The organism is Chryseobacterium sp. GW821-FHT04C04 (assembly GCF_059420365.1).
Genome location: NZ_JBWKTO010000003.1, coordinates 115,344 through 230,686, shown reverse-complemented (window position 1 = coordinate 230,686; position 115,343 = coordinate 115,344). Strand labels below are relative to the sequence as shown.

Here is a 115,343-nt window from a genome sequence, read left to right as displayed (position 1 = left end):
CTTAAAAATATTAATGAAGTATTACAGACTCAGAATTACGCAAGGCTTCGTTTCGGGATCTCTGCTGACTTCTCTGCCGGGCGACAGGTAGATTATGTATTAGGAACCTGGAATGAAGAAGAAGCCGAAAAACTGACAGAGAGAATTGAAACCTTTTCCAAGGCGAGTCTTTCTTTCGTATTTGCAGGTTTGAATAATACGATGTCAGCATTTAATGGGAAATAGTAGCAGATTTCAGATAATAGGTAGCAGGCCGTCTGAACCGTAAATTTATACAATAAAAAAAAATAAATGCCATCGGAATTCCGATGGCATTTTCTGTAAATTATAATTGAAATTTAATGAGTTTTACTTTTTATAACCAGCTTACTGCACCTGTTTCAACATCATAGTTGGCCCCAACAATTTTTATTTTACCTTCAGTTTCAAGGTTTCTAAGTGTTGAGCTTTGTTTACGGATATCTTCAATCGCGCTTCTTACGTTCTGCTGATTGAGTCTTTCAAGAAGTGAGCTGTTTTTAGATGAACGCTCTTCATTCTCTTCGATAATATCATTGATGATCGGGTCAAAATGATTGATAAGGTGGTTCAGGTTATCCATTCCCAGACCCTCAATCTGTGCAGCGTCAAGACCTCCTTTTAAGGCTCCGCATTTGGTATGTCCTAAAACTACGATCAGTTTAGAACCAGCAACATTACAGCCAAATTCCATTGATCCAAGAATGTCCTGGTTCACAAAATTACCTGCAATTCTGATACTGAAAACATCTCCTAATCCCTGATCAAAGATAAGTTCTGCAGAAGTACGGCTGTCTATACAACTTAAAACTACGGCAAAAGGCCACTGCCCTTCACGGGTAGCATTCACTTGCTCAAGAAGATCTCTGTTTGCTTTAAGGTTGTTTACAAATCTCTGGTTCCCTTCTTGTAAGAATTCTAAAGCTTTCTCAGGTGTAATGGTAGATTGAGTTTCGTATGTATGTGCTTTCATATAATGTATTGTTTTCGAATTTAAAGTTAAAAAAAATTAATTGATGAATGAGATTACATCGCTCTATTGTGAGTAACTAAAATATGGGAGTCCTCACTTCTTTCGTAATCTCGGTATGAAGTTTTAAAGCCTAGAAGTTCAACATTGATATCCTGTTCTTTTGCCCTGATATTGGCAAAATCCTGAATCATTTCCAGTACATCTGTTGCAATGTATGAAGTGTTTCGTGCATCAATGATAACTGTAGAATTTGGCTTTATATTTTTAAGTGTTTTTTTGATGGCTGCTTTATTTAAAAATGATACTTCTTCAGCCAGCTTGATGTTGATCCCATCTGCATTATCCAGTCTTTCTCTGCTTAGATAATACGCTCTTTTCATATTTCCCTGAAGAATATAGAAAACAGAAATGGCAAGACCAATTCCTACTCCTTTTAATAAGTCTGTTGCTACAACTGCCGCAACTGTTGCAACAAACGGTATAAACTGGAATTTACCCAAATGCCAGAAGTGTTTGAACGTAGCTGGTTTTGCCAGCTTGTACCCAACTAAAATTAATACCGCAGCTAAAGTAGCCAGAGGAATTAAATTTAAAATAACCGGAATAGAAAGTACACAGATCAATAAGAAGACTCCATGAATAATAGCTGATATTTTAGACGTTGCTCCCGCATTAGCATTTGCAGAACTTCTTACCACAACAGAGGTCATTGGAAGACCACCAATAAATGAACTGATAAGATTTCCTATTCCCTGGGCTTTAAGCTCAAGATTGGTATCCGTAATTCTTCTTTGTCGGTCTAATCGGTCTGATGCTTCAATACAAAGTAACGTTTCAATAGATGCTACAATAGCAATCGTAGCTCCTACGATCCATACTTTAGGATTGGTAAAACCATTAAAATCTGGAGTGGTAATCAGGTTTTTAAAATCATCAAAAGTCTTTGGAACAGGTAAAGAAACCAAATGCTGGGTTTCAATAGCCAAAGAACTTCCGGATATTTTAAAAAGTTGATTTAGAAGGATACTTACAATTACTGCAACCAATGCTCCTGGAAGCATTTTCATCCTTTTCAGTACGTGTATTTTATCCCATGCAATAAGAACTGCTACAGAAATCAAAGTGATAACGATGGCTCCCGGATGGATTGCCCCAACTAATTCTGCAAAATATCCGAAATTCAAGCCATTATCAAAAATCGATTCATGACCTTCATAATCTTTATCGAATCCTAAAGCATGCGGAATCTGTTTTAAAATAATAATGATCCCTATGGCAGCAAGCATTCCTTCAATAACGTTGTTGGGGAAATAGTTGGAAATACTTCCAGCCCTTACAAACCCTAAAACCAATTGAATAAGTCCTGCGATGATCCCTGCACAAAGGAAGAGTTCAAATGCGCCAAGATCCGTTATAGCTGTTAAAACAATTGCCGTTAAACCGGCAGCAGGTCCGGAAACTGAAATATTTGAATTACTCAATGTTCCTACTACGAGGCCGCCTACAATACCGGAAATAATACCGGATAATGGGGGAGCACCTGATGCTAAAGCAATTCCTAAACACAACGGAAGTGCTACTAAAAATACCACGAGTCCTGAAGGAAAATTCTCCTTGATTCCTCCTATTAATGATGTCTTTTTCATAATGTGAAGCTGTAAAGTATAACCGGCTTATTTATTTTTAAATAAGTCAATTACAAAGAAGTTGAAAAAAATAATTTTTAAAGTACGTGAGTATCCGATATCAAAAATGATATGGAATAAGTATCAAAAAAATCTAACTATAGGAGTTATGCTTCCGGAGGGGGAGAAAATATAGTAAGTAAAGGTGACAGATGAAAAGAATCATCGATCAGTACAAAAGACCCACCCTGAACATCAGGTTCAGAAAACTTCAGATAATCGAAAACATCCAAAGGCTTCGGAATCGTCTTTTCGTATACAATAAATGAGGATGGGTGAGAATGAGGTTCTTCTTCATTGATTATGATATTCGTTCTTGCAATATTCCAGCCTGCTACCGCAGCAATGCCTGGCAGCGCCGTAAAATTGAGAAAAAACGTTAATACAATAATACTCCAGAATTTCATCTTACCTTCTTTTTAGAAAAACTATTCCGTCTTTCTGCTCATTACCCAATCAGAACCCGTAAGGTTGTAAATCTTTTGGATGTCTTTTAAGATTTTCTCAAAATCAATCTCCAGATCAATGATCTTACCTGTTCTAAGGTCAAATACCCAGCCATGTACAATAGGTTGTTCTTCTAAAATATACCTTTCCTGTACGCAGGCCATTTTGATCACGTTGATGCACTGCTCCTGAACATTAAGTTCTACAAGTCTGTCATAACGCTTGTTTTCGTCCTGAAGAGAATCCAGTTCCGCCTGATGCAGTCTGTAAACGTCACGAATGTTTCTCAGCCATGGATTTAATAATCCTAAATCCTGAGGAGTCATCGCTGCTTTTACACCGCCACAGTTGTAATGCCCGCAAACAATAATGTGTTTTACTTTCAGATGTTCTACAGCATATTGGATAACGGCTGTGGAACTCATATCTAAAGTATTAATAACATTAGCAATGTTTCTGTGAACAAATACTTCTCCAGGCTTTGCTCCCATCAATTCTTCTGCAGTGGCTCTGCTGTCCGAACATCCGATGTACAGATATTCTGGATGTTGAGTTTTTGCAAGTTCCTGAAAGAAGTTGGGATCTTCTGCTACTTTGGACTCTACCCATTTTCTATTGTTTTCAAAAATAACCTCGTACGATTGTGACATAATTTTAAATTTTTAAAAGTTTATAATTATTTATTTCGTTTAAATTATTTCCAAAATCAATAGACTAAATCAATAATTATGCAAAAATATAATATTTGTTAAAGATTCAATCACTTTTAACAAAGTTTAATATTAAAATATGCTTAAAATCATATCTGTATTTCGATATAATTTGCTTTGCAACTATTGAGATCTATATGGCAATCCAAACGGTTAAAAACTAAGATAAAATTACGAAGTATAAATTAAAATTTGAGATTTGAAAATTAAAATATTCTTAATTATTTACCGGATAAAAGATTGGCCTCACGAGAATTAATTAAAAAGGCCGTAGATATGTCGAAAAATCAATAATTTAACAGCCTGATTAATTTATCCATCTAATGTCTGATTTTGGTCTGCAATCTTTATCCTCGGTATTTTATCTGTCAGGAATTTTTATTGCCTGTTTCTCTTCATTTCTGATTATGGGGAAACGCAGAAAAATAATGGCTGATTACGTATTGGCAACATGGTTTCTGATTATAGGACTGCATCTTATCTTATTCATCTTATTTTTTTCGGGCAGCTATGTGAAGTTTCCTTATTTCCTGGGCTATGAAGTTATCTTTCCATTTATCCATGGGCCCATGTTGTATGGATATGTTTTGTGTGTTACGGGAAGAAATCCTGGCAAAAAGATCTGGTTACTGCATTTTATTCCTGTTTTAATTGTCTTTTTGATGCTTTTTAAACTCTTGATTTTATCTCCCTGGGATAGGCTTTCCGTCTATCAAAGCGGAAACAAAGAGTATGTATTCATAAGTAAGGTTCTCAAATACATGATGATCCTATCGGGAATAGTATATGTTGCTTTAAGCCTTTTTGCTGTTAGAAAATACACGAAAAGAATTTCCAATCAATATTCCAACACTGAGAAAATTAACCTTAACTGGTTGTATTATCTTATTGCCGGGATAGCGTTGATATGGCTTGCCGTGATGATTAGAAATGATATTCTTATTTTTTCTATAGTAGTTCTGTTTATTGTAGTGGCTGCTTACTTTGGAATCAGTCGTGTCGGGATTCTGGATTTACCTATTGCAGCAGAGAACATAGATGGAAAAGAAGCTGATGAAGAGATGGTGAAGTATCAGAAGAATTCTCCAGGAGATGAGGCTATAATGGCTATTTATGAAAAGCTTGTAGATAAGATGGAGAAGGAAAAACTCTATAAGGATCCAGAGCTGAATTTGAATTATACTGCGGCACTATTAGACGTGCATCCTAATGTATTGTCTCAGGCAATTAATTCAATAGAAAATAAAAACTTTTATGATTATATCAATCGTCAGCGGATTGATGAATTCAAAAGGATAGCAGTGCTTCCCGAAAATGAAAAGTTTACCATTCTTTCACTGGCATTTGAGAGCGGATTTAATTCAAAAACTTCATTTAACCGGAATTTTAAAAAATACATGAATTGCTCACCAAGAGAATTTCTAAAAAGCCAAAGTATTACTATTGATATGGACTAAATTGTCTTTATGTTTTGTATTTTACTGTATTTTAGTAGTTTATAAATAGGTTCCACCTTTCATATTGGAACAGTTGGAGCTTTTAAAATCCTCATTTTTACAAAAAAATTAATCAGTCACTATGAAAGAATTATTATTTGTAATCATGTGTATTTTGGCATTGCTTATCGGAGCCTATCCTCTTCTTTATGTCTTCGTCGAACATCAATATACTTTTCTGGGTTCAAAATCTGCTGAAATACTTCATAATATCATTTGGAAAACAGCATTTTTTGCGCATATTATTTTTGGAGGGCTGGCACTTTTTATAGGCTGGTGCCAGTTTGGAAGCTCATTTAGAAATAAATACATAAGGATACACCGGAAAATAGGAACTCTTTATGTAATCGCTGTGATCATAAGCTCTATTTCAGCTATTTATATGGGTTTTTATGCCAATGGGGGACTGGTTTCAGCAATCGGGTTTATCTGTTTGGGATGTATCTGGCTCATGACAACTCTTGCCGCAGTGGTACAGATTAGACAAAAGAATATTATTCGGCATCAGCAATTGATGATTTATAGCTATGCCTGTACCTTTGCAGCTGTGACCCTTAGGCTGTGGTATCCTTTACTAAAAAGCATTACCGGAGATCCTGACAACTCTTATATTGCCGTAGCATGGCTGTGTTGGGTTCCTAATCTGCTGTTTGCCTATTTTATCAATAGAAAAACAGCAGAAATGCAAACTTAAAGTCTATTTATTCTGGCAATTTATCGTATTCCATGCTCTTCATTTCTAAGTTTAAATATTTCTTCCCTTCATTTTTATAATGCTGAGGGGGTTCGAGCCCCATATATTTCATGATGAGAGGATACACATATGTTGTTTGGGTCTGCTTGGTTTCATGTCCGGTAATTCGGTACGCTGCCGGTACTTTATCACCATACCATACAAAAAATGGAACCTGGGTAGATTCTTTTGAGTCTATGTGTAATAGTTTGTCTCCTTGTATTTTCAGTCCATGATCTGATGCGTAGATGACTACAGAATTGGTGTTTTTCAGTGTGCTGAAAATATTTTTGAAGACATAATCTGTATATTTGATAGAGCTGTCATAGCAGTTCAGGCCTTCAGAATTCCAATTAGGAGGAAGCCTGTTGCAAGGATTGGGGTGGCTTCCCATAATATGAAGAACAACAAATTTATCCCCTTGGTTTTGAATGACTTTTTTAAGTTCAGGAACAATTATTTCATCAAAGCCGTTTACCCATTTTTTATTTTTGGATAGGGAAGCCATAGCAGTTATTCCCCTGGCGCTTGCTTGGGTACTCAGCCAGAAAGAATTGTAGCCGGCCTGATTGGCCATGTTGATAATATTGTCGGAGAGTTTATCGTAGCGGTATCTGAATTCATCCGGATGGATGCTCGACAGCATTAGGGGAACACTTAGATTGGTAATTCCCGCAGGCGAAACAGCATGATCAAAAATCATCATATTTTCAGCTTGTTGATCCGTAAAAGGAGTTGTTTTTTTAGAATATCCATACAATGACATATTCTGTTTTCTTTCTGATTCTCCGATGATCAGAATTACATTTTCTATTCCCGGCTGTATTTTTTTGATGTTGAAAACAGGGATATTCTTTTTAATTTCGTTAATATCTCTCTGTATATTCAATGCAGTATTAAAATCGGATAAATGATAGTATACATTTTTAATCATTTTTCCTCCTCCTTTATTACTTACGTATTTGTGTTTAAGATGATATCCAAATGGTAGAATAAGCCATAATAATGCGATAATGATAAATTTAGCATCGAATTTGACTACCTCTTTTTTAAGGTAATTCACGGAATATAGTAACATTCCCAGAAAAACAAAAAATAAAATACCAGGAAGAATAAACATATAAGACATGCTCATTGCTTCATCTGGATTAGATTCAAGAATACTGATGGCCATTCCTACATTAAACCCGGAATGGTAGATGAGAAAACAGGATGCTGATATCAGAAAGTTAATACTCAATAATAAACAGAGAACAACAGCAATCACAGATGTATATTTATTCTTAAAAAGAAGGGCATTAAATACAAGGAAAGAACAAAACATAATCCCGTATTCAATAATATTTCGGATGCTGTCCAGTTTTTCTGCTCCGAACAGATTATCAAAAATATAAGGGAAAGAAAGAAGGAAACCTGTGAGGTATATTATAATAAGAAAAATAGGAATTATTTTTTTGAACATATTTGTATGTGCTTTCTGTTAAAATAAATTTTTTAAATAATCTTTCCCAAAAGTCCTCCGGATAAGAGCCTGCCGAATATCATAATCACGTATTGCATGAAAAGAATTTATATAAGATAGTCATTCTAAGGGTTGCAGATATGATATCAACTCAAAAAGAAAACTTTTAAAGAGGGGTCTTACAGTTTCATGTGGTGAACTATTTTTTCCGCCAGATTTTAAGTTACTGTAGAAAATCTAATTATAGAGTTGATACTACAGATAAAGAATGGGAGGGGTAAAGATGTATTCTTTTCATCAAAAATTATTTTTTAAAATTAATAATAAGACCTGGGTTGTGTTTTTAATATTAAGTGGTTTTTTTTCAGAAATAGCAGTATTGAGGGATTGATGTCAGCTGAGTTCTAATACATTGTATTTTTCATAAAATCAGATGATTATGTTGCTATTTCATAGCCAAACAATACTTTTTTACAAATGTAAACGAAATTACCGATAAATGCAAGTAGAACTTTTACTATAACTATTGGATTTACTACACTTTACGGTTGATATAATCCATTGTGGCATTCTCTGTAGGAATGATTTTAGCTGGGTTTCCTATGACAACCGAATGGGAAGGAACATCAAAATTGACATAGGAATTGGGAACGATCAATACGTTGTCGCCAATTGTGATACCTCCTACAATTACGGCATTGGTGCCTATCCATACTTCATCGCCAATAACAGGAGAACCTTCATTCTTTCCACGGTTTTGCTGGCCTATAGTGACTCCCTGTGCGATATTACAGTTTTTTCCAATAATGGTTTTTGGGTTGATGACAAGACTTCCCCAGTGGCCCAGATAAAAACCTTCCCCGATTTGGGTCTCAGGATAAATCTGAAATCCATATTTGATTTGGTAATGTCTTAATACAATTCTCCAGAAAATATTCAAAATAGGGCTCTTCTGATATTTCTGAGCCATCCTTAGGACATATACAAAATGAAGATTAGGATTAATGCACTTTTTCCAGATTTCAAACTTTGAAAGCCACTTTCCGCTTTCCCGGTAAAAGTCTTTTTGAATAATAGAATAATTGGCCATCGTAACTATTTTTATACTTCATCAATTATTTTCTGAAGATGCTCTACAGATTTCTCTAAAACAAACGGAAGTTCAGTTTCTGAGATCTCTTTTTTGTACCCTTCAGATATATTTTTATCGGTAAGAAACTTTTTCATTCCTTCATAGATTCCTTCTTCGGAATTCGGGGTGATATTTCCCAGTCTTCCATCCTGCAGAAGATCTCTGATCCCGGAAATATCCGTTGCAGAAATAGGTTTGTTGAGAATAAGTGCTTCGGCAATGATGGTAGGGAACCCTTCATGGCGTGAAGACATAATATAAAAATCTGCTTTTTTCATGTAAGGATACGGATTACTGCTGAAACCAAGCATTTTTGCAGTATCCTGAAGCCCAAGTTGATGAAGCTGATCCTGAATATTGTTAAAATCATAACCGTCACCAATGATCAAAAGCTGATGTTTCAACCCTTCATCAATCAGTTTTTTATGAACATTTAAAAGCCGGTCATAGCCCTTCTGCGGATATACAGTGCCTACCGTTACAAAAGTGGGAAGATCTGTATTGAAGGGGTAATCATTAATTTCAATATCTGCTTTTCTTAAAGTATCATTCTTATCAATCGGATTAAAGATCTTGATGACAGACTCCTTTTCAGCTTCGTTTTTGGCCAGGTTGTGCATGCCTTCCTGAAGTTTGTTGGAAATCACAAGAATCCTGTCAAATTTGAAAAACTGTCTGATGACTTCCGGAGTGTATCCTTTTAGATTGAAAATATCATTCTGTACCCAGATAATTTTTTTGGAATCTTTTTGAGGGCTGGACAGAATTTCCTGATGCATCGCATGAATGGCTGCAATTTCTACATCGTATTTTTTATTTTTTAAAACAAATTTATAAAGAAGAGAAGGAAACCAAAGAAACATTTTCTGATACAGAACCCTGTAAGCTTTCACAGGAATATCCTGCAGCCTGTTGGTTGTTATCATTTCTCCTTTTGTTAAATAGTATAGAGTTACCCATGACGGAACTTCTTTAATATATATTCCGGAATAAAGGTTGACAAGAAGATCTACTTCATATTTATCCGAAGGAAGATTCTTCAAAAAGTTGATTAATACTTTCTCAGCACCACCATGACGTAATGAACCTATACGAATGAGGAGTTTTTTCTTTTTCAATTTGTTTTTTTTCTTTTATGATTTTACAAGATTAAATTTATTTAATTTTTCTTGCTTTTTTATACTTGTGAGGAAGATTTTCTTTGATATAGGCATCCAGCTTTTTTCTGTCTTTCTCCAATTCACGGGGGTATTCCGGATTGTTTTTTAAGACGATATCACCATAATCTTCAATAGTACACAGAAATTGTGCCGGGTTTCCGATAAATACGGTATTGTCCGGCATAGACTGAGATAATACCGAGTTGGCTCCTAAAATACAGTTATTTCCAATCTGTACATCCTGCATGATTACGCAATTGAGCCCGATGGTACAGTTATTTCCGATTTTTATTCTCCCAAGAATTCTGGCATCTTCATATCCGGGAAGTCTTCTAAGCAGAGTAGTGGTTCCACCGTGGTTCACAAACCTTACATCTCCGGCAATATTTACATGGTCGCCAATTTCAATAAGGTAGGGTTCAGTTCCGAAATACACTTTATCAGGCATATTGAAGTTTTTACCCACTTTCATGCCTCTATATTTAGCCACTTCAAGGCTTCCTCTATTCAAAAAAGAATGATAGAGAGAATCTACTTTTAATAGGAATCTGAATATAAAAATCATCACAAGTGTAAATTTGTTTTCGTTACTTTTGCAAAGAAAGAGAATTTATTAATATGATGAAAATTTCAAAAATAGAATATTATCTGCCTCAGCAGGTGTTAACTAATGAGGATCTGGAGAAACAATTTCCCGAATGGAGTTCCGAACGCATCCATGAGAAAGTAGGCATCGCTCAGCGTCATATTTCTTCTGAGAATGAAACGGCGCTGGATATGGCGGTACAATCTTCAGAAAAAATTTTCGAAAACTATGATCGGAACAAAGTAGATTTTATTTTGTTCTGTACCCAAAGTCCGGAATATTTTCTGCCTACAACGGCCTGTATTTTGCAGGACAGACTTGGTCTTAGAAAAAATATTGGAGCCATAGACTTTAATTTGGGCTGTTCTGGGTTTGTGTATGGGTTGGCTTTTGCAAAAGGACTGATCTCGGCAGGAATTGCAAACAGTATTCTTTTGGTGACTTCAGAAACTTATACCAAACATATTCACCCTGATGATAAAGGAAACCGAAGTATATTCGGAGATGCCTCTGCTTCAGCAATTATTGAAAAAGCTGAAGGTAACGATTATCAGTTCTGTCTGGGAACAGATGGAAGCGGTGCTGAAAACCTTATTGTGAAGAAAGGAGGCTTCAAAAGAGACTTTGAGCTGAATCCTGAGCATGAATTCAGCCCTGAAAATATCTATATGAATGGTCCTGAAATTTTTAATTTTACTATTGAAAATATCCCGGGACTGGTAAAAGAAACTTTGGAAGTGAATGGAATGACGATGGATGATATTGATCATTTTGTTTTTCACCAAGCCAATTCTTTCATGCTGAATTATTTAAGAAAGAAAACAAAAATACCGGCAGAAAAGTTCTATATTGATATGGAAAAAACCGGGAATACTGTTTCTGCAACGATTCCTATTGCCCTTAAGAATATGATGGATAAAGGAATGCTGAAGGAAGGTGATAAAGTTTTAATGGCAGGATTTGGAGTAGGATATTCATGGGGTGCCACCATTATGGAAATGTAAGAAAACAAACATTTAAAATTATAAAATATGAAGACATCCGTTTTTTTAGAAAAACTACAAGAGGAATTGGAAGAAGATGAAACATTAACCACTGAAACGAATTTGAAATCTTTGGAGAGCTATGATTCTATCAGTTTACTTTCTGTTATTGCGTTTGTAGACGAAAATTTCAGTAAAAAAATTGATACAAAACACTTTAAAGATATAGAGACTGTTTCAGATCTGATGAATGTTATTGGGAAAGAAAATTTTGAAGATTAATGGACGTTTTCTCATTAAAAAATAAAATTATTCTTATTACAGGAGCTTCTTCCGGCATCGGGAGAAGCTGTTCTGTAGAATGCAGCAGAAGTGGTGCCGATCTGATTCTTGTAGGAAGAAACCATGAGGAACTGATGAAAACCGTTTCCATGCTGAATCCTGAAACGAAAGTGGAGATCATTACCGAAGATATTACCCAATCTGAAAATCTTGAAGGAATTATTTCTGATAAAGTTTCGATTTTAGGTAAGATATCAGGATATATACACTGTGCCGGCATCGAAAAAACATTGCCGTTAAAAAAGCACAATACTCAGCTGTATCAGGATATTTTTGCAGTGAATGTCATTGCCGGACTTGAAATTGCTAAAATTTTATCTCTAAAAAAATATAAAAATGAAACCTCCAGTTTCGTATTTATTTCTTCTGTTGCAGGTATGGTAGGAGAGGCCGGGAAAGCGGCTTATTCTGCTAGTAAAGGAGCTGTTATTTCCGGAGCCCGTTCATTGGCAATGGAGCTTTCCAGAAGTAATATCCGGGTCAATAGCATAAGTCCTGCAATGGTAAATACCCCGATTTTAGAAAAAATGTTTGAAGATATCGGTGAAGAAGCTTCATCAGAAATCAAAAAAAAGCATCCGCTGGGAATAGGTGATCCTAAAGATGTAGCGAATGCTTGTATTTTTCTACTGTCAGATGCCTCAAGATGGGTCACAGGAACCAATCTCGTAGTAGACGGAGGATATTCTGCACAGTAACTTATTTTTTATGCAGCGTTTCTATCATATTTTCTACGCTGTCAAATATTTTCTTATTGTCAAACTGACTTTCAATATTTTTAAGATTCTCTCTGATTTGGAGAACAAGGCTGGGATCGGTAAGAAATGTTTTCATTGCCGAATACATTTCATCTACCTCATAACTGATGAGGTATCCTGTTTCCCGGTCTTTGATCATAAGACCGACATCTCCTACATTTGTGGCAATAATAGGCTTCTGGAGGATTAACGCTTCGGCGATCACCAAAGGCCATGCTTCAGATTCGGAAGAAAGTACGAAATAGTCTGCCTTTTTGATGTAAGGATAAGGATTCATCTTATTCCCGGCCAAAATAAAGGTCTTTTCAACGTTGTTTTTTGCTGCCTGAGCCATCAGATTTTTCATTTCGTCACCATCACCAATAACAATGATGCTGTGATGAAATCCTTCATTGATAAGCCTTGTATGAGCTTCAATAAGTTTATGGTACCCCTTTCTTGAATGAAGTCTTCCGATAGAAGCGAAAACAGGCCCTTCAGGGAAGGAGTCAAGCTTTTCTTCGGCCTTACGCTTGATTTCCTCGATAGGAATAGGATTGATAATAACACTTTCAGCCGGATAATTGAGGTCAGGATAATACTGATGCATCATATCTTTTATCTTGTGAGAGCAGTACACCATATGATCAAACTGTGGAAAACTTTTTAAAATATCAGGGACCAAAGGCTGAAACTTTGGAACATTGACTTCAGAGTGAAACCAGCCGATTTTTCTTGAATTCTTTTGGGTAGAGTTAAGAATAGCATCATAATCCCTGTAATCCATCCCAATTTCTATATCAAAAGTATCATTGATAAGCCGGTCTGCAATGGCGGGGTTATTTTTCAGCTTACGAAGTTTGAGCCTTCTCTTGGCAAGCTGAAGTTTTTGTAAAAGAGAATTGGTGGAAAAATCTTCTTTTCCATCCGTAAGATATATTTTTCTGATATGTTTCGGAAGTTCATCGCGCAATTTACCCTGATTAAGAGTCAGGCATACCGTCATTTCAAATTTGTCAGGATTCAGATTGTTGAGAAGTCCCAGAAGAACTTTTTCTACACCTCCCATTTCCATGGAACGATGCCTGAACAAAATTTTTATTTTTTTTTCTAACATTATCCGAAGATTGATTGTAAAGTAATTTTTATTTTTTTCTTGATACGGAAAGGCAGCTGATGCTGATATTGCAGCAATCCAAATATTTCATCCGCTCCGGTATATTGATCAGGAACTTTCTGGCCGTTGATGGTGGTAAGTCCTCTACGCTTCATGGTATTGAAAATCACCTGGGCAAAATACTCGTGGGATTTCTTTTTATTGTCATTCTGGGAAATTCCACCCTGGTGGGTTCTGTAAAGGTAGTTGGTTTCATCAATGAACTGAACTTTTCCTTTTTCGTACATTTTAAGATAAAGATCCTGATCTTCCCCGATTTTTAAATCCGGATTCATTTTTTCTGTCAGTTCATAAACCGCTTTTCTGAAGGTTACAAAATGAGCAATCTGAATAGGGAAATTAAAAAAATAAGGATCACGATTCGGGACCTGCATGGCCGATCTGAACGGAGAAATAGGTTTCAGGTTCTGATCACAGGTCATAAATCTTGAATAGGTAAGGACAGTATTTTTTTTAGCCTGAAAAATCTCCATGCATTTTTCAATAGCTGTAGGAGTAATGGCATCATCAGGGTCCAGAAAGCCACATATTTCCCCTTCTGCGAGCTCAATCAGTTTACTTTTTGTCACGCCTACACCGGAATTTATTTCATTTTCAAAAAATTTAAATCTTTTATCTTTTGAAATCATTTCCTGGATCATTTTCTTTTCACTTTCAGAAGAGCCGTCATCTAAAATTACAGCTTCCCAGTTTGTGTACGTCTGCTGAAGGATGCTTTCAAAACAGTCTTTGAAAAAATGAGCGTTATTATAATGGGCAATAAGAATCGAAAACTTCATTAGTGTTCCTTGAATATTAAATCCTGATGATTGATTACGGTTGTATTGGGAGGAATATCTTTATGGATGGTACATCCTGCCCCAATAATGCAGTTGTCTCCGATGGTAACCCCTTTTAAGACGGTTACATTGCTCCCGAGCCAGCAGTTGCTCCCTATTTTGATGGGAGCTGTGGTGAACTCAGCGTGAGACAGCTTAAAATCCGGATGTGTCTGATATGCATGGTTATGGTCATACAACTTTACATTTTCCCCGAATAATGTATTGTCACCTATGGAAATACTATCCAGACAATTGATGGAACAGAAATTATTCATGAAAAAATGATTTCCGATTTCTAAAGTAGCATTCTGCTGCACAAGAACGTGTACATAATTTCGGAAACTGACTGAGCTTCCAATGGTAACCTTCTTTAAGTTTTCGTGCAGAACAAAATGATCACTGATCCCAAGTTTTATCCCCTTAAAAGAAACATGAGGGTGTTTTTTGAGACGAGAAATCTGGCTTTTTCGTTGAATTTTTGCTAAAATTTCATATAGCATACTTAAATTTATTTTCACATTTGTAGTCTACAAATATAATTTGTTTTACATAATTATAAGAATAAATCTTATTTTTGTGCCTTAAAATTAACACTTTATATCAAATAAGAACAGCCCTCAGAGTGAAGATCGCTGTGTTTTGATAAAGTAAAGCTTTTTGCGATTCTGTGAAGATAAGTCAGATTACATTTACCAGGTTTGTTGCCGCTATGGCAATTGTCATTTCCCATTTCAATAAAGATCTGTTTTTATATAAGATAGATTACATTTCCAATCTTTTTTTGAGAGCCAATGTAGGAGTGAGCTATTTCTTTATTCTTTCAGGATTTATCATGATCATTGCTTATCATAAGAAGGATAAGATTGACTATCTGGAGTTTTATAAAAACAGGTTTGCAAGGATTTATCCTCTGTATATCGTGGGGCTCTTACTGTTTTTTCTAACGAGATCTGAGATGTTCGATTGGTATAAGCTTGTTTTGTACAGTTTGGGTATTCAGACATGGATACCCGGAGAAGCCATGATCCTGAATTTTCCGGGCTGGTCTATCTCCGTAGAATTCTTCTTCTATCTGCTTTTTCCATTGTTATACAATTATCTTTACGCCAAGAAGAATAAAACAATCTGGGTATTTGCAATCGCGCTCTGGTTGATTACTCAGGTATTTTCAAACCTATATCCGATATATGGAGCGTATGAGGGACCCCATACAAAAAGCCACGAGTTTCTTTATTATTTCCCGTTCTGGCATCTTAATGAATTTCTGATTGGAAATCTGGCAGGAATCTTTTTTGTGAGAAATTATAAACAGAAAAACTACGATCGTCAGGTAATTGCAGTCTTTTTACTTATCCTTGTGTCCCTGATGTTTGTTCCGCTTTTCTATCACAACGGGCTTATGGCTTTACTTTTCGTACCGGCAATATTTATGATATCAGCTAATAACGGATGGATTACCAGGCTTTTTTCAATGAAGCCATTGGAGTATCTTGGAGAAATAAGTTATGGTATTTACATTACCCACATTCCCGTTCTTTATTTGGTAAGGGAACTTTTAAAATGGCAGGAATGTAATTTCAGTATTGATGTGGTATTTGTGATCTACATTATCATTATGCTGCTTAGTTCCGCTCTTTTTTATCAATGTATAGAAAAGCCTATGAGGAATCTTTTAAGAAAGATTCATTTTTCAAAACAATAAAAAATTATAGGAATACTTATTCAACTAAGTATTTAGTTTAATTATATCATCAGAACAAATCTTTTCTGAAATTGATATTGTAAAGTCCTGAACGTATGCTTTTATAATCTGTAAGCATATATTTTGTAATCATTCCCCATTTTTTCAGAAGAGGAGCATTGGCAATCTGGAAACTCCTGTATACTCTTTTGATGTGAAGTTTGATATCATCAGGAATTGTATTTTCATGCGCTGCCCAATTGTTGACTTCTTTCCACAATACAACTCTTGTTGAAGCTGGTTTTACTTCTCTTGAATCTACTTTGGTGATTCTGTTGTTCTCATGGACACCTCTCACGGCTACTGCTTTGTCGAGGATTCCAGGATACAAATTCAGGTAGTAGGAGAGTCTGAATAAAAATTCAGTGTCCTGGTGAAGCTTTAAATGTGTTTTGAAGAAATATTCCATGTTTTTCAAAGAACTTTTTCGGATGGTTAAAGCATCAATGCTGAAAAGCCCGAAAGTTCCTATCATATTAAGCTGTCCCGGAAATACATCTTGAGGAGGATGCTTTTTGTAAACGGTAGTCAGGCGGTCTCCAAAGACTTTGTAATACTGTTCTTTTGCCTTTTCAGAATAATAATGAACACCGATGGCTCCGTACACTCCGTCAACATCTTTATTGGTGAACAGTTCTTTTTCTGCATCAAAACGATTGGGAAGATAGTAATCATCTGCATCCAGAAAAGCCATAAAATCACCTTCTGCCTTTTCCAATCCTAAATTTCTGCTCGCTCCTGCTCCGTGATTTCCTTTGTCAGGATGCTGAAAAAGCTTTACCCTATCGTATTTCTCAGCAAGTTCCTCACATACCTGTAATGCATTGTCCGGAGATTTATCTTCTACCAGCACTACTTCATATACTTCTTCGAATTGAAGAGCAGACTCCACGGCTTGAGAAACATATTTTTGAGCGTTATAGACGGGAATGATTACTGAAATTTTCATTTGTATTATGCTTTTAATTTAATTTTTAAATAATTTGTTACTCTTTTCTCTACAAAATAATACAGAAGTGAGGCCACTATAATAACAAGAACAATTTTAAGTAGAAAAAATGGGATATTGAGATAGCCTTCAACTTTGAATTTTTTTAAGATTATTCCCACAAACGGATGCGATAGATATAGTGAATAAGAAATGTCTCCCAGAAAAATTAAGGCTTTATTTCCTTTACAATGAAATACATAATCAAAAGTTAAGAAAGAAAAGACAAACAGGGAGATGATTACCAGCTTTATCATATCATTATCTATAGGAATAATGCTAAGCAGTACCAATATAAATGATATTATTCCTATTATAGAAATTATGGCCGCCCAATTCTTGGGAATGGTGAACCTATTCAGTAAAAGTGAAAAAAGAATTCCTACAACAAAATAGAGATTCAGGGAGTGGCTTACCATGCGTAGATAAGGGCTCTCAAAGTGGATAAAATATCCTAAAACTGAAGTCAGAATAAAAAATCCTATGATGAAATAATATCTTTTTTCTTTAAAAAATAAAGAGAGTCCAAATATTAAATAAAAGAACATCTCAAAATTTAAAGACCAGCCCAGGAAAAGCACTGGAAATTCTTTTTTGGTGGGAAGAAATAATAAGGAATGGATAAGCTCATAAAGCCCTGCTCCATGAAAATAAAGCAGAAAACTGCCTCCTGGTATCATTGCTGCCAATGTCAAAAGATAATACAACGGAACAATTCTGATTACCCTTCTTTTGTAAAATAAGGTAATCTGCCGAAAAGAGTCTGTAGTGAAATTTATTTTTTGAGTGGTGAAAGCCATGATAAACCCACTGATGATAAAGAAGACAGGAACTCCTATGCTTCCTTTTTTGAACAAAATATCCCCAATCTCTAAACCAGGGAAGTTAATGGTATCACGGAAGTGAAAGCAGCACACTAATAATGCTGAAATCCCTCTTAATATTTGCAGGTTGTTAAGTTTCATGGCTGATAATGAATCTTATCTTTTAAAAACTTTTTTCAGGATAAGACCCATAACAAATGGTACTCTGGCAATATTATGCTTAATTGTCTTGAAACCATCTATGGTAAACTTAGTATCCTCAGTCATTCCATATTCTGAAAAATCGACTTCAGGAACGGCTTTATGTTTAAATGTGATATTCATTAAATTGTACTGGTGGATGATCTGAATGTACATTTCTTTACTATCTTCTACAGAGAAGTTCGGGTAATGGCGATAGCTATTGTGAGCCCTTTCTTTTAGCATGGTTTTGAATGTATCTACACTTTCTGCTAAACTTACAAAAGGATTTACAGCCTCATTATAGACATTCACAACTGCTTTACGGCCCGGGAACATCGTCAGCTGGTAGCCTCTTCTCAGATCTATTACCAGGTCATGAACCGGTTTGAAGTGTTCCTGTACGGTTTTTATGTAATCCTGATGAAGCATGTCATCATTATCCAGTTCGCTGGTGATTACAAATTTTGTGTCAGGAGTGAAAAACTGTGGAATGATCTCTACAGCTTTTGTTTTCATAACATCAAAATCCTCTACAAAAACAGCTCTGAAGACCGGGTACTCTGCTTCAATTTCTTTGATGATATTTCTAAACTTTTCAGATGTATTGACATCAAAAAAGGTAAGCCAGATATAGTTTTGATGGGTTTGATTTTTATAGGAAGGAAGCACATACGTTCTGAATAATCTGAAACGGTCATCCAGCCATTCTTCTGTAAGAGGTTTAAATCCTGAACGTGTTTCGTTCCAGCCTTTTGTTGGAACATTGAATCTTGTCATTATCACGTGTACAAACTGACTCATCTAAATAAATTTATTTAAAGTTATATAATTTTATGGGTTTCCTGCTGTCTATCTGTTTGGCAGTGCCCAACTCATTTGTGTAGTTTTTATGGAAATAGAGTTGTCCGGAATATATTAATCCTAAGTTTAGCCATCTACTTTCTTTCGGAAAAGCTTGTAGTACAATTTTTTGAAAGAAAGATATTTGGCGACAACAGCCAGGGGAATCATTTTTTGAAATTCACGTCTTTGCTGTACAAGCTGGGTGGTGCGAATTTCTATGATATGGTAAGCCAGTTTGTCATGAACCTCTTCACCATACAGTTTCTTTAATGTGGGTAAGATTTTCAGACGCTGCTTCATGATTTTTAGCGGATCTGCAGACATATTATCATTGACGTCTTTTCGGTAATGAGCAAGAGGTTCATTGATCAAAAGCGCATCAGGATGATCTTTGGTAATATAAATCCACATCACCCAATCTTCACAGCTTGTGAGAGTCGTATCAAAAAGAAAACCTTCCAAAAGTTTCTTATGGATCAAAGCACAGTGTATAGGAATGGAAAATTTAAGATCCCAGTCATATACAATACCATCAAAGGTCAGGAAACTCTGCTCAACATCTTTATAGCCCGGAAGATGGGTTTGGTTTCTGTAGATCGTGTATTGACTTACAATCAAAGGATATTCTTTATCCCCGGAAAAGCTTTTGGAAAACTTCTCGCGGTGTATAAGGTCATCAGAATCTAAAAACTGGATATAATCTCCGGTAACGATTTCCAGGGCTGCATTTCTTGCAGAAGATAATCCACCATTTTCTTTATAAAGGTATTGGAAACGGTTGTCTTTTTTTACCCATTTATCGGCTACTTCATCAGTATTATCAGGTGATCCGTCATTGACAATGATGCATTCCCAATTTTCATAGGTCTGGTCCAGTATAGACTGCAGACATTCATCTAAAAACTGAGCCTGTTTATAGCAGGGAACAATTACGGATATTTTGGGATTCATTTTCATTTTTGTTCAATAGGTTTAATGTGTTTTTTATACTTCAGTTGATCATAAATTGATAGTCCATATGCTAGGCTGATGATCGCTGAAGTTTTCTGGCCGAAGGTACAACATTATTTTTTCGGGTACAGAACGGGGTATATCATATTTTGCTGCATCATCACTTACAAATAGGATGTATAAAGCTTTTTTAAATATTCATCAGGTGACAAACCAGCGAAAAAATCTTCTGTAAGGCTGTTGAATTCTATATTATAGAAAGAACCTTCATCTACACTTTCATAATCTGCATTTTTGGCAAGATGATCTTCCAGTTGCGTTAAAATCTCAGGTAACGAATATTGGTAGGGATAGGCGAGATTAACAATCTCATTGTTGAAATTTTTCATGTATTTTCCAACAAATGAGGCGATGTCATCCGTTCCAATCAGAATCCTTCTTGCATTACTGTGGATTGTCAGTTTACTTTTAGATAAAATTGAATTTTTGAGAAAATTGATCAGTGTATTGGGATTTCCTCCCCGGCCTACAGCATTTCCTACCCTGAAAATAATATACCTCGAGCAGTGCTCAGCAATTACGTTTTCAATAGCAAGTTTATGCATCACATAAGGACTGTCGGTTTTACTGGGATCGTAAATACTGCATGTGGAAAAATAGATCATCTTTTTATCTGGATACTGGCTGATCACCAATTTCATGAGAGATATTTCTCTTTCAAATTCAGCTGGATTTTTTTCCAACGAATTGGAAACTCCTGATGCGAAAAAAATAACATCTTCTTTATCATAAAGTCTTACGGCGTTTGCCAGAATTCCATTACCAATAATCATATGTTTCTTGTCTACTTAAGATGTTAGTTGTATATCTTTTAAATCTTTCAAGGGGATCAATAGATTTTAGAGTTTTTTAAAGATTTTAAATAGCCCAATTTTATTTCCCAGTTTTGCCCATCTTGAATTTTTTACATGGTTCAATTGATTGAGCACCTGATCATATTTGTTTTTTGGAACATAACTTTGAAGAAATAGATCTTCAACGCTGATGTTTCTTCTTTCTGCCATTTTTATCAGTGCTACCCAGTGCCAGAACAATGATTTTTCAAAATTTTTGGTCGTAGAGATACCACTGTCATGAATTCGATATAAATATAAATCTTCATCGATATATTTAACAGGGGCTATTTCGCACATTTTCATGTACCAGTCTTTGTCTTCAGCAATTTTCAAAAAAGGATCAATGCCAGATGTCTTTTCGTATATCTTCTTTTTAAAGGTTACAAAATGTGAAATTTCTGCATTGAAATTATAATAGGACTGATCCAGCTCTGTAATTTGTTTTGCTTTGTGAACAGACTGCGGATTGAGGTACTGATCACAAAGGACAAAGTTTGAATACACCAAACCTACTTCAGGATATTTAGAATGTGCCCTTAAAACAAATTCCAAAGCATGAGGCGTTAACCCATCATCAGGGTCTAAAAAACCACATATTTCTGCTTCAGCAAGCTCTATTAATCTTCTTTTTGTATATCCGATTCCTCTGTTTTGATCATTCTGATTGATTGTAAACCGGGAGTCATCACCTATGATTTTTTTTATGACTTCAAGAGAATCATCAGTAGAGCCATCATCAACAATTACCGCTTCCCAGTCTGTTTCAGTCTGAGCAACTAAGCTTTGGTAGCATTTTCCAAAAAAATGACCATTATTATAGTTGGCGATAAGTACACTGAATTTACTCATTTCGACTGTGTTTATTCAAGATTTTTTTTAATGCATTCAAATACCCGAAACCATGTTTTCTATCTGGTTCCAGTATATTTCCTTCCGCCCATTCATTCCAGGATTTTATAATTAAAAACTGTTCCGGATACTCCTTTTTATCTTGAAGATATTCTACAGCTTTTTCTATTTGCTGCTCGAACAGTTCCGGAGAATTGTTAGCCAGAATAATTCCTCTGTAGCCGCTTCTTGGAGTATTGTCCCAATTGGGCAGGATACATGGATAGGTAGGAATATTGCTTTCTTCAAACTTTAAGTCGTTTACGACTGCCTTGGCATCCTGAATTCTAACTTTAGGCTGTTCTTTTTTCTTAATTCCAATTAATCCTTTTATTCTGTTTTTATAATATTGAGAATGAGAGATGTATTCCTTCTTATCAATATGAGGTATCCAGGCTTTCTGAAATGCATTGGAGATCTTACTGTCATATCCCATAGATTTAAAATCGAGATCATCACGGAGTTTATTGGATGCCATGATGTATAGATCATCAAATCCGTTTTTCCTGGCGAGCTCTCTGAATTTTGTAATATAGTGGGGATCCCCTTCATTTAAATGATTGGAATCATAGATAATGAAAAGAGGCTTGTTGTCTATTTTGATATACCTCTCATCTTTGAAGAAAGGCAGAAGATATTCGAAATGAGCAGTTAAGTCCTGCTCATTAGGGTAAACCTGTTTTGCCAGAATTTTTTCCGATAACCCATGCCATATTCCAGACCAGGTTTCGTTGGCCCAGCAGAAGCAAAAAGGAAAATCTGGTTTTCCTGATTGTAATACATCATTTGCCACGCGTTCCAGCAATTGTTTGCCATTGCCAAACCAGTAGTGATAATAGATAAATCCATGTACCCCATAGTCTTTTGCCATCTGAGCCTGCTGTTCTCTTACTTCAGGAACACGCAGGTCATAATACCCCAGATCTCCAGGATATATAGGCTGTTCGTGTCCTTCAAACAGGGGTTGGGCTTTTCCTACATTCGTCCATTCTGTAAATCCTTTTCCCCACCATTCGTCATTTTCGGGGACAGGGTGGTATTGAGGGAGATAAAATGCAAGGGGCTTTATTTTTTTCATAATTGATTTAAGAATAGTTTTACCAACTTTTATAATAAACTTTTTGAAGATAATGTAATGTGTTAAAAGTGAACTTTCCTACATTCTTCAGAATTAATTTTTCTGTAAGTGTTTTATTATTAAGCTCTCTAAGGTATTTTTTGTGACTTTCAGTCAATTTATTTTCTTTATAAGCCTCATGAATAAGTTTTAGGATTTTCTTTTTCATTTCAGGCTGATCTTTGTGTTTTAGATAAATGTCAAAGAAGGACACGTCTAAAAAATTTTTCTTTTTATGAACATTTGTTGCGTGCATTCTATAGCTGCAGGATTTGTAGTCATCATAGATGAAATCATATTTTTGACTTAATCTCAACCACATATCATAATCTTCAAAAGTTAAAGTTTCATCCCAGCCTCCAATCTCTTTTATCAAAGAAGACTTAGTGACACATGACATTGCAGGAATAAAATTATCATTAAGTAATGTTTTGTAAAAGTTTCCCGATTCAATATTCAGATATCTGTGGAAATAAGGAATAAAAGTATTTTGGAAACGTACTGAATTATCACCTATTAAGTGGGCATTGGAAAATACCAATGCTTCGTGAGGAGACGAATTTTCAAGAATAGCCACATGCTTTTCTATTTTATCAGCCTCCATAAGATCATCAAGGGCTATAGTGATAATATATTTACCTTTTGATATATTCAGTAATTCATTCAATGACTTACAGATCCCTATATTCTGCGAATGAGGAATAAATTGGATATTCAGCTCAGGATTGTCTTTGATCCAATGATTGATAACTTCTACAGAATTGTCTTTAGAAAAATCGTCACAAATCAATATTTCGATATTACTATAGTTCTGAGATTTGAAACTTTCCAGAGATTCTACTATAAACCGTTCTTGGTTGTAGCTCAGGCATAAAATCGAAACCAGAGGCAATTCTGTCATGATATTTTACTTTATTGAATTTAAGCTTTTTTAAAGAGTTAAAAACTTTAAAATCCGTTTACAATTTCTATTACTTTTTCAATTTCTTCCTCTGTCATTACAGGGGAGATAGGTAAACTTAATACTTCTTCATGGATTTTTTCACTGATCGGGAAAGACAACTTATTCCATTCTTTATAAGCTTGCTGCTTATGAGGTGGGATAGGATAATGTATCAGTGTCTGAATACCATTTTCAGTTAAATACTTTTGAAGTTCATCACGGTTTTCTGTTCTGATGACAAATAAGTGCCAAACGTGCTCATTTTCATCCGCCGGGTTTGTCGGAAGAATTATTTTTGGATTTGATATTTTTGCGATATATTTTTTCGCAATATTTTTTCTTGTTGTATTTTCTTCATCAATATATTTTAGCTTGACGTCCAGAACTGCTGCCTGAATTTCATCTAATCTTGAGTTGAGACCCTGGTAAATATTGACATATTTCTGATCAGATCCATAATTGGCCAATGCTCTGATTACTTTTGCTAAATTATCATCATTGGTTGTAACAGCTCCAGCATCTCCTAAAGCTCCTAGGTTTTTCCCAGGATAGAAACTAAAGCCGGCTGAATCCCCTATGCTGCCTGTTTTTTTTCCGTTCCATTCTGCACCGATAGCCTGAGCATTATCTTCAATGATTTTTAACTGATGTTTTTCTGCTAAATTTTTAAGCTCATCAGAGAAAAGAGTTCGTCCGTATAGATGAACAATCAGAATCCCTTTTGTTTTTGCCGTAATATTTTCTTCAATTTTTGAGATGTCAACATTATAATTATTGATATCTGGCTCTACGAGAACAGGAACTAAACCGTTATCTGAAATTGCAAGAATGGAAGCAATATAGGTGTTGGATGGCACAAGAATTTCATCCCCACGATCCATAATTCCCATTTCAATATATGCACGAAGAATGAGACGTAACGCATCTAATCCGTTAGCTACACCAATAGCGTGTTTGGCTCCTATATATTGAGAAAGGTTATTTTCAAAAGCGGAAAGTTCCTGCCCCATAAGATACCATCCAGAAAGGAAAACCTGCGAAAGTTTTGTTTCAATTTCTTCCTGATGTTTTAAATTGATTTTTTGAAGATCTAAGAATTTTATCATTTGTTAATTGTTATTAAGTATTATAATTTCAGATGTTATACTTCATTATTTGAATGGTTCTTTTTCAGTATATAAGATACTACTACAAAAACAAGGATAAAAATAACGCCATATATAATCGAGTTATTGGTTGATAGCCATGGTCCTTGAAACTGAAAATATCTTTGAGCAGGAAAGTTAGAGAATTTTTTTTCTAATAACGCTTTAGTTAAAAATCCTTCGGACACATTAATTGTATACCAGAATCTAGACCAAATCAATTGAAATGTAAAAATACCAATTAATTGATATTTGCTAAAATGGATTTTCTTGATCGAATCTAAAAATATAAATATAACAAAAGGGAAAAATTGTAAAAACTGTCTTGTCTCGGTGCCTAAAATGAAAAATACTGAAAATAGTGTTATGATAACTTTAAGAAAAGGATCTGAGTTTTTTATGGCATGGAAAAAAAATGTCTTTCGAAAATATAATATAAAAACAACAAATAATCCATAATAAATAAAATGTGTAATAAGAAATTTCATAGGAAATGAAAAAGCCTGAAACATTAAGTTAAATAAAAATCCGCTTGATGAAAGGACATTGGAGCCTTTAAAATTGACACTGAAAAATTTGCTTGCAAAAGTGAATAGTACTAAAATAACCATTGAAAAAATAGCCAATGGAGATGTGATTCCCTTGAGATTTATGTGGAAATTATTAAATAGTTTTAAAATATACCGAATGGTAAAAAATATAAAGCAATTTAATAATACAAAAGTTATCGGAATTAAAAATAAGTAGGACTGTACAGAATAATCCTTCGTAGATGTGCTCACAAACAGGGTATAGTTTGAATATATATAATATACCTCAAATAAAATACACAACAAAAACACTGAATATAAATATTTATTTAAATTTTTTTCAATATTAATCCCCTTGTCACTAAAAGAAATAAGGCTTGAAACAATAACCGAAATTACTATTAAAGAAGTTGTTGGAAAAACAAACATGGAGATCAATAGTATAATTGAAAACATTATCTTGTTTTTGGCTATATGATAATAGTATAAAGCTATCCCGGAAGTAAAACCAAATAAATCCATCAGGATAGGATAATAGTTTGAAAATTTAAGGACAAAAAAATTGACAAAAAGAAAACAAAAACCAACAATAGTAATGTTTTTGTTATAATTTTTTATCCTTACAATTTTAAAATAATAGTATAGTGAAATGAAAATACTAATCCAATTCAAGATGATGAAAATAATTTCAATATTATTCAGACTAAAAACAATCCCAAACAACCGATGTATAAAATGTGCTATTCCAGGAACAAATAATCTAGAAATATAATATGGATTAAAGCTTTGTTGAAAGAAACTTTTTGAGAAATTTCTAACGATCTCTATATAATATTTTTCATCAAAAATATCTGCATATGTAAATGGTAATCTGTCATTTGAAAGAAGAGAATATTGTAAGCATAATAAAAACACAAATATTATGTAATATATAGGCTGTATTTTTTTTAATATATTAAGCATAATAGATCTTTTTACTGTTTATCAGTATCGTTTTTTTGTTTAATGATGTAACCAGGACGATCTTTAACTTCTTCAAAAATTCGCCAAATATATTCTGCTATGATCCCAAGAGAGAAAAGAATCAGACCCCCAAAAAAAGATATAAATAATATTATACTGGTCCATCCTTTAGGTTGTATGTCATTAAAAAACGGGCTGCCAAAAAACTTAATGTAAATATAGAAGATAATCAGCAGAAACGATATTAAAGACACCCAAAGACCAAGATTAAATATAAATTTTATAGGAAAAGATGAGGATGAAAAGAAAGTGTCTTTTGCTAATGTTAATTTCTTTTTTAAAGTCCATCGGGATTTCTGATTAATACCCAATGGTCTTTTATACCCATAGTGATACGGGGTAAAACCTAACCTTAAAATTTCTGCAACAGATGATGTATTTCTAGGATGTATTTTTTCGTTAAGAATATTGATTATCTCCCTGTCAATAAAAAATAGATCAGCTCCACCTTTGGGAAATTTCACTTCCGTAAGGCTGTTCATTATTTTATAATAAGCTTCTGAAAAAATACTGCTTTTCCAGCTATCATCACGAGTAATTCTATGTGGGATAATGATTTTTTCTCCTTGAAGCCAGATATTATACATTTCTACAATTGTATCGTATGGCTGCTGTTCGTCATCTACAATAGGTAATGCGCATGCTCCCTCCGCCAAAGATAGTCCTGCAAAAATAGAATAATGACTTGTATAATTCCTGCTAAGTTGGTAAGCTCTGACATTTGACTCCTTTTTTTCTAGCTCTAATGCTACTTTATAAGAATTATCTAAAGATCCATCATCTACAATGATAAATTCAAATGGAATATTATTTTTATCTAATAGCTTTTTAACATTTTCATAAACTTTGACAATGCGCTCTTCGCTATAATAAGAAAGAAGAATTAAAGATAATTTTTTCAGCATCATGCGGGAATTTTTTTAGCAAAGATTATGACCGTTTTATTAATTGTGAGTTTTCAAAAAAATATTCATTGCCTGATTCATCTTTCATTTCAAGATCTAGAATTAGTCCAGTTCTGGTTATATAACCTTTCTGTTTTGCAGGATTACCATACCATACTGTATGAGCAGGGACATTTTTTGTAATTACACTTCCAGCTCCTACGAATGCGTTTTCTCCAATTGTATTTCCTGCTATAATAGTAGAGTTTGCTCCAATAGAAGCACCTTCTTTTATTAAAGTTTTGCTAAATTCTAAAGGATATTGTTTAGAACGTGGAACAAGATCATTGGTAAATGTAACGTTTGGACCTATAAATACATTATTCTCAATAGTTACTCCATCCCAGATTTGTACTCCTGGTTTAACAGTAACGTTGTCGCCAATTTTCACGTCATTTTCAATGAAGACGTTACAGTTAATATTACAGTTCTTACCAATTTTTGCATTCTTTAATATAACACAAAATTGCCAAATCATAGTATTTTCACCTATGTTTTCGGTTTGAACATCAGACAAGGGATGAATATTATTTTTCATTTTGTATTTTTAAAAATGTGTGATAATCTCTTATATAGTCATTTTCATTATACGTATGAGATGCCAGTACCAAACAAATGGCTCCCGAAGAAAAATTAACCTCCGAAGCCCAGATTCCAGGTGGAATATGCAGACCTATATTGGGACGGTTCAAAAAAACCTGTCTTTTGAATTTTCCATCATCTAATGAGACCTCAAAACTACCGCTTGCTGCAATCAGAAACTGATGACATTCTTTATGGGAATGCGCCCCTCTGCTTTCTCCTCCTTCAATATCGTATAAATAGAAAACTCTTTTTACACTAAAGGGAAATGATGAATTGTTTTCAACTACGGTGATATTTCCTTCATCAAAACTGATTTTACCTAAATCAATAACATTACAATCAAATACAGAAATACTATTTTTCATTAGTCAATGTTTTAAATTCTTTAAAGTCTCTTATATAATCATCTTCATTGTATGGTTTATCAGAAACAATCAATGCTAATGAATTAGTTGAAAAATTTTCTAGTCGGCGCCAGAACATTTTAGGGATATATAATCCATAATAGGATCTGTTTAAGGAGAATCTCTGTTCTTCTTTCCCATTATGTATTACCACATCAAAACTTCCGGAAAGAGCAATTATAAATTCCTGCTGCACCTTAAAAGCGTGGCTTCCTCTTACTTCACCTCCGGGCACATCATATATCCAATAGGTTCTTTCTATTTCAAAAGGTAATTGATTAGGATGTTCGAAAAAGGATAAATTTCCTCTCTTATCATATATTTTAGGGAGTTCTATTATTTTAGGGATCATGGCGTTTGTAATTTGTATTCAAAAAATGGTCTGGTTATTCCAGGATAAATGTGCATCATTGTTCCAACTTTTACATTTTCTACTTCAAATCCGATAAAGTTATCAATTCCATACAAAAGAATTTGTTGATCTTTTCCAAAGTAAAGTCTAAAATAGTAATTTCCTGCATTTAAAAAACCTGCAGGTATATCAAATTCTACAGTATATTCTCCTGTCTTTGAATCATTATTTTCCGAAACAAGTTTTCCAACGTGAAAAATTACTAATTCATCATAGTTTTTCAGCTCAAATGTTGTATCAAGGTTAATGTTTGGGCAGTAATTATGAAAAACAAGTTTTACATGCACTCCGGAATCAATATCTAATAGATCTCCTTTAATAGGAGACACTGAAAACTCTTTTATTCTGATATTTTCATTACCTACAGCTTCATCCAAATTGCCGTTGTAGTGATAAGAACTTTCTCTCGCACTACTTTTTTGGTATTCTATGATGGTGCTGAGAATATCTCCCTGGTAATCAATTTGCCCCTGATTTAAAAGAATTCCTTTTGTACACAATTCTTTAACGGCAGTCATGTTATGACTTACAAAAAGGATGGTTCGGCCTTCTCCTCTTGTCACATCATTCATTTTACCAAGACATTTTTTCTGAAACTCTGCATCTCCCACTGCCAGTACTTCATCTACAATAAGGATTTCAGATTCTAAGTGAGCTGCTACGGCAAACGCAAGGCGGACATACATTCCTGAAGAGTATCTTTTTACGGGAGTATCTATATACCTTTCAACCCCTGAAAAATCTACGATTTCATCAAACTTTCTCTTGATCTCGTTTCTTGTCATTCCTAAGATTGCTCCATTAAGAAAAACATTTTCCCGCCCTGTCATTTCAGGGTGGAATCCCGTTCCTACTTCCAATAGAGAGGCAATTCTTCCGTTGGTATAAATCTGTCCTGTTGTAGGTTTTGTAACTTTACTCAATACCTTTAACAGTGTTGATTTTCCGGCACCATTTCTTCCGATAATTCCCACAGCATCTCCCTTTTCGATTTCAAAATCGATATCACGGAGAGACCATACATATTCAGAATCTCCCTTGGTAGTTCTGTCATTGGCTTCTCCAATTTTCAGATAAGGATCTTCCTTTCCTCTTATTTTATACCAGAACCTGTTGAGATCATGAGACAGTGTTCCTGTACCAACTTGTCCCAGACGGTATTGTTTAGATATGTTTTCTGCTTTTAAAGCCAGCATGTTTTTTAATTTAAATTTTTAAAAGAAAAATAATTACACCGTATCCATAAAAGTTTTTTCAACTTTATTGAATACAACAATTCCTATCATTAAAAGGATAAAAATAATACCAGTACTGATTCCAAGCATGGCAGGGGAGAAGTCTCCCACACCGATCCATGCATATTTGAAACACTCAAAAATACCTGTCAACGGATTGTAATAAGCTAATTTTTTAAAGAATCCAGGTAATGAAGATACCGGATAAATTACTGGTGTAGCATACATATATAGACTGACCCCAAAACCTAGAAGCATACTCAGATCTTTATATTTTGTGGTAAGTGAAGAAAATATCATTCCAACGCCTAATGCAAAAAGTGCCATCAGGAATATAAGAAACGGGGTTGCAAGAATCCAGATATTAGGATGTGCCTCTCCTTTGTAGTAATAATAAGCCCATACAGCAATGAATAAAACAAACTGTACTCCAAACCTCATAAGGTTAGAGATAACGATGGATAATGGAGTAACCAGCCTTGGGAAATAAACTTTTCCGAAAATTCCGGCATTTCCAGTAAAAGTGGAGGAGGTTGCCATTAAAGAGGAAGAGAAATAATTCCAAAGAGTAACACCAGCCAGATAAAAAAGAAGAGGTGGGGCTCCATCCGTAGGGAGTTTGGCAATTCTTCCAAAAATAACCAGATATACGATGGTTGTTAGAATGGGATTGATAAAAAACCATATAGGTCCTAAAATAGTCTGCTTAAAACTGGATACAAAATCTCTTTTTACAAACATATAAACAAGATCTTTGTATCTCCAGACTTCTTTTAGCTTCAAGTCAAATAACGAATGATCTGCATCAATCGTTTCAGTCCACTTCTGTTGTGGTTCATTCATTTGTGTAAGTTTTTGCAAATTTATAATAATTAATTCTTACCGTATCTCTTAGTTTATGAATTTTCATTGTCAATAAAACTAAAAATCAACAACTAATATATTGATATTTGGTGGTATGAACAAAAACTATTGGCCATAAAGCCAATAGTCTATGATTTTTATAAATTGTATTTGTTATTTACCAATAAGTTGTTTCAGGTATTCACCGTAACCACTTTTACCATATTTAGCAGCAGTTTCAAGAAGCTTTTCTTCGTTAATGAATTTGTTTCTGAATGCAATTTCTTCAATACAGCCAATTTTAAATCCTTGTCTTTTTTCGATAACACTTACAAATTCTGAAGCATCATGAAGAGAGTCGAAAGTTCCTGTATCCAGCCAGGCAGTACCCCTGTCAAGAACAGCGACTTCCAACTTTCCTTTCCTGAGATACACATTGTTGATATCGGTAATTTCCAGCTCACCTCTTGCGGAAGGTTTGATGTTTTTAGCGATGTCCACTACGCTGTTATCATAAAAATAAAGGCCTGGTACGGCATAGTTTGATTTCGGTTTTTCAGGTTTTTCTTCAATAGAGACAGCTTTCAGATCTTTGTCAAACTCTACAACACCATATCTTTCAGGGTCTGCAACGTGATAGGCAAAAACAACTCCTCCATCAGGATTGGTTTTATTTTTCAGTAAAGTTCCCATTTCGGAACCGTAGAAAATATTATCACCCAATACCAGTGCTGCAGAATCATTACCGATAAACTGATCACCTAAAATAAAAGCCTGTGCTAATCCATCAGGACTTGGTTGTACAACGTATTCTATATTACAGCCAATTTGTGAGCCATCGCCCAAAAGTTTGATGAAGCCAGCTTGATCATGTGGCGTGGTAATAATCAGAATATCCTTGATTCCTGCCAAAAGAAGCGTGGAAAGCGGATAATAGATCATGGGTTTATCATAAACAGGCATTAGCTGTTTACTTACGGCTATAGTTAGAGGGTAAAGTCTTGTTCCGGAACCTCCGGCTAATATTATTCCTTTCATGTGTTGGTGAGTATTACGCAAATTTCTTTTGTGTTACTAAGTTGATTTTCTTTTGCTATTTTACGGATTGTTTTTTCCTCAATAGCTGGATGTTTAGCTGTATTGTTTGCTATAGTAATCCTGATAATTTCCAGAAGTCACATTCTCTAGCCATTCTTTATTTTCAAGATACCAGTCTATGGTTTTTCCTAAACCTTCTTCAAAAGTTACTGACGGTTTCCAGCCCAGATCTTTATTTAATTTTGTTGCATCAATGGCATAACGCTTGTCATGACCGGGTCTGTCTTTTACAAAAGTGATCAGTTTTTCAGAATAACCTTCGGGCTTTTCCAGTTTAGCATCCATTTGTTTGATCAGTTCTTTGACAAGATCAATATTCTGCCACTCGTTGAAGCCTCCGATATTGTAAGTTTCTCCGGTTTTTGCATCCTTAAAAATCTGATGAATCGCCTTCGCGTGATCAATGACAAATAACCAGTCTCTGGTGTATTTTCCGTCTCCATAAATAGGAAGAGGCCTTTCATTGATAATATTGGAAATACAAAGAGGAATCAGCTTTTCAGGAAAATGATTGGGACCGTAATTGTTGGAACAGTTCGATACGATGAACGGCATTCCGTATGTATTTCCGTAAGCTCTTACCAAATGGTCAGAAGCTGCTTTTGAAGCAGAATACGGAGATTGAGGGTCATATGATGTTGTCTCTAAAAAGAATCCTGTTTCTCCCAGACTTCCATATACTTCATCTGTAGAAATATGATAGAAAAGGTTTGTTCTTTTTTCATCAGGGAATCTGCCATGAGTATGTTCAGGATTTAATGTCCAGAATTCCTTACAAAGATTCAAAAGATTAGCGGTTCCGTTCACATTGGTGTTGATAAACGCCATAGGATCAGTAATACTTCTATCTACATGACTTTCTGCGGCTAAATGCACTACAGCATCCGGATTGTATTTTTCAAAAACTTTTCTAAGTTCTTCAGGTTGGGTAATGTCTGCCTTCTCGAAAACATAATTGGGCTCATTTTCGATGTCCTTTAAGTTTTCCAGATTTCCGGCATAAGTAAGGGCGTCAAGATTGATAATTGTAATATCCGGATTGTTTTTTACAAATTCTCTTACAACATGGGAGCCGATAAATCCAGCACCTCCTGTAATGATAATATTTTTCATTTATTTATTTTGAGATGGTCTTTCTTCCTATACTTTTATAATGGAATCCGTTTTGTTCCGGGATTTCCAATGGATACATATTTCTGCCGTCAAAAATAACTTTGTTTTTCATCTTTTTTGCCATAAGCTCAAAGTTTGGGTTTTTGAATTCCGGCCATTCTGTAGCAATAAATAGTGCGTCCACATCTTCCAGTGCATCATACATTCCTTTGGCATACTGTATTTTGTCACCCATAAGTTTCTGCACATTATTTTCTGCAACAGCATCATATGCTACAATTTTTGCACCTTTTTCCAGTAAAAGAGCGATGTTGTCCAAAGATGAAGCTTCTCTGATATCATCAGTATTCGCTTTGAAAGCAAGCCCCCACATCGCAATTTTCTTTCCTTTAATATCACCGTCGAAATATTTTTCAATTTCTGAAACTAAAATTACTTTCTGGGTAGTATTGACATTTTCTGTGGCTTCAAGAATCTGAAAGTTGAAATCTTCCTGCTTTCCGGATGTTATAAGAGCTTTTACGTCTTTTGGAAAACAGCTTCCTCCGTATCCGATTCCCGGGAATAGGAATCTGTGGCCTATTCTGTCATCACTACCCATTCCGAGTCTTACCTTATCTACATCTGCACCTACTTTTTCACAGTAGTTGGCAATTTCGTTCATAAAGGTAATTTTTACCGCTAAAAACGAGTTCGCTGCATACTTTGTAAGCTCCGATGATTTCTCATCCATAAAGATGATTGGAATTCCGGTATTGGTAAAAGGCTGGTATATTTTAGACATGATGTCTTTTGATCTTTCCGAGCTGGCACCCACGACTACTCTTGAGGGATTCATAGAGTCTTCAACGGCAAAACCTTCTCTTAAGAATTCAGGATTTGAAACTACGTCAAAAGGGAGGTTTGTTTTGGAAGAGATGGCTTCTCTTACCCTATCTGCAGTTCCTACGGGAACGGTGCTTTTATTGACAATGACTTTATATTCAGTCATCAGCTCACCAATATTATTGGCAACCTGAAGTACATAAGATAAATCTGCAGAACCATCTTCACCAGGAGGAGTAGGCAGTGCCAGATAGATCACTTCGCTTTTGTCTAAGGCTTCTTTAAGGTTCGTAGTGAAAAATAATCTTTCAGATTGAATGTTTCTCAAAAACATTTCTTCAAGGTTCGGCTCATAGATGGGAACAATGCCGTTTTTTAGACCTTCTACTTTTTTTTCATCAATATCAACACAGTATACTGAATTGCCAAGTTCTGCGAGGGTAGTGCCTGTAACTAACCCTACATAACCTGTTCCTACAATCGTTATATTCAAAATGTTTGTTTTAAAATTCTAAAGACAAAAGTAATAAAAATCCGGTAACATATTCCTTTAATTTATTGTAAATGGATCTGACGCTATTTGCTTGATACTTAAGATAATTTTGCATTTTTAGAAAAAAAGCGTATATTTGCATTGGATTTACGGAAAAAATGGGAAGGCTTCGCAAGAAAGCCTTTTTTCGTACTGTAAACCAAGATAAAAAATATATGGAGTTTAGACAAAGAATTGAAGAATTGTTAAATGAATTCCTTGAGACCAGAAAAGATATGTTTCTTATTGATCTTAAATTTTCTGCAGGGGATGATATTACAGTAATTTTAGATGGTGATAACGGAGTTTCTCTGCAGGATTGTCTTGATGCAAGCCGTGCGATAGAATTTAATATGGATCGTGAAGAGCATGACTTTAGCCTTCAGGTGATGTCAGCCGGATTGAGCGAGCCATTATCCACACCCAGACAGTTCGGTAAAAATATCGGGAGAGAGATTGAGGTGATGTTGGAGGATTCTTCCAAGATTGAAGGAGAATTGTCAAAAGTAGACGATGAGAAGATTACACTTATTCTACGTTACCGTAAACCGAAAGAGATCGGGAAAGGGAAAGTAGATGTGGAAGAGGAGAAAGAGATTGCTTACTCTGAGATCAAAAAAGCATTAGTAATAATTAAATTTTAAAAGAAAAAAGAATAGATGGATAATATAGCGTTGATTGAATCCTTTGGTGATTTTAAAGACGAAAAGGGGATCAGTAAGATTGATCTTATGGCAATTATTGAAGATTCACTGAAAACTCTTTTGAGAAAAAGATTTGATTCAGATGATCATTTTGATGTGATTGTAAACCCGGATAAAGGAGATTTTCAGATATTTTTAAATAAAACAATTGTAGAGGACGAAATGTCTGAAGATGATGATTTGGAAATTGAAATTTCTGAAGCAAAGAAGATTGACCCTACTTTCGAAGTAGGTGAGGACTTTACAATGGAAATTCCTGTTGCGCAATTGGGAAGAAGAAATATTCTTACCCTTAAGCAGATTCTGGCTACAAAATTACAGGAGCACAATAATGCAATGCTGTACGAGCAGTTTAGAGATAAAATTGGAGAAATAGTTGTAGGAGAAATCCACCACATCCGTCATAAGCACGTGATTTTGTTGGATGATGAAGGAAATGAATTTATTTTACCAAAAGAAAACCAGATCCAATCCGATTTCTTTAAAAAGGGTGAGAATATCAGAGCTATTGTCGAGACAGTAGATTTTAAAGGTTCTAAACCACAGATTATTATTTCCAGAACTGCACCTAAATTCCTTGAGAAGTTATTGGAGCTGGAAATTCCTGAGATCCAGGATGGAACAATCATGCTGAAAAAGGTAGTGAGAATTCCTGGTGAAAAGGCGAAGATTGCAGTAGATGCTTATGATGATAGAATTGATCCTGTAGGAGCTTGTGTTGGGGTAAAAGGATCCAGAATTCATGGAGTTGTAAGAGAATTGAGAAATGAAAACATCGATGTTATTCAGTGGTCTAAAAACCCTGAAATTTTGGTGAAGAGAGCTTTAGGAAATGTTACCATCAATAAAATTGACATTAACGAGGAACAAAACTATGCATTAGTATATACTCCTGTTGAAGAGATTTCTAAAGTAATTGGAAAACAAGGACAGAATATCAGACTGGCTTCTTGGTTGTCAGGATATGAGATTGATGTATACAGAGAATCCAGCGAGGATGATGACGTTGAATTGAGAGAATTTAACGATGATATCGAGCAGTGGATTTTGGATGAGTTTAAGAAAGTAGGACTTACAACTGCAAAATCAGTATTGGATAAAGAAACTGAAAGTCTTCTTAATATGGTTGACCTTGAAGAAGAAACAATCGAAGACGTTAAGCGTATTCTGAGAGAAGAATTTGAAGATTAAAATTTTAAATAAATTTTAATAAACAGTAAAAAGGAAATACTTTAATTTTAAAAATTAAAAACAGTAAATAATATAGATGCCAAAAATTAGATTAAATAAAGCGGTTAAGGAATTCAATATTTCGATGTCCAGATTAGTAGAATTTTTACAATCAAGGGGGTTCGTGGTTGAAGGCAATCCTAACGCTCAATTGGAAGAATCGGCATATTCTGCATTGGAAGCTGAGTTTGCTAAGGATGGCGAACAACGAAAGGCTTCCCATGAGGTGGTGATCACTAAAGTTCCGGAAGAAAAACTGGAAATTGAAGAAAAGAAAACCCCTGAAGTGATAAGAGCTAAAGCAAATAAACCAGAAACTAGAATTTTAGGTAAAATAGATTTAGAACCTAAGAAGCCTGAAGTTGAAGAAGCTCCTGCAGCTCCTGTAACTCCTGTTGCGGCACCGGTTGAAGAAAAGAAAGACGAAATCGTGAAAGAAGAACAACCGGAAGTAAAAGCAGTTCCTGAAAAACAGGAATTCAAGGTTTTGGATAAAATTGATTTGTCTCAAATAGAATCTAGAAACAGACCTGTAAAAAAAGACAAGCCAAAAATGGAGGAGAAAAAAGAAGACGTTAAACCTGTGGAACCAATAAAAGAAACTCCAAAACCAGCTGTTGTAGTGGAGAAGAAAGTGGAAGCTCCAAAAGTAGAAGCTGAACCTGAATCTCAGGAACCGCAAAAAATTGAGACAGTATATCAAAAACTTGACGGTCCTAAGATCGTTGGAGAAAAGATCGACTTAACTCAGTTTGCGCCAAAACCAGGTGCTGGAGCAAAAAAGAAAAGAAAGAGAATTGAAAAACCTGGCGGCCAGAATAACCAACAAGGTCAAGGGAATAATCAAAACTCAGGAAACAACAATAATAATAACCAAGGTGGACAAGGCCAAGGAAACCGACCTCAGGGTCAAGGTGGACAAGGTGGAAACCGCCAGGGTCAAGGAGGGCAAGGAAACAGACCTCCAGGTCAAGGTGGACAAGGTGGTGGAAACCGTTTTGGAAACAACAATAACCAAAACCGCCCAGGTGGTCAAGGTGGAGGATTCAAAAAAGGACCTCAGAACAACAGACCTGGACAAAGAGTTATGCCCGTTGAACTGACTGACGAACAAGTTAAGAATCAGATCAAGGAAACATTAGAAAAACTGACTAATAAGGGAGGTAAATCTAAATCTGCAAAACACAGAAAAGACAAAAGAACTTATCGTAGAGAGCAGGATGAGCGTCAGCAAGAGCTTGAGGCACAAGACAGAACTCTAAAAGTTACAGAATTTATTACTGTAGGTGAATTAGCGAGCTTAATGAACGTTTCGCCAACAGAAGTAATTTCTGCATGTTTCTCACTTGGGGTAATGGTTACCATGAACCAAAGATTAGAAGCAGATACCTTATTATTGGTAGCAGACGAATTTGGTTATAAAATTGAATTCTCAGATGCTGATCTTGAAGAAAATGACAGCGAAGATATTATTGATTCTGAAGAAGATCTTGTATCAAGAGCTCCGATCGTAACAGTAATGGGTCACGTTGACCACGGTAAAACTTCATTGCTTGACTACATAAGAAAAACAAATGTAATTGCAGGTGAATCTGGAGGAATTACACAGCATATTGGTGCTTACAATGTGAAACTTGAAAACGGACAAAGAATTACATTCTTAGATACACCGGGTCACGAGGCGTTTACAGCGATGAGAGCCAGAGGTGCTCAAATTACGGATATTGCAATTATTGTGATTGCTGCCGATGATGATGTAATGCCTCAAACGAGAGAAGCAATTTCTCACGCACAGGCAGCTGGTGTACCAATGATTATTGCATTAAACAAAGTAGATAGACCAAGTGCAAACCCTGATAATATCCGTCAGCAACTTTCAGGGATGAATATCCTTGTAGAAGAATGGGGAGGAAATGTTCAGGCGCAGGAAATTTCTGCAAAATTTGGTAACAATATGGATGTTCTATTGGAGAAAGTATTACTTCAGGCAGAAATGCTTGATTTAAAAGCTAATCCAGATAGAAATGCTCAGGGAGTTGTTATTGAAGCTTCACTAGATAAAGGTAGAGGATATGTTGCCACAATGTTGGTACAGACTGGTACTTTAAAAGTGGGAGACTATGTGGTTGCAGGTAAAAACCATGGTAAGGTGAAAGCTATGCTTGATGAAAGAGGGAGAAACCTTACAGAAGCAGGCCCATCTATTCCAGTAACTATTTTAGGGCTGGATGGAGCTCCTACAGCAGGTGATAAGTTTAAAGTATATGAAGATGAAAGTGAGGCTAAAACTATCGCTAATAAGAGAGAACAGCTTCAGAGAGAACTTTCCATCAGAACTAAAAAGCATACTACACTTGAAGAATTAGGTAGAAGAATCGCTTTAGGTGATTTCAAAGAACTGAACATTATCCTGAAAGGAGACGTAGATGGTTCAGTGGAAGCATTATCAGATCAGTTACAGAGATTGTCTACTGCTGAGATTAACGTTAATATCCTTCACAAAGGAGTAGGACAGATTACTGAATCTGACGTTAACTTAGCTGCAGCTTCAGATGCAATTATTATTGGATTTAATGTAAGAGCTGGTGCCAATGCTAAAGACCTTGCAGATAGAGAGGAAATTGAGATCAGAAACTATTCTGTAATCTATGCCGCTATCGAAGAAGTGAAGGAAGCTATGGAAGGTATGCTTTCCCCTGAGATTAAAGAACAGGTAATCGGTAATGTTGAGATCAGAGAAGTATTTAAAATTTCTAAGGTTGGAACAATTGCAGGATGTATGGTTCTTTCAGGTAAAGTAGCCAGAAGTTCAAAAGTAAGAGTTCTGAGAGATGGTATTGTTAAATTTGACGGTGAATTGGAAAGCTTGAAGCGTTTCAAGGATGATGTTAAAGAAGTAACAAAAGGCTACGAATGTGGTCTGAACCTAAAAGGCTATAATGATATAGAAATCGGAGATATTCTTGAAGTTTACGAAGAAGTAGCAGTCAAGAAGAAACTGAAATAAATATATCCTAAATATGTGAAAACCACTTTTTTATAAAGTGGTTTTTTTATTTTTTGCAACCTAATAATTTATAATGATTCTAAATAATATTTTTTACATTATTAATAATTTGTTAAAGCGAATCCAGATGGCGAAAAAATTATTTTTTATTGAATAAAAGCCGTTCATCATTAATGAATCTTATTTATTTTGCGTAATTTTTAAATGAAACATTAAAAAAAACAGTAGATTAAACAATAGTTTAATTTGTGGATGTTAATATTTATTAACATATTTGCCCATTAAATATATTAAAATTTGTTAATATGAATGTTAAATTACGTGTACTGAGTGCTGGGGCGCTGTTTTTCTTTGGAGGAATGGTAATTGCGCAGCAGCAGACAACAACTAAGAAAAAAGACACGGTAAAAAAAGAAACATCAATTGATGAAGTAGTTTTGCTAGGTTACTCAAAAAGTATCACAAAACCTAAGTCAACTGTTGCTTCTAATACTGTTGGGGAGGTATTCTTCGAGAACAGACCAAATGTCAATATGTTAACTTCTTTACAAGGGTCAGCTCCAGGGGTGATCATGAACGGTGGTTCTGGTAGCCCGGGTTCTGCTAAGTTTAGCTTATTGATTCGTGGTACGAGTTCTATTAATGGTAATACAGATGCCTTAATTGTTATCGATGATATTCCATCGAATGCTTCAGAATATAGAAACTTGAACCCTAATGATATCGAGTCAACGACTATTTTGAAGGATGCTGCAGCAACTGCCGTATATGGTAACCGTGGTGCTAACGGGGTTGTAGTTATCAGAACAAAAAGAGGTAAATATAACAGTGGGTTTAAACTTTCCTATACAGGAATGACGGGTATGTCACTAAGACCGCTTGATAAATATAATCTTGCCAATACGGAACAGTATATGGGGATTATGAAATTATACGGTTTATCTGATACTAACTCAGAATATATTAAGGCTAAAGAGGCTTTGGCTCAGGGAATAAATACAGATTGGAAAAAACAATTTTTCAAGCCGGAGATGTTCCAGTCTCACGATGTTGCTCTTTCTACAGGTGGAGCGAATGTATCTTCTTATAACTCATTTGGTTATATGGAGCAGGGTGGAGCTGTACCAACTACGGATTTTAAGAGATTTACTGTTAGGTCAAACATTCAGGCTAAGTCTAAAGATAATAAGCTAAATGTTAATTCACAGCTTGCTCTTGCATTCTCAAGAAGAAACGAATTATTAGAAGAAACTACTTCGGGCATTAGTAACAACTCGGTACAGAACCCGCTTCTTGGAGTTCTTATGGGACTACCATATTTGTCTCCGACTAAATATGCAAACGGACAGCAGTTATTTAATTCCATCGGAACCAATTTTAATAATGGTAATAATATCTATGTATTGCAAAACCTTCTGACAAGAGGAAATCTTCCAAATATGGTAGACCAAGTATCTATTGGTGCAAACTTAGGTGCAACTTATGCCATTACCAAAAACTTTACCATCGGTAATAAACTAGGTATTGATTACAGACAAAGTGACAGAATATCCGGTAGAGCTCCTTGGGCATACTTGGCATACGCAACACAAGGAACCGCTAAATATACAGGTAACGAAGATCAGACTACAACAAGAGATTTAACGATCAACAACGTAGTGTCTTTATTATATAGTGGAAAATTAGGTGAGCATTCTGTTGACGCATCCGTGAACATGGAATATAACAAGGTAAACTATAGATCAACAACAAGAAGACAAAACGGATTAGACCCAAGAACGTATGTACCAGGTTCAGGGACAGGATATGTGCCGTTTGATAACACAGCAACATCTCCTTATATTCCTTCAGTGAGCGCTTCGAGAATTACAGCGGGAACGTTGGCTGTTTTTGGAACTGTTAACTATGACTATGCTGGAAGATTTGGTTTCAGTGGTACATTAAGAAGAGATGCTTCTTACCGATTTGTCGGAGAAAACAGATGGGCAACATACTGGTCAGTAGCAGGTAGATGGAATATTGATAAAGAGAGCTTCATGGAAGGATCTACATTCAATACCCTAAAACTTAGAGCTTCTTATGGAACAAATGGTAACCAGAATATTGTTGCAGCGAACCCTGGTGCTAACCCTTTATTGACAGCTAGCCAGGTTATAAGAGATTTGTATACTTCTCCTACAGGATATGGTAACGCTCTTGGATTTGGTTTTGCTTACGGAAATCCATTTGTGCAGTGGGAAGATGTTGCTCAGGCAAACATTGGATTAGATTTCACTTTACTTAATAATAAATTAGAAGGTACTCTTGATGTGTATCAGAAGAAAACAACTAATCTATTCAGTACAATTCCAACTTCTGCTTCTTCAGGTTCTTATACTATTAATGGTAACAACGGAGCAATGACTAACAAAGGTATTGAACTTGGATTACGTTATAATGTTATAAAAACCAACGATCTTACATTCAGTATATTTGCTAATGGTGCTTATAACAATAATAAAGTTAATGAGTATCAGATTTTTGGAGATCCGGAACCAGGGTCAGCTGTTACCATGGCTGGTCATAGTCTGAATGAATGGTATGTTTATAAATATGCCGGAGTTAATAAGAGTAATGGTAACCTGTTATTCTATTCTAAAGACGGAGGAGTTACAGAAGCTCCAAAAGTGGAAGATGCGCAATTCATGAACGTAAGTCCTATTCCTAAGTATGCAGGAAGTTTTGGTTTTGAAACGAACTATAAAGGATTCTTCTTTGACGGATTATTTACATTCCAGCAAGGGGTTAAGAAATTCGACAATGCACTTTACTGGTTAGCTAATCCTGAAGGACTAGGATCTAGTGCTGTTGGTTCTTCAAATATGTCAACAGATTTATTAAACGCATGGACTCCTCAGAATTCAAATTCTGACACTCCAAGCTTAAGAGCGACCAACTGGGGATATACAGCAGATTCTGACTATTTCCTTAAAGATGCTTCTTTCTTAAAAGTAAGATCCGTAACAATTGGGTATCAGCTTAGAAAAGAGCAATTGCAAAACCTGCCGATTACAGGGCTTAGAATATATGTACAGGGGGAAAACCTTTATACGTGGACAAAATGGAGAGGTTTCGATCCTGAACCAATTACAGGAACTAATTTAAGTGTATATCCTAACCCGAGAATGTATACAGTAGGAGTGAAAATTGATTTCTAAAAAATTATTAAAATGAAAAAAGTATTATATATATTATCGTTTTTCTTAGTGCTGACGTCATGTAACGATGCACTAGAAATTGTCCAGGATGGAGAGATTAATGATGCAAATGTTGCTTTTCAGTCAGTAGAAGATATGCAGAAGTTTCTGAACGGAAGTGTTTATCCGGCTGTAAACCCAACAAATGAGATCTTTTTTACTTCTCTTTTCACAGATGAGATTGGATTTGGACCAAGCAGTGTAAGTACGTCAGATATCTTAACACATAGATTTGTACTTAACTCTACAACAAGCCAGGCTTCAGGGATCTGGGTAAGTAATTATAACATTATTAACAAAGTAAATATCCTTATAAAAGGAAGTAATCTAATTCAGTATAACTCATTGTCTAATGACAATAAATTACTGTATGTTAATGTTTTAGCCCATGCTAGAGCAATCAGAGCATATGCCTACATCACACTAGAGTCGTATTTCTCTACAAATATGAAAGATCCTAATGCTTTAGGGGTAATGCTGAGCACTGAACCGGCTGATCCTTTTACCACAAAATTACCAAGAGTGAAAAACTCTGAAATTTTTGCTTTGATTGAATCAGATTTACAGTATGCTCTTACAAATTGGAATTCAACTAATATTACTGCAGGTACGGTTGCATCGACATCTCCTCAAAACTATTTAGATAAAAAAGCAGGAATTAATGCAATTGCTGCGAGATATTATAACTACAAAGGTGATGATGTTAATGCTAAAGCTAATGCTACGGCTGCTATCACTACTAGTAGTTTAACTTTGTCAAGTGGTAATGGTACTGCATATACTAATATGTGGAAAGATGCTACTGCTGCGAACGGTGGTAGAGGAGAGATCTTATGGTCATTATACAGACCAAACAGTGCAACAGGCTCTTGGTCAAACATTGCTGGATTATGGACTACAAACTCCACTGATATTAATGGATCTGTGAATTTCGATATGAGTAGAAAATTATTTTTACTACTTAATCAATTGCCAGGTGGGGATATTAGATTTGATGTATTTGTTGATCCGTCAAGAAAATTAGATCCGCTTTATCCTACTGGACCAAACTCCAGAGAAGATGATGTAATCGTTATTGACAAATATCCTGGTAAACTTCCTCCTCTTGCAAGTTCTACAATGGCCTTAAGAAATGACATTAAAATGTTCAGATTATCAGAAATGTATCTGATTTTAGCTGAAGTAGCTGTGCATGAAGGAGATTTAGTATCTGCTGCAACCCGTGTTAGAGCAATCAGAGGGTCAAGATCTAAAGAGTCGCTAGCTGCTACAATTACTTATACATCTGCTCAACAGGCATATGCAGATATTCTTTTGGAAAGAAGAAGAGAGCTATGTTTTGAGGGACACCGTTATGTAGACTTAAAAAGAATGGGGGTAGCTGCTGGCGTTGGAGTAGACAGAGATGTTTATGACGATGACAATAAAACTTTGCCTCTTACATTGCCTGCTAGTGATTATAGGTTTACATTACCTATTCCATTGAATGAAATTAATGCAAATCCTAATGTTCAACAAAATCCAGGCTATTAATTTTATAATATAAAAATCTATGAAAAAATTTGCATTCCTAATATTGGCATCCATTGTTTTCTTATTCAACAGTTGTAAAGATGAAACCCAAACTTATGATGGTGATCCATATTTACATTTCAATAAGGGAGTAAGAGGAGAAGCTGTAGTAAAAATGGGAACAGGTTCCACTACAGTAGATATTGATTTTGGGACAGTTCAGACATTATCTTCTTCAGCACAGGTGAAACTTGTTGTAGATAAAACTGTTTCAACAGCTGTGGAAGGTACAGACTTCCAGATTGTAAACCCTACTGTAACCGTTGATGCTGGTAAAGCTGATGGAAAGTTTCAGATAAAACTTCTTGAAGGAGGTGCTACTGTTGACCCTAAAGTAATTGTATTTAAATTACAATCTTCATCAATTCCTAATGCATCTTTTGATCAGTCTTATACTCTGACGTATACTAAAGCTTGTCCAGCTTCTGCATTTGTTGGAAATGGACAATTCAAGAATAACGTATCTTCGTGGAAAGAGGATCCTACTGCAGTGTATACTATTCAGGATTTAGGAGTTACAGGTAATGTAGGAACGCTTAAAGTTATTGGGTTTATGGATAATGGTGCTGATATGATTTTGAAGTACAACCCTGATACTTATGCTGTTACTACACCTGAGCAGAGCCTTGGTTCTAACTCTAATGGTGGTGTTAACTATATTAAAGATGCTGCTGATGGAACTAAATCATCATTCAATGCATGTACAAGAGTATTGAAACTTCGTGTTAACTTCTTTGTTAAAAATCCTGCTACTGGTGCTTCACTAGGAAGTTTTGGAGATTATGATGAAGAATTTACAGGTCAATAAGTAAAATATTATACTTATATAAATTAACCCCACATTTTGTGGGGTTTTTTATGTCCTTTTATTTCTTATTTTTGCTGTACAATAATGAATAATGAAGTACATCCTTTTCATACTCTTCTCTTTAAGTTTTGTAGCCAACGCTCAGGTTGTTAATAAAGCTGGTAACAAGCCTCAACCCAAAAAAGAAGATACTCTTGTTATAGATTCCGGGAAAAAAGATTCCCTGAAAATTTTCAAACCTACTATTAATGATTACCTGTATCAGACTCAGTTTTCTGAAAAGAAAGTTTTTGATACCGTTATGACTTTTGATAAAACGTATATATTTTCACAGCAAAATAATGAAGATAACTTTGGGAGAGTACAGCCTGCCAACATTGGCTCAGGATTCAACCCTCTTGTGTTTGAAGTCAATGATGAGCAGAATCTTTCTTTACTACCCTCCAATAAATCCTATATGATCATTGGGGCGAATGATGTGAAATACTATGATGTAAAAACACCTACCGCTACATTTGTTTATCATAATGCCATGCGAAACGGGGCCGCTTTAAGATCTACTTATACCCAAAATATTGGGAAAAGGTTCAACTTTGCTCTTGAATATATGGGACTTCGTTCTCAGGGACTGTACAGAAATTCATTGTCAGCGAATAACAATACGCTATTCTCTGGACACTATGTTTCAAAAAGCGGAAACTATGAACTCTTTGCTCATTATCTTCACCAAAATATAAACAATCAGGAAAGTGGTGGGATTACTGAGGATAATCTGTTTCAGAGTGGTGACAGCAATTATAGTAACAGACAAAACGCACAGGTAAATTTAGCCTCTTCAAGTTCTCAGTTTGCTTACAGAAGATATTATCTGAGCCATCAGTTTACACCATTCAACTCAGGGAAATTCCCTTTCAGTATCAGACATATTATTTCTCATCAGGGGAATAAATATTATTACAACCAGACAGCTCTGGAGCCTTATTGGTATGCTGTACCTACAGAATTGGTTAATGGTTTCCCGCTGACAACAAAAAAATATTCCGAAAATTTAAGCAATACAGTAAGTTTGATTTTTAATAATGAAAAATTTAAACTGGATGCCGGAGTACGTTATCAGATGATTAAATTAGGAATCAGAGATGTTGTTGCCCTTAATGGTGTACCTTTTCCTGGTGAGCTTAAAGAAAGCAGAATCGGAGCCGTAGGAAATCTACAGGTAAAACTTTGGGATAAAATCCAACTGAACTCATTCCTGGAATTTTCAAACGGAAGCCAATTTAAAAGTTATCTTAAAACAACCAATAATCTGAAATTTGAACCTATCAAGGATTACTTTGTTAATGCTAAAGTGAATTTCCAAAGTGCATATCCTTCCTTTAATTACTTATTGAATACTTCGGTTTATAATAATTTCAATTATTATCTTGAAAATGCAAAGAATCAATCTGTAATGGAAATAGGAGGAAGTATCAATCTGAAATGGTTTAAAACAGAAATTTTCGCCAACTATTTCAGAATCGATAACTATACTTATTTTGATAGCAATAGGGCTCCAAAACAAAGTGATAATTCTGTGAATATCTCTCAGATCGGGGGTGATGCTACATTCAGCTTCAATAAATTTCATTTGAATACAAGGCTGCACTTCCAGAATACCTTGACCAATAAAGAATTACTTCCTATGCCGAGTTTCATCGGTAGAGCCAATTTCTTCTACCAGACACAGGCATTCAAAAAAGCAGCTGAAATTCAGGCAGGAGTTAAAATATATTACTTCTCTAAATTTGCATCAAGAGATTATTTCCCTGTTCTGAATGAATATATTCTTCCCAGAGCAGACTCATTTTCAATTGGAGGACAGCCTATCGCCGATATCTACATTAACATGAAAGTGAAAAAGATGTTCTTTTTCATAGAAGGTCAGCAGATAGGAACAGTTATTTCCAATAACAAAGCATATGCATTTCCACATTATCCGGTATATGATTTCAGATTGAACATCGGGATCGTGTGGTATTTGTTCAACTAAAAACGATACAGGTTGAAAACAATAAACAAAATATCATTTAACAATATAGAAAGCATTCCTCAGCTGGTAAAAGATTTTTTACAGCAGAAAATTGAGGGTTTTGAAAATAATACATTTTCCTTAGATCACTTCAGGCAACAGATTCATCTGAAAAAAGATTCCTTTTCATCAGAACGGAGAAATACTTTATCAGATGTATTTGAAGGTCAGCTTTCAGACCTTTCCCTTTCCTCAAAACAAAGAGAAAATCTGGAAAACCTTAAACTGCCGAATACATTTACCATTACAACCGGGCATCAGCTAAATCTATTTTCTGGGCCTGTTTTCTTTGTGTATAAAATTCTTCAGACCATAAAGACATGTACCTATCTGAAAGAAAATTTTCCTGATTTTAATTTCGTTCCGGTCTATTGGATGGCATCAGAAGATCATGATTTTGCTGAGATCAACCATTTTAAAACCGAAAATAATTATTACGAAACCAATGAAAAATCCGGAGGACCAGTAGGAAGAATTGAGATCAGTGACACCTATTTTATCTCTGAATTTGAAAAAGAATTCAAAGATTCTATTTTCGGAACTGAGTTGATCTTAATGATGAAGGAGGCTTATAAAGTAGGAAATACTTTAACTGAAGCGATAAAGATTCTTGTCAACCGTCTTTTCTCAGAATTTGGGCTTCTGATTCTGGATGGAGACTCTAAGGAACTTAAAAATCAGATGAAGGATATTTTTAAAGATGAACTTCTTCATTTCAGTTTACAGAAAACGTCTAAAAATAAAGTAGACTTTCTCACTGAAAAGTATGGGAAAGTTCAGGTAAATCCTCGCGAGATCAATCTTTTCTATCTTTCAGAAACCAGAGACAGAATTGAATTCAACGGACAAAAATTTGTTATTGTAGATAAAACGATTCAGTTTACAGAAGAACAAATACTGGCTGAATTGGAAAACCATCCTGAAAGATTCAGTCCAAATGCTTTAATGCGTCCGGTGTATCAGGAAAATGTGCTGCCCAACCTGGCGTATATCGGCGGAAATGCCGAAATCATGTACTGGCTGGAACTTAAAGACTATTTTTCAAAAATTGCTATTCCTTTTCCTATCCTGATTCCGAGAAACTCTATGCTTTTCCTGAAAGAGAAAACCTTAGGAAAGATTGAGAAATTGAATCTTAAAATAGAGGACTTTTTCCAGAATTTCACAGTATTGACCAATCAGAAGATTTTAAAAGACAATCCGATTTTACATTTACTGGAAGAGAAAGAAGAGGTATTGGTAAGCAGCTTTTCAGCGTTGAAAGCTTCGGCAGAAACTACTGAAAAATCTTTTGGAAATATGGTGAAAGCAGAAGAAGTACGACAGTTGAAATCGTTCAAAAGAATGAAAAAACGTCTGCTTCATGCCGAGAAAATAAAGCAGAATGAATTACTGGAAAGACTTGAAAAACTGTTTTTAGATGTTCACCCGGCCAAAACCTGGCAGGAGAGAGTGTATAACTTTAGTGTATTCTTTTCAGATTATGGCTATTCGTGGCTTGAAAATTGTTTGGAAGAAATGGTGGTTCAAGATTCCAAATTAATAATTGTTGCCATTTAATTTTAAAGAAGTATTTTTGTAAATTATAAGTATCGAATATGATAAAGAGGTTTTTTATTCTATCCAGTTTATGTATGGTTTTGGGAGTTTCAGCCCAGAAATCACATACGGTTGTGCAAGGTGATAATCCTTACAACATTGCCAAAAAGTATGGAATGACTGTAGATGAATTGCTGAAGCTAAACCCTAAACATAAAGACGGCAAGCTGGCTATTGGAGATATTTTAACAATAAAGTCAGAGAAAGCAGCCACTCCGGTGGTGACCAAAACGGCTCCTGCCGAAAAAGTAACTTCAAACACAAGTGCTTCTTCTTTGGGTAAAATTGTTTTACAGCCAAAACAAACAGTGTATGGCATCACAAAACAATACAGAATTTCTGAAACCGATTTGAGAAAATTGAACCCTGAATTGGATTCTCACATGAAAATAGGAGATGAGATAACATTACCTCTTGCCAGCATTAAAAAATATGGTGGTGACCAACAAGCTGTAGCAGTAGAAAAGCATTCTGAACCTGTTGTTGAAAAAACAATAACAACGATTACACCTACTAGTGTTACGAGTGCTGTAGATGGAGAATCTTATGTGATCCAGTCTAAAGATAATTATTACAGAATTACCAAACAGTTTGGCATCAGCCAGCAAGATCTTTTTGCTTTAAATCCAGGATTGGAAGATAAAGGACTTAAACCTGGTGATTCTATCAAAATAAAAAAATCCAATACTCATACAAATACCGATGCAGTTGCTGAACCAGTGAATCCAAAAGCAAAAATGGATTCCGGGAACGAAAAATCGACTCCTTCTTCCAATGTTGCTGTAGGAGATGATTATGTGACCTACACTGTTCAACAGGGAGATACAGTTTTCTCCATTGTTAATAAATTCGGGGTTTCAATAGATGAGCTTATTGCTCTGAACCCGGATCTTTCGCACGGATTAAAAACCGGAATGGTTTTAAAGATCAAAAAGCAGGATGCAGCGTATATAAAGAAAAACGGCGATGCTCTTAGTGTGATTTTAATGCTTCCATTTGGGTACAGCACAAACGAAACCCAATATAGAACAATGGCACTTGACTTTTTGACAGGAGCTAAACTTGCTATTGAAAGAAATGCAAGAGGAGGGCAGAAATTGGATATTAAAGTCGTAGATTCAGGAAATGAAGCGTCATTCAAAAACTCTTTGACGCAGATCAACCCTGATAATACAGACCTTATTATCGGGCCATTCTTTAAATCCAATGTAATTGATGTCCTTGATTTTACAAAGAATCAGAAAATCCCGGTTGTAGCACCATTTGCTAACACTCCGGAATTATATAACTATAGCAATCTTATTATTGTTGAAACCAACAATCAGACCTATGCTGATAAGATTGTAGAAGAAGTAAAAGGAATTTATTCCGACCAGAAAATATATGTAGTGGCAGATGCTAAAAAAGAAAATGCCAATTACATCAAAGCTGGACTTGAAAAAGCAGTAAAAAATCCTAATATCATTATCGTTAATTCTCCGGCAGATATTCAGTTAGATCAGAATATGATGACTGGTCAGTCTGCACCGGTTATTGCTGTTTTGGCCAATGATGACAATGCTGCAGGAGATGCTTTTGCCAACAGAATTATTGCTATTTCTAAAGAGGTACAGGGCGTGAAGGCGTTCAGTATGTTCTATTCTCCAATTTTTGAGAAGAGAGTGGATGAGCTGAGCCAGGCAAGCTTGGTATATCTAATGGATAGAAAGATCAATTCTGACGGTAATTTTGAAAAAGAGATTTTGGCTGCTTATAAAAGCAAATACTGTAAAACTCCACCAAAATATGCTATTGTAGGTTTTGATGTAGTAAACGACATGTTAACCAGAGAAAATAAAAAAGGAGAGATCTTTAAGCAGATGAATAAGGTTCAGACTCAGCTTGCTACGAAATTTGAGTTTGTGAAATCTAAAGCGAACGGTGCTTATGTAAATACAGGCTACCGAGTAATTAGGTTAGTCCCTTAAATGATTTATGATTCTTTAAAAGCATATTGTTAACATTATAGTTATATTTGCATAATATTTAATTCAATACATGAAAGCACTTGTATTTCCAGGGCAGGGTTCTCAGTTCGTAGGAATGGGAAAAGAGTTGTATGATTCTAGAAAAGATATCAAAGATCTGATGGAATCTGCCAATGAAATTTTAGGTTTCGATATTCTTTCCATTATGTTTAACGGAGAGGACGCGGATCTTAAGAAAACAGAGGTTACCCAGCCTTCAATATTTATACATTCAGTAGCAGCTTTAAAGGCAGTAAATGGCCTTGGGGCTGAAATGGTGGCAGGACACTCTTTAGGAGAGTTTTCGGCCTTAGTTGCCAACGGTGTTTTATCCTTTGATGACGGTTTAAAATTAGTTTCTGAAAGAGCAAAAGCGATGCAGGAAGCTTGTGATGCCAACCCAAGTTCTATGGCCGCAATCTTAGGACTAGATGATGCTAAGGTTGAAGAAATCTGTGCACAGATCAGTGGAATTGTTGTTCCGGCAAACTATAACTGCCCAGGACAATTGGTGATCTCAGGAGAGACCACTTCAGTAGAAGAAGCTTGCGCAAAACTAAAAGAAGCAGGAGCAAAAAGAGCATTGTTGTTACCGGTAAACGGAGCTTTCCATTCACCATTGATGCAGCCTGCACAGGAGAGACTGGCGGCGGCTATCGAAAAAACAAAGTTCAGAAAAGCAACCATTCCTGTCTATCAGAATATCACTACAACAGCAGTAACAAATCCTGAGGAGATCAAACAAAACCTGATCGCTCAGCTTACAGGTCCTGTAAAGTGGACACAATCTGTTCAGAATATGATTAAAGATGGGGCGTCGAACTTCGTAGAAGTAGGACCAGGAAAAACCCTTCAGGGATTGATCAAAAAAATTGACGGATCTGTAGATGCAGTTTCTGCTATCTAATAAAAGAATATGAATGCGATATTTTCACCGGGCAAGCTTATGCTTACTTCAGAATATTTCGCAATCGACGGAGCTCTTGTCTTAGCGGTACCTACCAAGCTGGGACAAGAGTTTTTTTTTGAAGAAAAAGACGATGAAAAATCCCTGATTATTTGGGAGGCCTATCATCAGAATATCCTATGGTTAAAGGCTGTCATTGATTATAAAAACTGGCAGATCTTAGAAACCAACATTCCATCAAGCGCTGAATTTATTACAAAAACCTTAAAGAACGTTCAGCAGCTTTCCGAAACTACATTCAAAAGTAATTCTACTTACTATTTAAAAACAAACCTTCAATTTCCTGCAGATTACGGACTGGGAAGCAGTTCTACCTTAATGAACAATCTTGCAGAATGGGCAGAAATTGATCCTTTTCATCTTAATACAATCAGTCTGGGTGGAAGCGGATATGATATCGCAGTGGCGAAAGAAAAATCTGCGGTTCTTTTTCAGAGCAAACCCGAGATCAACTATGAAAAGGTAAATTTTAATCCTTCCTTTAAAAATGAATTGATCTTTATTCACTTAAATCAAAAGCAGGATAGTAGAGAAGGAATCAATTTTTATAAATCAAAAAAGAAGTCTCCAGAACTGGTGAACGAATTTTCAGAAATCACAAAGAAAATATTGTTATGCGGTGAATTGGAAAATTTTTCCGAATTAATGATGATTCATGAGCGGAAAATTGCCGATTTTCTTGAAATTCTCACAGTTAAGGAAAAGATATTTTCAGATTGCCCCTCATTTGTCAAAAGTTTGGGTGCATGGGGTGGAGATTTCGTTATGAGTGCCAAATTTGGGGGCTTTAAAGACTATTTTTGGGAGAAAGGTTTTACAACAATTTTCGAATGGGAAAATATAATTGATTTATAATCAGTGTTTTACAATCCTGTTTTTTTATTTGTCATTCTGACTTATATCAGTATATTTAAACCACTTTTAACAAATAATTAATATTATTTTTGTTGCAGTCAATAAAGAAATAGAAAATATAAGTAAAATGAAAAACACTAAAATCATCCAGGATTTAGAGAAATTAGGGATTAAAGGAAACCATGAGGTAGTGTATAACCCTTCTTATGAAGAATTATATCAGGCTGAAGTTTCTCCTGAAAATCAAGGATTTGAGGAGGCTGAGCTTACAGAGTCTGGCGCAGTATCAGTAAAAACAGGAATTTTCACAGGTCGTTCACCTAAAGACAGATATATTGTTCAGGATGATGTTACAAGAGATACAATTTTCTGGGATGGTAAAGTAAATTTGCCTACAACAGCGGAAATTTTCGGTTCTTGTAAGGAACTAGTGATGAACCAGCTTTCTGAAGCTAAGAAGATTTATGTAGTAGATGCTTTTTGTGGTACCAATGCAGATACTAGACTTAAAGTAAGATTTATCGTTGAAGTAGCATGGCAGGCACATTTCGTGACAAACATGTTCATTCGTCCTTCTCATTATGAGCTTGAAAACTTCGGTGAGCCGGATTTCACAGTAATCAACGGATCTAAAACAACAAACCCTAACTGGGAAGCTCAGGGATTAAACTCTGAGAACTTCATTATGTTCAACCTTACTGAAAAATTGCAAATCATCGGAGGTACTTGGTACGGAGGTGAAATGAAGAAAGGGATGTTCGCAATGATGAACTATTATCTTCCATTAAAAGGGATGGCTTCCATGCACTGTTCTGCAAACGTTGGAGAGAAAGGTGATGTAGCTTTATTCTTTGGTCTTTCAGGAACAGGTAAAACGACTTTATCAGCAGATCCTAAGAGATACCTTATCGGTGACGATGAGCACGGTTGGGATAATAACGGAGTATTCAACTACGAAGGAGGATGCTACGCAAAAGTAATTGACTTATCAGAAGAAAAAGAACCAGATATTTTTAGAGCGATCAAGAGAGATGCACTGCTTGAAAACGTTGTTGTGAACAATGGAGTTGCAGATTATACAGATGGATCGATCACAGAAAATACAAGAGTTTCTTATCCAATCTATCATATTAACAAAATTGTATTGCCTTCTAAAGCAGGTCATGCTAAAAAGATTGTTTATCTTTCTGCAGATGCATTCGGGGTACTTCCTCCGGTTTCCATCTTGAATGAAGATCAGGCTCAATACCATTTCCTTTGCGGTTATACCTCTAAATTAGCCGGAACTGAAAGAGGAATTACAGAACCTCAGCCATCTTTCTCACCTGCATTTGGAGAAGCGTTCCTTACATTACACCCAACAATGTATTCTAAAACATTGATCGGTAAAATGCAGGAGCACGGTGCTAAAGCATATTTGGTAAATACGGGTTGGAACGGTACTGGAAACAGAATTTCTTTGAAAGATACAAGAGCAATTATTGATGCCATCATTGACGGTTCTATCGATAACGCTCCTAAAACTCAGGTTCCGATCATGAACCTTGAGATTCCTACTGAATTACCAAATGTTTCTACAGGAATTTTAGATCCTAGAGATACGTACGAAAATGTTTCAGAATGGGAGGAAAAAGCAAAAGATCTTGCTTCAAGATATATCAAAAACTTTGAGCAGTATTGTGATACTGAAGAAGGTAAGAAATTAATTGCTTCAGGACCTCAATTGCAGGGACAAACTATCTAATAGTTATATATAATATACAGAAAAGCCTCATCATAGATGAGGCTTTTTTATTTTAATTCTCATAAATCTAGCTAATTATGAAGATCTTTTTCAGTGAATTTTAGCTCATAATCCATAAGTATCTGTGTAATCAGTGGACAAAATAATTCCTGAAAATTACTTCAAACTTAATAAAGCCAATCTGTATCCATCCATTCCGAAGCCGGATAAAACAGCATCTGTATTGGCAGCTGTGACAGATTTCTGTCTGAATTCTTCTCGTTTATAAATATTACTGATGTGAACCTCTACTTTTGGCTTTCGGATATTTTTTAAACAATCCGCAATAGCATAGGAATAATGAGTAAAAGCTCCGGGATTAATAACGACCGCATCAAAATCATCTTCCTGAAGTCTGTTGATGAGCTCTCCTTCAATATTCGACTGGTAATATTTTAATTCATAAGACTGAAACTCAGATCTTAAAATTTCCAAATAGCTTTCCATAGAAACATTTCCATAGATTTCCGGTTCTCTGGTACCTAAAAGGTTGAGATTAGGACCGTTTATAATCAAAACTTTCATCCCATAAAATTAAAAACTTTTTTCAATTAATGGTCAAAAATTTCATTAAAGCATACTGTGTGCTCAATTGAATTATTGATAATGATATTTGTCATGTTTGTGAAAGTGATAACGAGTGTAACTCCCTATTTTAATGACTTTTATTAAAATATTATGTTAATTTTTAAAAATTTATCATGAAAAAATATAAGTCTACTTGTTTTGTAGACTAAAACTTTATAGCTTTGCAGTCATATTTCGATCGGCTTATAAAGAAAGATGGAGGGAACTGACCCTGTGAAATCTTAACAACCTACCTCCAAGAGGCAAGGTGTTACGTTCAGCCTTTAAAGGAAAAATAAGCATTTGGTTTATCGTATTTATCGATGCCCTTTGCTGTCTTTTCTGCAAAGGGTAAATTTTTAATATATGATAAACAAAATTGATTATGATTAGTAAATATTTATTTAATTCTAAAGCTTGGATACCTCCGGTTGCTGCATTTTTTCTGGGAATTACCAATGTAAACGCACAAAATTCCAAGCCCAAAAAAGATAGCCTCCATGAAAAAGAAATTGATGAAGTAGTGGTGGTGGCCTATGGAAAGGCGAAAAGAAACAGCTATACAGGCTCAGTAGCAACCATTTCCGGTGATAAGATCAATAACAGACCTGTTACCAATATTACCAAAGCTTTGGAAGGACAGGTTGCGGGAATTCAAACGACAAGTGCATCAGGACAGCCGGGTGCAGTTTCTACGATCCGAATCAGGGGAATTGGCTCTATAAGTGCTTCCAGCGATCCTTTATATGTAGTGGACGGGATTCCATTTGACGGAAATCTGAACGCTATCAGTCCAAGTGATATTGAATCTATAAGTGTTCTGAAAGATGCTACAGCAAGTGCATTGTATGGTTCAAGAGGTGCCAATGGAATTATCATCATTACTACAAAATCAGGTAAAAAAGGAGAAGCAAAAGTTAATTTTAATATCAGCCAGGGATTCTCAGGAAGAGCCGTAAAAGATTATGAACAGGTCAATACAGACCAGTATTTTCAATTATATTGGGAAGCATTGCGAAACGGCTATCAATCTGGCAAAGTGTCTGCTCAACAGGCAGCCCAGATGGCGACAGACAATCTTGTTTCCACACTTGGGATCAACCCTTACGGAACAAGTTATGCAAAACCTGTAGGAACAGACGGAAAATTATTACCTGGGGCATCCCCTTTATGGAATGACGACTGGAGAGACATCTTACAGAGAGTGGCTTCAAGAAATCAGGTAGATCTTGATATAAGTGGAGGAAGTGAGAAAAGTAATTATTTCTTTTCCCTAGGCTATCTGGATGACAAAGGAATGGCTATTGAATCAGGATTTAAAAGATATAATACCCGATTAAAGATCAATTCTGAAGTGAAAAAATGGCTGAATGTCGGGGTGAATTTAAGCTATACAAACAGTGTACAGCAGGCGCCTACTTCTTCAGATTCCAAAGCAAGCAATATCATCAATGTGGCAAGATTTATTCCTTCATTCTATCCTTATTATGAAAGAAATCCTGATGGATCATTTGTGCTGGATGCTGCCGGAGACAGAATTTATGATTTTGGGAAATACAGACCTACGAATGCACTTCAGAACCAGAATGCAGCAGCAACGCTGCCGCTGGATAAAAATGAAAATAAAGAAGATAACTTCTCAGGGAAAGGATTCATGGAATTTACCTTTTTACCGGAGTTGAAATTCAAGACAAGTTTTTCCGTAGATTTAGTCAACTATTATGGACATTATTATTCAAATCCATTGCTGGGACAAGGTGCTGAAATTGGAGGTTCGGTGACGAAAAGCAGTGCTAGAACACTTTCTTATACTACCAGTAATATTCTTACCTATGATAAGAAATTTGGAAAGCACCATGTAAATGTTTTGGCAGGACACGAATTCTATAAATACGATTATCAGACGATTTCAGGAACGAGAAGCCAGTTCTCATTGCCTTACTATTATGAGCCGGATGCCGCTTCTTTATTAGGAAGTTTCAGTGGAAACAGTAATAAATTAAGCTTATTGAGTTTCCTCGGAAAAGTAGATTACGATTATAATAATACTTATTTCTTATCCGCTTCAGGAAGAGCAGACAGTTCTTCAAGATTTGAAAAAGATAACAGATGGGGGAGATTCTGGTCAGTAGGAGGTTCATGGAAGATTTCAAATGAAGAATTTATTAAAAGCCTGAATGTTTTCAATCAGTTGACATTACGTGCCAGCTACGGAGGACAGGGGAATGATAAATTACTTCGACCAAACGGACAGCCACTTTATTACGCTTATCAGGAGCTGTACAGGTTTATCAGTCTTGGTGGAGAACCGGGAACAACACTGGAAAAAACGTCTACCAATAATGTGAAGTGGGAAACCAACCTTAACTTAAATGTAGGATTGGAATTTGCGATTCTGAATAACAGAATTAAAGGAAATATTGAATACTTTAAAAGAAAAAGTCAGGATCTTCTGTTTAATATGCCGGTGGCACCATCATTGGGAATCAGTGATTATCCAGCCAATATCGGAACGATCCAGAATACGGGATTTGAATTTTCACTATTCACAACACCGATTAAAACCGAAGATTTCCAATGGAATGTGGATGTTAACTTAAGTACTTTAAACAATAAAGTAACAAAGTTACCTGCGGGTTCTCTTGTTGTGGGAACAAAATTATTAACAGTAGGAGGTTCTGTATATGATTTCTTTATTCCGGAATGGGCTGGAGTAGATCCAAGCAATGGAAAGCCATTGTGGAAAACCGTTACTACAGATGCCACCGGAAACTCAGTGGAAGGAACTACGTCAGAATATTCAAAAGCCACAAAATTGCTGCAAGGTTCCGCATTGCCTAAACTGACTGGAGGAATCAGCACGAGCATTAATTATAAGAATTTTGATTTTTCAGGATTGCTGACATTTAAAATAGGCGGAAAAATTTTGGATAACGATTATACTTCCATCATGCATAACGGAAGTGCCGGCGGACGTGCATGGAGTGCCGAAATGCTGAATAGATGGACTCCGGAGAATCCTAATACAGATGTTCCTGGATTGAGTACCACTACGAATAACTGGACGTCTACATCTTCGAGATTCTTATATTCGGGAACGTATGCAAGACTTAAAAATGTAAGCTTAGGATATACACTTCCTGAATCTTATTTTGAGAAAATAGGACTTAAAAAGTTCAGAATTTATATTCAGGCAGAAAATCTTCTGACTTTTTATAAACACAAAGGGATGGACCCTGAGCAGGCTTTGGACGGGACAACCTATTACAGATATCCAGCCATGAGAACAATCACTTTTGGTCTTCAGGCCACTCTTTAACCTTTTAAAATTGAAACAATGAAAAAATTAATATATCTCTCGTTTGCACTCATCGGATTTTTCTCGCTAACAAGCTGTGAAAATGACTTGGATACCGCTCCAACCGATCAGGCTAGCAGTGTGGAAGTTTTCAAAACAGCAGAAAGTGCTGAAACTGTAGTAAACGGTACCTGGGCAAAATTTAATAATGACGGAACTACCTTTGCCAACATTGGATATTCCACAGTTTTAAGAGCTAGTGATGCGATGGGAAGTGATGTAGCAGTATTGACTAATAAGTATGGTTTTGCTTCTACTTATGCATTTACCGAAATGGTGAACAGTACAGCTTCTCGTCCGTTATTTATCTGGACCATGTTGTATTCTACCATCAATAATATGAATAATGTTATTACAAGAATTGACGGGACAGAAGGAAGTCAGGAGAAAAAAAATCAGGTGAAAGGACAGGCAAAAGCATTACGTGCTTTCTGTTATTTGAATCTGGCGAGCTTCTATCAGTTCAGTTATCTTAAGGACAAAACAGCTTTAACGGCTCCTATTTATATTGAGCCTTCTACGACAAGTACGGTAGGGAAGAAAAGAGCAAGTCTTGAAGAGATTTATACTTTGATTAAGAGTGATCTTACCGATGCTGATAATCTATTGAAAAGTTATACAAGAAATAACAAAGATAAGATCAACCGTGCTGTAGTGAATGGCCTTTTGGCAAGAACCTATCTGAATACCGGTGAATGGAGTAAAGCATCAGCTTCTGCAAAAATTGCCAGAGAAGGTTTCCCTTTGATGGCGCCGGAAAAATATAAAGATGGTTTTAATGATATCAACAATGCAGAATGGATCTGGGGACATGGGCAGACTCAGGAACAATCTGATGCAAGCTATGCATTCCATTATCTGGATGTATCTTCATCAGGAAGTTATTATTACAGCTTTATGGCAGATCCTTACTTTAAAGGTCTTTTTGATGCCAATGATATCAGATCCCAATTGTTTTCATGGGACGGACAGAAAGGAAGAGAAGGATTACTGAAATATGCTAAGTTTAAATTTAAATCAACCCTTATTGCAGATATTGTCTACATGAGAGCTGCGGAAATGTATCTGATTGAAGCTGAGGCTGAAGCCAGAACGGGAAATGTATCTCAGGCAGTAGCCGTTCTGAATCAGTTGAAATCAGCAAGAAATGCCAATATTTATAATGGTTCATTAGCACAGAATGCGGTAGTAGATGCAGTTCTGATCGAAAGAAGAAAAGAATTGTTCGGAGAAGGATTCTCCCTTTCGGATATTATAAGAACGCAGGGGACAGTAGTAAGAAAACCATTTGTAGATGCAGAGGGTAAACCGATAAAAGTTCAGATAACGACACCGGATGGAACAGTAAAAACCGTAGATGGTAAAGGACATTCTGTTCTTGATTTCCCGGATAAATCTGCTTTTGTACCGAATAGCAATTATTATTTATTCAGTATTCCGCAGAGAGAATCTGAAAACAACCCGAATTTATAAGATACAGTCCATAGTTTATAATTAGATTGATTTTTTGGCCACTGCTTTTGCGGTGGCTTTTTATTAAAAAAACCGTTGCTTTTTTAGCAACGGTTTTTGTTTTGAAATTTTTTATGAAGATTAGGAGTTATCTATATTCTGAGCTTTTGTAATTATCATGTTTTTGCCTAAAAACCTTAAGAGGGATGCTAATTTATATAAATCATAATCAATAATATCTCTATTTCCCATTATTACTGCACTAATAAACTCGTAGTCCTCTATGATGCTTCCAATCGTCAAATCATTAGGGTCTTTATAGACATCATATAATTCAGTATCAAGAATATTCCAATATAAATCTTGATCCATAAATACCTTTTCATCGATTAGGTCTAATTTATCTATTAAAATTTTTAAAAATTTTTTAATATCGTGAATTTTCAATTCTAAATTACTTTCCATTGCGCATTTTTGTCATGAATAATAATTATTATAATCATCTTCATCCTTTAAAACTCATGGCAGAAAATCATTAGCCGTCTTTTGGATATGTGTCCTTTCTTCATAATTCAATACGATATCTTTTTCAAGAGTATAGATTTTAAATGATAATTCTTTATTATAAATTGCTATCTCTAAAAAGGAGATACATCTTCGTTACAGAAAACTTCTAAGTAAGGATATTCTGAATTAATATCTCCGACTTCTTCTACTCTAATGTCATTTTTTTTCATCTTGCAGAGGAGGTCGAACAAATTCTATAAATTGACTTTCTATTACTCCGTATTTTTCAAAATTAATTTTTGCTTCTCTTAAACTTACAGTATTTGCTCCGCCATCATAGTCAATATCATGAAATTGAATACCATCATCTTCCCAATAACACACAGGACATATTTGAAATGTATTATCAGCCTTATATTTAAGAGTATAATATCCGCAACAAGGGCACGGGAATTTTCCATATTTGTTAGTGTCCATATAATTGTACTTGTTTTAAATAATAATCCATACCTCCTTTGGGACGGAAAAAGGTTTCAATATAGCCTTTAGGATGTATTGTTAGGAACTCACCTGTAGCTTTATTGTATTTAAATGTCCATCCTTGCTTTGACACAAAGCCTACAACTTTCCCTCCAATATTACTGTCAGCTAATTTTACAGCTCTGTTATAATAAGCAACTTTGGAAATGGAACCCCAGCTTGACCAATCTTTTGCATGTTTTGAAAAATGTTTAGTAAACTTTGCAAACCTATTAAATGCATCTGGTAAACTTTTCAACCCACTGGCACCACCTGCAGGACCTCCTAATGGGAAAGTACCTGTGATCAATTTCATTTCATTCCATCTACCGTTATAATACTGATACAATTTACTCTCAGTAGTAAAATGATCCCAAGTCCAAAAATCCTTTTCCCAAATATAAGGAGAATTAGTGCTGTACATATCTCCATTTTTAGCGTTTTTAGGGCAGGTTGGACAATCTTCTCCGAGTTCAAACTGGTCATTCTTTTCGGTAGTATTTTCTTTATGAGCAAGAAAATTAAAAGCTGTAACAATCAATCCCTGTCCTGCTCCCATCCAGAAGTTTCCACCTCCAAGTACAGAACCAACGCCACCACTTACTGCTCCATTGAAGAGGGCAAACCCATCACTCCTCAAAATATTATTTTCACCTACCTTACTTGTAGCTAATCCAAGTAAATCATTAGATACACTTGCAAAAGCACCACTTAAAGCACCACCCCAGAAGTTACCTCCCTGTACGTAAGACAAAGTTCCTTGAGTGATAGCATGAGCTCCTGCTTTAGCTATTGTTGTTCCTGTTTCTCCTAATTTTGTTGCTACTGTACTTCCTATTTTGAATATATCTCCAATGCCATTTGCTATTCCCGCAGAAGCCAAAGACATAGTTATAGATTGAGCCATATTAATGAAATTGACTGGCCTGTTCAAGTAATAATCTGTAGCAGCCGATGAAAGTATTGCAATACCAACAATAATCAATGCATCATCAATTCCAATCACTTCACCTGTGGGATCGTTAAACATCAAAGGGTTGTTTAACACATACCCATATTTGTTGTAATTCTGGGTGTTATAAGGATCCTGAATATTCTCATCTGCATTTAAGAATCTTCTCAATAAAGGATCATACAATCTACCATTCATATGGATGATGCCTACTTCTGCAAAATGCTCATGGCTGGTATAGCCTCTTTCCAATAATAACGAAGCATTGTCAATTATATTTTTATCAGTGACAATTGCCCCATTTTCTATTTGTAAATGTGTGAAATTACCCCATGCATCAAAATGTCTTTGTTCCAGTTTGTTTCCAGCTTCATCACTGATTGCTAAGATGCTTCCAATATAATCTTTATGCAAAAATTTGTAAGAACCACTATTCTCTGCAAAGTTTTTTAAATATATGATATTAGATTCATAAGGATTCCCTCCAATATAAAGAATGTGCTTCTCTTTTCCTGTTGTATTATCTTTCACGACTTCAAAGCTTCCATCTTCACTATAAAACTTAGTAAACTTACCATCACTATCAGCACTAAAATTACCTCCATAAGTTACTCTCTGTCTCATTGAAATTAATCCATACTGGAAGGCAACATCTCCTTTCATTCCATCAATGAATACAGGGTCATTGTTCTCATTGTAGGTAATGCTTTGTATTAAATCATTATTATAATTCTGTTCTCCGGCAGCATTTAGGGTCATTCCCGTAGCTTGATAAATCTTAGCAGAATTTTCAAACTTAATCGTTCCTACCTGATCGTTTTGGGTAATTCTTCCTTTGATGTCGTAAACATTTCTGTTAGTTGTTGGTTTAATTCCAGTTACAGGATTAGTCCAGTTCACCAAACGATTATTATCATCATAATCAAAAGATTCGTTAATGTTAAAATCTCCTCCGGTAGTTCTGCTCTTGAGTTCATTCCTGATTGCATCGAATGAATAGGATAGTTGTAGAATACCTGGTTTTACCTGTGAGGAATGATTCACATTTGTCAAGAAACCACTCGTATCATAAGTATTGTTAATATCTGCTGCGCCTAGTCTGGATTTTAGTACCTGACCTTTGGCGTTGATTTCTTTGAGCTCCCACAATATCTTACCTGCTGACTTATCTTTAACCTGGTACAACTCACCATTCCATGCACTGTACACATTTTCAATCTGAACTTTAGTAAGAACACCCGAAGAATAGAGTTGTTTTTCATAAGAAATTACCCTTGCTTTATCATCATAAGTAATTCCTTTTTGGATAAAATATTTCCCATTACTGCTTTCAGATGAGGATAAGAGCCTTCCCTGAGGATCATACGCTACATTAGAGCTATAAGCTTTCCCTTTAGAGGTTCCCGATCTGGAAATGACTCTTCCTTTATTATCATATGAATAAGAAATCAATTTATTGGTCGCCTGTCCGCTATCGACTGTAGATAACTCTTTCTGAGAAATAAGTTGACCCAAAGTGTTATAAGTATATTCCTTAGTTCCTTTAGGGCTTATGATCTTTAGGGGTTGTCCAAATCCGCCATACTCATATTTATAAATTCCGTTGGAAGGATCATTAAACTCTGATTTTCTTCCCCAGGAATCGTACTTAGTGGTCACAATGTTTTCTGCATATTGTGCCTTTATCTGTTCGCCTGCCGCATTGTAAGTAAACTGAATTGTTCCTCCTTTGTCTGTAGAAGAACTTACATTACCTAGGGCATCGGTAGTTTTTGACGTTGTTCTCCCATATCCATTTAGTTCTTTTACAGTAGTTGTTAAACCGGAAACAGAGGTCTCCATCTTTTTACCATTAAATGAAGTTGCTGTTATTTTAGCAGGAAAAACCGTGTCATCATAAACAATGGTATTAAATTGACTCGAACTCTGCCCTTCAAAGTAAGGCTCAGACTCTTTGATTTTTCTGCCCAGTACATCATACCCGATCTCCTGAGAGACAAATTGTCCCTGTCCAAATGCCTTCGTAGAGACTTTATATTCCTGTCCCAGCTTATTGGTATATTTTTTTGAAATATCTCCATCTGAATCATACTGGGTAACGGTAATATTAGAATCGCTATCTCTGTTATATTGATAGGTGATTGTACCTCCAAGATTGGTTTTAGTGGTTAAAAGTTTTCCCCAATAATCATAGGTATTAACATTCGTATTCCCTAATTGATCGGTTTGTTTTATTATCTGTCCCAAATCGTTATATTCAATATTGGTTTCTAAGCCTAAATTATCTGTTTTCTTTATAACAAATCGTCCCATCTGATCATATAAGGTTCCATTTGTTTGGGTTTGTGAGTCAACACTATTGCTGATTACCTTCTGGATAATATTTCCAAAACCATCATAGTTGTATGTTTCAAGCAAATAACCTGTATTATCACGATTCCAGGTTTTTAAGGTTTTTAGCAGATTGTTTTCATAGATATATTCTTCTTTGGTAGATTTTGTATCACCATAAGCTTGTGCAACATCTGTTTTAACCTTGGGTTTGCCAATGCTATAATTGGAACCAGAACTAAGGTTAGGAGGGTAATATTCTAGTTCAGATGTTAAAATAGCGATTCCATCATTAATCTTAGTTACCGATTTTTTAGGGAGGTATAAATTATCATAACTTTCAACTGTGTGAACTGTTTTAATATCCGTTAAAAAATCTTTAGAAGTAGTAATGTATGGATTAATGGCTAGAACAACTTTTGGTTTATCTATATCAGCAACCGTTGTAACTATATTCCCATTTATGAGTTTATCAATTTTGTAATCATACTGCTTAAATGACAATAATTGTGTATTATTTAAAGAGATATCTGGTGGGAAAATTTTAGATTCATCACTTGTTCTTATTGACCATTCTTTATAAGGTAATCCTTCGTTTAAAGGGGTAATTTCTGCACCAGTCCATATTTTTGTGCCCTCAAAACCACTGGCAAAGAATGTAGATCTTGATGTTTGCCTGAAACCAATCATCCCTCTACCATGTAAATGACCAATTAAATCACGGTATCTGAATTCCTGTTTTCTCTCTCCCTGAATAAGTTTTGAAACTACAGTATAATTAATGTTTTCTGAAATATTAAAATATGGATAAGAAACAGCATTGGTGTCATAATAAGATTTATAAACAGTTCCATTATTAATTAAATTTGAATATTCAATGTCAGTTTTAAGACCTCCTTGTGTAATTGAAGTTATTCTTGAAATTTTATTAATCTTACTTCCTAAGTCCCAGGTGATTAATTTTGTTTTATGAATAATGGCAAACTCTGTATTGAGTTGTGCGATCCTAAATGAACCAAATAATGGAACATAATGCTCCCCATACATGGAATAGTTCAAGTCTTCCCCATCCCAGTCTAGTTCTTTAGGAGCTATATTATATACATTAGAAAAAATAGGTTTTCCAGCAGTGTCTACCCCTTCATTCCTTAAGTAATTGAATCCATAACTAGAGTCCGGATTGTTCCAATTGTCTACGTTATCTCTAAACCATTTCTGAGATTCGAAAATGACAAAATCACTTTTCCCATCTTTATTGAGGTCTGAAGTGGAATAGGTTCTTAGAATGCTTCTGTTTTTTCTTGGAGCGCCAGTTGGGGGACTGGGTTGATATAAAAATAAGTTAGAATAATAGTGCTTAACAAATCCTTTTCCTGTGGAAATATACATTCTCCAATCTGAAGAATCATTAGCAATAGGAGCCATTATATCCATCCTGCCATCACCATTAAAGTCACCTGCATATAAATTATTTGAGGACTCTAAGCTTGTGTTAAATATTTCATTAAAGGTATTATTATTTTGTGAATAAACTTTTATTTTGTCAGTAGCTATGTAAATATCAGATTTTCCATCAGCGTTAGCATCGGCAACTATTGCTTTATCATAATTGTCCATACCTGAGAACAAATAGGATATATCTTTATGCACTCCTGTTTTTAAGTCCATATAAATATACATATTGCTTGTAGATGTATTTACTGGACAAGGATAACCGGTTTGAAACCTATTTATCATAAGTAATATTTCAGATATTCCATCACCATTAAAGTCTCCTTCTTTAATTTTTTGAATATATGCTAACATCATTGTACAGCCATTATTGTTATACTGATATGGTGCACCTGACACGACATTATTAGAATAGCTGGTTAAATCTATTTGGTTAGTTGAGATATTACTAAGTGTATTATTTTCTTCTAAAAGATAAGTTTTAATATATACTTTTTTATTTTGATAGTCAATTTCTGAAGTTAGTATAGCCTGACGAGAAGTCATTTTATTCTCTTTTGGTACAGTTACCGCTCCAATTGCTGTTCCGGTATAGTTTACAGTTATAAATTGACCTGTCCCATCAAGTCTCCCAAGCATTAAAGTGTTTCCCTTAATAAAATCTAATTTTCCATCTCCGTTAAAGTCTCCAGAAACCCTTGCTTCATAAATATCATCAAATCTAGAATCTTGCTTAAATATATTTGTAATGAGCGGATCTGATTCATTTTCAAATTGGATAGGATTTGCAGGCTTATCGTCTGCATTAAACTCAGTTATTTTATTTACAAATTGGTAATTTGAACCATTATTACTATATTCTATTGCAAATCTTTTAAATTGAGTGTTATTAGATTTTATAACTATATCATTTAAAAGTTTATCTTGAAACAATGAAATTCCATTTATATAGGACATCTCTTTTAAGTTTCTTGAAATTCTTGTATTGTAATTGAATGTAATACTATTAAAATGTGCTTTACTAAGATCATCATTTCCTCCCCATTCAATACTTGATATTACAGCAACGTTAGCAGATGCAGTTTGTAAATAATTATAAGAGATGTAATTGCCTTGAGTATCTTTCCATTTTACAATATTGTATTCAATAGGCGTTCTGGCATTGTTATTTCCTGCTGTTGTTGCTCCATACCAAGCTTGTGATCCGTCTTCAAAAGTCAATTCCCAATATTCAGGTCCTTGCCATGCTTGTCCTGTAATTGCTCCAACAGATTTTATTTTGATATTAGAATAGTTATCGGTTACATATTCTGCTCCATCTTTACCATATTCTCCTGATTTGAGAATTAATCTTTTTCCATTGAAACTATAATAATCAGAATAATCCAATTGGACTCCTTTAATCTCACTATCTTTTTCTATATTTTTACCAATTCTTGAGATCGCTGTAATCCCTGAAATATTCCAGCCATATCCTACTATTCCATTGCCAGCACCACTAGTGTAAAGTAAATTCACTTGTGGAGCAACAGATTTCACACCCGGGGGTAAAGGAATAGGTAAAGTGAATTGTAATTGTCCAGCTCCGTTAACTTCTATATTTCCTTTGGTATCCTGAAAACTCTTTCCATCCGGGGCTGTCGTTCCCGATGGATTAGTTGCGCCTGCATTTGAATCAGTTTGCCCTCCGCCAGGGTTTTCCGTAGCAGGGCCTATTTTGGCAACGAAAGGATTTGAAATAGATGCCTTAGCATGAAATCCTTGTGCCATGATCACTGTCTGCGGATCCTGAACAGTACGGGCACTAGTTTCTGCCTGATATAATATCGTTTGTGAAAAGCCTAATACCGAACATAAGGACAGTATAAATGATGAAAATAGTTGTGTTTTCTTATCGTAAAACTTCATGATCCTTATCGTTTGGTGATGTTTTTACTAAAAATTCTGCCGTCTTTTAACGTAAATCGCACAACATATATACCCCAGTCATATCCGGTCATATTGATTTTAATCTGACGGTTTAAGTCTGGGATATTTTGCTGTTGAAATTTCCAGTGAATAGTACTGTGCTGATACAATGAAATGGATTCTATGAGTCCATCTACTTCCTCAGTCCAGTCTATAGTAAGGTAATCATTGACAGGAACAGGATACAGACGTATTTGTTTCCAGAATGCTTTTTCATCAATAAGAGGAGCCTGTTTGGCAATAGCTGCTACTTTTGAATCTTTCTTAATTTCCTCAGTCTTTTTACCAGCGACATCAATTCCTCTGTATCTTTGGTTTCCAGCTTCGTCGTATTTGAAATAGACTTCGGTTTGGGAGAAACCGAAGAATCCTATCATCAGAGATGATAGCGATAATAATTTTTTTTTCATTTGTGGTTATTTTTTGGCTGATAATAATTGTTGAACCTGTTGCTCCAGCTTTTCAATTTTTGCAGACTGGGCTTTTAAAACTTCATTTTCATCTTGAAGTTGTTTTAGCTGGTCAGACTGTTGTTTTATTTGTTTATTCTGGTCAATTGAATACAGTGTAAGCTCTTCTATTTTTTGCAATAATTTAATCTGAAATTCACCCACATTTACCCCTTCTTTTTCCATGATTCTTGCAGAAGCAATTTCAGGAAGGTGTTTCTTCTCTCTGATATGTTTTTCAACTTCTTCTAATTTTGGGAGATCATATTTTTCATCAAAAACAAAATCAGCAGTAGGGGTTTGGGTCACTTTTACTTCTTTGGCCTCGAACTTACCTTGTAATGAGACATTCCCATTGGGTTTGATGGCCATTTGCACTTTCTTGTTTGTAATAAAATTAATCGCTCCAAAATCTGGGGCTGTAATCTCATTTTCAATATTAAAGTCACCATAAGTTCCATATCTGAAGCCATTGCCTGCGTAGGTAGAATTTACTTCCAGGTTAGCAGTCGTACTATTATATGTTAAACTAACTAGAGCAGTACCCCCGGTTGGTCCGAAAGATGAAAACTTTCCTAAAACTAAATTTTGGTTATTTACGTTATCTTGAGCTACGTGCAATTTAGCATCGGGACTTGTGATTCCTATTCCCACATTCCCATTAGATCTAATTCTAACACCCTCTATATTATTAGATTTCAAAACTAATGGTTGATTATCTGTAGTTCCAATAAAGTTGGTTGAAGAATTTGTTCCTGTGTTACCGGCAATGTTCCAACTTTGTGCGAAGGTGAATGATGACACTAATAATGCAATCGAAAATAATTGTGTTTTCATAATTATTAATTAATTTTTTATAAAATTATAAATGGAATGCGACAAACAATGTCGCATTTAATGCGATTTTTTTTGCAAATTTATTAAAAATTATGGCTTAATATTGGTTTATTTAAGCTGTATTAGTATTTTTTAATAAAAAATGGATTGTTTTAAGCTGTTTTTAATAAATAGTTTGTTTTGTTGCTTTTTTTGTTGTGGTAATTGCCAAAATGATGAATTTTTTTAATACAAAGTCAATAAATCAAAGAAACTAAGACAAGAAAATATATTTTTTCCGAGTAAGTTATAGAGTAGATTTCCATTTTAGAAAAAATCTCTACCTTTGTAACAATGAACCTCTTAAGATGGATATTGGCAATTTACTTCATGGCGCTATCATTGATGCCATGTGAAGACACGTCCCATCCATTGAATACAGGTGATAATAAAATTTCATTAAGTATTAATGGAGTTCATTCTACAGAAAAAGGAGATATCTGTTCTCCGCTCTGTGCATGCAGCTGTTGTCAGATGACGGTTTCTGCATTTAAAATGGATGCTTTGTTGGAAATTCCGGAGCAGATACCTGCTTATTTTTCAAAGAAGATCTTATTCCATAAAAACGACTTTGCGTACCAGATTTATGACCCTATCTGGCAGCCTCCTAAAATTTAATTTTTATTGATTTTTAGAAAGTTAAACTTTCTAATACTTAACTGTGCTTGAAACTTTGCAATACCATTGCAGAGGTTTTCAGGATATTTTTGCATCAGCATTGTAATGCTGTGTGCATTCATTTTCAATAAAAATTAAATATTAATTGTGTTAGATAAAATCATAAAATTCAGTATCAAAAATAAGGTAATCATAGGTTTGATGACTCTGGTGCTGATCATCTGGGGAACATGGAGTGCCTCCAGATTACCGATAGATGCTGTACCGGATATCACCAACAATCAGGTGCAGATCATTACTGTATGTCCTACATTGGCGGGGCAGGAAGTGGAACAGCTGGTTACCTTTCCCATTGAACAGAGTATTGCCAATGTTCCCGATATTCAGGAAACAAGAAGTATTTCAAGATTCGGACTTTCTGTGATTACAGTGGTGTTCAAGGAAAATGTTGATGTTTACTTTGCGAGACAGCTCATTAATGAACAGCTGAAAAATGCAGTGGAAGAAATTCCAAAAGGAGTAGGAACTCCGGAGCTGGCTCCTGTAAGTACAGGACTTGGAGAAGTGTATCAGTATATTCTTCACCCTAAAAAAGGAAGCGAAAAGAAGTACGATGCTAAAGAACTGCGTACCATGCAGGACTGGATCGTGCGTAGACAGTTGAACGGAACTCCGGGAGTTGCTGAGATCAACAGTTTTGGAGGAGAATTAAAACAGTACGAAGTTGCCATAGATCCCAATCGGCTAAAAGCAATGGGAACGAGTATTACCGAAATATTTACAGCGCTGGAAAAAAACAATCAGAATACGGGAGGAGCCTATATCGATAAAAAACCCAACGCTTATTTTATCAGAGGAATAGGACTGGTAACTTCTTTGGAAGACATTAAAAATATTGCTGTTAAAAATGAAACAGGCAGCGTTCCGATCTTTATAAAGGATGTTGCTAATGTTCGTTTAGGAAGTGCTGTTCGTTATGGAGCATTAACGTATGATGGTAAAGTGGATGCCGTAGGTGGAGTAGTCATGATGTTAAAAGGAGCAAACAGTAATGAAGTTGTCAACAATATCAAAGCGAAAATCCCTACCATTCAGAAGTCTCTTCCCAATGATGTTATTATAGAACCATTTCTGGACAGAACAGACCTTGTAGACAGAGCCATCAATACTGTACAGAAAAACCTCATCGAAGGAGCATTAATCGTTATTTTCGTTCTTGTTGTTTTTCTGGGAAACCTGAGAGCCGGGCTTATTGTAGCTTCGGCCATTCCGCTTTCCTTACTGTTTGCTCTGGGAATGATGAATGTTTTTGGGGTAAGTGCAAACCTGATGAGTCTTGGAGCCATAGATTTTGGATTAATTGTGGATGGTGCGGTGATCATTGTAGAAGCCACATTACATCATTTGGGAGTAAGAAAATCAATCCGGACATTAACGCAGTCCGAAATGGATGAAGAAGTATTCCTTTCTGCATCAAAAATAAGAAGCAGTGCAGCCTTCGGGGAAATTATCATCCTTATCGTATACATTCCGATTCTTACACTGGCTGGTGTAGAAGGGAAAATGTTTACTCCAATGGCCAAAACAGTAGGGTTTGCTATTCTGGGAGCGTTGATTTTGTCTTTGACTTATATTCCAATGATGAGCGCCCTGTTTTTATCTAAGAAAATATCCCATAAAGAAACCTTCTCCGATAAAATGATGAACAGCCTGCAAAAGGTGTATCAGCCATTATTACATAAAGCCATTAAAATAAAATATATTATTGTTTCAGCGACTGCTGTGGTTTTTCTTATTTCTGCTTTCATTTTTAAAAATATGGGTGGTGAATTTATTCCGCAGTTACAGGAAGGAGATTATGCATTTCACTGTATTTTGCCACAGGGAAGCTCGCTTAGTCAGAGTATAGAAACCTCCATGCAGGCATCAAGAATTATCAAACAATTTGATGAGGTGAAAATGGTGGTCGGAAAAACCGGTTCCGCTGAGGTTCCCACAGATCCGATGCCACCTGAAGCTACTGATATGATTGTGGTTTTAAAGCCGCAAAGCGAGTGGAAAACCAAAAAATCCTATGACGAACTTGCTGATGAGATCAGCGAAAAGCTGGAAACCATTCCGGGCGTATTTTTTGAGAAAAACCAGCCTATTCAGATGCGTTTCAATGAGCTGATGACAGGAATCAGACAGGATGTTGCGGTAAAGATCTTTGGGGAAAATTTGGATTCTCTGGCAGTGTACGCAGATAAGGTTGGGAAAATCATTCAAACCGTTGACGGAGCCACTGCCCCTCAGATTGAAAGAGTGAGTGGTCTTCCGCAGATCAATGTACAGTATGATAGAACAAGAATTGCCAATTATGGATTGAATATCGAAGATGTCAATAATGCAGTAAGTACAGCTTTTGCAGGAAAATCGGCAGGACAGGTTTTTGAAAATGAAAGACGTTTTGATTTGGTAGTCCGCCTGGACAGTCTTCATAGAACTGATATTTCAGATGTGAATAACCTGATGATCACTTCCAGTACAGGAGCACAGATTCCATTATCACAGGTGGCCAATATAAGTTACAAACTGGGACCGGCACAGATCAGTCGTGAACAGGGTAAACGTAGAATTGTAATCGGATTCAACGTAAAAGATCGTGATGTGGAAAGCGTAGTGAAAGATATTCAGGGAAAACTGAATAAAGTGAAACTTCCCTCCGGCTACTACTTTACCTACGGAGGACAGTTTGAAAACCTTCAAGAAGCTAGCAAGCGTCTGATGATCGCTGTTCCGGTATCGCTGCTTCTTATTTTTATGCTGCTGTATTTTACTTTCCGCTCATTCAAACAGGCTGGATTAATTTTTACAGCAATTCCTATGAGTGCCATTGGGGGTGTATTCGCACTTGTCGTAAGAGATATGCCTTTCAGTATTAGTGCCGGAATTGGGTTTATTGCACTCTTCGGAGTAGCGGTGCTTAACGGAATAGTCCTGATAGGAACATTCAACCAGCTGGAAAAAGAGGGTGAAACAGATATTCTGAAAAGAGTATTCGAAGGAACAAAAACCAGATTGAGACCGGTATTAATGACCGCTACAGTAGCCTCATTAGGGTTTTTACCAATGGCGATTTCCACCGGTGCAGGAGCAGAAGTACAGAAACCTCTGGCAACGGTAGTAATTGGTGGGCTGGTGACGGCTACATTCCTTACCTTATTCGTTCTGCCGATGCTGTATATCATTTTTAACACAAAGATTTTGAAAAGAAAAAATAATAAGGCGGGAACATTTACGGCAGTTCTTGTTTTAGGATTCATGATGCTGGGACAGACTTTTAAGGCGCAGTCCAGACCTATTTCTGTAGAACAGGCAGTAGAACAGGCAGTGAATAATAATTTAACCCTGCTGTCAAAAGACTTAAGTATAAAATCTGCTGAAGCATTGAGACCAACAGCAAAAGAACTTCCTAAACTAGGCTTTGAAGCACAGCTTGGACAGTACAACAGTCCGAAATTTGACCAGTCGTTTGCCATCTCACAAAGTATTCCTTTTCCAACACTGTTTAAAGCCAGGAAAGATTTAATCAATGAGAATATTAAAAGCAAAAAGATTGATAAAGAAATTACGTCCAACGAACTGGTAAAACAAGTGCGTACTTATTATTATCAGATCGAATATCTCCAATATAATAAAGCTCAGCTGACAAGTCTGGACAAGTATTATGAGGAATTTATCAGAATTGCAAGCGTAAGATTCAAAGCGGGTGATATCAAAAAGATTGAAATCAGTACAGCAGAGACCCAGAAAGGAGAAATTGATCTGCTGCTCAGACAAAATGAAGTCTATCTGAATAATGCTTATAAAAACTTAAAGACCCTTATGAACACTTCAGAAGATTTTGAAGTTCCGTTCAATAAAGACTATGCCCCTTTAAAAGCAGAAAATGTACTCGACAGTGCAGTGGTAGCCAACAACCCATCGGTAAGGGCCTTTTATCAGGAAATGGAAATTGCTGAAAAAAATAAAAAGGTAGAAAAATCTCTTGGATTGCCGGATTTCAGTTTAAAATATACCAATCAGTCCTTGATAGGTCTTCATACCATCAACGGTCAGGAGAATTTTTATGATTCAGGGAAACGTTTTCAGTCAGCAACCGTAGGAGTGGCAATTCCTTTGACGTTTGGGGCTACAAAAGCAAGAATCCAGGCATTGGAATATGACAGACAGGTAGCAGAAACCAATGCGAAAATGCAGCAAAAACAGCTTTCAGCACAGCTGGAAAATGTTTTCAGCCAATATCAGCAGGATATGCAGCAGTACGAATATTATACAAGCCAGGCATTGCCGAACGCTGAGAAAATTGTAAAAGCAGCTCAATTAGGATATAAAACAGGAGAGATCTCGTATGTAGAATATCTTTTTGCACTGCAGACTGCAACCAATATTCAACTAAAATACCTGGAATCAATCCAGCAGGTGAACCAATCTGTTGTTACCATTAATTCAATCATTAATAAATAATATGAAATCGCTATTCATACAATGTTCTGCCAGGCAAATGAAGACGATAGCAGATAGCATAAGAAAAAATACATATTCGCATATGAAACTCAAATATAATATCATCCCCCTTATCCTGATCTCATTGTTGATAACAAGTTGTGGGAAAAAAGAAGCCGCGGAAGAAAAAGCCCCTGAAAAAACAGAGCAGAAAGAAGCTGCCCATGAAGAAGCTCTGGCAACTATTGCTTCTCTCACAGAAGACCAGATGAAGTCTGTAGGAGTAGCCTTGGGAACCGTAGAAATGAAGGAGTTGACATCTACGATCAAAGCTAATGGTCTACTGAGTGTACCCAACAGCAATAAAGCAACCATCACCTCTCTGTATGGAGGAATTATTAAAACCATCAATATCCAGGTAGGAAGTATTGTAAAGAAAGGACAGGTGATTGCCACTATTGCCAACCCGGAATATATACAGCTTCAGGAGGATTATCTGACTACCAACAGTAGAATAACCTACGCAGAACAGGAATACAGAAGACAAAGAGAACTTTTTGATAATGATGCAGGAGCCAAGAAAAACCTTCAGAGTGCCGATGCTGAACTGAAAACCTTAAGAACAAAAAGAGCCTCCCTTTTAAAACAGCTTCAGATGATGGGTATCAGCCCGGGAAAAGTAAGCAATGGGAATATGAAATCCGGATTGGTGATTACAGCACCTATCAACGGGACGATCAGCAGTATTACCGCACAGATTGGAAGCTATGTAGATATTTCTTCTCCCGTTGCAACCGTGATAGATAACGGTTCTATTCATCTCGATCTTCAGGTGTTTGAAAAAGACCTTCCGAAAATGAGAGTAGGGCAGATTGTTCACTTTAAGCTGACCAACAATCCGGAAACGGAATACGATGCAAGGATTTACAGCATAGGATCTTCTTTTGAAAACGAAAGTAAAACCATCTCTATGCACTGTGAAGTGATCGGAAACAAATCTGGTCTGATTGACGGAATGAATATCACCGGAATTGTAAGCCTTGATAAAAGTACAACTCCCGCAGTTCCTACGGAAGCTATTGTAGAAGCAGACGGAAAATATTATGTTTTTATCCAGACCGACAAAAAACAGGAAGAAGAACATGACGAAAAAGGAAAACCTCATCCGAAAACCTTAAACTTTGAAAAAATAGAAGTGGTGAAAGGAACATCTGATATGGGATATACAGCCATAACATCGGTAGGAAATATTCCTGACAGTGCAAAAATTGTAGTGAAAGGAGCCTTTTTTGTGAATGCTAAACTGGTGAATTCAGGAGAACACGAACATTAATGAAAGCAGCCGGAACCAGTAAAAGTTAATTTTTATCCTTATATTAGAACTGTTTACGGAATTGTTTTAGGCTGGAAAAGAGTAAAGATCATCTCACCGAATTTTAATAAATAACCCGATTATGTTATTAAACAAAAAAATATCAGTCTGGTATTTCATCCGTGAAATAAAATCCCAAATTCTGTTTATCGGAATATTTGCTGTAGCCATTGGCCTTTTGGACATGCTGCCAGGGTTTCGTAAAATATCGCTTCCCTTGAATATTCCTGCATTACTGGGAACGGCAGTATCACTACTGCTGGCTTTCAGGACTTCCCAATCTTACGAAAGATGGTGGGAAGCCAGAACCGTTTGGGGTGCTATTGTGAATGATTCCCGGACTTTTGTGAGACTGATCATCCAGTTTATGCCCGCAGGAGATGAAAAAGCAATAAAAGATTTTGCCGAAAGACAGATCATCTGGACCTATGCACTTGGAGAATCTCTGAGGAAATTACCGTTTTCAGAAAAAGTTCAGCAATATCTGGATCAACATAAGATCAAAGGAGCCAATATTCCTAATGCGATTCTGGATGAACACTCCAGACAGTTGAAAGAAATTGTAGCTTCCAAAGGGCTGACCGATTTTCAGCAGATGCAGCTCAATGACATCATCACAAGACTCTGTGACAGTATGGGGAAATGTGAAAGACTGAAGAATACGGTTTTTCCACGCTCCTACAGTGTTTTAGTTCATATTTTGATCTATGTTTTTGCGGCTATCCTTCCTTTTGGGCTTGATGATTCTCAGCTGGTGGTAGAAATTGCAATTACTTTTCTGGTTCCGATTACCTTCATTGCTATTGAAAAAACATCCATCATCATGCAGGATCCATTTGAAAATGGTCCTGTGGACACTCCGATGACTTCTCTGGCTCAGACCATAGAAATCAATATCAGACAGATGATCGGTGAGCAGAATGTTCCTTCCAAAAAAGAAAATATATCTTATTATGAAATGTAATTAAACCATACACAATATGGAAAACACACCAACACAAACAGTCTCGGCAGCAAGCAGACATAAAAAGAGTTTATTGATCGTACTTTGCCTTAGCGGAACCTATCTCATTGCTGAGGTAATAGGAGGAATCATTACCAATAGTCTCGCTTTACTGGCGGATGCGGCGCATATGCTGACCGATGTGGTAGGCTTATTGCTGGCATTTATCGCCATCAAAATAGGAGAAAGAAAAGCAGATCCCTCCAGAACATACGGCTATTACCGGACTGAAATACTGGCGGCAGTCATCAATGCTGTTGTTTTATTAGGAATTTCGATTTATGTTTTGTTTGAAGCGTATAAGCGGTTTCAAGATCCACCGGAAGTGCAAAGCAAATCGATGCTGATTGTAGCCGGAATCGGATTGATCGTCAACATTGTCGGAATGATGATTCTAAGAAAAGACTCAGGAAGCAGTCTGAATATGAAAGGCGCCTATTTTGAAGTACTTTCAGATATGCTTACTTCTGTAGGAGTAATGATTGCCGGAGTAATTATGCTGACAACAGGCTGGTACTATGCCGATCCGTTAATTTCAGCAGCAATTGGATTATTGATATTTCCAAGAACATGGAAACTGTTGAAAGAAGCAATCAATGTTTTACTGGAAGGAACTCCTAAAGAGGTGGATATTCATGAGCTTCGTCAATCATTGGAGAAAACTCCCGGAGTGAAAGATGTTCATGATCTGCATGTGTGGTCGCTTACATCAAGTGTCAATGCGATGAGTGCCCATGTCGTAAAAGATACCGGATATTCTCAAAATCAATTATTAAAAACATTGACAGATACTACGGTTAATAACTTTAAAATCAGTCATACCACTTTTCAGATAGAAGACGAAGGCTATGAAGAAAATGAAGTCCATCTGTAAAATTTTAAACAATGAAAAAAGATATAGAACACAAGCTCATTGATAAAAATACCAAACCTACGAGTATGAGGATTTTGGTCTATGATTTCTTAAGCTCTCAGGAAGCGGCTTTATCCCTTTCTGAAATAGAAAATCATTTTGAAAATGCTGACAGGATTACCATCTACAGAACATTAAAAACTTTTGAAGAAAAAGGAATTGTTCACAGCATTCAGGAAAATACAACCACAAAATATAAACTATGTGAAGACGACTGTGATGAAAAAACACATAAAGACTGGCATCTGCATTTCTACTGTAAAATATGCAAACAAACCACCTGTAAAGAAGATATTTCTTTTCCGGAAAACATTCAGACCAATTTCAGGATTGACGAAATACGGTTGTTTGCCAAAGGAATCTGCGAAAACTGTCTTGAAAATTTGCAATAGCATTGCATCAGTCTCACCTTTACATTTGTATAAAAATATCAGTTATGGAAAAATGCTGTAGTACAACCCCGGAAAAACCAGATACAAAAGGACACAAACATCATCACGCAGAAGGAGATGGGCATGACCATGACGGCCATGATCACTCTCACGACTCCGGAGATCAGACGGTCTTTCAGATGTTTCTTCCTGCCATTATATCTTTTTTGATCTTGTTATTGGGAATCGCTTTTGATAATTATATAAAACCCTCATGGTTTACAGGCTGGGTACGTTTAGTATGGTTTCTGGCAGCCTATATTCCTGTAGGATTCCCGGTGTTGAAAGATGCCTATAAAAGTATCATTAAAGGCGACGTATTTTCAGAATTTTTTTTAATGAGTATTGCTACTATTGGAGCTTTTGCCATCGGAGAATATCCTGAAGGAGTAGCAGTAATGCTTTTTTATGCGGTAGGAGAGGTATTCCAGTCTATGGCGGTTACCAGAGCGAAAGGAAACATAAAAGCTTTATTGGATCAGCGTCCCGATGAGGTAACGATTATGGAAAATAATCAGCCCAAGACAATGAAAGCCAAAGAAACTAAAATAGGAAACATTATTCAGTTGAAACCCGGTGAAAAACTGGCATTGGATGGCGAACTGCTTTCAGATTCAGCTTCATTCAACACAGCAGCCTTAACAGGGGAAAGTAAGCCGGATACCAAAAATAAAGGAGAAGTCGTTCTTGCAGGGATGATCAACATGAACAGTATCGCTTTGGTAAAAGTAACGACTGCTTATGAAGATAGTAAACTGAGTAAAATTCTGGAGCTCGTTCAGAATGCTACAGCTCAAAAAGCGCCTACAGAACTATTCATCAGAAAATTTGCGAAAGTATATACCCCTATCGTTGTATTTCTGGCCATAGGAATCTGTTTGCTGCCTTATTTCTTTGTAGATGACTATCAGTTCAGAGACTGGTTGTACAGAGCATTGATATTCCTTGTGATTTCCTGCCCTTGTGCCTTGGTTATCTCAATCCCGTTAGGATACTTCGGAGGGATTGGTGCGGCAAGCCGAAACGGAATTTTATTCAAAGGAAGTAACTTCCTGGACAGCATCGCGGAGATTCAGAATGTGGTGATGGACAAAACAGGAACCATGACAGAAGGCGTATTCAAAGTGCAGGAAGTAAGTTTCAGCTCTGAGTTCGATAAAAATGAAATCCTTCAGATGGTCAATGTTCTGGAAAGCAAGAGTACCCATCCGGTAGCAACGGCCATTCACAATTACGTAGGAGATATCAATCATGCTATTCCCTTAGAAAATGTAGAAGAAATTGCTGGCCACGGACTGAAAGCAACCGTTAACGGAAAAGAACTTCTGGTAGGAAACTTTAAGCTGATGGATAAGTTCAATATCAGTTACGATATCAACCATGCTAATATTGTGTATACTGTAATTGCCGTGGCATATGATAAAAAGTTTGCAGGATATATTACGATCGCAGACAGCATAAAAGAAGATGCCAAAGAAACGGTAAACAATCTTCACAAAATGAATGTAAAAGCCACCATGTTAAGTGGTGATAAAAGTACCGTTGTGAAATATGTAGCAGATCAGCTGGGAATTGACAATGCATTTGGAGACCTGCTGCCGGAAGATAAAGTAAATAAGGTTAAAGAAATCAAAGCTAAAAACCAAACAGTAGCCTTTGTAGGAGACGGAGTAAACGATGCACCAGTAGTTGCTTTGAGTGATGTAGGAATTGCAATGGGAGGGTTGGGAAGTGATGCAACCATTGAAACTGCTGATGTTGTGATTCAGGATGATAAACCAAGTAAAATTCCAATGGCGATCAACATCGGGAAACAAACGAAAAAGATCGTTTGGCAGAATATCATCCTTGCTTTCGCGGTAAAAGCAGTTGTTCTAATTCTTGGAGCAGGCGGTCTGGCAACGATGTGGGAAGCTGTTTTTGCAGATGTAGGAGTAGCGTTGCTGGCTATTTTAAATGCAGTGAGAATTCAGAGAATGAAATTTTAAGAAGCAAATAATAAAAACAACTAAATTATATTTAATAAAAGCTCTGCTGAACTTCAGTGGAGCTTTTGCTTTATAAAAATATACATCATGCTAGGTATTCCGTAGGAGTTCCAGCAAAACAAGCTTTATCCAATCAATAAATCTGCTTAATCACGCTCATTCGCAAGAGAAAATAAACCCACCGTACAATTTTATCGAAGATAAAATCCTTGCCCCTTCAAACAATAAGTATTCAAAAGTACTTTTGCGCCTTTGCGAATCCCAGCAAAATAAGAAAAAGCTCTGCCAAAAACATCAGCAAAGCTTTTATCAACAAGATTAAATTTGATATAAAGAACTAAATTTTTCACTTAGATCTTAATTTTCAATCAAAGTTCGGGATAAAATAATACTGGTAACAGCCACAGTTTTGTAATTTTTGTGGGTAACAGTAAACAACCATAATGACATTCATCATAAATCATGCATAAAATAGTTTCGAAGTAGTATATTTGTAACAGAGAAAAAAATCGTTGAGGTTATTCATTTCCATATTCATCATTTTTACCGTTGCAATACGTCCCGTTTTGCCATTGGTAAACTATGTTGTGAACTATGATTATATTGTGAAAAACCTTTGTGAGAACAGAAATGTACCACAATCAACATGTAAAGGAAAATGCTACGTGGAAAAAGAACTGGCAAAAACAGAAAAACAATCCAATAGCTCCCAAACCATAAAGATTGCAGGATTAGATGTTTTTATTTCTCATGATATTCTTTCCTTCTCCTGTCATTTGAACTCGGAATTACTTTCTGAAATTCCTGATTCAAGTTACTTTAATTCTCATTCTTCAGAATACTTTTCAAGGATATTCCATCCTCCGCTGGCTTAATTTTTATCGTAAACTATGTTTTTAGTTAATGAAATAAAAGTGATTAGAGCTTTTATTAATAAGTCATTAAAGATATAGCCCACAATTGAAATGTACACTGGTAAGCCGTTAGAAATCCCCCTGATTCTTTTGAAGGATTTGTGGTTTTTCAGACTTGTGCACTGTGTCATAACTTTATTTAACATTATTAATTTCAATTTAACATTAAAATGAAATCTCCCATTATTTTGACTGCCCTGCTGTCAATAGCATTACTGTCGTGTGCCAAGGAAATGCCTAAGGTAAAGCATGCAAGCCACATGGACTCCTCTGGAAAGAATGTGGAAAATGTACAGGTAGTGAATGAAGAAGATCCTATCTGCCACATGAAAACTGCCGGATCTATTAAAGATACAGCCGTATATAAAAATAAAACGTATGGTTTTTGCAGTGTGTACTGCAAGGATGAATTTAAAAAAAGCCCTGAGAAATATGCCCAAAAATAAAAAAAACAATAATAAAAGTAAGGTAATCATACCGATCGCGTTGTTTGCATTGCTTTTTCTGGGAATCGGGGTAGGAATGGGGTATTTTAAAAAGAACCTTTACACCGTAATGAAAGTTCCTGATTTTGAACTGACAGATCAGAACAGTAAAAAGATCACCAATAAGGATATGTTGGGAAAGGTATATCTCGTAGAATTTTTCTTCAGCAAATGTCCTACAATATGTCCGGTGATGAATACCAATATGAAAGCTATTCAGAATCAGATTAATGATCCCAATTTCGGTATTATTTCCATCAGCATTGATCCTGAAAACGATACCCCATCAGCGCTTAAAGAACATGCTCAAAGAATAGGAGCAACATCTCCGAACTGGCATTTCTTGACCGGAGATCGAACCTATATTGGTGATCTTGCTGATAAATTTAATATCTACGTTGGCGATAAAGAAAATGAAGGAGAAAGCCTGAACCATAGCGGAATGATTGCCCTGGTAGATCAGGACGGAAATATCAGATGCAGATATAATAAAGAAAATATGCCCATTCTGTATTATTCAGGATTAAATTATGAAGATCCGGAAGGTAAAACACCAATGCTGACAGGAAAATACCATCCGGACAGAGAGATTCTGATTGAGGATATTAAGAAATTATTGAAATAGAGGAAGCTGGATGTACTTCCGGACGATGGAGCTCTAGCGATTTTTGAGATAGCTGTAAAAACAAAATAGAAGTTCAAGAAGTTATGTTATGACATTAATGAGTTCCATCCTCCATCTCCCATCTTCCTGCCTAAAAAGAAAACATTGTTAAACCATAAACAAAAACGTTATGAAGATTTTGAAAATAGCTGCTCTAAGTGCAGTTTTCGCGGCCCAGTTTGCACTGGCTCAGTTTAAGCAGACACCTCTGCCATATGCTTATAATGCTTTGGAAGGAAATATTGATGCCCAAACGATGGAAATTCATTATTCAAAACATGCCGCAGCGTATGTAGCTAACTTGAATAAAGCCATTACAGGAACTCCACAGGAAAAAGAAACTTTGTTTCAGATTCTTTCCAATGTTTCAAAACTGCCTGCTGCAGTAAGAAATAATGCAGGAGGACATTACAACCACGAACTGTTCTGGACTGTTCTTACGCCTCAGAAAAACACACAGCCTTCAGCAAAATTAGCAAAAGCCATTACTGAAACTTTCGGAAGTATGGATGCTTTTAAAGAAAAAATGGCTAAAGCCGGAGCAGATCGTTTTGGATCAGGATGGGCATGGCTTTCTGTGGATAAAAACGGAAAACTATTCGTTTCTTCTACTCCTAACCAGGATAATCCTTTGATGGATGTAGTGGAAGAGAAGGGAACTCCTATCTTCGGAATTGATGTATGGGAACATGCTTATTATTTAAAATATCAGAATAAAAGAGCAGATTATCTTACCGCTATCTGGAACGTTACCAACTGGAAAGAAATCAGCAGAAGATATGACGAAGCTATAAGCAAGAAATAATCTGATGAAATTATTTTACAGCATACTTTTTACTTTTTATATGGTGCTAAGACCTTTGGTACCATTGGTAGAGTATGCTGTAAATTATGATTATATCGTCAAAGTTCTCTGTATTAATAAAAGCAGACCGGAGGTTCACTGTAACGGAAAATGTTACCTGAGTAAAGAATTGGCGAAAACCAATGATTCAGAATCTTCACCCTTTCAGAAACTCAAAAACTCAGGACAGAAAATCCTTGATACCTATATCCTGCCTGCAACCACAGAGATCATTACTACTGAAAAACGCCCGTTTTTCAATTTCAACTTTACTTACGAAGCAGCTTACTCTTTTCTGTTTCTTACCCACATTTTCAAACCACCGGTTTTTTAAGTTGTACTATCACTATTCAACCACAAAAGTCACAAAAGCTTACATCAATTAAAAATCTTTGATTTTAAAAAAGCTTAAGTGTTCTATGCATAAAGCTTATCACTTAATAAAATTAAGTGTAAGAACTCTTGTGCCTTTTGTGGTAAAAAAAGAATGTTTTTACATTCAAAAATTATAATTCAACTTAAAAAATCAACAATGAAAATTTATAAATTTTTATCACTATTCTTTATTGCCATTACTTTATTCTCTTTTGTAGCCTGCGAAAGCAGCAGGGATGATGAAAATCCACAGGATACCACCCCCGGAAAACTCCAGATCAAATTCGAAAACGGATTTAATAATGTTGGAGATATCGTCTTGAACCAAACGACTCAGACTTCTTCTAATGGGCAGAAACATCATTTTTCCGCTTTGAAATATGTAATCAGTAATATCGCCCTGATAGACGAGAATGGAAATGAATTTAAATACAATGAAAACAACCCTGATAAAGGAGCTTTTATCGTCGATCAGGCAGATGCTGTAGCCGGAGTGATATATTTGAATTTGGATGGTATTCCGAAAAACAATTACAAAAAAATAAGATTCGGATTGGGGATCAGTCAAAAAGCATACTTGCTGGGACAAGACGGGCAAGCTGAATTCTGGACAAAAGCGAAACAGAAAGGAATGACGTGGTCATGGGCTGCCGGGTATGTCTTTGTAAAACTGGAAGGGAAATATGGGAATGATGCCCCTTCAAAGGAATTTATGAATCACACTGGAAATATGGGGAATGTTACTGCTAATGAGCAGCCTGACCTATACCGTGAAATTACATTGAATCTTCCGACAACAGCAAGAGTAACAGGAACAATCCGTCCTTCTGTTCACATTTTGGCAGATCTTAACCAATTTTTGAGCGGAGAAAAGACACTTACTCTTACAACGGCCAATGATATGTTGATGGGCTCAAACCAACACTTGGCAGATGTTACCAATAATCTTACAAAAATGTTTAAAGTAGACCACGTTCACAATGATTAATTTTTTTGTTAAAACGATACTGGTTTTGCTTGTATTTCTGTTAAGTTGTATTTCCTGTTCTGATGAGGTGATTCAGCCGTTGGAAAAAGATGAAGCTTATAACCTGCAGTTTCCTTCTTATTTCCCGGAAATGACTTTTGATCAATCAACCAATCCCGTGACAAAAAATGGAGTGGAGTTGGGAAGGAAATTATTCTATGAAGGAAGGCTTTCCCGAAACAATACCATTTCATGCGGTTTCTGTCATATTCAGGAAAATGCCTTTACCCATCACGGGCATACCGTAAGCCATGGTGTTGACGATAGAATAGGAATCAGGAATGCACCACCTATTCAGAATATGGCTTTTTTGAAACGATATATGTGGGACGGAGTGATCCATAATCTGAATGAACAGCCCATCAGCCCGATTACAGATGTTAATGAAATGGACAGCTCCATACCGGACGCTATTTCAAAGATAAAAGATGATCAGAAGTATAAAAAATTATTCAGAGAAGCCTATGGAGATGAAACAATTACAGGAGAACGAATTCTAAAAGCTTTGTCGCAGTTTATGGCTTCGTTGATTTCTGCAGATTCAAAATATGATAGATTCAAGCAGGGAAAAGAGCAACTAACTTCAGCAGAATCCCAGGGAATGGCTTTGTTCGGGCAGAAGTGCGCTTCCTGTCATAGCGGAGAACTGTTTACTGATGAGAGTTTCCGGAATACAGGAATGTATTATAACACGGAATTTAAGGATGCAGGACGGTACAGGGTAACCCTTAATCAGGTAGATTGGATGAAATTTCGTGTTCCGAGTTTAAGAAATGTAGAATATACAGCACCTTACATGCATGACGGGAGATTTTACACCTTAGATGCGGTCCTTAATTTCTATTCGAATCAGGTAGAAGATAATGCCAATCTGGATCCACAGCTGAAACAGAACGGTCATATAGGAATTACCATGAACAGTCAGGAAAAACAGTCGATCATTGCATTCCTGAAAACACTGTCAGACAAAAGTTTTATATCCAATCCAAAATTTGCAGAATAATTTATAAAAAATGAAGAAGATTATATTGATACTAAGTTTGATCCTGTTTAATCTGTATCAGGCAAATACCATTAGAGACAGTGCTTATAGTGCTCCGGATACCTTTAGCAGATTCGATTTTGATGATGATTGTGATGCTTGCGGCTGTGCAGCAGGAAACGGATCTTCAGGCTTTGAATCTTTATTGAACCCACAGTTTATCGGAATCAAATACTTTGCCCAGCATTACAAAGCCAAAGAAAATTTATTTGTAAAAGATCTTACGCAGGATCAGTATTTCAATACCCTGCAGCTTTGGGGGAAAATTCCATTGACTAAAAAGCTGAGTGTATATGCAAGTCTGCCCTTCCATTTCCATGAAAAGAAAACCTTACAGGGAGATATCAAAATCAATGGAATAGGGGATCTGAATCTGATGGGAATTTACCAGCTGATGAGCTCTAAAGATAATTTCCACCATCTGAGCGGAGGTTTAGGAGTGAAAATTCCTTTGGGGAAATTTGATGAAAAAGGAGTTTCCGGTGTCAATCCGAGTTTTCAGCTGGGAACTGGAAGCTGGGATTATCAGGCCGCTTTGAATTATAAGTTTCAGAAAGATAAAGTGGCAGTAATGGTCAATACAGACTATACGATCAAGACGGAAAATAAGAAAAATTACCGTTTTGGAAACCAATGGAACTATGCTGCGACGGGTTTTTACCAGGTTGCGGGAAATGAAAAATCTATTTTTTCTGTAAAGACGGGCGTTCAGGGAGAAGTGTATGCCCAGAATAAACAATTCGATGAAGCTTTACCCAATACTGCAGGAAGTGCTTTGTATGGGAAACTAGGATTTGAAGCCTCTTATAAAAAGCTAAGTTTGGGAACTGAACTCATGCTTCCTATGTATACCCGGTTGGCAGGCGGAGATATTGAAGCAAAGTCGAGATTCAGTATTTTCCTGAATATTGGAATTTAAAGTGAAACCCTTAATAAAATGATGTTAAAGCTCCTTCGGGAGCTTTAATTGTTTATGAATCATGATTTTAATTGGGGGTTAGGAATAATTCTTTATCTTTGCCGAAATTTGGTGAGCCCTAAAAAGCTCTTAAAAGGGAATCCGGTGAAAATCCGGGACAGACCCGCTGCTGTAAGCTCCACACCAAGATTTTTGAAAAATATATCCACTGTTTTTTTTATGGGAAGGATTTCAAAAATGGAGTAAGTCAGAAGACCTGCCAGAAAATAATCGTTTGACGCTTTCGTGGAATAAAGCTTAGGACATCAATGATTCTGTGCAGTGATAGCTGTGCTTTGTCGTTGTTTTCTTATATCCATTAGTGTCATCATTATCTTAAATGAGCTAATGGCAGCAAAACTAACTACTTCTACAATTCATAAAGCTGTTTTCACAATACTGGTGATAACATCTCAACTTTTGTTTTCCCAAACCAAGAAAAAAGATAGTCTGGAGGAAGAGACCATTAAAGGAATCAATCTTTACAAAAAGAATTTTAAAGAAATCCTTCCGGCACAAACCTTACAGGGCGAGCAGCTGGAAAGACTGAACAGTCATTCTGTAGCAGATGCTCTGCGGTATTTTTCCGGCGTTCAGATCAAAGACTATGGTGGTTTGGGTGGTTTGAAAACCATTAATATCCGGAGTATGGGAAGCCAGCATGTAGGTGTTTTCTATGATGGGATTCAACTGGGAAATGCCCAAAACGGACTGGTAGATCTGGGAAGATATTCTTTGGATGATCTGGAAGAAATATCATTGTATAACGGGCAGAAAAGTGAAATCTTCCAGCCGGCAAAAGACTTCGGATCTTCGGGATCTATCTATTTACAGCCTAAAACTCCTGTATTTAAAGGAGCAAGAAAAACAAATTTGGTTATACGAGCAAAAAGTGCTTCCATTGATCTTTTCAATCCATCATTCCGATTAGAGCAGAAGATTTCAGGCAAAGTTTCTGCCAGCTTCAGTGGAGAATTTATGCAGAGTGACGGAATTTATAGATTCCGGTATGCTAAGAAATATCCTGATGGACAACAGGCCTATGATACCATCGCAAAGAGACAGGACTCGGATATCAAAGCAAAGCGTTTTGAAACTTCTCTCAACGGAACCTTAAATAACGGAAGCTGGAACATCAGAGGTTATGGTTATATTTCAGACCGTGGCATGCCGGCACCTATTGTCAATGGTCGTTTTGGAGGGAGAGGCGCAAGACTTTCCGATGAAAATTATTTTGTACAGGCTAATCTTCGAAAAAAGCTGTTTCCAAAATTTGAAACCCAGCTGAAAGCAAAATTTGCTTACGATTATACCCATTTCATGGATACGGTTCGTTCGCAGTCTATTATTTATAACGATAACACCTATATCCAACGAGAACTCTATCTTTCCTCATCCAATATCTATTCTATCACACCCAATTGGGATGTCAGTCTGAGTGGAGATTTTCAGTACAATAATCTGGATGCCAATCTGGATAACTTTTCTTATCCTACACGTTACACCACATTGGTAGCATTGGCAACAACATATCAGTGGAACAGATTCAAAATTCTGGGAAGCCTTTTAGGAACCTTTACCTTTGAAGAAGTAAGAAAAAACAAAAGACCGGGAGATGCAAGAGAGTGGACACCTGCCGTATTTATGAGCTATCAGCCTGAGATCATTCCGGAGCTTACTCTTAGAGCTTTCTATAAAAGGATTTTCCGACTTCCAACCTTCAACGATTTGTATTATACCAATATCGGAAACACGTATCTGAAACCGGAATTTACCAATCAATATGATGTAGGATTTACCTATCAGAAGAATTATAACAACCACTTCTTTAAAAGCTTTTATGCTAAAGTAGACGGCTATTATAACAAGGTGCAGGATAAAATTGTAGCCGCACCTAACGGAAGTATGTTCCGCTGGCTGATGATGAACCTGGGAATGGTTGAAATCATTGGAGCAGATGTAAATCTTCAGACGGAAATGCAGCTGGGGAAAGTAAAACTTAGACCATTGCTTTCCTACACTTATCAAAGTGCAAGGGATATGACTGATCCGGAGGATACATTCTATAAGAATCAGATCCCTTATACACCTTGGCATAGCGGATCATTCAGCCTGATGGCAGACTATAAAGACTGGAGTTTCAATTACAGTGCAATGTATGTAGGAAAACGCTATGATGTGAACCAGGACAATATTCAATACAATTATGTACAGCCATGGTATACTCATGATCTGTCTGTTCAGAAAAAATTCAACTGGGCCAATCATCAATTTAAAGTAAGCCTTGAAATGAATAATATTTTCAACCAATATTATGATGTTGTCATCAATTATCCAATGCCCGGAAGAAACTTTAAACTTATTCTAAACTTCACCCTATGAGAAAACTAAACTTTTATTTTCTATTTCTTGTATTAGCTTTTCTTACTTCATGCCGTACAGATGACGTCATCGTCCGTCAGGAAGTGGTAGAAGGACTTCCCTCAGAAAATACTGTTATAAAAGGCTTTTACATGCTGAATGAAGGAAATATGGGAAGCAATAAATGTACCCTGGATTTTTTTGATTACACCAAAGGAACCTATTACCGAAATATCTACGCAGAAATTAACCCCAATGTCGTAAAAGAGCTGGGAGATGTAGGAAATGATATCAAAGTCTACGGAAGTAAACTCTACATTGTTGTCAATGTTTCCAACAAAATTGAAGTTCTGGATGCTAAAACAGCCAAGCGTATTACCTCTATTCCATTACAAAACTGCAGATATCTTGCCTTTAAAGACGGGAAAGCTTATGCCAGCAGCTATGCCGGACCTGTAGCTATTAATCCAAAAGCACCTAAAGGAAAAGTAGTGGAGATTGACACCACTTCTCTTTCCATCCAGAGGGAAGTCGTAGTGGGCTATCAGCCGGAAGAAATGGAGATTGTAGGAAATAAATTATTTGTTGCCAATTCCGGAGGATACAAAGCCCCTGATTATGATAATACCGTTTCCGTAATAGACCTGAATACTTTTACTGAACTCAAAAAAATAAATGTGGCCATCAACCTTCACCACATTAAAAAAGACAATTATGGTGATCTGTATGTAACCTCAAGAGGAGATTATTATAACGTTCCTTCCAGTCTTTATTTAATAGATGCGGCCACGGGAACTGTGAAGAAAAATTTCAATCTCTCTGTGAGTGAAATGACGATAGTCAATGATAAACTTTATTTCTACGGAAACGAATTCAATTACAATACCCACAGTTATAAAAAGAGCTTTGGGATCATTGATGTAAAAACAGAACAGATCATCGCCAACAGAATTTTTGATAAAGAATATGAAGATGCCATTAAAACACCTTACGGAATTGCAGTAAATCCCATCACAGAAGATATTTATATGACAGACGCCAGAAATTACGTATCAATGGGGTTTGTGTACTGCTTTGATAAAAACGGACACTTTAAATGGAAAACGGAAGGTGGAAATATCCCTGCCCACTTCGCTTTTTTATACAAATAACCAAACTTTAAGAAATGAACAGAAATACCTTTACTTATTTAAAAATCGGAGTTTTATCATGTTTCCTGATAGGTGTGATAGCTTGTAAACATGATGATGAAGATGAATTTACATTTAATGGTCTTGATGACTCCTATACCATTGAACGTTTTAGAGTGTTGAGCATTCCTACTAATGCTTCAGGATCAGTTGTATGGAGTATTAATGATTCTATTATTTCTCAAAATTCAGAACTTGAATTTATCAGTACGAAAGCTGATGCTTATCCTTTGACTTTAAAAATAAACAATAAAGGAACCGAGCAGGTTTATCATTCAAAAATCATCGTTACCAAAGAAAAAACTCCTTACAGTAAATATATTGCCAAAGTATTGGAGTTTCGTCCTGCTGTAGGACAGTTCATGAACGAAATTCCGGAATATTTACCAGGATATACAGCCGCAAATATGCTTCAGAAAGCAAACGAATCATTGGTAGGGGGTAATTCTACCATGATCACTCTTGGCGGATATGGTGGATATGTTGTTTTCGGGTTTGATCACACGATTCCGAATCTGAATGGACGGGATTTTAAAATACTGGGAAATGCATTCTTTGGAAGTGATGCCAGTGATCAGCGTTCAGGATCTTGTGAGCCGGGAATTATTATGGTTGCCTACGATAGAAACAAAAACGGGAAACCCGATAATGACGAGTGGTACGAAATTGCAGGCAGTGAATATTTCAAAAATGGAACCGTAAAAGATTACAGTATTACCTACCATAAACCAGATGAAAATAAAATTCCTGTAGCCGGAAGTGAATTCTGGCAGACCGATGTAGAATATATCAAATGGAATGATAATCTGGGCAATCAGGGTTTTAAAACAAAAAACACTTTTCACGTACAAAGTTATTATCCTTTATGGTTTACAGATCCTTCTTACAGCTTTTCAGGAACCAGACTGGCAAATAATTTTTATGATCAGAGCGGGAATGGATCCTATTGGGTAGGAAAATCATATGATTTCGGATATGCAGATAATGCTCCGAATAATGATGAAGCTTCCAATATTGATATTTCCTGGGCGGTAGACAGAAGTGGAAAATATGTAAAGCTTCCGGGTGTTGATTTTATGAAAATATATACAGGAGTCAATCAGGAAGCTGGCTGGCTGGGTGAAGTTTCCACAGAAGTGGCAGGAGCTTATGATTTACATTTCAAATAACGATTCAATAATACAATCTATTTAAATTAAAAAAGAATGAAAAAGTTTTATCTTTTTATGATGTTTTTTCTGTTTGCATGCGTATCAAATGCACAGATAAAAGTTCAAGGTGTACCCCGGAATGATATTGCCGGGATCAGCAAGCTTAATACCACTACGATCAGTTTTTCTGATATCCAGTATTGGGTAGGATCAGGATCCAATCAGGCTGCTTTTGTCGTGCAGTGGAATGATAGTAAAAACCCTGATGCTATGGTTTGGGGATTCAAATGGGATGGAAACGCCACAGGAGAAGACATGCTGAAGGCTATTGCTAAAGCAGATCACAGACTATACACATTACTGTATCAGGGAACTCAATTTGGATCAGCTGTCGGAGGAATAGGTTTTGACCTTAATGGACAGAACATCAATGCACTGGTCAAAAGCGGAAACACCACTTATCCTTTATATCCGGTAAATGGTTTTGTCAATACTACAGCTTATGATTTTGACAGCTATACCATTGTAGATGCTGCCAATGATCACTGGCAGTCAGGCTGGACAGTGAACGGATATTGGGCGTATTGGGTAAAGAATCCGGCAGATGCCGATTTTGGATATTCCAGCTTAGGAGCTTCCTCACGTATATTGGAAAACGGGTCATGGGATGTTTGGAATTTTAATGTAGGGTTTAATGAAACTCCTGTTTCTTCCACCATCACACCGGTTTCGCCATATGTAGCTTCTACCAACTTCACCAATGGATATTTTATGGTGAATGAGGAATGGTATGGTCATACCAACGGATCTGTTAATTTCATTGATAATAATGGCCAGATCAATTACCGTGTGTACAGTAACGCTAACAATAACCAGGCTTTCGGAGCAACTACGCAGTTTGGAACGATCTATGGTGACAAATTTTATTTTGTATCAAAACAGGCTGCTGATGGAGGAGATACTCAATATACTCCCGGAGGAAGACTTGTGGTAGCTAATGCGCAGACAATGCAGAAAATTGCAGGATTCAACAACATCGGAGGCGGTGATGGAAGATCTTTTGTAGGAGTAAACGAGCATAAAGGATATATTGGAACTTCTACAGGAATTGTTCTTTTTAATATAGACAATTTACAGGTTGGTACTTTAATTGCCGGAACAGGCGGAACCGGACAGATCGGAAACATGATTCGTACTTCACAATATGTATTTGCCGTGAAACAAGGAACAGGAATTCTAGTAATCGATCCTAATACAGATACGGTAGTGAGTACAATTGCAGGAGGCTTCTACTCAGTTGCTCAGGCTAAAGATGGAAGTGTATGGGGAATTCAGGATCAAAAGCTGATCAGCATTAATCCTACTACTTTCGCAACACAAATTTACAATATTCCTACAACGAAGTACATTGGTGACTGGGGAGCATGGAATGCAGGTAAATTTTCAGCAAGTAACAAAGAAAATGCTTTATACTGGATCAACTCATTGAGCAGCTGGAGTTCAGGAACACAAATTGTGAGATTCGATGTTACCACTAAAACATTTAACGAAAATTTTGCTGCCATTCCCGGACAGACAGGACAATTTAAGCAGATCCCTTACGGTGCAGCTCTTCGTGTAAACCCTATTACAGGAGAACTTGTTCTGAATACAACAGAAAGCGGATATGGTGCACACTATCAGAAAAACTGGATTCATACCTATGATATGACAGGAGCTCTTATCAATACCAAAATTTTGAATGATTATTATTGGTTCCCTTCATTGGCGGTATTTACTAATAACTCAGCTCCTGTTGTAAGTAATACTTTACCTTCACAGGTTACGGCTGGAACTACCACAGCGATTGATCTTAAATCAATAGTTTCTGACGCTGATAATATGGTCGTATCAGTAGTGAAATCTATCAAATCAAACAGCAATCCTACGGCAGTTTCTGTTGCTATTAATAATAATGACGAGCTGGTTATTACGCCGCTTACTTCAGGAACATCTGATATTGTGATCAGCTTCAACTCGAATGGTAAGTTGGTAGAGAAAACAATTACAGTAAACAGTACAGCTTCAACATTAGCTACGGCTGAGGTGAAGAAACTTGAGTTCGGGATTTACCCTAATCCGGTTACTGATATCCTTACGATTAAAACACAGGAGAAAATTCAGAGTGTTTCTATTTATGATGCTTCTGGTAGAGCTGTTAATGTACAGTTGAACAACGGACAGATCAATGTAAGCACACTTCCAAAAGGTATTTATATTCTGAAAGCCGTGACAGATAAAGCTGTTTATCAGCAAAAACTGATTAAAAACTAATACGAGTTTAGATAGCAATCTTGTTACTATAACCCTGACCAAAACTGGTCAGGGTTTTTTATAATACATATGTGAAATTTTTAAATTATTAACAACTGTCATGAATTAAGCTTATAAAAAACCCGGCAAGCTTGAAAAGCTTGCCGGGTTCGATTTGTTATGGATCTTTTTTATTTGATGATCACCTTTTTAGAATACGACTTACCTTCTTTTGTGGTAAGGTTCATAATATATACTCCTTGTGGCTGTTTCGTTTCAAACGTGTTTGATGTCAGCTTAGAACGGAATACTTCTTTTCCTGAAGTATTGGTTAAAGAAACCTCCGAACCTTCTGCAGAAACATTTTTGTCAAGAGTAAACAATCCGTTTTGGCTGTGAGCCATGAAATTGATGAATGGATCTTTGTACTGATAAGAATAGTACACTCTAAGCTCACCACCAATATTCAATAACCCTGAATTCACGTTTATTTTAACACGGTCAAAAGGAATATTCATTGTAAGTTCGATTTCACCTTTGCTTGGATCTGTGTCTCCAAGTTTGATTAAGGTGCCGCTAAGATTTTGGTAATCATTATTGGAAACATTTCCGTTAAATGTTTCAATAGATACGCCTCCCAATACCTGAGCAGATAGAGGAGTTCCATTTGAGCCAATTCCAATAACAAGTTTGTTGGTGTTGTTATTGATATTAGAAGTAGGGAAGATCAAGGTCTGTTCTGTTCTCGCCAGAAGCCCTACTGAAACCTGTATCGTAGAGTAGTCAGTTTCGTTACTTCCTACTGCATTTTGAGGGTTCAATACACCACAGCCCAAGCATACTCCCAATACCTGATTAGTTTGGCTGCTTGCATATGTTTTTACAATCTGTGCAAAAGACATCGTGCTTGTTAAAAATAGAAATGATGCCAGAACAGCAGCTTTCATAGTGTGTTGGCTAAGTAATAAATAAGTTTTCATATATGGAAAATTTTGGGTTTTAGCTTTTTGTAAATTTATAAATAAAATGATTATGTTGCTTATTTTATTTCATATTTATGTGATTTGTTAATAATTTGTTGATATTTATGATTATGAATTTATTTTTTATTTAATGAAAAATATTTTGTATTTCTCTGAAAACGAATGCAAAAAAATACGGCAGACTTGGATAAGTCTACCGTATTAATTGATCTATTATTTAATTATTTTATGATAATCTTTTTGGAATAAGTTTTTCCTTCTTTGGTTTTTACGTTCATAATATAAACCCCTTCTGGCTGTTTAGATTCAAATGTATTGGATTTTACTACAGAACGGAACACTTCTTTCCCGGAAGTATTGAACAATGTAATTTCAGAATCTTCCACAGGAACATTTCCACCAAGGGTTACCTGTCCGTTTTGGCTGTGGGCCATAATATTTGCCAATGGATCCTGGTAAGCATAATAAATTCTGAATCCGCCACCAAGGCTTAATACACCTCCGGTTAAGCCAACTCTAATTCCATCATAAGGTTTAGTTGGCTTGAATTCTACCGTACCTCTGTTAGGTGTTGCTCCCAGTTTAAGAAGACTTACATCAACGGTTCTGCGGTCATCATTGGAAGTTCCCCCGTTCATGGTCTCAAGAGTTACTCCACTTAATAATTGTACAGATAAAGGGATGTTGTCTGTTCCGATTCCTACAACGAGTCTGGTGTCCGATCTTAAATCGGGAAAAGTCAGGGTTTGCTGGATTCCTCCTAATAAAGCTGTGCCCAATACCATTGTTGAATAGTCATCTTCGTTACTGCCGATTGCATTCTGAGGATTGTCTACACGACAGCCAAGACATGCTACCCCAAATACACCAGAACTTTGAGCGTGTGCATAAATTCTGTTCTGCGCAAAAGATAATGTGCTGGCAGAAAATAAAAATAAAGCCGTTAATCCAGCTTTAAAAGAGAATTGGTTTCCCAAAAGTAAATTAATTTTCATGTTATTTTTTTTTAGAATGAATAGTTTTATTCAAATTTAGGCATTAATGTGAAAAGTAGAAAATAATATTTCTATTATTGGTGATATTTTAATGAGAATTAATATGACTTCTCAATTAGGAGTAAAAATAACAGATGGTCCTTGACTGATGGGAGAGCTTTAGGTGAAGGGAAATAGTATTGCTTTGATCTAGCTGTAGTGTGGCTGGGAAAACCAATATAGTGATGACCTAAAGATGTAGATCTTTTGAATAGAGCTTACTGTAATACAGTCTTACTATATAGAAACAAAAAAAAGACTTTCGAAAAAGTCTTTTTGTAGCCCGTAGGGGAATCGAACCCCTCTTACCAGAATGAAAATCTGAGGTCCTAACCGATAGACGAACGGGCCCTCTATCTTCCGTTACCGAAATAACGTGTTAGCTTTTGTTTTTATAAGTATCAACTCTTAATCTTGTAGCCCGTAGGGGAATCGAACCCCTCTTACCAGAATGAAAATCTGAGGTCCTAACCGATAGACGAACGGGCCGGTTAGATTTTTGTTGTAAAGAATAGCTTTTCTACTTTGTGTTTAAAAAACCACTGATGTTATACAGTGGTTTTTTAAATTGAAGTAGCCCGTAGGGGAATCGAACCCCTCTTACCAGAATGAAAATCTGAGGTCCTAACCGATAGACGAACGGGCCAGCTATACTTTTACGCTAATTTATTAACGTGCTTTGTTAATTTACTCTTCAAGTTAGCCGCCTTGTTTTTGTGGATAATATTTTTCTTAGCTAATTTATCCAGTAAAGCGATAACTTTTGGTAGTTGCTCTGTAGCAACAGCTTTGTTTTCTTCACCTCTTAAGGCTTTCAATGCTGTTCTAGCAGTCTTGTGATAATATCTGTTACGAAGTCTTTTAGTTTCGTTTTGTCTGATTCTTTTTAACGCTGATTTATGATTTGCCATATCGTTTAAATGTGAGTGCAAAACTATAAACTTTTTTTTAAACTACCAAATTTATTTTGAAAATTTTTAATTTTCTTCTGATAGGTATTTTCTAAGCTTATTTATTGCTTGTTCTATTTTTAAATTTTCTTGTTCTTTCTCTATTTTTTTGATCGTATTTCCTAGCATGATCAGTGCATTATTCCATTCTCCAGTGGTATTGGTGAAAGTAAGTCCGTCAATTGTTACTTCAAAAGCAATCCTTTCTCCAGTCCTGTAAAGCCTGAAACTGATTTTATCATCTTTGCCTGTAATCCCGCCTTCATTGATTTGTAAATCATAACTTTTTGGGTTAGAGTGGATTTTCTTAAAAAGCAATTTCGCTTCTTGTATTTTTAAATCCGGCATGATATAAAATTTGGTAGCCTGTAGAAAACTACAGACAATGATTTATCAATATTTTTTTTCATCAGTGCGACCATATTTGTGTGACCAATTATGGTTGAAATTTTTGCAAATATAACACTTTTGTAATATATAAAGTAAATAGAAGGGTATTTTCATTATCCAGAATAGTAATCCTCAGATTGTCAATATGCTATAGCTGCATACGTTTGATTGTTTTATCAGATTGTCCAAAAACAATCCTATTTAAAATGATTTTGAAAGGGAAGAATAGCAGAAAATAGCCAATAAAAAACCTTTAACTGCATCAGTTAAAGGTTTGTAATTTGTAGCCTATAGGGGAATCGAACCCCTGTTGCAAGAATGAAAATCTTGAGTCCTGACCACTAGACGAATAGGCCAAATTTTGAGGTTGCAAAAATAACAATTAACTTTTTAACCTCAAAATTTCTTTTTAAAATTATTTATAAACTTTTTGGATCACGGTGTTTTTTACGCCTTTAGCCTCAAGATCTTTTTGAAGTTTTACGGCATCTTCCAGGGTATATACTTTTCCATAGGTGTAATAAAAGACTCCATTATCTTTCTCCCTTTCTACATCTTTCAAGTTCTGAAGGATATAAGAATTACCATTCAACTTATCACCGGCATAGACTTCTATCGTATAATATCCCATGCTGATCCTCTGGTTCGGCATGAATCCTACCGCAAAAGAGTTTCTGAAACCTGCGTCTTTAGCGGTTTTAAGATTGATGTCTTTTACAGAAGCCATATTGGTTACAGCATAGTAATACTTGTATTGACCATTTTCTTTAAGAGTAAGAATATAATTCAGTCCTTTCAGGGCAGGATCATTTTCGTTGTATTTTGTAGGAGAGCTCATCAATAGAATTCTGAAATCATTTTTCAAAGGTGCTTCAGCTGGTTTTTCAGGCTCAGGCTTTTTAACCGTAAGAGACCCCCCTGATTTTCTATCAATAGCTTTCTTATAATCTATAATGGCATTATAAATACTTTCTGCAATCTCAGTCTGTCCTTTGTCTGAAGCAATATAATGACTTTCTTCAGGATGGTTGATGAAACCTGTTTCGATAAGTACAGATGGCATGGCATTCATACGCAGAACGTGAAGGTTCTTCTGGAAAACCCCTCTTGAAGATCTTTTGTCTTTGTTCACAAAATTATCTTCTACTAATCCTCCCAAAAGAAGACTTGATTCCAGATATTTATTCTGCTGAAGTTTTAAGGCAATTAATGACTCCGGAGAATCAGCATTATAAGATCCGAATGTCTGCCTGTCTTTTTCATCCAGGAAGATTACGTCATTTTCTCTTTTGGCAACCTCAAGGTTCTCATTGTTCTGGTTAGGCCCCTGTACATAGGTTTCTGTACCATAGGCTGTAGGTCTTTGAGAAGAATTACAGTGAATGGATATAAAAAGATCTGCTTTACTTCTGTTAGCCAGATTGGTTCTGTCGGATAGAGAAGGGTACTCGTCGATTTTACGGGTGTATATTACTTTGAAGTCTCTGTTTTTTTCTAACATGGCTCCTACTTTTAATGTAATAGCAAGTGTAATATCTTTTTCTGCGACTCTTCCGATGTCGGAATAAGACCTGTTGGCCCCATGATCACTTCCTCCGTGTCCCGCATCCAGAACGATAGTAAACTTCTTCTGAGAGAAAATAAAGTTGCTGGTAAGGAGAAGGAGAAATGATAAAATTATTTTAAAATTTTGTTTGTGCATCTTACAGTTATAAAAATTATATTAATTTTGGGCCTTAATCATATCTAATAAAATTGGCCAAAACCGTCCTCAAAAATATATTACAAATTTTAATTATCCTAATTTTTAACAATTTTTTAGCACAGAAAACTCCTGAAAAATTGCCTAAAAATGCGGTTAATGATACTATTTCCAAAAAGGATACCATAGTTGTAAAAAAAGAATCTCTTGATGATATTCTTCGTACAAAAGCTGACGATCAGAGGAGAGACATCCCTAAAAAGATGACTTTCCTGAACAAAAATGCGCAGGTAAAGTACCAGGATATGCAGATTGATGCAGATTATATTTCTATTGATGATAATAAAAGTTTGATCTACGCGAGAGGAAAGCAAGACTCTTTAGGAAAAATCATCGAACCTGTAATTACCACACAGGCCGGGAAAAAATACGAGACCAACGAATTCAGCTATAATACAAAAACCAAACAAGCCATCGCTTTCAATGCAAGAACAGAAGAAAGTGAAGGGGTGATTATCGCTCAGAAGACCAAAAAATATAACGATTCTGTATTCGCGATGAGAAAAGCGGATTATACCACGGATGATTATTTCATTAAGAAAAAAGATACCGCTGCGGATTATTTTATGAGAGCTTATAATATTAAGCTGATAAAAACCAAAAATAAATCGCAGATCGTTACAGGGCCTATTCAAATGTTTATAGAGCAGGTTCCGACGCCTCTTTATCTTCCGTTTGCTATTTTGCCGTTTTCAGATAAAAGGGCTGCAGGGATCCTGATCCCAAGTTTCGGGGAAAGAGAAGATGTAGGATTTTTCCTTAACGGGATAGGGTATTATCAGCCGATTGGAGAGCATTTTGATCTTAAAGTACTGGCTGATATTTATACAAAAGGAAGCTGGAATATACGTCCTCAGATAAATTATCAGAAAAAATACCGATACTCCGGAAACTTTACGGCAGATATTGGTACGATGGTGAGAGGAATCAAAGGTTTGGATGATTATACCAAAAACAGTACCTATAGAATCAACTGGACGCACTCTCAGGATTCTAAAGCGAATCCGTTTCTTACCTTCAGTGCTTCCGTAGATATTGTGAGTACAAAGTTTTATAACAATCCGCTTAACAACAACTATATTTTCAACCAGAATGTATTGAATACCCAGCAGAACTCTACGGTAACCCTTACCAAAAGATTTCTGAAACTTCCGGCAACGATTACAGGTACGGCTTCCTATTCTCAAAACTTTGCAACAGGACTGGCGGATCTTCGTCTTCCACAGATGAATGTAGCCATCAACCAGTTTTATCTATTCAAATCAAGAACGGGTATAAGAACAGGACTTCTTGAAAATATTACGGTGAATACCGGTTTTAACCTTACCAATTTTGTAAATACTCAGGAAAATGAGTTGTTTAAAAAAGAAATGTGGGATAAAATGCAGACAGGGCTTAAAAATAACATCGCACTGGCAACCAATACAACTTTAGCAAAGTATTTCACGTTCAGTTTAAGTGCCAATATCGACAATGCTTTGACAACGAAAACGCTTAACAGATATTATGATCCAATAAAGAATGTAACCGTTGATGAGATCAATAAAAACCTTACCGGATATTCTACTTTCTCTACTTCAGCCAGTCTTCAGACAACGCTTTATGGAATGTTGAAATTCAAAAAAGGATCCGCAGTGGAAGCGGTGAGACACATGATGACTCCAAGTATTGGGTTCACGTATGCACCGGATTTCTCAAGTCCTAACTTCGGATACTATAAAAACTATTATAACGCAACCGGAGCTTTGACTCCTTATTCTATTTTCGAAAAAGGAATCATCGGAAGTCCGTCAAGTGGAATGGTAGGAGCTTTAGGTTTCAATATCGGTAACAATATCGAGATGAAAGTAAAGTCTAAGAGCGATTCTACGGGAGTGAAAAAAATCAAGATCTTTGAATCTTTAAACCTTGCTGGAAGCTACAACTTTGCTGCTAAAGATCACCCTTGGTCTGTATTTTCAATCAACGGACAATCTTCATTCTTCAATAACAAACTTACTGTAAATACCAGTCTTTCATTGGAGCCGTATAGGATAGATTATTCTTCGGGGCAGGATACAGGAATCAGAACAGAGCAGTTCGGACATTTCAGTGTACAGGGATTCAATGTTCAGTTATCGTATCCTTTGAGCAGCGAGATTTTTGGAGAGAAGACCGATTATGCTAAAAAATATTCTTCAAAAGGAGAGGTCCGAAATGAAAATTATTATTTTGATGATGATCATTACGCCCACTTTGATCAGGCATGGACTTTAAATATCAGTGCGAACTATGCTTACTCAAAAGGATTGAGCAGGTTTGCCAATAAAATTGCATCCATTGGGCTGGATGGTAGTATCAAGCTGACTCCTTACTGGAATATCAACGGAAGTACACATTATGACATGGTGACTAAAGAATTGGCGTATACAAGAATTGGCTTTTCAAGAGATCAGCGAAGTTTTACGATCAATTTTAACTGGGTTCCTTTCGGTCAGTACAAAGTATATGACTTCTTTATTGGTATAAAAGCCAATATCTTAAGTGATGCATTGAAGTACAAAGACAGAAGCTTTACCCAGCCGAATGCACCTTTCTAATATCAGATTGGCATTTGTGAATATAAATTTTATATTTGCAACCAAAATAAATTCTAATGAAATCACTGTTGGCGAAATTCTCATACCAACGAATACAGCAGATAGTGATTGTATATGACCTTAGAAAAAAATAAATATCCGCTATGAAACAAATAATCAACACAGTTAATGCTCCTGCAGCGATCGGGCCTTATTCACAAGCTAATATGGCAAACGGAGTTTTATATATCTCCGGACAGATCCCTGTAGATCCTGCAACTGGTAAATTGGTAGAAGGAATTGAAAAAGAAACGCACCAGGTAATGAAAAACCTTGAAGCTATTCTTACGGAAGCCGGAATGACTTTCAAAAACGTTGTAAAAGCTACGATCTTCCTTAAGAGTATGGATGATTTTGCTGTAATGAATGATATCTATGCATCTTATTTAGATTCTGAAAGCTATCCTGCACGTGAAACAGTACAGGTTTCTTGTCTGCCTAAAAATGTGGATATCGAAATTTCTATGATTGCACATCAGGATTAATGAATTTTTTTAGAAATACAATTGCGGTTTTGTTGGGTCTTGGTATAGCAGGGCTTATTATTACTCTTGGAATAAGAGCTTTTCCGCAATGGATTACTTTTGATGCTTTTGCTCCGTTTGAGCATTGGCAGAGGTTTCTTTTCAGTATGAAAGATGATAAGGCATTTTTCGGTTTCCTGTTGTTTATTTCCGGATTGGGAACAACCATTGGTGGGGTAGCAACAGCCATTATCGTTAAATACGCTAAAGTAGCCTATGCTATTCTGATCGGCTTTATTATGCTCTTTATTGCGATGTTGGATGTCATTATATTTCCTTATCATCCTACATTTTATAAGATCTCTATTTTCCTTACGTTCTTTCCGTTTTCCTGGATCGGAGGTAAAATTGTAGAAATTATTTATGAGCGGAACAAGAAGAAAAGAATCGCTGAAAAAATGAATAAACCTAAATAAAATATAAAAAAAACGCTGCAGATCTGCAGCGTTTTTTGTTGATATGAAAAACTAACTTTGTTTTTTGATTAAGGCATTTTAAATCCTTTTGTATAGATTCTTCCGTAGTCATCCACAAACTTCACCTGTACATTTCCTTGGTATTTATCCAGGATCTTTTCTACATCTTTCTGTGAATTGACAGGTTTACCATTGACTTCGATGATGATGTAGTTGTCTACGATTCCGATTTTAGCCATTTCGCTGCCTTCAGATACGCTTTTAGCGACTACACCACTATTCAGTCCGTATTCTGTTTTGAAACGTTCTGTAAGAGGGTCAAATTCAGCTCCGATTTTTTCAGTTACCGTAAGGTCTGCTTTCGTCTTCGTGGAAGTTCCTCCTTTCTGATCTCTAAGAGTAACGCTGGTTGTATTTACTTTACCATCTCTGGTGTACGTTAGTTGTACTTTATCACCTGGACGTTTGCTTCCGATAGACATAGACAGATCAGCAAAATCTGTGATGTCATAGCTGTCTATTTTAGTGATGATATCTCCTTTTTTCAGACCTGCATCTTCAGCTCCACTTTTCTCACCAAATCCTGTAACATATACTCCGGATCCTATTTTAAGATTAGTCTTGAACTGTTTATTATAGGAATTCACCAATTGATCATTCGAAAGATCTAAAGATTGAACCCCTAAGAATCCTCTCTGTACAATTCCGAATTTTTTGATATCCTCAATAATTTTTCTCGCTAAGTTAGAAGGAATTGCGAATCCATATCCCTGATAATATCCTGTTGTAGATTGGATTGCAGAGTTGATTCCGATCAATTCTCCATTGGTGTTGACAAGAGCTCCTCCAGAGTTACCCGGGTTGATTGCAGCATCTGTTTGGATAAAGCTTTCAATAGGGTTCGTTGCTTTTCCCTGCCCCCCAAGAATACCAATACCTCTTCCTTTAGCAGAAACGATACCTGCTGTTACAGTAGAATTCAACCCAAGTGGATTTCCTACGGCAAGTACCCATTGTCCAACATCGATATTATCTGAATTCGCAAAATTTAAATAAGGAAGACCTTTTTCTTCAATTTTTAATAGGGAAATGTCTGTATTAGGGTCTGTTCCTACCAAAGTAGCGATGTATGATTTCTTATTGCTCAATACAACTTCCAGCTTATTTGCACCTGCAACTACGTGGTTGTTGGAAATAATGTAACCGTCTGGAGAGATGATGACACCAGAACCCATTCCCGATGGCATATTGTCAGGAGCCTGCTGCGGTTTCTGTCTCTGCTGCCCTTTTCCTCCGCCGAAAGGATCTCCGAAGAAAAAGTCGAACAGATCCTGTTCTGAAGCTCTGCTTGTGGTTCTGCTTTGGTAATTTTTAATGGTAACTACAGCTGGAACGGTTGTTTTGGCTGCTTTTACAAAGTCATCACCTACTGCTCCCGTGTTCATTCCTGCAAACGAGGTGTTTGGTGCTGATGTTGTGAAATAAGATTGATCTCCATTGTTGGAGGTGTGTCCAAAATATTGTAGGGCTCCAACGGTAGTAGCTCCGGAAATTACTCCTACTACTGCAAAAGGTAATAGTTTTTTTAAAGTACTCTTCATTGTATATCTTTCTTGTTTATTAATTAATTTTTCTTTTTATGTTTTTGAGTAAACAAATTTAATGTTAAATAAGTAAGCAATTAGTATGCTATGTTTCAATTTTAACTAAAATTTAACGGCTATTATATCATTTTATGCCTTATGTCATAATTGTTAATGTCATAGTTAACAAAACTTAAAAAAAAATTAAAGAAAATATGGCAGTCTCATGATATAAAGTAATCTGTTTTTTCACTGCTGGCAGGTCATTACTTATTGTTTGTGATTAGTGTCATAAAGATACTTAATTCAAAAATTATTATCTTTGCAAAAATTTTATTCTCACTTAAAACGTTTATAGCATGCAACTGTATAACACCTTAAGCGCAGAAGAAAGAGCTCAACTTATTGATGAAGCCGGTAAAGACCGTCTTACTTTGTCTTTCTATGCGTATGCCAAAATTGAAGATCCCAAAAAATTTCGCGACGAATTATTTATAGCCTGGAACGTACTGGATGCGCTTGGCCGTATTTATGTTGCTCATGAAGGAATTAATGCTCAGATGAGTGTTCCTGCGGATCAGTTTGAGGCATTTCGTAATACGCTGGAAGCTTATGACTTCATGAAAGGAATCCGTTTGAATGTAGCGGTAGATCAAGACAATTATTCTTTTTTAAAACTAACGATAAAGGTCAGAAATAAAATTGTTGCTGACGGATTGAATGACGAAACTTTTGATGTTACCAATAAAGGAATACACTTAAAAGCACAGGAATTCAATAATTTATTGGAAGATCCGAATACGATTGTTGTCGATTTCAGAAATCACTACGAAAGTGAAGTAGGACACTTTGAAGGAGCTATTACTCCGGATGTGGAGAATTTCAGAGAAAGTTTACCGATTATCAACGAGCAATTACAGGACTTTAAAGAAGATAAAAACCTGTTGATGTATTGCACGGGAGGAATTCGTTGTGAAAAAGCCAGCGCTTACTTCAAACATAAGGGCTTTAAAAATGTTTATCAATTGGAAGGCGGAATTATTGAATATACGCGCCAGATAAAAGAAGAAGGAATAGAGAGCAAGTTTATAGGTAAAAACTTTGTATTTGACCACCGTTTAGGAGAACGAATTACTGACGATATTATTTCACAATGCCACCAGTGTGGAAAACCTTGTGATAACCATACCAACTGTGCGAATGATGCCTGTCATCTTTTATTTATCCAGTGTGATGAATGCAAGGCTGCAATGGAGAACTGTTGTTCTACAGAATGTTTAGAAACAATACATTTGCCTTGGGAAGAACAGGTAGCATTAAGAAAAGGACTGCAGGTTGGAAATAAAGTGTTCAGAAAAGGAAAATCCGATGCGCTGAAATTCAAAAATTCAGGAGATTTATCAGACAAACCTTTAGCAAAAGCTGAAACGAAAAATATCCGCCAAAAGATAGCGGTTAAAAAAGAATTGATTGGTAGGGCAGAACATTATTTCTCAAAATCAAAAATTGCACAGTTTTTAATTGAAAATAAAGATTTGTCAGTTGGTGATAAAGTATTAATTTCAGGTCCTACAACAGGAGAACAGGAAATTACAATTACTGAAATCTACGCCAATGGAGGTCCTTGTGAAACCGCAAAAATAGGAGATCAGGTTACTTTCGAACTTCCATTCAGAGTTCGTTTATCTGATAAATTGTATAGAATTTTGCAAAACGCATAATTCATCATAAGTGATAAAGCTTCAAAAAGCTTATCCGGTAAGAATTATTTCAGTTACAATAACTTAATAATCATGCTAAAAGCCGAACTTAGAAAAAAATATATACAAAAAAGAAAAGCCTTGTCTACAGATGAGGCTTTCTTGTTATCTGAAAATATTTTTGAGAATTTTATTCATTATTTCAAGCCTAAAGAATCGGAAAAAGTACATGTTTTTATCCCGATTGCGGCTAGAAAAGAAATTGATACCCAAATCTTCATTCAATATTTTATAACAAATAATATACGTGTTTACGTTCCTAAAATTGTAGGTGATCAGTTGATTAGTATCGAAATTTTTGAAGACACTGTTTTTGAAATCAATAGCTGGGGGATTTCAGAACCTGTTTCCAATGAGGATTCCGGTGAGGTGGATTTTAAGTATGTTATTACCCCTTTGTTGTATTGTGATGGAAAAGGAAATCGGGTAGGGTATGGGAAAGGCTTTTATGACGGATTGTTCCAAAGCATCTCGATGGATACAAAAAAAATCGGAGTCAATTACTTTGACCCCGATGAGTATGTGGATGATGTCTGGGAAAATGATATTCCACTGGACTATTTGGTGACTCCTACAGAAGTGCTGTCTTTCTTAAGCGGTTTGGAATAAAAATCTAAAAAGTAGAATTTAAATTCTTTTTTAAGCTTTGAAGTAGACAACAGTATATATTGTGCATTCTTTTCAAAGCTTCCTAAAGACTTGTTTTTATTGTCAAAATATTCCACATTGAACTTGGCATAGTCCAATGTATCTTTTTTGTAAAACTCTTTATAAACATTAAGGTTACTCACTTTTGCTGTTTTTGCTTTCATACTATCCAGCTCTTTCAACAGTTTTTTAAAGGTTAAAGAATCAGGTTTGTGGAAATAGCTTTCCATCTGTGAGTAAATAACAGTATCTATTTCTGTATTTCTGTTTCCGGTAAGATACAGAGTAGAAAGATCAAGAAGTTCCTGAACTTTCTGTTTTGTGATGGAATTGATCGCTTGCATGCTGTCCATCTGTACAGCAGGATAGCTTTTTTCGTTGTTGCTGTTTCGTAGTTTATCGAGGTCGCTTACCTCTGAGGTTTTATTATTACAGGCAATGAATAAAGTCAGAAGCACGGTGAAAATTAAAAAATTATTTATTCTTTTCATCTGTGGTAGCAATTTTAAATTTGATGGATACAATTTTTCCTTTCGTATCCTTTTTCATTTCTATTACATTCAGGTTTTTCAGTGAGGTCGTTGGAGTGGTTACCAGAGTGATATATTTCTGTTTGTCCAGTCTTTCTATCCCATAGGTATCATTGTCATATACCTGATAGATCACAGCATTGCTGCTGATAAGATTTTCCAACTGATTTCTTTTTTGTTTAATAAGAGCAAACTGTTCATCTGGATTTCCTCCTTTTATATCTTTTATAGAGAAATAATAGACTGCCATTTTATAATCATCCGGCTTTAGCTCTATTTTTTCTTCTTCAGGCGCGTTTTCAAGGCTTCTGTTCACCTCCAGAGGTTCATAGAAAGGTGCACTGATGCGCATTTTCAAATTCTTATCCTTGGTAGAATAATAAAAACAATCACCCGGCTTTATTTTATACATCAAAGGTGATTCATTTTCTTTTACCACCATTATTTCTAAAGTGTTGATTACAGAAACTCCTCTGTCCTTATCAATGAAACAATATTTATATGTTTTTGAAAAAAGAACATCTTTAAATCCTAAAAGACCTGTAATGGTAATCAAGACCGAAGTAACCAGTGCCCAGGCATTCTTTTTAAAGAAACTTTTCTTGGATGGAACGGATGAAATTTCAACGTTATTTGTTGTTGTAGTGTTTTGTGTAACTTTTTGATTTTCAGTATTTGTTTTTTGTAAATCAGTATTTTCAGCGGTGTTTATTTCAATTTTTTTAGGTTGAACTTCGTTTTTTGGAAGCTCCGGAGCTGCTGAAACTATTTTTTCAAGTTCATCGATTTCTTCCTCCTCCAGATTCTCATTTTCCTGTAACAGTTCACCCGCAAAAAGATGCGTTTTTTTGAACTCATACCAAGAGTCATAACCCGCATAGATACTCAATAAATTAAGCATGTCTATCCTCGGTAATTTAGTGACTGGAGAATTTTTGAAATAGGTGTAAAATGACTTTTCACTGATGTTACCTTTTGCTTTTTTGCGCAGGTCTTCCTGAAAATATATTATATCTATACCCTTCCACTTGGAAATATCATCCTGTGAAGGGGTATACTCTTTTAAGTATTGACCCTGAACATCCCTTTTTAGCTGCTCAAAGTGTAAAAGATCTAAATCTGTCAATTTTTCAAAAAATAATTAAATTGTTGATTATCAGTTGTTTTTATTTGTAAAACTATTTTACAAAGGTATTACAATTATTTTTCATAAACAAACTTTCCAACTGCTCTACCTTTGTCTTGTTCAAATAACAGAACAGAATAAAATTTTATAAAACAATATTAACAAAATTAAATTTAATTTATTATGAAAAAGTCATTATTCGTAGCTGCTATCGCTGCAATCTCTCTAGTTGCTTGTAAAAAAACTGAAGCTACTTCTACTGAAGGAACAACTGATTCTGCTGCTGCTAACGTAGCTGATTCTGCTGCTGTAGTTTCTGATTCTGCTGCTAAAGTTGTTGATTCTGCTGCAACTACTGCTGTAGAAGCTACTAAAGATGCTGCTGCTGCTACAACTGCTGCTGGTGCTGAAGTTGCTAAAGATGCTGCTAAAGGAGCTGGAGAAGCTGCTAAAGGAGCTGCTGATGCTGCTAAAGGTGCTGCTACTGCTGCTAAAGATGCTGCAAAAGACGCTGCTAAGAAATAATTCTAAGCAAACGCTTAACAATAAAAGAACCGTTTCACCCAGTGAAACGGTTTTTTTATGCTTAGTCATTGCGAGCCGAAAGCGAAGCAATCTCATTGAGAACAAAGTTTAATAGAGAATCATATAAATAATACTCAATCCGTATTTATCCCTTCTTCTGTTTTAAAGATTCATAGCAGGTAATGGCCACAGCATTACTCAGATTTAAAGAATCAATACTTCCAGCCATAGGAATTAATGTGTTTTTTCCTTTTCCAATCCAGAAATCACTGAGCCCCGAATGCTCTGTACCGAATAATACAGCAGAACGCTGTTTGAAATCTCTCTTATAAAGGTCTTCAGCGCTTTCATCCATAAGCGTAGTATAGATATTGAAACTATTCTTTTGCAGAAACGCTAAGGTTTCTTCATTTTCAGCCTGGTATACTTCCATCCCGAAAAGACAGCCTACACTCGATCTGATCACATTGGGATTGTAGAAATCGGTTTTCCCGTCAGCAACAATCAGTGCATCTACGCCAAATGCTTCACAGCTTCTTAAAATAGCACCAAGATTTCCCGGTTTTTCTACTCCTTCAACAATAATTACGGTAGAATTTTCTTTAGGTACAAATGAAGAAAGAGGAGTGTCTTTTGCAGTATAAATCCCGATAATCCCTTCTGAACTTCCTCTGTAAGCTATTTTTTCGTATACTTTTTCACTTACATAATGAATTTTCCCTCCGGGAAGACTTCCTTTAAAGATATTTTCACAGATAAAGAACTCCAGCGGTTGAAAATCATACTGCATTGCTCTTTCATTCTCTTGCTGGCCCTCTACTACAAAAACATTTGATTTCTTACGAAACCTGTTGTCAGTAAGGAGCTTAGTGACATTTTTTATTTTATCGTTTTGAAAACTTTCTATCAACATTCCGCAAAATTATGCAAAATTTATGATTGAAGTTCTCTGGTTTTGATAAAAAGACTTTTGCAGGTTATCTCAAATGAGATTTTATTTTTTCTTTTAAAATAGATAACAACCGCTATTATCACGATAATGGAAAGTATTTTATAGAGATTTCCATAGAGGTTTCCTGAAACATTTTCCGATACATGGAAGATTTCCCAGTACAGATTCATATAGAAATGAAGGAAAATTGCTGTCCATAAGTTATATTCCGATTCAAAATACACCCAGGCAAAGAATAATGATCCCAGAAATGTAATAGCAAATATTTCGGCAAGCTCTGTTATATCCTGACTTTGGTATACATGTACCTGTGCAAACAGTAAAGAACCCAATAAAGCGGAAGATAGAAAACCAAGTCTGGTAAACCGGTATAGTATTCCGATAAGAAAAGCTCTGAAGATGACTTCTTCAAAAAAAGGTGAGGAAACCGTATTGATAAACAAAGATTCAAAGTTGATGATACTGATAAGTCTAAAATGAATCAGATATCCAATAAGCATGGGAAGGGTTCCGATAAGAGCGAGGAAAAATCCTTTGATTATAGACTTATTTAAAGAAAATAAATCGGGAATATTTCTTTTGGGTAATAACATTTTTGAAGTGATCACCAATGGAATTAGAGTCACCGAATAAGCAATAACATGCGCTATGGCTTTACTCTGAAAGAGATTTTTGGAGAAGGTCTGGATACTTTTGAAATACAAAAGGTCGAAAAAATAGTAGGTAGTAAAACCCACAATGAAAATTGAAAAGAAGCGGATGTTTTTACTCATGACATTTAATTTTTGAGCAAAAATGTGGCTTTAAATCAATGCTTTCAAATTAATGTGATGAATAGCAAGGAATAGTGACGAATGACAAAAATTATGAATTCTGTTGCTGCAGTTGAGGGATAATTGCCGGAATAAAACTTCTTGAAACCGGGATTTCGAAATCGATCTCCGGAAGGATTAATTTATATCCCTGAGCGTTTCCTTTAAGGTTCTTTATCCTTCCAAGATTGACAATATAAGAACGATGGCATTTTTTGATGGAACCTGTTTCGATTTGTTGTAAAGCGTAGGATAAACTGATTCTGACCAACATCTTTTTTACACGATTATTCTCTAAAAAGTAAAATGTACAATAGTTTTCCATGGATTGGGCACACAGAAAATCATTCTCTTTGATGGTAAGCTCAGTATTTTGTGTTGATATTTTCACTAGACTTTGTTGCTGATCAGGAAAAGAAACAGCTAGATGCTGAGAAATATCTTTAGCCATATTTTCATGAACGTTTTTCAAATAAATATACCGTGATAAAATATAAATGACCGATATCGGAATGCCGACAGCCAGAGAATAAAGAAGCATATAGAAGTAATTCCCTAGGTCAAGTTCTACATGGCTTAAAAATAATGAATTGTAAAAGTAGGATAGTACAGATCCCAGAAATAAAATGACAATTATTTTTACCAATTCTGATCCAATATTCCAGTGGGTGAACCTTGAAGTTATAAGATTGGCAATAAAAAAAGAAGTGCCAAAAATAAGACAATACGGAAAAAGTAATATCAACTTATAAGGATGATGAAAGTTTTCCGTACCGAAGGGTTGAAAAATAATCAGAAACAAATACACAGAAATTCCGGCTCCCAGAGAAGAAACAAGAATTTCTTTGAAGGATTCGGATGCTGGATAAGGATATGAGGCAAAAGAAAACATAAAATCCGGGATTTAGTTTTCCGATGGTTCAATAAGATTACTGTTGTCAATAAGACTTTGAGGCAGATCTTTTTTATTTTTAATTCCTAATGATTTCAGTTTTTGAGTCTGGATGACAAGATTATCATTTCCGGTATGAAGCTGTTTATAGGCATCATTAAATACATTCTTCGCCTGGTCAAGATTTCGCCCAACTTTCTCCAGATTTTCCACAAAACCTACAAATTTATCATACAATTTGGCACCACGTTCTGCAATTTCCATGGAGTTTCTGTTTTGGTACTCACGTTTCCAAAGATCAGCGATTAGCTTGAGGGAAGTGATCAGGTTACTTGGGTTAAGCAATAAGATTCTTCTTTCATAGGCATAATTCCAAAGGTTTTGGTCTGCCTGCATGGCTGCAATATAAGCGGGCTCACTGGGAATAAACATCATAACGAAATCCAATGATTTTCCATAATCGTCATAGGCTTTTTGACTCAATTGTGTGATGTGGTTTTTGATAGACCCAAGGTGTTGGTTTACTTTTATGGCGTACACATCTGCATCGGTTTCGTCTACTAATTCTGTGAAAGCGGTAAGAGAAACTTTAGAATCAATGATGACATTTCTTTCATCCGGATATTTTATCACAGCATCCGGACGCATTTTTTTTCCTGAAAATTCAGAGAATAAAGCATTATTATCTTCGTCACGTAATTCATGTTCCAGGAAGTATTCTCTTCCTTTTACCAGCCCTGATTTTTCCAGAATACTTTCAAGAATCATTTCACCCCAGTTGCCCTGAGTTTTGCTTTCCCCTTTCAGAGCGCGGGTCAGTTTTTTGGCATCCTCAGAAATCTGTTGGTTCAATTCAGCCAGTTCTTTCACTTTTTCAGCAAGAGAGAAACGTTCTTTATTTTCTTTTTCGTAGGCTTCGTTGACTTTATTTTTTAAGTCAGCAATTTTCTCCTGAAAAGGCTCCAGGATGTTTTTTAAGTTATTTTGATTTAAAGTGGTAAACTTTTCTGTTTTTTCCTCTAAAATCTTATTCGCCAGATTTTCAAACTGTAGCTTAGACTCCTCCTGGATTTTTACAATTTCATCTTTTTGAGTATCCAGCGATTTTTGGAGACCTTCATTTTTTGCTGAAAGCTCAGAGTTTTTAGCAAAAATAGACTGCTTTTCAAGAATGTGGGTTTCTATCTGGGAAGCCTGTTTTTGATTGAGCTGTTTCAATTCCTGAAACTGAATATTGAGCGAAGAATGTTCTGCAGAAATTTTAGAAAACTCATTTTTCAGATCATCCAACAGGTCCTGCTGTAGGATATTTAAATCTTTTTCTTTGCTGATATTCTGATTAAGTTCCTGAATTTTCAGCGTTGAATTTTCAAGATCAGATTGAGTTTTAATAGATAGGGTATTTAATGAATCATAAGAACTTCTTGAAACCATTGATGATTTCAGTGCAAAATACAATATCACTGCTCCCAGTATACCACCGGCAACAAACCCAATAATTAAATATATCATCTCCATCTTCCAAAATTATGAAAAAAGGCCGGAAGAATGAAGAAGGATGTTGGAAGTTACTTATGCGCAGGTAAGAACAGACTATTTTCTTAAAATTAATGTCTATGTTTTTTAAGGTGAATAAAATGGGAACAATTGTTTTATAAAATTCTATTACCCCTCTCTTCCAGCCTCCAGCTTCCTTTCTTAATTAGATTACCTATATTTATGGGAAATTTCAGAGACTTATGAATATTTTGTTGGTAGAAGATGATCAAAGAATCAGCAATTTCCTGATAAAAGGCCTTTCTGAGGCTGGATACAATCTTACCCTTGCAGATTCCGGAGAAAAAGCACGTGAGCTTCTTCATACCTATGATTTTGATCTTATTTTAATGGATATCATGCTTCCCGGATTGGATGGGATGCAGCTTACCCAGATCATACGATTTAAAGGAAATTATACTCCGATTCTGGTTTTAAGTGCTCTGAACAGTCCGGATGACAAAATAAAAATGCTGGACATGGGAGCTGATGATTATTTATCAAAACCTTTTCATTTTGAAGAACTGATTTCAAGGATTAAAGCTTTAACAAGAAGAAATAAATTAAGTTATCAGAAAGAAGATCAGTACTTGTCTTGCGGCAATATCACCATTGATACAGATCTTCATAAAGTAACACAAAACGATAAGGAAATTGAATTTTCCCCCACAGAATACAAACTTTTTACTTTCCTTATGGAGAATAAAAATAAGGTACTGAGCAGGACCCAGATTTTACACAAAGTATGGGGAATAGATTTTGATAACACTACGAATGTAGTAGATGTTTATATTTCCTATGTCCGTAATAAGATTGACGAAACAGAACAGAAAATTATTCATACGGTGAAAGGAACCGGATATTTAATTAAAGACTGAAAATGACTCTCAGAAGCAGGTTTACCCTTATTTCAAGCCTTTCATTCGGCATCGTTTCTATCATCACATCTGCGGTGATATTTTTTGCCTATTATGACAGTACCAAGATTTTTTATTTTGAAAAGCTGCGGAATACAGCGCTTATTTCTGCCATTTATTACCTTGATAAAGATGAGCTCCCAAAAGACCGGCATGCTCAGATCAAAAAAGAATACAATCACCTGATTCAAAATAACAGGGTAGCTGTCTACAACCAGAATAATGAAGTTACTTTTGGACAAAATCTTCATGATCAGAATATAAAGCTTTCTCACCTGCAGGCGGTAAGGAATAATAAAGGCATGCAGTTTATGTCGGATCATCAGTTCTATTATGGAATTTTCTATCCGGATAACCAGGGAGATTTTGTGGTTTTTGTAAAATCCCCGAATGATTCATTTCAGTCACAGATTTTAAGACTGGCTATTATCATGCTTTCCGTATTGGTCATTGGACTGCTGGCGATCTATTTTCTAAGCAGATATCTTTCTAAGGTAGTTTATAAACCTATTTCCAATGTTGTAGAACGCATCAATAAAGTGGAATATAATAATATTTCCACTGCAATTATTACTTCTACCAATACCCATGATGAAATTGAAGATCTTATAAAATCTTATAATAAACTGTTGGGCAGAATTTCTGAAAATGTACTCTTACAGCAGAACTTTATCAATTATGTTTCTCATGAATTTAAAACTCCATTGGCTGCAATCTCCGGAAATCTGGAAGTTTTCGCTCAAAAAGACAGGACTCCGGAAGAGTATAGGGAAGTAGCGAAAGAATCATTAGAGAATGTTTATGAGATTGAAAATATTCTCAATAATCTTTTGCTGATGTCCGGAATGACCAAACTTGAATCTTCCCATAAACAAATGAGAGTGGATGAGCTGATCTGGAAAATTTATGAGAAATTGGAACCTAAAGCAAAAGAAAACAATTCATCTATTAAAATACAGCTCCAGGTGACAAAACCTGCTTTGCTGGAATTCCCTGGTAACGAAACACTGCTTTACCTTGCTATATATAATATTGTTGAAAATGCGATTAAATATTCTTACGATAAACCTGTATTGATTACTTTGTCTGAAAAAGAAAATCAACTATGTATTGAAGTTCGGGACGAAGGACGAGGAATTCCTACAGAAGATCTTGCTAAAATATCCGAAACCTTCTACAGGGGAAAAAATGTAGATACGGTGAAAGGAAGCGGAATTGGTTTGTCTCTTTCAAAAAGTATCTTCGATCATCATCATATTGTAATGAAGATTGATTCTGTTGTGAATGCGGGAACTACTGTCCTTCTTCAATTTCCGGTTCATTCATAATTATGTTATTTGTGAAATTATTCGTGTTTTTTGTGTTTCAAAAAGTTCTAATCAAACTCTAATGTTGAACTAACCGAATTTTAATTTTCTTTAAAATTCCCTCTAATATTAGACGAATAGCTTTGTGGTCTTAAAATAAAAGATCTTGAAGAAGCTATTTTTTACCCTATTTTATATTCATTGTTTCAGTTTCTTTTCTGCGCAGATTTCAGATACCCTGAAAATTGACAGGAAGGAAGCTGAAACAATTTTTTTGGCTAAAAACCTTGACCTTATTGCCCAGAAACTTGAAATTTCACAAGCCGAAGCAAGAGCTGTTCAGGCTAAATACTGGCCCAATCCAAAATTAAGCATTAGTGAAGTCAATCTATGGAGAACCTATGACATAGAAGAACAGCCGGCACTCATCGGAAACTGGGGAAAAAACACCCAGATTTCTGCTGAAATAGAGCAGGTGATTCAGACGGCTGGAAAGAGAAGAAAAAATATTGAGCTCCAGAAAATAGAAATTGAAGGAGAGAAATATGAATTACAGGAAGTTTTACGTGAGCTGAAGAAGACATTAAGGAATACTATTACTGAGATTCTTTACAATCAGGAACAACAGAAGATTTATCAGAGGCAGATTGCTTCCATTGAGAAATTAACAAAATCTTATAATAATCAATTGAACCTGGGAAATATCAGTAAGGCTGAATATGTCCGATTAAAAGCCCAGGAAATTGAATTTAAGAAAAAACTGATTTCATTAAAGCAGGAAATTGAAGATCAGCAGGTAGAGCTTAAAGCCTTACTAATGATGCCTTCTCAATCTTATCTGATAATCTCAGATTCATTTGTGATGCCGGAAAGACAGCTTTCGGAATTGGAGGTGACACAATGGATGGAAAAGGCAAAAGAAAACCGCCCCGATATCATGATCTCAAGAAATAAAGAAAAACACGCTGCCAAAAACCTCGAAATACAGAATGCTATGAAAACTCCCGATATAGCGGTTTCCATTGGATATGACCGTGGCGGAAATATCATGAAAGATTTTATAGGCTTAGGGGTTTCTATGGACCTTCCCATTTTCGATCGTAATAAAGGCAATATACAGGAAGCCAGACTTGAAATTGAGAAAAGTAAACTTGAGACTCGTAAAAACATG

General features: G+C 35.9%; 95 protein-coding genes, 4 tRNA genes, 1 pseudogene and 2 riboswitches (2 of these 102 cut by a window edge). Of the genes and pseudogenes, 49 read left to right on the top strand and 51 right to left on the bottom strand.

Going from position 1 to position 115,343, the window contains the following annotated elements; genetic code table 11:
- A protein-coding gene (gene pth / locus AC07UM_RS10950) for an aminoacyl-tRNA hydrolase (protein ID WP_494683467.1) crosses the window boundary here: on the top strand, positions 1 to 225 show its end. 339 nt of this gene lie to the left of the window's left edge; the window shows 225 of its 564 coding nt (coding positions 340-564); the start codon falls outside the window, past its left edge; its stop codon occupies positions 223 to 225.
- Positions 226 to 355: 130 nt separating this feature from the next.
- On the opposite strand, the pseudogene AC07UM_RS10945 reads toward pth, so the two are convergent.
- The 4 genes and pseudogenes from AC07UM_RS10945 to AC07UM_RS10930 all read right to left on the bottom strand — a co-directional run.
- Positions 356 to 1,003: pseudogene (locus AC07UM_RS10945) on the bottom strand (carbonic anhydrase family protein); the annotation flags it as partial.
- Between the two features lie 41 nt (positions 1,004 to 1,044).
- Complete coding sequence (locus AC07UM_RS10940) at positions 1,045 to 2,637, bottom strand: SulP family inorganic anion transporter (RefSeq protein ID WP_494683468.1); 1,593 nt, start codon at positions 2,635 to 2,637, stop codon at positions 1,045 to 1,047.
- A gap of 146 nt (positions 2,638 to 2,783) precedes the next feature.
- Positions 2,784 to 3,083 carry a hypothetical protein gene (locus AC07UM_RS10935; protein WP_494683469.1) on the bottom strand — a complete coding sequence of 100 codons (300 nt, stop codon included), beginning with the start codon at positions 3,081 to 3,083 and terminating at the stop codon, positions 2,784 to 2,786.
- A gap of 21 nt (positions 3,084 to 3,104) precedes the next feature.
- A complete protein-coding gene (locus AC07UM_RS10930; RefSeq protein WP_494683470.1) occupies positions 3,105 to 3,773 on the bottom strand; it encodes a carbonic anhydrase in 669 nt (222 codons plus the stop codon).
- 383 nt (positions 3,774 to 4,156) lie between these two features.
- Here AC07UM_RS10930 and AC07UM_RS10925 point away from each other — a divergent pair, with 383 nt between their 5' ends.
- The gene (locus AC07UM_RS10925) at positions 4,157 to 5,290 is read left to right on the top strand and encodes a helix-turn-helix domain-containing protein (RefSeq protein ID WP_494683471.1); all 1,134 of its coding nucleotides are present in this window, start codon (positions 4,157 to 4,159) and stop codon (positions 5,288 to 5,290) included.
- Between the two features lie 121 nt (positions 5,291 to 5,411).
- Positions 5,412 to 6,023 carry a DUF2306 domain-containing protein gene (locus AC07UM_RS10920; protein WP_494683472.1) on the top strand — a complete coding sequence of 204 codons (612 nt, stop codon included), beginning with the start codon at positions 5,412 to 5,414 and terminating at the stop codon, positions 6,021 to 6,023.
- 7 nt (positions 6,024 to 6,030) lie between these two features.
- Here AC07UM_RS10920 and AC07UM_RS10915 read toward each other — a convergent pair whose 3' ends face one another.
- From AC07UM_RS10915 to AC07UM_RS10900, 4 genes are all read right to left on the bottom strand, one after another.
- Positions 6,031 to 7,524 (bottom strand): phosphoethanolamine transferase family protein, encoded by a 1,494-nt coding sequence (locus tag AC07UM_RS10915; RefSeq protein ID WP_494683473.1) that lies wholly within the window; start codon positions 7,522 to 7,524, stop codon positions 6,031 to 6,033.
- 535 nt (positions 7,525 to 8,059) lie between these two features.
- Positions 8,060 to 8,614, bottom strand: a complete 555-nt coding sequence (locus tag AC07UM_RS10910) for a serine O-acetyltransferase (protein ID WP_494683474.1) — start codon at positions 8,612 to 8,614, stop codon at positions 8,060 to 8,062.
- An 11-nt stretch (positions 8,615 to 8,625) separates the two neighbouring features.
- Positions 8,626 to 9,774 carry a glycosyltransferase gene (locus tag AC07UM_RS10905; RefSeq protein WP_494683475.1) on the bottom strand — a complete coding sequence of 383 codons (1,149 nt, stop codon included), beginning with the start codon at positions 9,772 to 9,774 and terminating at the stop codon, positions 8,626 to 8,628.
- A 37-nt stretch (positions 9,775 to 9,811) separates the two neighbouring features.
- Complete coding sequence (locus AC07UM_RS10900) at positions 9,812 to 10,381, bottom strand: acyltransferase (protein ID WP_494683476.1); 570 nt, start codon at positions 10,379 to 10,381, stop codon at positions 9,812 to 9,814.
- A 53-nt stretch (positions 10,382 to 10,434) separates the two neighbouring features.
- On the opposite strand from AC07UM_RS10900, the gene AC07UM_RS10895 reads away from it, so the two are divergent.
- From AC07UM_RS10895 to AC07UM_RS10885, 3 genes are read left to right on the top strand one after another with little or no spacing between them, the layout of a single operon-like run.
- The gene (locus tag AC07UM_RS10895; protein WP_494683477.1) at positions 10,435 to 11,406 is read left to right on the top strand and encodes a 3-oxoacyl-ACP synthase III family protein; all 972 of its coding nucleotides are present in this window, start codon (positions 10,435 to 10,437) and stop codon (positions 11,404 to 11,406) included.
- A gap of 27 nt (positions 11,407 to 11,433) precedes the next feature.
- Positions 11,434 to 11,667 carry a phosphopantetheine-binding protein gene (locus AC07UM_RS10890; protein ID WP_047380387.1) on the top strand — a complete coding sequence of 78 codons (234 nt, stop codon included), beginning with the start codon at positions 11,434 to 11,436 and terminating at the stop codon, positions 11,665 to 11,667.
- Positions 11,667 to 12,425, top strand: coding sequence for an SDR family NAD(P)-dependent oxidoreductase (locus AC07UM_RS10885; protein ID WP_494683478.1), 759 nt, complete (start codon positions 11,667 to 11,669; stop codon positions 12,423 to 12,425). The genes AC07UM_RS10890 and AC07UM_RS10885 overlap by 1 nt, the downstream gene beginning before the upstream one ends.
- 1 nt (position 12,426) lies before the next feature.
- On the opposite strand, the gene AC07UM_RS10880 is transcribed toward AC07UM_RS10885, so the two are convergent.
- From AC07UM_RS10880 to AC07UM_RS10870, 3 genes are read right to left on the bottom strand one after another with little or no spacing between them, the layout of a single operon-like run.
- Positions 12,427 to 13,581 (bottom strand): glycosyltransferase, encoded by a 1,155-nt coding sequence (locus AC07UM_RS10880; protein WP_494683479.1) that lies wholly within the window; start codon positions 13,579 to 13,581, stop codon positions 12,427 to 12,429.
- Positions 13,581 to 14,420, bottom strand: a complete 840-nt coding sequence (locus tag AC07UM_RS10875; protein WP_494683480.1) for a glycosyltransferase family 2 protein — start codon at positions 14,418 to 14,420, stop codon at positions 13,581 to 13,583. The genes AC07UM_RS10880 and AC07UM_RS10875 overlap by 1 nt, the downstream gene beginning before the upstream one ends.
- Positions 14,420 to 14,962: an acyltransferase gene (locus AC07UM_RS10870; protein ID WP_494683481.1), complete on the bottom strand. Its 543-nt coding sequence runs from the start codon at positions 14,960 to 14,962 to the stop codon at positions 14,420 to 14,422. Before AC07UM_RS10870 ends, AC07UM_RS10875 begins: the two co-directional genes overlap by 1 nt.
- Before the next feature lie 167 nt (positions 14,963 to 15,129).
- Between AC07UM_RS10870 and AC07UM_RS10865 the strand changes: the two genes are divergently transcribed.
- Complete coding sequence (locus tag AC07UM_RS10865; protein WP_494683482.1) at positions 15,130 to 16,164, top strand: acyltransferase family protein; 1,035 nt, start codon at positions 15,130 to 15,132, stop codon at positions 16,162 to 16,164.
- A 49-nt stretch (positions 16,165 to 16,213) separates the two neighbouring features.
- On the opposite strand, the gene AC07UM_RS10860 is transcribed toward AC07UM_RS10865, so the two are convergent.
- From AC07UM_RS10860 to AC07UM_RS10775, 18 genes are all read right to left on the bottom strand, one after another.
- A complete protein-coding gene (locus tag AC07UM_RS10860) occupies positions 16,214 to 17,152 on the bottom strand; it encodes a glycosyltransferase family 2 protein (RefSeq protein ID WP_494683483.1) in 939 nt (312 codons plus the stop codon).
- Between the two features lie 5 nt (positions 17,153 to 17,157).
- Positions 17,158 to 18,156 (bottom strand): acyltransferase family protein, encoded by a 999-nt coding sequence (locus tag AC07UM_RS10855; protein ID WP_494683484.1) that lies wholly within the window; start codon positions 18,154 to 18,156, stop codon positions 17,158 to 17,160.
- A 15-nt stretch (positions 18,157 to 18,171) separates the two neighbouring features.
- Complete coding sequence (locus tag AC07UM_RS10850) at positions 18,172 to 18,999, bottom strand: glycosyltransferase (RefSeq protein ID WP_494683485.1); 828 nt, start codon at positions 18,997 to 18,999, stop codon at positions 18,172 to 18,174.
- Between the two features lie 126 nt (positions 19,000 to 19,125).
- Positions 19,126 to 19,992, bottom strand: coding sequence for a glycosyltransferase family 2 protein (locus AC07UM_RS10845; RefSeq protein WP_494683486.1), 867 nt, complete (start codon positions 19,990 to 19,992; stop codon positions 19,126 to 19,128).
- A gap of 164 nt (positions 19,993 to 20,156) precedes the next feature.
- Positions 20,157 to 20,825, bottom strand: a complete 669-nt coding sequence (locus tag AC07UM_RS10840) for an NAD-dependent epimerase/dehydratase family protein (protein ID WP_494683487.1) — start codon at positions 20,823 to 20,825, stop codon at positions 20,157 to 20,159.
- 66 nt (positions 20,826 to 20,891) lie between these two features.
- Positions 20,892 to 21,737, bottom strand: coding sequence for a glycosyltransferase family 2 protein (locus AC07UM_RS10835; RefSeq protein ID WP_494683488.1), 846 nt, complete (start codon positions 21,735 to 21,737; stop codon positions 20,892 to 20,894).
- Complete coding sequence (locus tag AC07UM_RS10830) at positions 21,730 to 22,854, bottom strand: glycosyltransferase WbsX family protein (RefSeq protein WP_494683489.1); 1,125 nt, start codon at positions 22,852 to 22,854, stop codon at positions 21,730 to 21,732. Before AC07UM_RS10830 ends, AC07UM_RS10835 begins: the two co-directional genes overlap by 8 nt.
- A 19-nt stretch (positions 22,855 to 22,873) precedes the next feature.
- The gene (locus tag AC07UM_RS10825) at positions 22,874 to 23,794 is read right to left on the bottom strand and encodes a glycosyltransferase (protein ID WP_494683490.1); all 921 of its coding nucleotides are present in this window, start codon (positions 23,792 to 23,794) and stop codon (positions 22,874 to 22,876) included.
- 47 nt (positions 23,795 to 23,841) lie between these two features.
- Positions 23,842 to 24,942 carry a DegT/DnrJ/EryC1/StrS family aminotransferase gene (locus AC07UM_RS10820; RefSeq protein WP_494683491.1) on the bottom strand — a complete coding sequence of 367 codons (1,101 nt, stop codon included), beginning with the start codon at positions 24,940 to 24,942 and terminating at the stop codon, positions 23,842 to 23,844.
- Between the two features lie 1,543 nt (positions 24,943 to 26,485).
- Positions 26,486 to 27,442 (bottom strand): glycosyltransferase, encoded by a 957-nt coding sequence (locus AC07UM_RS10815; protein WP_494683492.1) that lies wholly within the window; start codon positions 27,440 to 27,442, stop codon positions 26,486 to 26,488.
- A 22-nt stretch (positions 27,443 to 27,464) separates the two neighbouring features.
- Positions 27,465 to 28,016, bottom strand: coding sequence for an acyltransferase (locus AC07UM_RS10810; RefSeq protein WP_494683493.1), 552 nt, complete (start codon positions 28,014 to 28,016; stop codon positions 27,465 to 27,467).
- On the bottom strand, positions 28,006 to 28,428 hold the full coding sequence (locus AC07UM_RS10805) for a sugar 3,4-ketoisomerase (protein WP_494683494.1): 423 nt from the start codon (positions 28,426 to 28,428) through the stop codon (positions 28,006 to 28,008). Before AC07UM_RS10805 ends, AC07UM_RS10810 begins: the two co-directional genes overlap by 11 nt.
- Complete coding sequence (locus tag AC07UM_RS10800) at positions 28,418 to 28,819, bottom strand: sugar 3,4-ketoisomerase (RefSeq protein ID WP_494683495.1); 402 nt, start codon at positions 28,817 to 28,819, stop codon at positions 28,418 to 28,420. Before AC07UM_RS10800 ends, AC07UM_RS10805 begins: the two co-directional genes overlap by 11 nt.
- Positions 28,816 to 30,075 carry an ABC transporter ATP-binding protein gene (locus tag AC07UM_RS10795; protein ID WP_494683496.1) on the bottom strand — a complete coding sequence of 420 codons (1,260 nt, stop codon included), beginning with the start codon at positions 30,073 to 30,075 and terminating at the stop codon, positions 28,816 to 28,818. Before AC07UM_RS10795 ends, AC07UM_RS10800 begins: the two co-directional genes overlap by 4 nt.
- Positions 30,076 to 30,108: 33 nt before the next feature.
- Positions 30,109 to 30,957 (bottom strand): ABC transporter permease, encoded by an 849-nt coding sequence (locus AC07UM_RS10790; RefSeq protein WP_494683497.1) that lies wholly within the window; start codon positions 30,955 to 30,957, stop codon positions 30,109 to 30,111.
- Between the two features lie 174 nt (positions 30,958 to 31,131).
- On the bottom strand, positions 31,132 to 31,995 hold the full coding sequence (gene rfbA, locus AC07UM_RS10785) for a glucose-1-phosphate thymidylyltransferase RfbA (protein WP_494683498.1): 864 nt from the start codon (positions 31,993 to 31,995) through the stop codon (positions 31,132 to 31,134).
- Between the two features lie 93 nt (positions 31,996 to 32,088).
- A complete protein-coding gene (rfbB, locus tag AC07UM_RS10780) occupies positions 32,089 to 33,168 on the bottom strand; it encodes a dTDP-glucose 4,6-dehydratase (protein ID WP_152289245.1) in 1,080 nt (359 codons plus the stop codon).
- 4 nt (positions 33,169 to 33,172) lie between these two features.
- Positions 33,173 to 34,486, bottom strand: coding sequence for a UDP-glucose dehydrogenase family protein (locus AC07UM_RS10775; RefSeq protein WP_494683499.1), 1,314 nt, complete (start codon positions 34,484 to 34,486; stop codon positions 33,173 to 33,175).
- 215 nt (positions 34,487 to 34,701) lie between these two features.
- Here AC07UM_RS10775 and rimP point away from each other — a divergent pair, with 215 nt between their 5' ends.
- The 12 genes from rimP (at position 34,702) to pckA (ending at position 54,321) form a co-directional block, all read left to right on the top strand.
- Positions 34,702 to 35,169, top strand: a complete 468-nt coding sequence (gene rimP / locus AC07UM_RS10770; protein WP_494683500.1) for a ribosome assembly cofactor RimP — start codon at positions 34,702 to 34,704, stop codon at positions 35,167 to 35,169.
- Positions 35,170 to 35,184: 15 nt separating this feature from the next.
- Positions 35,185 to 36,420 (top strand): transcription termination factor NusA, encoded by a 1,236-nt coding sequence (gene nusA / locus AC07UM_RS10765; RefSeq protein WP_103231872.1) that lies wholly within the window; start codon positions 35,185 to 35,187, stop codon positions 36,418 to 36,420.
- A 76-nt stretch (positions 36,421 to 36,496) separates the two neighbouring features.
- Entirely contained in the window at positions 36,497 to 39,466 is a 2,970-nt protein-coding gene (gene infB / locus AC07UM_RS10760) for a translation initiation factor IF-2 (protein WP_494683501.1), read from the top strand.
- A gap of 305 nt (positions 39,467 to 39,771) precedes the next feature.
- Positions 39,772 to 42,663, top strand: a complete 2,892-nt coding sequence (locus tag AC07UM_RS10755) for a SusC/RagA family TonB-linked outer membrane protein (protein WP_494683502.1) — start codon at positions 39,772 to 39,774, stop codon at positions 42,661 to 42,663.
- 48 nt (positions 42,664 to 42,711) lie between these two features.
- Complete coding sequence (locus AC07UM_RS10750; protein WP_494683503.1) at positions 42,712 to 44,235, top strand: RagB/SusD family nutrient uptake outer membrane protein; 1,524 nt, start codon at positions 42,712 to 42,714, stop codon at positions 44,233 to 44,235.
- Positions 44,236 to 44,254: 19 nt separating this feature from the next.
- On the top strand, positions 44,255 to 45,082 hold the full coding sequence (locus tag AC07UM_RS10745; RefSeq protein ID WP_494683504.1) for a hypothetical protein: 828 nt from the start codon (positions 44,255 to 44,257) through the stop codon (positions 45,080 to 45,082).
- A 91-nt stretch (positions 45,083 to 45,173) separates the two neighbouring features.
- A complete protein-coding gene (locus AC07UM_RS10740) occupies positions 45,174 to 47,111 on the top strand; it encodes a putative porin (protein ID WP_494683505.1) in 1,938 nt (645 codons plus the stop codon).
- Between the two features lie 12 nt (positions 47,112 to 47,123).
- Entirely contained in the window at positions 47,124 to 48,710 is a 1,587-nt protein-coding gene (bshC, locus tag AC07UM_RS10735) for a bacillithiol biosynthesis cysteine-adding enzyme BshC (protein WP_494683506.1), read from the top strand.
- Positions 48,711 to 48,748: 38 nt separating this feature from the next.
- Positions 48,749 to 50,716, top strand: a complete 1,968-nt coding sequence (locus tag AC07UM_RS10730) for a LysM peptidoglycan-binding domain-containing protein (RefSeq protein ID WP_494683507.1) — start codon at positions 48,749 to 48,751, stop codon at positions 50,714 to 50,716.
- Positions 50,717 to 50,786: 70 nt separating this feature from the next.
- Complete coding sequence (fabD, locus tag AC07UM_RS10725) at positions 50,787 to 51,662, top strand: ACP S-malonyltransferase (protein WP_494683508.1); 876 nt, start codon at positions 50,787 to 50,789, stop codon at positions 51,660 to 51,662.
- 9 nt (positions 51,663 to 51,671) lie between these two features.
- Complete coding sequence (locus AC07UM_RS10720) at positions 51,672 to 52,577, top strand: GYDIA family GHMP kinase (RefSeq protein WP_494683509.1); 906 nt, start codon at positions 51,672 to 51,674, stop codon at positions 52,575 to 52,577.
- 127 nt (positions 52,578 to 52,704) lie between these two features.
- Entirely contained in the window at positions 52,705 to 54,321 is a 1,617-nt protein-coding gene (pckA, locus tag AC07UM_RS10715) for a phosphoenolpyruvate carboxykinase (ATP) (RefSeq protein WP_494683510.1), read from the top strand.
- A gap of 156 nt (positions 54,322 to 54,477) precedes the next feature.
- Here pckA and AC07UM_RS10710 read toward each other — a convergent pair whose 3' ends face one another.
- Entirely contained in the window at positions 54,478 to 54,885 is a 408-nt protein-coding gene (locus AC07UM_RS10710) for a type II 3-dehydroquinate dehydratase (protein ID WP_494683511.1), read from the bottom strand.
- Between the two features lie 243 nt (positions 54,886 to 55,128).
- Positions 55,129 to 55,229: riboswitch (SAM riboswitch) on the top strand.
- 83 nt (positions 55,230 to 55,312) lie between these two features.
- Between AC07UM_RS10710 and AC07UM_RS10705 the strand changes: the two genes are divergently transcribed.
- Together AC07UM_RS10705 and AC07UM_RS10700 are read left to right on the top strand one after the other, a co-directional pair.
- Positions 55,313 to 58,246, top strand: coding sequence for a SusC/RagA family TonB-linked outer membrane protein (locus tag AC07UM_RS10705; RefSeq protein WP_494683512.1), 2,934 nt, complete (start codon positions 55,313 to 55,315; stop codon positions 58,244 to 58,246).
- An 18-nt stretch (positions 58,247 to 58,264) separates the two neighbouring features.
- Positions 58,265 to 59,758, top strand: a complete 1,494-nt coding sequence (locus AC07UM_RS10700; protein WP_494683513.1) for a RagB/SusD family nutrient uptake outer membrane protein — start codon at positions 58,265 to 58,267, stop codon at positions 59,756 to 59,758.
- 120 nt (positions 59,759 to 59,878) lie between these two features.
- Here the strand turns inward: AC07UM_RS10700 and AC07UM_RS10695 are convergent, their stop codons facing one another.
- The 5 genes from AC07UM_RS10695 to AC07UM_RS10675 all read right to left on the bottom strand — a co-directional run bounded on the left by AC07UM_RS10695 (position 59,879) and on the right by AC07UM_RS10675 (position 68,752).
- On the bottom strand, positions 59,879 to 60,202 hold the full coding sequence (locus AC07UM_RS10695) for a hypothetical protein (RefSeq protein ID WP_494683514.1): 324 nt from the start codon (positions 60,200 to 60,202) through the stop codon (positions 59,879 to 59,881).
- 258 nt (positions 60,203 to 60,460) lie between these two features.
- The gene (locus AC07UM_RS10690; protein WP_494683515.1) at positions 60,461 to 60,721 is read right to left on the bottom strand and encodes a CPCC family cysteine-rich protein; all 261 of its coding nucleotides are present in this window, start codon (positions 60,719 to 60,721) and stop codon (positions 60,461 to 60,463) included.
- The gene (locus tag AC07UM_RS10685) at positions 60,711 to 67,406 is read right to left on the bottom strand and encodes an RHS repeat-associated core domain-containing protein (RefSeq protein ID WP_494683516.1); all 6,696 of its coding nucleotides are present in this window, start codon (positions 67,404 to 67,406) and stop codon (positions 60,711 to 60,713) included. Before AC07UM_RS10685 ends, AC07UM_RS10690 begins: the two co-directional genes overlap by 11 nt.
- A 5-nt stretch (positions 67,407 to 67,411) precedes the next feature.
- The gene (locus tag AC07UM_RS10680; protein WP_494683517.1) at positions 67,412 to 67,876 is read right to left on the bottom strand and encodes a T9SS type A sorting domain-containing protein; all 465 of its coding nucleotides are present in this window, start codon (positions 67,874 to 67,876) and stop codon (positions 67,412 to 67,414) included.
- Positions 67,877 to 67,882: 6 nt separating this feature from the next.
- Positions 67,883 to 68,752: a cell wall anchor protein gene (locus AC07UM_RS10675; protein WP_494683518.1), complete on the bottom strand. Its 870-nt coding sequence runs from the start codon at positions 68,750 to 68,752 to the stop codon at positions 67,883 to 67,885.
- Between the two features lie 333 nt (positions 68,753 to 69,085).
- Between AC07UM_RS10675 and AC07UM_RS10670 the strand changes: the two genes are divergently transcribed.
- The 19 genes from AC07UM_RS10670 to AC07UM_RS10580 all read left to right on the top strand — a co-directional run bounded on the left by AC07UM_RS10670 (position 69,086) and on the right by AC07UM_RS10580 (position 92,928).
- Positions 69,086 to 69,409, top strand: coding sequence for a DUF6660 family protein (locus AC07UM_RS10670; RefSeq protein ID WP_494683519.1), 324 nt, complete (start codon positions 69,086 to 69,088; stop codon positions 69,407 to 69,409).
- A gap of 147 nt (positions 69,410 to 69,556) precedes the next feature.
- Positions 69,557 to 73,918, top strand: a complete 4,362-nt coding sequence (locus AC07UM_RS10665; protein ID WP_494683520.1) for a CusA/CzcA family heavy metal efflux RND transporter — start codon at positions 69,557 to 69,559, stop codon at positions 73,916 to 73,918.
- An 82-nt stretch (positions 73,919 to 74,000) separates the two neighbouring features.
- Positions 74,001 to 75,230 (top strand): efflux RND transporter periplasmic adaptor subunit, encoded by a 1,230-nt coding sequence (locus tag AC07UM_RS10660; RefSeq protein ID WP_494683521.1) that lies wholly within the window; start codon positions 74,001 to 74,003, stop codon positions 75,228 to 75,230.
- Positions 75,231 to 75,351: 121 nt separating this feature from the next.
- Positions 75,352 to 76,233 (top strand): bestrophin family protein, encoded by an 882-nt coding sequence (locus AC07UM_RS10655; protein ID WP_494683522.1) that lies wholly within the window; start codon positions 75,352 to 75,354, stop codon positions 76,231 to 76,233.
- Between the two features lie 16 nt (positions 76,234 to 76,249).
- Positions 76,250 to 77,146 carry a cation diffusion facilitator family transporter gene (locus tag AC07UM_RS10650; RefSeq protein ID WP_494683523.1) on the top strand — a complete coding sequence of 299 codons (897 nt, stop codon included), beginning with the start codon at positions 76,250 to 76,252 and terminating at the stop codon, positions 77,144 to 77,146.
- 11 nt (positions 77,147 to 77,157) lie between these two features.
- Positions 77,158 to 77,577 (top strand): Fur family transcriptional regulator, encoded by a 420-nt coding sequence (locus tag AC07UM_RS10645; protein ID WP_076595929.1) that lies wholly within the window; start codon positions 77,158 to 77,160, stop codon positions 77,575 to 77,577.
- A gap of 44 nt (positions 77,578 to 77,621) precedes the next feature.
- Positions 77,622 to 79,604: a heavy metal translocating P-type ATPase gene (locus AC07UM_RS10640; RefSeq protein ID WP_494683524.1), complete on the top strand. Its 1,983-nt coding sequence runs from the start codon at positions 77,622 to 77,624 to the stop codon at positions 79,602 to 79,604.
- Positions 79,605 to 80,116: 512 nt separating this feature from the next.
- Complete coding sequence (locus tag AC07UM_RS10635; RefSeq protein WP_494683525.1) at positions 80,117 to 80,479, top strand: hypothetical protein; 363 nt, start codon at positions 80,117 to 80,119, stop codon at positions 80,477 to 80,479.
- Between the two features lie 209 nt (positions 80,480 to 80,688).
- The gene (locus AC07UM_RS10630; RefSeq protein ID WP_494683526.1) at positions 80,689 to 80,964 is read left to right on the top strand and encodes a YHS domain-containing protein; all 276 of its coding nucleotides are present in this window, start codon (positions 80,689 to 80,691) and stop codon (positions 80,962 to 80,964) included.
- Positions 80,951 to 81,628 carry an SCO family protein gene (locus AC07UM_RS10625; protein WP_494683527.1) on the top strand — a complete coding sequence of 226 codons (678 nt, stop codon included), beginning with the start codon at positions 80,951 to 80,953 and terminating at the stop codon, positions 81,626 to 81,628. The genes AC07UM_RS10630 and AC07UM_RS10625 overlap by 14 nt, the downstream gene beginning before the upstream one ends.
- A gap of 169 nt (positions 81,629 to 81,797) precedes the next feature.
- Entirely contained in the window at positions 81,798 to 82,472 is a 675-nt protein-coding gene (locus tag AC07UM_RS10620; protein ID WP_494683528.1) for a superoxide dismutase, read from the top strand.
- A gap of 4 nt (positions 82,473 to 82,476) precedes the next feature.
- Complete coding sequence (locus AC07UM_RS10615; protein WP_494683529.1) at positions 82,477 to 82,845, top strand: hypothetical protein; 369 nt, start codon at positions 82,477 to 82,479, stop codon at positions 82,843 to 82,845.
- A 198-nt stretch (positions 82,846 to 83,043) separates the two neighbouring features.
- Positions 83,044 to 83,874 (top strand): MbnP family protein, encoded by an 831-nt coding sequence (locus AC07UM_RS10610; protein ID WP_494683530.1) that lies wholly within the window; start codon positions 83,044 to 83,046, stop codon positions 83,872 to 83,874.
- Positions 83,867 to 84,916 carry a cytochrome-c peroxidase gene (locus tag AC07UM_RS10605; protein ID WP_494683531.1) on the top strand — a complete coding sequence of 350 codons (1,050 nt, stop codon included), beginning with the start codon at positions 83,867 to 83,869 and terminating at the stop codon, positions 84,914 to 84,916. The genes AC07UM_RS10610 and AC07UM_RS10605 overlap by 8 nt, the downstream gene beginning before the upstream one ends.
- A gap of 10 nt (positions 84,917 to 84,926) precedes the next feature.
- Positions 84,927 to 85,874 carry a transporter gene (locus AC07UM_RS10600; RefSeq protein ID WP_494683532.1) on the top strand — a complete coding sequence of 316 codons (948 nt, stop codon included), beginning with the start codon at positions 84,927 to 84,929 and terminating at the stop codon, positions 85,872 to 85,874.
- 92 nt (positions 85,875 to 85,966) lie between these two features.
- Positions 85,967 to 86,152: riboswitch (cobalamin riboswitch) on the top strand.
- Positions 86,153 to 86,261: 109 nt separating this feature from the next.
- The gene (locus AC07UM_RS10595; RefSeq protein WP_494683533.1) at positions 86,262 to 88,295 is read left to right on the top strand and encodes a TonB-dependent receptor plug domain-containing protein; all 2,034 of its coding nucleotides are present in this window, start codon (positions 86,262 to 86,264) and stop codon (positions 88,293 to 88,295) included.
- Positions 88,292 to 89,425 (top strand): YncE family protein, encoded by a 1,134-nt coding sequence (locus AC07UM_RS10590; RefSeq protein WP_494683534.1) that lies wholly within the window; start codon positions 88,292 to 88,294, stop codon positions 89,423 to 89,425. The genes AC07UM_RS10595 and AC07UM_RS10590 overlap by 4 nt, the downstream gene beginning before the upstream one ends.
- 14 nt (positions 89,426 to 89,439) lie before the next feature.
- Positions 89,440 to 90,633, top strand: a complete 1,194-nt coding sequence (locus AC07UM_RS10585) for a cell surface protein (protein WP_494683535.1) — start codon at positions 89,440 to 89,442, stop codon at positions 90,631 to 90,633.
- A gap of 36 nt (positions 90,634 to 90,669) precedes the next feature.
- Entirely contained in the window at positions 90,670 to 92,928 is a 2,259-nt protein-coding gene (locus tag AC07UM_RS10580) for a T9SS type A sorting domain-containing protein (RefSeq protein ID WP_494683536.1), read from the top strand.
- Between the two features lie 170 nt (positions 92,929 to 93,098).
- Here the strand turns inward: AC07UM_RS10580 and AC07UM_RS10575 are convergent, their stop codons facing one another.
- The 9 genes from AC07UM_RS10575 to AC07UM_RS10535 all read right to left on the bottom strand — a co-directional run bounded on the left by AC07UM_RS10575 (position 93,099) and on the right by AC07UM_RS10535 (position 97,966).
- Complete coding sequence (locus tag AC07UM_RS10575) at positions 93,099 to 93,887, bottom strand: T9SS type A sorting domain-containing protein (protein ID WP_494683537.1); 789 nt, start codon at positions 93,885 to 93,887, stop codon at positions 93,099 to 93,101.
- Between the two features lie 224 nt (positions 93,888 to 94,111).
- Complete coding sequence (locus AC07UM_RS10570) at positions 94,112 to 94,885, bottom strand: T9SS type A sorting domain-containing protein (RefSeq protein WP_494683538.1); 774 nt, start codon at positions 94,883 to 94,885, stop codon at positions 94,112 to 94,114.
- A 318-nt stretch (positions 94,886 to 95,203) separates the two neighbouring features.
- A tRNA-Glu gene (locus tag AC07UM_RS10565) sits at positions 95,204 to 95,275 on the bottom strand.
- A 66-nt stretch (positions 95,276 to 95,341) separates the two neighbouring features.
- Positions 95,342 to 95,413: transfer RNA gene (locus tag AC07UM_RS10560), tRNA-Glu, on the bottom strand.
- Positions 95,414 to 95,498: 85 nt separating this feature from the next.
- Positions 95,499 to 95,570 (bottom strand) — tRNA-Glu (locus tag AC07UM_RS10555).
- Positions 95,571 to 95,580: 10 nt separating this feature from the next.
- The gene (gene rpsT / locus AC07UM_RS10550) at positions 95,581 to 95,835 is read right to left on the bottom strand and encodes a 30S ribosomal protein S20 (protein ID WP_103235339.1); all 255 of its coding nucleotides are present in this window, start codon (positions 95,833 to 95,835) and stop codon (positions 95,581 to 95,583) included.
- A gap of 66 nt (positions 95,836 to 95,901) precedes the next feature.
- The gene (locus AC07UM_RS10545; protein ID WP_109737771.1) at positions 95,902 to 96,222 is read right to left on the bottom strand and encodes a hypothetical protein; all 321 of its coding nucleotides are present in this window, start codon (positions 96,220 to 96,222) and stop codon (positions 95,902 to 95,904) included.
- 326 nt (positions 96,223 to 96,548) lie between these two features.
- Positions 96,549 to 96,620 (bottom strand) — tRNA-Glu (locus tag AC07UM_RS10540).
- Between the two features lie 59 nt (positions 96,621 to 96,679).
- Positions 96,680 to 97,966 carry an N-acetylmuramoyl-L-alanine amidase family protein gene (locus tag AC07UM_RS10535; RefSeq protein ID WP_494683539.1) on the bottom strand — a complete coding sequence of 429 codons (1,287 nt, stop codon included), beginning with the start codon at positions 97,964 to 97,966 and terminating at the stop codon, positions 96,680 to 96,682.
- 53 nt (positions 97,967 to 98,019) lie between these two features.
- On the opposite strand from AC07UM_RS10535, the gene AC07UM_RS10530 reads away from it, so the two are divergent.
- The 3 genes from AC07UM_RS10530 (at position 98,020) to AC07UM_RS10520 (ending at position 101,584) form a co-directional block, all read left to right on the top strand.
- The gene (locus tag AC07UM_RS10530; RefSeq protein WP_494683540.1) at positions 98,020 to 100,605 is read left to right on the top strand and encodes a putative LPS assembly protein LptD; all 2,586 of its coding nucleotides are present in this window, start codon (positions 98,020 to 98,022) and stop codon (positions 100,603 to 100,605) included.
- 143 nt (positions 100,606 to 100,748) lie between these two features.
- A complete protein-coding gene (locus AC07UM_RS10525; protein WP_034694591.1) occupies positions 100,749 to 101,129 on the top strand; it encodes a RidA family protein in 381 nt (126 codons plus the stop codon).
- Positions 101,129 to 101,584, top strand: a complete 456-nt coding sequence (locus AC07UM_RS10520; RefSeq protein WP_103232464.1) for a hypothetical protein — start codon at positions 101,129 to 101,131, stop codon at positions 101,582 to 101,584. Before AC07UM_RS10525 ends, AC07UM_RS10520 begins: the two co-directional genes overlap by 1 nt.
- 68 nt (positions 101,585 to 101,652) lie before the next feature.
- Here AC07UM_RS10520 and AC07UM_RS10515 read toward each other — a convergent pair whose 3' ends face one another.
- Positions 101,653 to 103,185, bottom strand: a complete 1,533-nt coding sequence (locus AC07UM_RS10515) for a trypsin-like peptidase domain-containing protein (RefSeq protein WP_494683541.1) — start codon at positions 103,183 to 103,185, stop codon at positions 101,653 to 101,655.
- A gap of 341 nt (positions 103,186 to 103,526) precedes the next feature.
- Here AC07UM_RS10515 and trhO point away from each other — a divergent pair, with 341 nt between their 5' ends.
- Together trhO and AC07UM_RS10505 are read left to right on the top strand one after the other, a co-directional pair.
- Positions 103,527 to 104,888 carry an oxygen-dependent tRNA uridine(34) hydroxylase TrhO gene (gene trhO, locus AC07UM_RS10510; protein WP_494683542.1) on the top strand — a complete coding sequence of 454 codons (1,362 nt, stop codon included), beginning with the start codon at positions 103,527 to 103,529 and terminating at the stop codon, positions 104,886 to 104,888.
- A 72-nt stretch (positions 104,889 to 104,960) separates the two neighbouring features.
- Complete coding sequence (locus tag AC07UM_RS10505; RefSeq protein ID WP_494683543.1) at positions 104,961 to 105,536, top strand: 5-formyltetrahydrofolate cyclo-ligase; 576 nt, start codon at positions 104,961 to 104,963, stop codon at positions 105,534 to 105,536.
- On the opposite strand, the gene AC07UM_RS10500 is transcribed toward AC07UM_RS10505, so the two are convergent.
- Together AC07UM_RS10500 and AC07UM_RS10495 are read right to left on the bottom strand one after the other, a co-directional pair.
- The gene (locus tag AC07UM_RS10500) at positions 105,485 to 106,066 is read right to left on the bottom strand and encodes a hypothetical protein (protein ID WP_103232467.1); all 582 of its coding nucleotides are present in this window, start codon (positions 106,064 to 106,066) and stop codon (positions 105,485 to 105,487) included. The two genes, AC07UM_RS10505 and AC07UM_RS10500, sit on opposite strands and share 52 nt — an antisense overlap.
- Positions 106,050 to 107,231, bottom strand: a complete 1,182-nt coding sequence (locus AC07UM_RS10495; RefSeq protein WP_494683544.1) for a hypothetical protein — start codon at positions 107,229 to 107,231, stop codon at positions 106,050 to 106,052. Before AC07UM_RS10495 ends, AC07UM_RS10500 begins: the two co-directional genes overlap by 17 nt.
- Before the next feature lie 183 nt (positions 107,232 to 107,414).
- Between AC07UM_RS10495 and AC07UM_RS10490 the strand changes: the two genes are divergently transcribed.
- The gene (locus AC07UM_RS10490) at positions 107,415 to 107,756 is read left to right on the top strand and encodes a hypothetical protein (protein WP_494683545.1); all 342 of its coding nucleotides are present in this window, start codon (positions 107,415 to 107,417) and stop codon (positions 107,754 to 107,756) included.
- A gap of 145 nt (positions 107,757 to 107,901) precedes the next feature.
- Here the strand turns inward: AC07UM_RS10490 and AC07UM_RS10485 are convergent, their stop codons facing one another.
- The 4 genes from AC07UM_RS10485 to AC07UM_RS10470 form a co-directional block, all read right to left on the bottom strand.
- Positions 107,902 to 108,669: a TrmH family RNA methyltransferase gene (locus AC07UM_RS10485; RefSeq protein ID WP_494683546.1), complete on the bottom strand. Its 768-nt coding sequence runs from the start codon at positions 108,667 to 108,669 to the stop codon at positions 107,902 to 107,904.
- A gap of 20 nt (positions 108,670 to 108,689) precedes the next feature.
- Positions 108,690 to 109,481, bottom strand: coding sequence for a CPBP family glutamic-type intramembrane protease (locus AC07UM_RS10480; protein ID WP_494683547.1), 792 nt, complete (start codon positions 109,479 to 109,481; stop codon positions 108,690 to 108,692).
- A 91-nt stretch (positions 109,482 to 109,572) separates the two neighbouring features.
- Positions 109,573 to 110,412, bottom strand: coding sequence for a LytTR family transcriptional regulator DNA-binding domain-containing protein (locus AC07UM_RS10475; RefSeq protein ID WP_494683548.1), 840 nt, complete (start codon positions 110,410 to 110,412; stop codon positions 109,573 to 109,575).
- A gap of 12 nt (positions 110,413 to 110,424) precedes the next feature.
- On the bottom strand, positions 110,425 to 111,930 hold the full coding sequence (locus AC07UM_RS10470) for a DNA recombination protein RmuC (RefSeq protein ID WP_494683549.1): 1,506 nt from the start codon (positions 111,928 to 111,930) through the stop codon (positions 110,425 to 110,427).
- A gap of 221 nt (positions 111,931 to 112,151) precedes the next feature.
- On the opposite strand from AC07UM_RS10470, the gene AC07UM_RS10465 reads away from it, so the two are divergent.
- The 3 genes from AC07UM_RS10465 to AC07UM_RS10455 form a co-directional block, all read left to right on the top strand.
- Positions 112,152 to 112,826 (top strand): response regulator transcription factor, encoded by a 675-nt coding sequence (locus AC07UM_RS10465; RefSeq protein WP_494683550.1) that lies wholly within the window; start codon positions 112,152 to 112,154, stop codon positions 112,824 to 112,826.
- A 2-nt stretch (positions 112,827 to 112,828) separates the two neighbouring features.
- On the top strand, positions 112,829 to 114,193 hold the full coding sequence (locus tag AC07UM_RS10460; protein ID WP_494683551.1) for a sensor histidine kinase: 1,365 nt from the start codon (positions 112,829 to 112,831) through the stop codon (positions 114,191 to 114,193).
- Positions 114,194 to 114,338: 145 nt separating this feature from the next.
- Positions 114,339 to 115,343: the 5' portion of a TolC family protein gene (locus AC07UM_RS10455; protein WP_494683552.1), read on the top strand. 270 nt of this gene lie beyond the right edge of the window; only the first 1,005 of its 1,275 coding nucleotides appear in the window; its start codon is at positions 114,339 to 114,341; its stop codon lies beyond the right edge, outside the window.

What these genes read in the sequence shown, in the direction of transcription:
- AC07UM_RS10940 (WP_494683468.1), bottom strand. Translation starts at nt 2,637, where the DNA reads ATGAAAAAGACATCATTAATAGGAGGAATCAAGGAGAATTTTCCTTCA.
- AC07UM_RS10935 (WP_494683469.1), bottom strand. Translation starts at nt 3,083, where the DNA reads ATGAAATTCTGGAGTATTATTGTATTAACGTTTTTTCTCAATTTTACG.
- AC07UM_RS10930 (WP_494683470.1), bottom strand. Translation starts at nt 3,773, where the DNA reads ATGTCACAATCGTACGAGGTTATTTTTGAAAACAATAGAAAATGGGTA.
- AC07UM_RS10925 (WP_494683471.1), top strand. Translation starts at nt 4,157, where the DNA reads ATGTCTGATTTTGGTCTGCAATCTTTATCCTCGGTATTTTATCTGTCA.
- AC07UM_RS10920 (WP_494683472.1), top strand. Translation starts at nt 5,412, where the DNA reads ATGAAAGAATTATTATTTGTAATCATGTGTATTTTGGCATTGCTTATC.
- AC07UM_RS10915 (WP_494683473.1), bottom strand. Translation starts at nt 7,524, where the DNA reads ATGTTCAAAAAAATAATTCCTATTTTTCTTATTATAATATACCTCACA.
- AC07UM_RS10910 (WP_494683474.1), bottom strand. Translation starts at nt 8,614, where the DNA reads ATGGCCAATTATTCTATTATTCAAAAAGACTTTTACCGGGAAAGCGGA.
- AC07UM_RS10900 (WP_494683476.1), bottom strand. Translation starts at nt 10,381, where the DNA reads ATGATTTTTATATTCAGATTCCTATTAAAAGTAGATTCTCTCTATCAT.
- AC07UM_RS10895 (WP_494683477.1), top strand. Translation starts at nt 10,435, where the DNA reads ATGATGAAAATTTCAAAAATAGAATATTATCTGCCTCAGCAGGTGTTA.
- AC07UM_RS10890 (WP_047380387.1), top strand. Translation starts at nt 11,434, where the DNA reads ATGAAGACATCCGTTTTTTTAGAAAAACTACAAGAGGAATTGGAAGAA.
- AC07UM_RS10885 (WP_494683478.1), top strand. Translation starts at nt 11,667, where the DNA reads ATGGACGTTTTCTCATTAAAAAATAAAATTATTCTTATTACAGGAGCT.
- AC07UM_RS10880 (WP_494683479.1), bottom strand. Translation starts at nt 13,581, where the DNA reads ATGTTAGAAAAAAAAATAAAAATTTTGTTCAGGCATCGTTCCATGGAA.
- AC07UM_RS10875 (WP_494683480.1), bottom strand. Translation starts at nt 14,420, where the DNA reads ATGAAGTTTTCGATTCTTATTGCCCATTATAATAACGCTCATTTTTTC.
- AC07UM_RS10870 (WP_494683481.1), bottom strand. Translation starts at nt 14,962, where the DNA reads ATGCTATATGAAATTTTAGCAAAAATTCAACGAAAAAGCCAGATTTCT.
- AC07UM_RS10860 (WP_494683483.1), bottom strand. Translation starts at nt 17,152, where the DNA reads ATGAAAATTTCAGTAATCATTCCCGTCTATAACGCTCAAAAATATGTT.
- AC07UM_RS10855 (WP_494683484.1), bottom strand. Translation starts at nt 18,156, where the DNA reads ATGAAACTTAACAACCTGCAAATATTAAGAGGGATTTCAGCATTATTA.
- AC07UM_RS10850 (WP_494683485.1), bottom strand. Translation starts at nt 18,999, where the DNA reads ATGAGTCAGTTTGTACACGTGATAATGACAAGATTCAATGTTCCAACA.
- AC07UM_RS10845 (WP_494683486.1), bottom strand. Translation starts at nt 19,992, where the DNA reads ATGAATCCCAAAATATCCGTAATTGTTCCCTGCTATAAACAGGCTCAG.
- AC07UM_RS10840 (WP_494683487.1), bottom strand. Translation starts at nt 20,825, where the DNA reads ATGATTATTGGTAATGGAATTCTGGCAAACGCCGTAAGACTTTATGAT.
- AC07UM_RS10835 (WP_494683488.1), bottom strand. Translation starts at nt 21,737, where the DNA reads ATGAGTAAATTCAGTGTACTTATCGCCAACTATAATAATGGTCATTTT.
- AC07UM_RS10830 (WP_494683489.1), bottom strand. Translation starts at nt 22,854, where the DNA reads ATGAAAAAAATAAAGCCCCTTGCATTTTATCTCCCTCAATACCACCCT.
- AC07UM_RS10825 (WP_494683490.1), bottom strand. Translation starts at nt 23,794, where the DNA reads ATGACAGAATTGCCTCTGGTTTCGATTTTATGCCTGAGCTACAACCAA.
- AC07UM_RS10820 (WP_494683491.1), bottom strand. Translation starts at nt 24,942, where the DNA reads ATGATAAAATTCTTAGATCTTCAAAAAATCAATTTAAAACATCAGGAA.
- AC07UM_RS10815 (WP_494683492.1), bottom strand. Translation starts at nt 27,442, where the DNA reads ATGATGCTGAAAAAATTATCTTTAATTCTTCTTTCTTATTATAGCGAA.
- AC07UM_RS10810 (WP_494683493.1), bottom strand. Translation starts at nt 28,016, where the DNA reads ATGAAAAATAATATTCATCCCTTGTCTGATGTTCAAACCGAAAACATA.
- AC07UM_RS10805 (WP_494683494.1), bottom strand. Translation starts at nt 28,428, where the DNA reads ATGAAAAATAGTATTTCTGTATTTGATTGTAATGTTATTGATTTAGGT.
- AC07UM_RS10800 (WP_494683495.1), bottom strand. Translation starts at nt 28,819, where the DNA reads ATGATCCCTAAAATAATAGAACTCCCTAAAATATATGATAAGAGAGGA.
- AC07UM_RS10795 (WP_494683496.1), bottom strand. Translation starts at nt 30,075, where the DNA reads ATGCTGGCTTTAAAAGCAGAAAACATATCTAAACAATACCGTCTGGGA.
- AC07UM_RS10790 (WP_494683497.1), bottom strand. Translation starts at nt 30,957, where the DNA reads ATGAATGAACCACAACAGAAGTGGACTGAAACGATTGATGCAGATCAT.
- rfbA (WP_494683498.1), bottom strand. Translation starts at nt 31,995, where the DNA reads ATGAAAGGAATAATATTAGCCGGAGGTTCCGGAACAAGACTTTACCCT.
- rfbB (WP_152289245.1), bottom strand. Translation starts at nt 33,168, where the DNA reads ATGAAAAATATTATCATTACAGGAGGTGCTGGATTTATCGGCTCCCAT.
- rimP (WP_494683500.1), top strand. Translation starts at nt 34,702, where the DNA reads ATGGAGTTTAGACAAAGAATTGAAGAATTGTTAAATGAATTCCTTGAG.
- nusA (WP_103231872.1), top strand. Translation starts at nt 35,185, where the DNA reads ATGGATAATATAGCGTTGATTGAATCCTTTGGTGATTTTAAAGACGAA.
- infB (WP_494683501.1), top strand. Translation starts at nt 36,497, where the DNA reads ATGCCAAAAATTAGATTAAATAAAGCGGTTAAGGAATTCAATATTTCG.
- AC07UM_RS10755 (WP_494683502.1), top strand. Translation starts at nt 39,772, where the DNA reads ATGAATGTTAAATTACGTGTACTGAGTGCTGGGGCGCTGTTTTTCTTT.
- AC07UM_RS10745 (WP_494683504.1), top strand. Translation starts at nt 44,255, where the DNA reads ATGAAAAAATTTGCATTCCTAATATTGGCATCCATTGTTTTCTTATTC.
- AC07UM_RS10740 (WP_494683505.1), top strand. Translation starts at nt 45,174, where the DNA reads ATGAAGTACATCCTTTTCATACTCTTCTCTTTAAGTTTTGTAGCCAAC.
- AC07UM_RS10730 (WP_494683507.1), top strand. Translation starts at nt 48,749, where the DNA reads ATGATAAAGAGGTTTTTTATTCTATCCAGTTTATGTATGGTTTTGGGA.
- fabD (WP_494683508.1), top strand. Translation starts at nt 50,787, where the DNA reads ATGAAAGCACTTGTATTTCCAGGGCAGGGTTCTCAGTTCGTAGGAATG.
- AC07UM_RS10720 (WP_494683509.1), top strand. Translation starts at nt 51,672, where the DNA reads ATGAATGCGATATTTTCACCGGGCAAGCTTATGCTTACTTCAGAATAT.
- pckA (WP_494683510.1), top strand. Translation starts at nt 52,705, where the DNA reads ATGAAAAACACTAAAATCATCCAGGATTTAGAGAAATTAGGGATTAAA.
- AC07UM_RS10710 (WP_494683511.1), bottom strand. Translation starts at nt 54,885, where the DNA reads ATGAAAGTTTTGATTATAAACGGTCCTAATCTCAACCTTTTAGGTACC.
- AC07UM_RS10705 (WP_494683512.1), top strand. Translation starts at nt 55,313, where the DNA reads ATGATTAGTAAATATTTATTTAATTCTAAAGCTTGGATACCTCCGGTT.
- AC07UM_RS10700 (WP_494683513.1), top strand. Translation starts at nt 58,265, where the DNA reads ATGAAAAAATTAATATATCTCTCGTTTGCACTCATCGGATTTTTCTCG.
- AC07UM_RS10695 (WP_494683514.1), bottom strand. Translation starts at nt 60,202, where the DNA reads ATGGAAAGTAATTTAGAATTGAAAATTCACGATATTAAAAAATTTTTA.
- AC07UM_RS10690 (WP_494683515.1), bottom strand. Translation starts at nt 60,721, where the DNA reads ATGGACACTAACAAATATGGAAAATTCCCGTGCCCTTGTTGCGGATAT.
- AC07UM_RS10685 (WP_494683516.1), bottom strand. Translation starts at nt 67,406, where the DNA reads ATGAAGTTTTACGATAAGAAAACACAACTATTTTCATCATTTATACTG.
- AC07UM_RS10680 (WP_494683517.1), bottom strand. Translation starts at nt 67,876, where the DNA reads ATGAAAAAAAAATTATTATCGCTATCATCTCTGATGATAGGATTCTTC.
- AC07UM_RS10675 (WP_494683518.1), bottom strand. Translation starts at nt 68,752, where the DNA reads ATGAAAACACAATTATTTTCGATTGCATTATTAGTGTCATCATTCACC.
- AC07UM_RS10670 (WP_494683519.1), top strand. Translation starts at nt 69,086, where the DNA reads ATGAACCTCTTAAGATGGATATTGGCAATTTACTTCATGGCGCTATCA.
- AC07UM_RS10660 (WP_494683521.1), top strand. Translation starts at nt 74,001, where the DNA reads ATGAAACTCAAATATAATATCATCCCCCTTATCCTGATCTCATTGTTG.
- AC07UM_RS10655 (WP_494683522.1), top strand. Translation starts at nt 75,352, where the DNA reads ATGTTATTAAACAAAAAAATATCAGTCTGGTATTTCATCCGTGAAATA.
- AC07UM_RS10650 (WP_494683523.1), top strand. Translation starts at nt 76,250, where the DNA reads ATGGAAAACACACCAACACAAACAGTCTCGGCAGCAAGCAGACATAAA.
- AC07UM_RS10645 (WP_076595929.1), top strand. Translation starts at nt 77,158, where the DNA reads ATGAAAAAAGATATAGAACACAAGCTCATTGATAAAAATACCAAACCT.
- AC07UM_RS10640 (WP_494683524.1), top strand. Translation starts at nt 77,622, where the DNA reads ATGGAAAAATGCTGTAGTACAACCCCGGAAAAACCAGATACAAAAGGA.
- AC07UM_RS10630 (WP_494683526.1), top strand. Translation starts at nt 80,689, where the DNA reads ATGAAATCTCCCATTATTTTGACTGCCCTGCTGTCAATAGCATTACTG.
- AC07UM_RS10625 (WP_494683527.1), top strand. Translation starts at nt 80,951, where the DNA reads ATGCCCAAAAATAAAAAAAACAATAATAAAAGTAAGGTAATCATACCG.
- AC07UM_RS10620 (WP_494683528.1), top strand. Translation starts at nt 81,798, where the DNA reads ATGAAGATTTTGAAAATAGCTGCTCTAAGTGCAGTTTTCGCGGCCCAG.
- AC07UM_RS10615 (WP_494683529.1), top strand. Translation starts at nt 82,477, where the DNA reads ATGAAATTATTTTACAGCATACTTTTTACTTTTTATATGGTGCTAAGA.
- AC07UM_RS10610 (WP_494683530.1), top strand. Translation starts at nt 83,044, where the DNA reads ATGAAAATTTATAAATTTTTATCACTATTCTTTATTGCCATTACTTTA.
- AC07UM_RS10605 (WP_494683531.1), top strand. Translation starts at nt 83,867, where the DNA reads ATGATTAATTTTTTTGTTAAAACGATACTGGTTTTGCTTGTATTTCTG.
- AC07UM_RS10600 (WP_494683532.1), top strand. Translation starts at nt 84,927, where the DNA reads ATGAAGAAGATTATATTGATACTAAGTTTGATCCTGTTTAATCTGTAT.
- AC07UM_RS10595 (WP_494683533.1), top strand. Translation starts at nt 86,262, where the DNA reads ATGGCAGCAAAACTAACTACTTCTACAATTCATAAAGCTGTTTTCACA.
- AC07UM_RS10590 (WP_494683534.1), top strand. Translation starts at nt 88,292, where the DNA reads ATGAGAAAACTAAACTTTTATTTTCTATTTCTTGTATTAGCTTTTCTT.
- AC07UM_RS10585 (WP_494683535.1), top strand. Translation starts at nt 89,440, where the DNA reads ATGAACAGAAATACCTTTACTTATTTAAAAATCGGAGTTTTATCATGT.
- AC07UM_RS10580 (WP_494683536.1), top strand. Translation starts at nt 90,670, where the DNA reads ATGAAAAAGTTTTATCTTTTTATGATGTTTTTTCTGTTTGCATGCGTA.
- AC07UM_RS10575 (WP_494683537.1), bottom strand. Translation starts at nt 93,887, where the DNA reads ATGAAAACTTATTTATTACTTAGCCAACACACTATGAAAGCTGCTGTT.
- AC07UM_RS10570 (WP_494683538.1), bottom strand. Translation starts at nt 94,885, where the DNA reads ATGAAAATTAATTTACTTTTGGGAAACCAATTCTCTTTTAAAGCTGGA.
- rpsT (WP_103235339.1), bottom strand. Translation starts at nt 95,835, where the DNA reads ATGGCAAATCATAAATCAGCGTTAAAAAGAATCAGACAAAACGAAACT.
- AC07UM_RS10545 (WP_109737771.1), bottom strand. Translation starts at nt 96,222, where the DNA reads ATGCCGGATTTAAAAATACAAGAAGCGAAATTGCTTTTTAAGAAAATC.
- AC07UM_RS10535 (WP_494683539.1), bottom strand. Translation starts at nt 97,966, where the DNA reads ATGCACAAACAAAATTTTAAAATAATTTTATCATTTCTCCTTCTCCTT.
- AC07UM_RS10525 (WP_034694591.1), top strand. Translation starts at nt 100,749, where the DNA reads ATGAAACAAATAATCAACACAGTTAATGCTCCTGCAGCGATCGGGCCT.
- AC07UM_RS10520 (WP_103232464.1), top strand. Translation starts at nt 101,129, where the DNA reads ATGAATTTTTTTAGAAATACAATTGCGGTTTTGTTGGGTCTTGGTATA.
- AC07UM_RS10515 (WP_494683541.1), bottom strand. Translation starts at nt 103,185, where the DNA reads ATGAAGAGTACTTTAAAAAAACTATTACCTTTTGCAGTAGTAGGAGTA.
- trhO (WP_494683542.1), top strand. Translation starts at nt 103,527, where the DNA reads ATGCAACTGTATAACACCTTAAGCGCAGAAGAAAGAGCTCAACTTATT.
- AC07UM_RS10505 (WP_494683543.1), top strand. Translation starts at nt 104,961, where the DNA reads ATGCTAAAAGCCGAACTTAGAAAAAAATATATACAAAAAAGAAAAGCC.
- AC07UM_RS10500 (WP_103232467.1), bottom strand. Translation starts at nt 106,066, where the DNA reads ATGAAAAGAATAAATAATTTTTTAATTTTCACCGTGCTTCTGACTTTA.
- AC07UM_RS10490 (WP_494683545.1), top strand. Translation starts at nt 107,415, where the DNA reads ATGAAAAAGTCATTATTCGTAGCTGCTATCGCTGCAATCTCTCTAGTT.
- AC07UM_RS10485 (WP_494683546.1), bottom strand. Translation starts at nt 108,669, where the DNA reads ATGTTGATAGAAAGTTTTCAAAACGATAAAATAAAAAATGTCACTAAG.
- AC07UM_RS10480 (WP_494683547.1), bottom strand. Translation starts at nt 109,481, where the DNA reads ATGAGTAAAAACATCCGCTTCTTTTCAATTTTCATTGTGGGTTTTACT.
- AC07UM_RS10475 (WP_494683548.1), bottom strand. Translation starts at nt 110,412, where the DNA reads ATGTTTTCTTTTGCCTCATATCCTTATCCAGCATCCGAATCCTTCAAA.
- AC07UM_RS10470 (WP_494683549.1), bottom strand. Translation starts at nt 111,930, where the DNA reads ATGGAGATGATATATTTAATTATTGGGTTTGTTGCCGGTGGTATACTG.
- AC07UM_RS10465 (WP_494683550.1), top strand. Translation starts at nt 112,152, where the DNA reads ATGAATATTTTGTTGGTAGAAGATGATCAAAGAATCAGCAATTTCCTG.
- AC07UM_RS10460 (WP_494683551.1), top strand. Translation starts at nt 112,829, where the DNA reads ATGACTCTCAGAAGCAGGTTTACCCTTATTTCAAGCCTTTCATTCGGC.